Origin of the sequence: Streptomyces sp. NPDC005706 (assembly GCF_040631045.1) — a bacterium.
GTDB lineage: Bacteria > Actinomycetota > Actinomycetes > Streptomycetales > Streptomycetaceae > Streptomyces.
This window is the reverse complement of record NZ_JBEXYS010000001.1, coordinates 1-115,343: the sequence shown is the minus strand read 5'-3', so window position 1 is coordinate 115,343 and position 115,343 is coordinate 1. Positions and strand designations below refer to the sequence as shown.

Genomic DNA, 115,343 nt, shown 5'->3' with positions numbered 1-115,343 from the left:
CGCTCGTCGCGTCGGACATCGCCTGGACGCCGGTGAAGGTGCTGATGGTGCCGGGGATGCTGGTCTGCGGCGGGGTGATCTTCTCCGCTGTGTTCGTGGCGGGGGCGGCCTTCCAGTTCGTGGCGCAGGACGCGTCCGAGGTGCAGGCCGCGTTCACGTACGGCGGGCAGACGCTGCTGCAGTATCCGCCGACGGTGTTCGGCAAGGAGTTGGTGCGGGGGGTGACCTTCATGTTCCCGCTGGCCTTCGTCAACTGGGTGCCGGCCGCCTATGTGCTGGGGCGGCCGTATCCGCTGGGCGGGCTGCCACAGGGGGCGGCGTTCGCGCCGCCGTTGGTGGCGGTGGCGGCTTGCGCGGCGGCGGGACTGGCGTGGCGGGCGGGCCTTCGGTCGTATCGGAGTACAGGGAGTTGACGGTGGACGCGTTCATCGAGGTGGACCGGGTCGAGAAGGTCTTCGAGGTGCGCCGGAAGACCGGGTTCATGAAGCGGGAGCGGCGGCAGGTGCGGGCGGTGGACTCGATCTCGTTCTCCGTGGCGCGCGGCGAGATGGTCGGTTACATCGGTCCGAACGGGGCCGGGAAGTCGACGACGATCAAGATGCTGACCGGGATCCTCATGCCGAGTGGCGGCCGGCTGCGGGTGGCGGGGATCGATCCGTCGCGGGAGCGGACCCGGCTGGCGCACCGGATCGGTGTGGTGTTCGGGCAGCGGACGACGTTGTGGTGGGACCTGCCGCTGATCGACTCCTACCGGCTGACGCACCGTATGTACCGCATCCCGGAGGCCCGTTACCGGGAGAACCTGGACCGCTGTGTCGAACTGCTGGAGCTGGGCGACCTGTTGGACGTGCCGGTGCGGCAGTTGTCGCTGGGGCAGCGGATGCGCGGGGACATCGCGGCGGCCCTGCTGCACGATCCGGAGGTGCTGTACCTGGACGAGCCGACGATCGGTCTGGACGTGGTGTCCAAGGCGAAGGTGCGGGGCTTTTTGAAGGAGCTGAACGCCGGGAGCGGTACGACGGTGCTGCTGACGACGCACGACCTTCAGGACATCGAGCAGTTGTGCTCGCGGGTGATGGTGATCGACCACGGGCGGCTGATGTACGACGGCGCGCTGGCCGGGCTGCACGAGGCCGGGGAGGGGGAGCGGACGCTGGTGGTGGACCTGGAGCGGGAGTTGCCGCCGATCGAGGCGCCGTCGTGCCGGGTGGTGCGGGTGGCGGGGCCGCGGCAGTGGCTGGCGTTCCCGGCCGGGCAGTCGGCGGCGCCGCTGGTGGCGCACATCGCGGCCGGGTATCCGCTGGTGGACCTGTCGGTGCGGGAGCCGGACATCGAGGCGGTCATCGCGAAGATGTACGCGGAGAAGGCGGTCTCGTAGGCTTCTGTCATGACCGACGACGCAAGTCCGGACCTCCGGGCGTCCGACGCCGACCGTGAGCGGGTCGCCGAGGTCCTGCGGGACGCCCTCGCGGAAGGGCGCCTGGACATGGGGGAGTTCGAGGAACGGCTGGAGGCGACGTACAGCGCGCGTACGTACGGTGAGCTGACGCCGATCACCCGTGATCTGCCGGCCGGCGGCGCGGCGGCGGCCGCTCCCGTCTCGTTCTCGAAGGCGCCGGCGGAGCGGGGTGGCTGGGCGGGCCGGATCGTCGGGGGCGAGGGTTCCTCGGCGGGCGGGTTCGCGGTGCTGTCGGGGTTCGAACGCAGGGGCCGTTGGACGGTGCCGAAGCGGTTCAACTGCTTCGCGTTCATGGGCGGTGGTGAGATCGATCTGCGGGAGGCGAACTTCGCGGACCGCGAGGTGGAGATCAACTGCGTGGCGGTCATGGGCGGGGTGCAGGTGATCGTGCCGCCGGGCGTCGAGGTGGTGGTCCGGGGCATCGGCGTGATGGGCGGCTTCGAGCATCCGAGGGACGACGGTCCGCCGGAGCCGGGTGCCCCGCGGGTGGTGATCGGCGGCTTCGCCTTCTGGGGCGGGGTGGGCGTCGAGCGCAAGGTGACCCGGGCCGAGCGGCAGCGGCTGAAGGAGCAGCGCCGGCAGGAGCGGCTGGAGCGCAAGGAGGCCCGGCACGAGCTGCACCGGGCGCGGCGTGCGGACCGGGAGCGGGACTAGGGTCTGCCGTTCGGATCGTGCCGGGCTCGCGGTGCCCGTCGCCGGGGGTGAGCGTGCTCCCCCGGCGTCGGCGGTCCGTGGCTACGAGGTGCAGACCTTGGTCAGTTCGCCCGCGGCGTCCGTGACGGGGCTGACGTCGGGGGTGTGGTCGCCGTTCCTGATGGCGGCACGGACGTTGTCGACGGCTTTGGAGAGGTCGTCGACGGCCTTGTTGACGTCGGCGTCGTCGGTCTTGTCGCCGATCTTGTCGAGGTTCTTCTCGATGGAGTCGAGGGAGGCGTCGGCCTGCGTGGGGTCGTCGCCGGCGTTCTCCACGGCCTGCTGGAGGTCGGTGACGCTGTCGGCGATGGAGTCGGCGGTCTGTACGCAGTCCAGGGCCTTGTTCACGGCGTCGCAGCCGGTGGTGAGGCCGGCGGTGAGCGCGGCGGTCGCTAGGGCGGCGGCGACGGCGGTGAGCCGGCTTCGGCGTCGGCTGGCGGCCATGGTGTGGGTCCCTCCCCTGGTACGGCTGGCCGGGCGCACGGCGGTGGCCGTGCGCCCGTACCCATACGGACGTCGGGAAGGATGCGGGGGTTGCCCCCGCGTACCGGCTTTTTTGGCGGTCCCTTTACTTTGCGAGGGCGGCCGCCAGGGCCGCCCGCTGGGCCGCCGCGAGCTGGTCGCAGCCGGCCACGGCGAGGTCGAGCAGGGCGTTGAGCTCCTCGCGGGCGAAGGGTTCGGCCTCGGCGGTGCCCTGGACCTCGACGAAGCGGCCGTCGCCGGTGCAGACGACGTTCATGTCGGTCTCGGCGCGCACGTCCTCCTCGTAGCAGAGGTCGAGGAGGGGTACCCCGTCGACGATGCCGACGGAGACGGCGCTGACGGTTCCGGTGAGCGGCTGCCGGCCGGCCTTGACCAGTTTGCGGCCCTGGGCCCAGGCGACGGCGTCGGCCAGGGCGACGTAGGCGCCGGTGATGGCGGCGGTGCGGGTGCCGCCGTCGGCCTGGAGGACGTCGCAGTCGAGGACGATGGTGTTCTCGCCGAGCGCCTTGTAGTCGATGACGGCGCGCAGGGAGCGGCCGATGAGCCGGGAGATCTCGTGGGTGCGGCCGCCGATCCTGCCCTTGACGGACTCGCGGTCGCCGCGGGTGTTGGTGGCGCGGGGCAGCATGGAGTACTCCGCGGTGACCCAGCCCTCGCCGCTGCCCTTGCGCCAGCGCGGGACTCCTTCGGTGACGGAGGCGGTGCAGAAGACCTTGGTGTCGCCGAAGGAGACGAGGACGGAGCCCTCGGCGTGCTTGCTCCAGCCGCGTTCGATGGTGACCGGGCGGAGCTGTTCGGGGGTGCGGCCGTCGATTCGAGACATGCGGACGAGCCTAGCCGTACGCGCGGAAGGGGCCCGTCCCGCGTCGGGAAGTGCCCCTTCCTGGTGAACCGGGAGGTTCACATCATGTCTTCGATCTCCGCGGCGATCGGGTCGGCGTCGGTGCCGATGACGACCTGGATGGCGGTGCCCATCTTGACGACGCCGTGGGCGCCGGCGGCCTTCAGGGCGGTGTCGTCGACGAGCGAGGGGTCGGAGACCTCGGTGCGGAGCCGGGTGATGCAGCCCTCGATCTCCTCGATGTTCTCGATGCCGCCGAGGCCGGCGACGATCTTCTCAGCCTTGCTGGCCATGTTGCTTCTCCCTGATCCGAACCGCTTTGTCGCAGTAACCCACAGTTGGCCCATCTTCGCGAGCGGCCGTGCGGTACGTGCCCAATGATGGCGATCACCACAGCGGAACCGTCCGCCGACTGGTCTACACCACCGGGGGGACGGTAGCCAAACCGGCTTGTGCGCCGACGTGTTCGGCCGCCGGGCCGGGGTTCGAGGCCGAGGGGTTCAGGGAGGACGCCGATGAGCGCCGACAGCGCCGAGGACGCGGCCGGCCCGGCGCGCGTCCGGCTGCACCGGCTGTACCAGGGCCTGCAGAAGATGGGCCGCAGTCTCCAGCTGCCGATCGCGGTGCTGCCGGCCGCGGGCATCCTGATCGGCCTGGCCCAGCCGGGCGTGGTCGGCGAGGGCGGCCTCGGCTGGACCACGGTCTCCAAGGTGATGCTGGGCGCGGGCGGGGCGCTGCTCGACGGCTCGCTGGGGCTGCCGCTGCTGTTCTGCGTGGGCGTGGCGATCGGCATGGCCAAGAAGGCCGACGGCTCCACGGCGCTCGCGGCGGTGGCGGGCTTCCTCGTCTACTACGGCGTGCTGCACGAGTTCCCGGAGGACTGCCCGGCCGGCTCGAAGGCGGTCGAGCACGTGGGCTGCCAGGTGTCGGACGGGTCGGTGACGGCTTTCACCTTCCAGAACCCGGGTGTCTTCGGCGGCATCGTGATGGGCCTGCTGGCGGCCTTCTTCTGGGCCCGCTTCCACCGCACCCGGCTGGTGGACTGGCTGGGCTTCTTCAACGGGCGCCGGCTGGTGCCGATCATCATGTCGTTCGTCGCCATCCTCTTCGCGGGCCTGTGCCTGTGGGTCTGGCCGCCGGTCGGCAGCGGTCTGGAGAGCTTCGGCCACTGGCTGCGTGACGCGGGGCCGTGGGGCGCGGGGCTGTTCGGCGTCGCCAACCGGGCGCTGCTGGTGATCGGGCTGCACCAGTTCCTGAACGTGCCCCTGTGGTTCCAGTTCGGCAGCTACACCAAGCCGGACGGCACGGTGGTGCACGGCGACATCAACATGTTCCTGGCGGGCGACCCGAGCGCGGGGCAGTTCACCTCGGGGTTCTTCCCGATCATGATGTTCGCGCTGCCGGCGGCGGCGCTGGCCATCACGCACTGCGCGCGGCCGGAGCGGCGCAAGGAGGTCGGCGGGCTGATGCTGTCGGTGGCGCTGACGTCGTTCGTGACGGGCATCACCGAGCCGATCGAGTACTCCTTCCTCTTCATCGCGCCGACGCTGTACGCGGTCCACGCGGTGCTGACGGGGGTCTCGATGGCGGTGACGTGGGCGCTGGGCGTGCACGACGGCTTCGCCTTCTCGGCCGGTCTGATCGACTACGTCATCAACTGGCACCTGGCGACGAAACCGTGGCTGATCATTCCGATCGGCCTGGTGTTCGCCGCGGTCTACTACGTGGTCTTCCGCTTCGCGATCACCAGGTTCGATCTGCGGACGCCGGGGCGGGAGCGGGCGGAGGAGGTGGAGGACGTCACCAAGGCATAGGCGCCCCGCGAGGGGCACGGCGAGTAGCGCGGCGGTAACGGGAATCGCGGGTTCCTTACACCGCCTTCATCGTGCTACAACAGGTCTACACCACTGAGTGGTGTAGACCAGAGACGCCGCCGTCCTCCCTCCCCCACGCACGGGCGGCGCCATGCCCACATGGAGGAAGTTGTGACCACGGCCAGCGCCGCTCCCGCGGCCGAGAAGAAGAAGGGCGCCGGCGCGATGGCTGTGCTGCAGCGCATCGGCCGCAGCCTCATGCTGCCGGTGGCGGTCCTGCCGGCCGCCGCCCTCCTGGTGCGCCTCGGCAACACCGACATGCTGGGACGCCCGTCGTTCCCCACGTTCCTGACGAAGATAGCGGGCTTCATGGCCGCCGGCGGGAACGCGATCCTCGACAACATGGCGCTGCTGTTCGCCGTGGGCATCGCCATCGGCTTCGCCAAGAAGTCGGACGGCTCGACCGCGCTCGCGGCGGTCGTCGGCTACCTGGTCTTCAAGAACGTGCTGGGCACGTTCACCGACAAGAACCTGCCGAAGGTGGCGACCGCCGTCGACGGCAAGGTCGTCATGGTGGACGCGCCGGTGGACGCCAAGGTCCTCGGCGGTGTGGTGATGGGCATCGTGGTCGCCCTGATCTACCAGCGCTTCTACCGCACCAAGCTGCCCGACTGGGCGGGCTTCTTCGGCGGCCGGCGCCTGGTCCCGATCCTGTCGGCCTTCGCCGGCCTGATCCTCGGCATCGTGTTCGGCTACATCTGGCCGGTCCTCGGCACCGGTCTGCACAACTTCGGTGAGTGGCTGGTGGGGTCGGGCGCGGTCGGCGCCGGCATCTTCGGTGTGGCCAACCGCGCGCTGATCCCGATCGGCATGCACCACCTGCTCAACTCGTTCCCCTGGTTCCAGGCCGGCGACTACCACGGCAAGAGCGGCGACATCGCCCGCTTCCTGGCCGGCGACCCGGCCGCCGGACAGTTCATGACCGGCTTCTTCCCGATCATGATGTTCGGCCTCCCGGCGGCCTGCCTGGCCATCGTGCACTGCGCCCGTCCGGAGCGCCGCAAGGTCGTCGGCGGCATGATGTTCTCGATCGCGCTGACCTCGTTCGTGACCGGTGTGACCGAGCCGATCGAGTTCACCTTCATGTTCATCGCGCCGGTCCTGTACGCCATCCACGCAGTCCTCACCGGCGTCTCGCTGGCGCTGACCTGGGCGCTGGGCATGAAGGACGGGTTCGGGTTCTCGGCGGGCGTCGTCGACTTCGGCCTGAACCTGGGCATCGCGACCAACCCCTGGGGCCTGGTCCTGGTCGGCCTGTGCTTCGCGGTCGTCTACTACGTGGTCTTCCGCTTCGCGATCATCAGGTTCAACCTGCCGACGCCGGGCCGCGAGTCCGACGAGGAACTGGCGGAGCTGCAGAAGGCGGAGGCCAAGTAGCCTCCCCGGCATGACGAAGGCCCCCGGAGCCGCTCGGCTCCGGGGGCCTCTTCGTGTGTGCCGCGGGGTCAGATCTCGTACGTCGTCCCCGGTGCCGCCAGGTCCACCCGGCCGGTGAAGACCTCGCGGGCGTGGGCCGCGTTGAGCTGGGGGTCGGTCCAGGGCGGGATGTGGGTGAGGACCACGTGGCGGGCGTTCGCGCGGGCCGCCGTCTCGCCGGCCTCACGGCCGTTGAGGTGCAGGTCCGGGATGTCTTCCTTGCCGTACGTGAACGCGGCCTCGCACAGGAACAGGTCCGCGTCCCGGGCCAGCTCGTCCAGCGTCCCGGTGACGCCCGTGTCGCCGGAGTACGTCAGCACCTTCCCGCCGTGCTCGATCCGGATCCCGTAAGCCTCCACGGGGTGCCGCACCCGCTCGGTGTGCACGGTGAACGGGCCGATCTCGAACGTCGACGGCTTGACCGTGTGGAAGTCGAAGACCTCGCTCATGGAGGAGGCGGAGGGGGTGTCGGCGTAGGCCGTGGTCAGGCGGTGCTCGGTGCCCTCGGGGCCGTAGACCGGTATCGGGGCGCAGCGGCCGCCGTCGAAGCGGTAGTAGCGCGCGACGAAGTAGGCGCACATGTCGATGCAGTGGTCGACGTGCAGGTGGCTCAGGAAGATCGCGTCGAGGTCGTAGAGACCGCAGTGGCGCTGCAGCTCGCCGAGGGCGCCGTTGCCCATGTCGAGGAGCAGCCGGAAGCCGTCGGCCTCGACGAGGTAGCTCGAGCAGGCCGATTCCGCGGATGGGAACGACCCCGAGCAGCCGACGACGGTGAGCTTCATGAAGCAGAAACCTCCGTTGGCAGAAAGGCGGCGGGCGGGGAGCCGGCACAGCGGGCCGGGGCATGACGAAGGGGGTCGTGCGGTCCGTCGAGCGTAAGGCGCAAAAGCGCGGGTCGCTCCTCCACCAGGGGCTGTTGTGGGCGAACTCACCTGTGCTGTCACCGGTTCGGCTGGACTGGGAGCGCGCAAGAACAGAAGAGGGCGCGCAATGCCGGGCGCGCGCCGGTAACGTCGTCCTCATGGACACGTCCTGGTGGCTGGCGCTCGCGGCGGTGGTACTGCTCGCGCTGGTCGCGACGCTCGTGGACGGCTGGGGGCGGGGCCGGCGGCCCAGCGGGCGCAGGCTGCGGCCGCCCGGGCGACCGGGGGTCCGGGACCGGGCCCTGACGCGTCCGCACCCCGGGGACATCTGGTGGGCGAACGTGCCCTACGAGGACCGGGCCGAGTCCAAGGACCGCCCCTGTCTGGTGCTGGCCGTACGCGGCAACCGGGCCACGGTCGCGAAGATCACCAGCAAGTACCACGACGAGCGTGCCGGAGTGATCCCGCTGCCGCCCGGCGCGGTCGGCGACGCGCACGGGCGGCCCAGCTTCCTGCAGACCGACGAGCTGCGGGAGGTGCCGGTGGGAGAGTTCCGGCGCCGGGTGGGCGTGGTCGACCCGGTCCTGTGGGACCAGGTGCGGCACCTCGCGGGCTGAGCGGGGCGGAACGGCTACTGGCGGACCGTCACCGTGACGGTCCACTCCTGGATGCCCTTGCAGGAGACCTGGCCGGAGGCCGTGGGCTCGGGGCACATGGGCCGGGAGGACGTCAGCTTGGTGGTGCCGGCGGTCTTCGCCCGGTAGGCGGCGCTCGCGTCACCCGGCTGGATGACGAAGCCCGAGTTGATCGCCTCCAGGGCGGGGCCGCTCGCCGAGACCGGCTTCCAGGGGCGGTCCTTGGTGCCGTCGAGGGTGAGCCGCAGCTCGCCGCCCTTGGTCAGGCAGAGGGTGTGGCCGTTGTCCGCGGCGGTCAGCTCGGCCTGGGGGACGCACCCGCCGGAGGACGGTGTGCCGCTCGCCGACGGTGAAACCTTGCCGCTGCCGCCCCCGGTGTCGTCCCCGCCGTCCCCGCCGCTCTGCGAGCCGCAGCCCGCGAGGAGCAGCGTGGCTGCCGCGAGGGCGAGGGTCGTGGTTCGACGCATGGGGTCCGCCTTTCGTCCGTGGCCGGCCGTCCGGCCGCTGGTACGGATGTGACGTACCACCGGCGCGGACGGATCCCGCATGCGGAGGGCGGAATTCCCCGCATGGCGGGGAGACGTGGGTCGTGTCCGTAAAGTCGCGTCGCAGGCGCGATTTTACGGACACGACCTAGGCCCAGAGCTGGCCGTGCAGGGTCTCGATGGCCTCTTCGGTGGTGGCGGCGGTGTAGACGCCGGTGGAGAGGTACTTCCAGCCGCCGTCGGCCACGACGAAGACGATGTCGGCGCTCTCGCCGGCCTTGACGGCCTTCCTGCCGACGCCGATCGCCGCGTGCAGGGCGGCACCGGTGGAGACGCCCGCGAAGATGCCCTCCTGCTGGAGGAGTTCACGGGTGCGGGTGACCGCGTCGGCGGAGCCGACGGAGAAGCGGGTGGTGAGCACGGAGGCGTCGTACAGCTCGGGGACGAAGCCCTCGTCGAGGTTGCGCAGGCCGTACACCAGGTCGTCGTAGCGCGGTTCGGCGGCGACGATCTTCACGTCCGGCTTGTGCTCGCGCAGGTAGCGGCCGACACCCATGAGGGTGCCGGTGGTGCCGAGGCCCGCGACGAAGTGGGTGACGGAGGGCAGGTCGGCGAGGATCTCCGGGCCGGTCGTGGCGTAGTGGGCGCCCGCGTTGTCCGGGTTGCCGTACTGGTAGAGCATCACCCAGTCGGGGTGCTCGGCGGAGATTTCCTTGGCGACGCGCACGGCGGTGTTGGAGCCGCCCGCGGCCGGGGAGGAGATGATCTCGGCGCCCCACATGCCGAGCAGGTCCCGGCGCTCCTGGGAGGTGTTCTCCGGCATCACGCACACCATGCGGTAGCCCTTGAGCTTGGCGGCCATGGCGAGGGAGATGCCGGTGTTGCCGGAGGTCGGCTCGAGGATGGTGCAGCCCGGGGTCAGCCGGCCGTCCTTCTCCGCCTGCTCGATCATGTGCAGGGCCGGGCGGTCCTTGACCGAGCCGGTCGGGTTGCGGTCCTCCAGCTTGGCCCAGATGCGGACGTCATCGGACGGCGAGAGCCGCGGCAGGCGCACCAGAGGGGTGTTGCCCACCGCGGCCAGCGGGGAGTCGTAGCGCATCGGGGATCAGGCCATCCCGCCGGCGACCGCCGGCAGGATCGTCACGTTGTCGCCGTCGGCCAGCTTGGTGGTGATGCCGTCGAGGAAGCGCACGTCCTCGTCGTTCAGGTAGACGTTCACGAACCGGCGGAGCTGCTCGCCGTCCACGATGCGGGCCTGGATGCCCGGGTGCCGGGACTCGAGGTCGGCGAAGAGCTCGGCGAGGGTGTCCCCGGTGCCCTCCACGGCCTTCTGGCCGTCGGTGTACGTGCGGAGGATGGTCGGGATGCGGACCTCGATGGCCATGGCGTCAGGGCTCCTGTCGGAATGAGTCAGGTCGGTGGGCGCGACAGCGCGGGCGTCTCGTGTACGCGGGGTGGGGCGCCGTCGGCTCACGGCCGAACGGCGGCAGGGGGGCGTTGCGTCAACAGATGGCGCTGGCCAGCCTGCACAGGTCGACGTGCAGCCGCGCCACGAGCAGCATGCCCGGCGTCTTGTCGCTCACGTCTCCGATAACCATGAGGTCATCGTATCGATTCCCGCCCCCGCACTCGGAGTGTCGTCCCACACTTCGGATGGTCGTCGGCCACTGACTGAGACTTCCGAGATCAGTGGGCCTGTCGGCGCACCCGGGGATGCCGGCCGGGGTGGCCCGTCAGTACGCCTGCACGACCTTGACCTCCTCCTCCGTGACCTCGCCGTCGAGGATGCGGAAGGAGCGGAACTGGAAGTCGCCGAGGCCGTCGGTGTCGGCGGTGGAGACGAGGACGTAGTGCGCGCCGGGCTCGTTGGCGTAGCCGATGTCGGTGCGGGAGGGGTAGGCCTCGGTCGCGGTGTGGGAGTGGTAGATGATCACCGGCTCCTCGTCGCGGTCGTCCATCTCGCGGTAGAGCTTGAGCAGGTCCTGCGAGTCGAACTCGTAGAAGGTGGGCGAACGGGCCGCGTTCAGCATCGGGATGAAGCGCTCGGGACGGCCGGCGCCCACCGGGCCCGCGACGACGCCGCACGCCTCGTCGGGGTGGTCCTCGCGCGCGTGGGCCACGATCTGGTCGTACAGGGCCTGGGTGATGGTCAGCATGGGGGTCAGGATAAGCAGAGGGGCCGCCCCGTACCGAGGTGTGGTACGGGGCGGCCCATATGCTGGACGCCCTGAGCGGTGGCCGCCGGGACTGCCACGAGTACTCCCGGCGGCCGGACGTCCTGGGGGAAGGTTTACGCGGCGGTCAGCCGACCTTCTCGAACGCCTGCTCGTCGCGGTCCGCGATCTGCGGGGTGCGGGACTTCAGGGCCATCCAGCCGATGCCGAGCGCGACCGCCCAGCCCGCCATCACGTACAGGCAGACGCGCGAGTCGGCGTCGTACGCGATCAGGCCAGTGACGAAGAGCAGGAACGCGATGGCGATGTACGAGCACACCGCGCCGCCCGGCGCCGGGAAGGAGGAGGCCGGCAGCCGGCCCGCGTCCACCGCGCGGCGGTAGAGGACGTGGCTGACCAGGATCATCAGCCAGGTCCAGATTCCGGCCGCGGTGGCGACGGAGGTGACGTAGCCGAAGGCCTTCTCCGGGACGACGTAGTTCAGGACCACGCCGATGCCCATGAACAGCATCGAGACGGTGATGCCGAGCGCGGGGGTCTTGGTGGCCGACAGCTTCGAGAAGACGCGCGGGGCCTCGCCGTTGTCGGCCAGGGTGCGCAGCATGCGGCCGGTGGAGTACATGCCCGAGTTGCAGGAGGACAGGGCCGCGGTGAGCACCACGAAGTTGACGATGCCTGCGCCGGCCGGGATGCCGATGACCGCGAACGCCTTCACGAAGGGACTGACGCCCTCGGCGAACTCGGTCCACTTGACGACGCACAGGATGACCGTGAGGGCACCCACGTAGAACAGGGCGATGCGCCACGGCAGGGTGTTGATCGCCTTCGGGAGGGTCTTCTCCGGGTTCTCGGACTCGCCCGCGGTGACGCCGACCAGCTCGACGGCGAGGTAGGCGAACATCACGCCCTGCAGGGTCATCAGCGAGGAGCCGATGCCCTTCGGGAAGAAGCCGTCGAACTGCCAGAGGTTCGCCACGTGCGCGGTGTCACCGGCGGCGCTGAAGCCGAAGGTGAGCACGCCGAGGCCGATCACGATCATGCCGATCAGGGCGGTGACCTTGACCATGGAGAACCAGAACTCGATCTCGCCGAACAGCTTGACCGAGATCAGGTTGGCCACGAACAGGACCACGAGGAAGACCAGGGCCGTGACCCACTGCGGGACGGCCGGGAACCAGTAGTTGACGTAGATGGCGGCGGCCGTCAGCTCGGCCATGCCGGTGACCACCCACATCAGCCAGTACGTCCAGCCGGTGAAGTAGCCGAAGAACGGGCCGAGGAACTCGCGGGAGTACTCGGCGAAGGAGCCGGAGACGGGACGGTAGAGCAGCAGCTCGCCCAGGGCCCGCATGATGAAGAAGATGATCACGCCGGCGAGGGCGTACATGAGGATGAGACTGGGACCGGCCTTGGCGATGTTCGCCCCGGCCCCCAGGAACAGACCGACGCCGATGGCACCGCCGATGGCGATCATCTGGACCTGACGGCTGCCGAGCCCGCGCTCGTACCCCTCTTCGGGGGTTTCTGTGACCCTCTCGGAGGCCATGTGTGGTGCGCCTTTCTCCATGCCGACCCAGGCCTTTCGTCGGCCTCGGATCGGGTTTCGATCCCCCCGGATTGATGGAGCTGGGCGGGGCTTCGGGAGCCCGCCCGTGCCTGGCCGGCGGTTGCCGGCTCGGTGGCGCACCCGGCCGGACATGGGTGGTGTCGGCCGGGCGGTCGTGAAGATTTATCACGGCCGCAATATTGAGCACAGCGGGCGGTTGTGACGCACCACACAGGGAGAAGCGGACAAAGAGCGCTCGAATGCGCTAAAACCGGCCACAGTGGTGACGCGATCGTTATCCGGATTTGAGTGTCCTTTGAGCGAACACGAAATCGGGACGATCAGGGCATCAAGGTCGTCACAAGCGTTTCCTGGAGACCGCCGAGCCACAGATAGGCCATCACCATCGGCTTGCGCGGGTCCTGGTCCGGCAGCCGGTACAGCAGCTCGGTGTCGTCCTCGTCGGTGATCTCCAGCCGCGCGCCGATCGCCAGCCGGAGGTCGTTGAGGGCGCCGAGCCACCAGCGCGACTCCTCCGGGGACAGCTTGAGGACCGCCCCGCCCGCGTCCGACGCGTTCAGCGCGTCCAGGGTGCGGATCACCGCGAGCGCGTTCTCCCGCTTGCCCGCGCGCAGGTCGTTCTCGGTGTAGCGGCGGAACTCGGCGGAGTGCGCCTGCCGCTCCTGCGCCTCGGCCGGCGAGGCGGGCGCCTGCTCGGGGTCGCCGTAGGCGTCGGGGAAGAGCCTTCTGAGGACCGGGTCGGCGGGCGGCTCGCTCGGTCCGTCGGCGAACAGCTCGGCCAGCGGGTCGGCGGCGTCCTCGGCGGGGCCGGGGCCGATGAGCTCCAGGAGCTGCACGGCCAGCGACCGGATGATGGAGATCTCGACGTCGTCGAGCGCGACGGCCGCGCCGCCACCGGGAATCGGTTCGAAGGTTCCGGGCATGTGGGGGATCGCTACTTCCGGTCCTGCTGGAGGGTGGCCCACAGTCCGTAGCCGTGCATCGCCTGCACGTCGCGCTCCATCTCCTCGCGGGTACCGCTGGAGACGACCGCCCGGCCCTTGTGGTGGACGTCGAGCATGAGCTTGGTGGCCTTGTCCTTCGGGTAGCCGAAGTAGGACTGGAAGACGTAGGTCACATAGCTCATGAGGTTGACCGGGTCGTTGTGCACGATCGTGACCCAGGGGACGTCGGGCTCGGGTACGGCGAAGACCTCCTCCGCCGACTCGGTGCGTTCGATCTCTACGGGCGCGGGTGACGTCACACAGCCCATGCTGCCACGCGCGGCAGTATTCGTCACACTGACGAAATGGGGGTAGCATCCAGTCATGCTGCACACACCGGGGGCCAACCCCCGGCCCCCCGGCCCGTCCTGGGGTGGCCAGGCAGTCACGAGCTGACGGAGGTAGTGGTGGACGTGGCGGACCTTGGACTGCCGGTGGACGTTCCCTCGACGGCGCTCTTCACGGACCAGTACGAGCTGACGATGCTGCAGGCCGCCCTGAAGGCCGGTACGGCCGAGCGGCGCAGCGTCTTCGAGGTCTTCACCCGGCGGCTGCCCCACGGGCGCCGTTACGGCGTGGTGGCGGGCACCGGGCGGGTGCTGGACGCGGTCGAGAACTTCCGCTTCGACGAGAGCGTCCTCGCCTTCCTGCGGGAGCGCGCGATCGTCGACGAGGAGACCCTGAAGTGGCTCGCCGGATACCGCTTCAGCGGTGACGTGTGGGGCTATCCCGAGGGGGAGGTGTACTTCCCCGGCTCGCCCGTCCTGCGGGTCGAGGGCACCTTCGCCGAGTGCGTGCTGCTGGAGACCGTGATCCTGTCCATCCTCAACCACGACTCGGCGATCGCGGCCGCCGCGTCCCGGATGTCCTCCGCCGCCGGCGACCGCCCGCTGATCGAGATGGGCGCCCGCCGCACCCACGAGCTGGCCGCCGTGGCCGCCTCCCGGGCCGCGTACCTCGGCGGCTTCGCGACCACCTCCGACCTCGCCGCCGGCTTCCGGTACGGCATCCCGACCGTCGGCACCTCCGCGCACGCCTTCACCCTGCTGCACGACCGGGAGCGGGACGCCTTCCAGGCCCAGGTGGAGTCCCTCGGCCGGGGCACCACGCTCCTGGTGGACACCTACGACGTCGCCGAGGCCGTCCGTACGGCGGTGGAGGTGGCCGGTCCCGAGCTGGGCGCGGTGCGCATCGACTCCGGGGACCTGCTGCTGGTCGCGCACCGGGTGCGGCACCAGCTCGACGAGCTGGGCGCGACCGGTACGAAGATCGTCGTCACCTCCGACCTGGACGAGTACGCCATCGCCTCGCTCGCGGCGGCGCCCGTGGACGCGTACGGCGTCGGCACCCAGCTGGTGACCGGTTCCGGGCACCCCACCTGCTCGATGGTCTACAAGCTGGTCGCGCGGGCCGAGTCCGCCGATCCGGCGGCGCCGATGGTGCCGGTCGCGAAGAAGTCCACCGGGGGCAAGATCTCCGTCGGCGGACGCAAGTGGGCGGCGCGCCGGCTGGACCGGGAGGGCGTCGCGGAGGCCGAGGTCGTGGGCACCGGGCCGGTCCCCGACGAGCTGGCCGGACGGCAGCTCCTGGTGCGGCTGGTCGAGGACGGCGAGGTCGTCGGGCGCGAGCCGCTGGACGTGGCCCGCGACCGGCACATCGCGGTGCGCGCCGCGCTGCCGCTGTCCGCGACGCAGCTCTCGCAGGGCGAGCCCGTCCTCCCGACGGAGTACGCGCAGGGTCTCTCGGGTAGCTAAAGCAGGACGCCCACCGCTCCCCCGCCCGTCGCCCTCCTCCCGCAGGAACCGCGAAGTCTCCGGGCTCCATCGCTCAACCGGACAGTCGAAGGACACCCACCATGCGCCGCGCCTTGATCGTCGTAGACGTGCAGAACGACTTCTGCGAGGGAGGCAGCCTCGCGGTGGCCGGCGGCGCCGACGTGGCCGCCGCCGTCACCGAGCTGATCGGGCAGGCGGGGGGCACCGGGTACCGCCATGTGGTGGCCACCCGCGACCACCACATCGCGCCCGGCGGCCACTTCGCCGACGACCCCGACTTCGTCCACTCCTGGCCCGCGCACTGCGTCGCGGGCACCGAGGGGGTCGGCTTCCACCCGAACTTCGCACCGGCCGTCGCCTCCGGGGCGGTGGACGCGGTGTTCGACAAGGGCGCGTACTCGGCGGCCTACAGCGGCTTCGAGGGCGCCGACGAGAACGGCGTCCCGCTGGCCGAGTGGCTGCGGGCCCGGCACATCGACGAGGTGGACGTGGTCGGCATAGCCACCGACCACTGCGTACGGGCCACCGCGCTGGACGCGGTCCGGGAGGGTTTCCGTACACAGATCCTGCTGGACCTGACCGCGGGCGTCGCCCCGGAGACCACGGAGCGGGCCCTGGAGGAGCTGCGCGGGGCCGGGGTGGAGCTCACCGGCAAGCCGGTGGTCGGCGGCTAGGCGGCCGCCCGCCCGGGGTGCTCAGCCGCGCTGGGCCACGGCCGGTGCGCGCAGCAGGGCGCGGATGGGGTGCCACAGCTCGGTCACCGTGACACCGTTGTCCGGTGCCGTGCGCCATATCAGGCCGTCGGGGTGGTGCAGCACCGCCGTGATCTCGTCCGGGGTGGGCGGGGCGGCGTTGCCCCGCAGGTAGATCGCGCGCAGGCCCAGGTTGCGGAGCCTGGTCAGGGCTCGTGCGCGGTTCTGGGCGTGCACCAGGACGCGTACCCCGGCGGAGCCGCAGGCCGGGCCGGGTCTGGGTAGGTTGAGTGCCACCACCACGGTGCCGTTCGGCAGTTTGCTGAAGCCTCCTGCGGCCATGTGGTCACATCCCCGTTCCGGTCGGTGTCAATAAGCGAGCCACAGGACGCACCTAAACACGATCGGCGGCGACCCGCCAGGGGGTCACCGCCGATACGCTTTTGACCTGCGGAAATATCCGCTACTTCACCGCCGGGCCGACCTCGAGCTCGAACGTCGAGCCGCCGTGGCTCTGCTTGACGATCTTGATCTTGGTGTTGGTGTCAGTGATCTTGACACCGCCGGTCGGGTTCGACGCGTCGTAGTAGGTGCTGGTGTGGTCGTTGAAGACCGGCACACCCTTCTGCGACTTGATCTTGAGCGCCTTGTCGGCCTTGTGCAGCGTGATGCCGTCCGTGGCGTCCAGGCCGAACGTCGAGTCGTAGGCCTGGATCCGGTTGCGCAGCAGCGTGCCGTCGGCCCACTTGAGCGCCTTGTAGTGCGCGTCCACGGGCAGGATCAGACCGGTGCCCGGGTGGCCGTTGACGTTGGTGTTGTTGTCCGCCTGGGAGGTGTCCCACTTCCAGATCAGCAGGCCGTTCTGGTACGGGTAGTGCTCCACCCAGTCCGGGCGCGACGAGAAGCCGAAGTTGTACGGGCCGACCTTGAGGGTCTTGTCGTACGACACGTACTGGCGGTTCTCGGCGAGGTAGTACTGCTTGTAGTCCTTGGTGAAGGACGCGCCCACGCGGGAGAAGCCGTTGGCGGTCCAAGCGGCGTCCGCGGACTCGGCGTTGTCGGAGAACACCGGCGTGCCGTCGGCCGTCACCGTGATCTCGTCGGCCGTGAAGCCCTTCAGGGCCACACCACCGTCGGTCTGGTAGCGGAAGCGCAGCTGCACCTTCTGGCCGGCGTAGGCGTCCAGCGAGTACGACAGCTTCTTGTAGCTGTCGACCGTGCCGGTCAGGGCCGGCTTGCCGGAGGCGTCACGCGGGATGGCCTGGCCGTCCACCGTGCCGTCGATGGCGGTCCAGTTGGCACCGTCCGTGGACACCTCGGTGTAGAGGTAGTCGTACTCGGACTCGATGTCGTACCAGCCGTCGAGCGAGAGGGTGGCCGACTTCTTGCCCGTGAGGTCCACGGAGCGGGTCAGCGTGTTCTTGAGGTCGTCGCCGCTGCCGCTCCACCACTGGGTGGCGCCCTCGGCCGGGGTGACGATCTCGGTCTTCACGGCCTTGTTGGGCAGCGTGACGACCAGCGCCTGGCGGTACTTGGTGTTGTACTCGGCGACGCCCAGCTTGTGCCAGGACTTGACGCCCGCCTTGGCGGTGTCGTAGTTGAGCCAGCCGAGCTGCAGCTTGTCCCAGGCGTTCATGTCGCCCGGCATGTCGCCGATGGCTTCCTTGCCGGTACCCAGCCAGGAACCGGAGGACATCAGCGTCCAGAAGCCGGTGGAGTTGTCGCCGCCGGCGGTGTCGTACTCGTCCGGCAGACCGAGGTCGTGGCCGTACTCGTGGGCGAAGACACCGAGGCCGCCGTTCTCCGGCTGGATGGTGTAGTCGCCGACCCAGACACCGGTGTCGCCGACCTGCGTGCCGCCGAGCTTGTTGTCGCTGGGGCCGGTGGCGCCGGCGTCGGTGCCGAAGGCGTACCAGCGGTGCGCCCAGATGGCGTCCGTGCCCTGGGCGCCGCCGCCCGCGGACTCGTCCTCACCGGCGTGCACGAGCTGGAAGTGGTCGACGTAGCCGTCGGGCTCGTTGAAGTTGCCGTCGCCGTCGTAGTCGTACCGGTCCCACTGGTCGTACTTGGCCAGGTCCGCCTTGATGGCGGCGTCGGACTTGCCGGCCTTCTTCTGGTCGGCGACCCAGGCGGTGAGGCCGTCGCGGACGACGTTCCACACGCTGGAGCAGTTGGTCTGGCCGCAGGCGTTGTTGCCGTAACGGGCCTCGTTGTACGGGACCTTGACCCAGTCCGAGACCTCACCGTCGACCGAGTAGCGGCCCGAGGACTGCTTCTCGTAGTACTTCTTCAGCGACTCGGTCTTCGAGCCGGTGCCGAAGTAGAGGTTCTGGAAGTGCTTCTGGTTGTAGTCCTGCTGCCAGGCCGTCGAGTTGTCCTTCTTGCGGTCCGGCTTGGCGATCGTGTTGTGCAGCGGACCGGCGGTGCCCCCGTACTTGGGGTCCGTCTGGTCACCGAACTCCACCAGGATGGTGAAGATCTTGTCGGTCTTCTCCCGGCTCAGCTCGACGTACTTGCTGTCGCCCTTCTTGCTCTTGAGCTGGACGACCTTCGAGCCGTTGCGGTCCTTGGCCTTCGCCTTGCCCGCAATGATCTGGTTCAGGGCCTCCTGACGCTGGGCGCGCTGCGTCTTGCTCAGCGGGCCGTCCAGGTCATGGGCCTTCTGCTTCACCGGGGCCGGGTCGTGCCGGTTCGCGGCTGCCGACGGGGCCTGGGTGCTCGCCTCGGCGACCGCGAAGGTCGCGTAGGTGGCGGAGGCCGTCGCGAGCGCCACACCTATCGCGGCGGCTCTGAACGTCCAGGGTCTGCTGGTCACTTGAGTTCCTCCCCCGCGCCGCGCACACGGACAGGGGGTTCCCGGTTCATGGAGAGTTCCGTGCGCGCACGTTCAACGCGTGTATCAAGTGACGTCATTTGACTAGAGGTTTAGAAGAAAAAACAGACCTTGACTTGAGCAGGACAAGTGCACTATGCGGAGACGAGGTCCGCTTTACGAACGCCGGGGTCCCGTCCGACGGGCGCGCGGGACCGTCCGCTTCCCGGACCTCATGACTCCGTGCGCCCCCTGTGCACCGGTACCGTGGGTTAGGTCATGCTTACCGGGCGCGTCGCTCGGGCATGCACCGCGAAGAGAGTCGAACGGCACCCCGAATCCCCCGAGATGTTCCGAGGACACGATTGCCATGCCTCGTCCGACCGCCGCACAGCTCGCCTACGGTTCGTGCACCGTGATCCTGTCGACACTCGCCATGCTGCTGCTGTCGCAGGCGAGTTCGGGCCTCGCGATCACCGTCATCGCCCTGGCCGCGCTCGCCCTGGGGCTGCTCGTCGCGATGACGGTGCCCCTGCCCGGGGTGCGTGCCGTCACCACGCCCACCGAGCCCGCGCGGGAGAGCGAGCGGGTCCCGACCACGCTCTGAACGGCGCACACGTGAGCGGCGGGTCCGTGGCATCCACCGACCCGCCGCTGCCGTACGACAACCCCGCGCGCCTCAGCGGGTGTCGACCTCCACCGTCTTGGCGGCCTTGTCGTGCAGGCCCTGTTTGTACGGCTTGTCGAAATAGCTCCACCCGCCGCAGATCACCGTCCAGACGCAGGCGCAGCAGAAGGCGAACGGCAGCCACAGCACCAGGGCGCGGACCAGCGAGGTCTGTGTCGAGGGCGTGGCACCGTCGTTCAGGTTGGCCACCCGCATCTTGAGCCACTTCTTGCCGAGGGTCTGCCCCGACTTGGCGATCAGGATCGTGTCGTAGGCGACGTAGAGGACGGCGGCGACGAAGGACTGCCAGAGGGACCGGCCGACCTCCATCCGGTTCCCGTTCACGTCGTACTGCTGCACCCCGAGGGGCCAGGTGACCAGCCAGACGACGATGCCCACGAGGATCATGTCGATGATGCGGGCGAGGGTGCGCCTGCCATTGTCCGCGAGCGGGGGCATGCCGGCGAGGGGGTCGGCGGGACCGCCGTACGGGCCGCCGCCGTAGGGGCCACCGGCGTCGTGGGGCCCGCCTCCGTAGGGGCCGCCCCCGTACGGGCCGCCGCCACCGGGGGGTTCACCACCGCCGTAGGGGGGCGGCTGCTGTCCTCCGGGCGGCGGGGGCTGCCGGTCGCCGTACGGGCTGTCGTACGGGGAGCCCGCCCCCTGGTCCGACGGGGGCCGCTTCCTGAACGGGTCGTCCTCGGGGGGCTCCGCGCCGGAGCCGGGGGGCGGTTCACTGCTCATGTGCCCGAGTGGACCGCGAACGCACCGGCTCCGCATCCGGCGGGCGGCCGTACGGGCTACGGGGGCCCCGCCCCGTGCGCGTCGTCCGCTGTCAGTCCGCGACGAAGGTGTGGGCCGCCTTGTCGTGCCAGCACTGGCGCCAGGGCCGGTCGAACAGGCACCAGAGCACACCGAGCAGGCCGATGCCGAGCAGGCCGGGAACGCTGTAGACCAGCCAGCGGCGCAGGGCCGCGCCGAACCCCGGCGGCTCGTGCCCCTCGATGTCCCGGACCTCGATCCCGCACAGCTTCTTGCCCAGCGTGCGGCCCCACTTGGCGGTGGGCAGCGCCTCGTACAGCACGCCGAAGACGAGCAGGACGCCGAGGACGATGCCGAGCGCGGTGCCGGTCGTGCCGTCGATCAGCCAGACGGTGACGGTGCGGCCGGACAGCCTGGCGGCGTCGATCTTGTCCTGGACGTGGTCGACCGCCTGGGTGCCGAGCGGGACGGCGGCGGCCGCGGTGACGGCGCCGAGGACCAGGTTGTCGATCAGCCGGGCGGCGAACCGCTTGCCGAGGCCGGCCGGGCGGGCCGCCGCCTGCCGGCGGGCCACCGCCTGGAACGGGTCCTCGACCGGCGGCTTCCACGGCGCCACGGGCTGCTCGTCCGCTCCCCCGGCCAGCCGGTGCACCTGCTGCGCCCAGGACGCCTGGCCGCCGCCCGGCCCGGCGGTCAGCGGAGTGCCGGAGCCGCCGGGCCGCCGGGCCGCCGACTGCTGGGGCGCGGGCTGCTGGGGTGCGGCGGGCTGCTGGGGTGCGGGCTGCTGGGGTGCGGCCTGCTGCGGCACGGCCGAATGGGGTGCGGCCTGCTGGGGCACGGCGGAGGCCGGGGCCGCCGGGGCCTGGGGCGCCTGCGGGGTCGGTGCGCCCGCCGCCCGCGCGGCGGCGGCCTTCCCGGCGCCGAAGCCGGGGCCCGCGGCCGGGCCCTGCGCACCCGAGCCACCGGATCCGCCGGCGCCTCCCGGCCCCGTCTGCGGCGCCATGGCCGGCCCCTGGGGTCCGAACCCCCCGGATGCCTGGCCACCGGAACCCGTGGCGGCCGGGCCGAACCCGGGGGTGCCCGAGGCGCCGGGGGCTCCGCCCGCTTCGGGGCCGGAGGCCGCGGGCGCGCCGGACTGCCGCCCCCGGGCCGGGTTCTGCCCCTGCCCCGGAACCTGGCGGAACGTCATGGTGCCGGAGTCCTGGACGGCCGCGGGGCCCGGGACCGGACGACGGAAGAGGAAGGTGCCGCTGGGGTCCGGCTCGTCCTCGGCCGGCGGGATCGACGCCGTGCCGTCGGTACGGGCGGCGTGCCCGGCCGGCTGGGACGGGGCGTCCGCCGGGACCCTCGGATCAGCACCCCAGGCGGCCGCCTGCCGCTGCCCGGGCCGCTCCCCGGCGGGCCCCGGCTGCGGGTCCTCGTCGAAGAAGTGCGGGCCCGTCTCCTCCACGGCCGGGACCGCCGGGTGGAACCCGGGCGGCGGGTCGAGCGGTTCGCCGTCCCGCGGCGCCGGCCGGCTGGTGCCCGGCACCCAGGAGGCGCCGTTCCAGTACCGGACGTAGCCGGGGATGGACGGGTCCGGGTAGTAGCCCTCGCGGGGCCTGTCGTCACCGGGGGCCGGGGTTGGGGCGCTCATGTCCGTCGTCCCGTATCTGCTCGGGGGTGGTAAGGGGCTCCACATCTATCAGACCGGGGCATGCCGCACCGCCAGTCCCGCCGTACCCACCCCTTTCCGGGCAACGCCGTCCACGGATCCCGCACCCGGCCGGAGAAACTTCCCCGAACCCGCGTAATGGTCGCCACCCTGCCCCCTCTCCACCGGTGCGGGCCCGTTCAAAGCGGCCCCGGAAGAGAGGAAACACAGCTCATGCAGCAGACCGTGGTGGAACGGGAGCTGGAGATCCAGCTCGTCCTGTCTCCCGAGCGGAGCGTCCCGGTACCGGCCCGGCTGGGTTACCGGTCCGGTGACCCCTACGCCGTGCACCTCACCTTCCACACCACCTCCGAGCACCCCGTCGAGTGGACGTTCGCCCGGGAGCTTCTGGTGGAGGGGGTGTTCCGGCCGTGCGGGCACGGGGACGTGCGGGTGTGGCCGACGAAGGCCGAGGGCCGCGGCGTCCTCCTGATCGCGCTGAGTTCACCGGACGGCGACGCCCTGCTGGAGCTGCCGGCCACGCCGGTGTCCGCCTGGCTGGAGCGGACGCTGCGGGCGGTGCCGCCGGGTACCGAGGACGGGCGGCTCGGCATCGACGACGCGATCGACGAGCTGCTCACCCGGTGAGGCCCGGCGGCTCAGAAGAGCTTGCCCGGGTTGAGGATGCCGAGCGGGTCGAAGACCCCCTTCACCGCGCGCTGCATCTCCACGCCGACCGGCCCGATCTCCCGCGCCAGCCACTCCTTCTTGAGCACGCCCACACCGTGCTCGCCGGTGATGGTGCCGCCGAGTTCCAGGCCGAGCGCCATGATCTCGTCGAAGGACTCGCGGGCCCGCCGGGACTCGTCGACGTCCTGGGCGTCGAAGCAGACGGTGGGGTGGGTGTTGCCGTCGCCGGCGTGCGCGCAGACGCCGATGGTGAGGCCGTACTTCGCGGCGATCCGCTCGACGCCCTCCAGCATCGCGCCGAGCTTCGAACGGGGCACGCACACGTCGTCGATCATCGTCGTGCCCTTGACCGCCTCCAGCGCGGTCAGCGAGAGCCGCCGGGCCTGCAGCAGGAGTTCGGACTCGGCGGCGTCGTCGGCGGGGACCACCTGGGTGGCGCCGGCCGCCTCGCACAGCGCGCCGAGGGCGGCGAGGTCGGCGGCGGGGTCCGGGGTGTCGAAGGCGGCCAGCAGCAGCGCCTCGGTGGACTCCGGCAGCCCCATGTGGGCGAGGTCGTTGACCGCCTTGACGGTCGTACGGTCCATCAGTTCGAGGAGGGACGGCACATGTCCGCCCTCCATGATCCGGCAGACGGCGTCGCAGGCGGCGGCCGACGAGGCGAACTCGGCGGCCAGCACGAGCTGCTGGGGCGGCTTCGGCCTCAGCGCCAGCACGGCCCGTACGACGACGCCGAGGGAACCCTCGGAGCCTACGAAGAGGCGGGTCAGGTCGTAGCCCGCCACGCCCTTGGCGGTGCGCCGGCCGGTGGACATCAGCCGGCCGTCGGCGAGGACGACGTCCAGGCCGAGCACGTACTCGGCCGTCACCCCGTACTTCACGCAGCACAGGCCGCCGGACGCCGTGCCGATGTTGCCCCCGATGGTGCACGTCTCCCAGCTCGACGGGTCCGGCGGGTAGTACAGGCCGTACTTGTCCACCTCGCGGGAGAGCGCCGCGTTGACGACGCCCGGTTCCACGACGGCGATCCGGTCGACCGGGCTGACCTCCAGGATGCGGTCCATCCGGGTCAGGGACAGCACGATGGCGCCGTCGGTGGCGTTGGCGCCGCCGGACAGGCCGGTGCGGGCACCCTGCGGGACGACCGGGACGCGCAGCTCGGACGCGGTCCGCATGACGTGCTGCACCTGTTCGACGGTGCGCGGCAGCACCACCACGGCCGGGGTGCCGGACGGGCAGAAGCTCGCCATGTCGTTGGCGTAGGAGGCCGTGACGTCGGGATCGGTCAGGACGGTTTCGGGCGGCAGGCCGGCCAGGAGCCGATCGGTGAGGTTGCTCGTCACTTCGTCGCGGGGCGCTTCGATACGGCTCACGATCACAGCGTGACACTCGGGGGCCATCGGTGTGAACCCCGTCCGTGCCTCCCTTGGGCCACCCGGATGTGCCCCGCGTACTGGCGCACAGTGAACGGTATGGAGATCCGACCGTACGGCGGTTCCGGCCCCGGTACGTCCCTGGTGGCCGAGCCGCCCCCGCCGCGCCGCGCCCGGCGTCTGCTGCGGCGCCTGCTGGTCACCGTGCTGGCGGGCTCGGCCGCGGCGGGCGGGGTGCTGATGCTGCTGCCGCCGGAGCCGGCGCACCGCCGGGCGGCACCGCCCGCCGCGGGCCCGCGGGCGCAGTCGCCCGCGCTGACGGCGGCCGCGGTCGCCTCCGGGATCCCGGCCGCGCTGCCGGACCTTGCGGCGCTCATCGGGCAGCAGGAGGGCGCGGTTCGGGCCCGGCCCCGGGACGCGCGGGCCTGGGCGGTCCTGGGGGCCGCGTATGTGCAGCGGGGGCGCAACGCCGCCGACGCGGCGGACTTCCCGAAGGCGGAGCGGGCGCTGCGGACCTCGCTGGAGGTGGCCGGCACCGGGCCGGCGGAGCGCGCGGCGGCGCTGGGCGGGCTGGCCGCGCTGGCGAACGCGCGGCGGGACTTCCCGGCGGCGAAACGGTACGGCGAGCAGGCGCTCAAGCTGACCCCGAAACGCTGGTCGGCGTATCCGCCGCTGATCGACGCCTACACCGGGCTCGGCGACTACAAGGCGGCCCGGGGCGCGCTGGACAAGCTGCTGGGGCTGCGCACCGGGGCGGCCGACCGGCCGGCGGTGATGGCTCGGGCCTCGGGCGTCTATCGGGACCGGGGCTGGCGCGAGGACTCCGTGGCCCAGCTGACGGACGCGGCGGCCGCCGCCCGCACCCCCGCCGAGCAGGCCGCGTACCTGACGGGGGTGGGGCAGCTCGCCTGGGAGCGGGGCGACCGGGAGGACGCGCTGCGGCACTTCGAGGCGGCCGTACGGCTGGAGCCCGGCCGGCGGGCGGCGCTGTCCGGGAAGGGCCGGGCGCTGGCCGCGCTGGGCCGCACCGACGAGGCGGTGGCCGCGTACCGGGCGGCCCTGGCCCGGCAGCCGGACGCGCGGGACGCGCTGGAGCTGGGCGAGCTGTACGAGTCGCTGGGCCGGTACGAGGACGCCGAGGGGAGTTACGCCCTGCTGCGCGAGCGGGTCCGGCGGTCGGTGGCGGACGGGGTCGACGAGGAGCTGCTGATCGGGCAGTTCGAGGCGGACCACGCCGACCCGGAGGACGCGGTGGAGCGGCTGCGCGAGGAGTGGCGGCGCCAGCCCGGGATCGAGGTGGCCGACGCCCTCGGCTGGGCGCTGCACCGGGCCGGCGAGGACACGGAGGCGCTGACCTACGCCTCGGCCGCGACGGACAAGGCGAAGGGCGGCGGCGTGATCAGTGCCCTGTACGCGTACCACCGGGGCATGATCGAACGCGAGCTGGGGAGCGCGGGGCCGGCCCGGCGGCACCTCGAGGAGGCGCTGCGGATCAACCCGTACTTCTCGCCGCTCGGGGCCGCTGCGGCGGGAGAGGCCCTGCGGGGGCTCGGGGAGATTCCCGACGAGCCCCCGCCGGACGACATGTCCTGAGGGACGCCGCTGGGTCGTGTCCACAAAGTCGCGTCGCAGGCGCGACTTTGCGGACACGGCCTAGAGGTTGCCCCGCTTCTCCTGCTCGCGCTCGATCGCCTCGAACAGGGCCTTGAAGTTGCCCTTGCCGAAGCCCATCGAGCCGTGCCGCTCGATCAGTTCGAAGAACACGGTCGGCTTGTCCTGGACCGGCTTGGTGAAGATCTGCAGCAGGTAGCCGTCCTCGTCGCGGTCGGCGAGGATCTTCAGTTCGCGCAGGGTGTCGACGGGCACGCGGGTGTCGCCGACCCACTCGCCGAGGGTGTCGTAGTAGGAGTCCGGGGTGTCGAGGAACTGGACGCCGGCCGCACGCATCGTCCGTACGGTCTGCACGATGTCGTTGGTGTTCAGCGCGATGTGCTGGACACCGGCGCCGCCGTAGAACTCCAGGTACTCGTCGATCTGGGACTTCTTCTTGGCGATCGCGGGCTCGTTGATCGGGAACTTCACCTTGAGGGTGCCGTCCGCGACGACCTTCGACATCAGCGCGCTGTACTCGGTGGCGATGTCGTCGCCCACGAACTCCTTCATGTTCGTGAAGCCCATGACCTTGTTGTAGAACTCGACCCACTCGTTCATCCGGCCGAGTTCGACGTTGCCGACGCAGTGGTCGACGGCCTGGAAGGTGCGCTGGGCGGGCGGCGCGACGATCGGCTGGGCCGCCACGTACCCGGGCAGGTACGGGCCGTCGTAGCCGGTGCGCTCGACCAGGGTGTGGCGGGTCTCGCCGTAGGTGGCGATGGCGGCGAGGACGACGGTGCCGTGCTCGTCCTTCACCTCGTAAGGCTCGGTGACCGAGCGGGCGCCGTGCTCGACGGCGTAGGCGTGGGCGGCGCGCGCGTCCGGCACCTCGATGGCCAGGTCGACGACGCCGTCGCCGTGCTCGGCCACGTGCTGGGCGATGAAGTGGCCCCAGTCGCTGCTCGGCTTGATCACCGAGGTGAGGACGAACCGTGCCGAGCCGTTCTCCAGCACGTAACTCGCGGTCTCGCGGCTGCCGTTCTCCGGTCCGGAGTAGGCGACCAGCTTCATGCCGAAGGCGCTGGAGTAGTAGTGCGCGGCCTGCTTGGCGTTGCCCACGGCGAAGACGACCGCGTCCATTCCCTTGACCGGGAAGGGGTCGGCCTGCCGTGCGGTGTCGGGAGTGTGGTCTGTGGTCTGCGTCATAGCGGAAGGGTGGACCGGGCCTGCAAGGTGCGCAATAGTTCGCTTAATCACTGGGCAATGTGTTCAGCTCAATGGCCGTGTCGACGGGCTTTCTGTACAGGATGACCATCCCCGGGAGGTGCTGTGGCGATCGATCGCCTGGACGGCCGGATCATCGTGCTGCTGGCGCGGGAACCGCGGATCGGGGTGCTGGAGATGTCCCGGCGGCTCGGGGTCGCCCGGGGGACGGTGCAGGCGCGGCTGGACCGTCTTCAGTCGAATGGAGTCATCCGGGGCTTCGGTCCCCAGGTGGACCCGGCGGCCCTCGGCTACCCGGTCACCGCGTTCGCCACGCTGCAGATCCGGCAGGGTCAAGGGGCCGACGTACGGGCGCACTTGGCGACCGTGCCGGAGGTGCTGGAGCTGCTGACCACCACCGGCAGCGGGGACATGCTGTGCCGGCTCGTGGCCCGGTCCAACGCCGATCTCCAGCGGGTGATCGACCGGGTCGTCGGTTTTGATGGCATCGTCCGGGCCTCCACGGCGATCGTCATGGAGAACCCCGTTCCGCTGCGGATCATCCCGCTGGTGGAGCAGGCCGCCGTCGGCGAGTGAGCCGGGGGCGGGCGAGCGTGTGCGGCTCGGACGACCGGGAAGGGTCCGACGAGCTGGGGTGAGGCCGCGTGAGCTTCTGGGAGTACCTGGGCAGCCGCCACCAGCAACTGCTCGCGGACGCCTACCAGCACGCCAGCGCGGTCTTCCAGTGCATGGTCGTGGCGACCGTCCTGGGTGTGCTGATCGGCGTGGCCACCTATCACTCGGCGTGGGCGGGCAACCTGGCCACCACGACCACGGCGACCTTTCTGACCATCCCCTCGCTCGCGATGATCGGCCTGCTCATCCCGATCGTGGGCCTCGGGGTGGCGCCCACCGTGATCGCGCTGATCCTGTACGGGCTGCTGCCCATCGTGCGGAACTCCATCGTGGGCCTGCGCGGGGTCGATCCGGCGCTGGTGGACGCGGCCCGCGGGATCGGCATGTCCCGGCCGGCGCGGCTGCTGCGGGTCGAGCTGCCGCTGGCCTGGCCGCCCATCCTGACCGGCATCCGGGTCGCCACGCAGATGCTGATGGGCATCGCGGCCATCGCCGCCTACGCCTCTGGCCCCGGCCTGGGCAACGAGATCTTCCGCGGCCTGGCCTCGCTGGGCAGCAAGAACGCCCTGAACCAGGTGCTCGCCGGCACGCTCGGCATCGTCATCCTCGCCCTGCTGTTCGACGCCGCGTACGTGCTGCTCGGCCGGCTGACCATTCCCAGGGGGATCCGTGGCTGAGACGACCTCCTCGCACGGCGCCACGATCGAGCTGGAGAACCTGACCAAGCGCTACCCGGGCAGCCCGCAGCCGGCGGTGGACAACGTCAGCATGGAGATCAGGGCCGGCGAGACGGTGATCTTCGTCGGGCCGTCGGGCTGCGGGAAGTCCACGACACTGAAGATGATCAACCGGCTGATCGAGCCGACCGGCGGGCGCATCCGCATCGACGGCGAGGACGTCACCCGCATCGACCCGGTGCGGCTGCGCCGCAAGGTCGGGTACGCCATCCAGTCCTCCGGCCTGTTCCCGCACATGACGGTCGCGCAGAACATCGCCCTGGTGCCGAAAATGGTCGGCTGGCCGAAGGGCCGGGTGCGCGAGCGGGTCGAGGAGATGCTGGACCTCGTCGGGCTCGACCCGGGCGAGTTCCGCGACCGCTACCCGCGCCAGCTCTCCGGCGGCCAGCAGCAGCGCGTCGGCGTGGCCCGGGCCCTGGCCGCCGATCCCCCGGTGCTGCTGATGGACGAGCCGTTCGGCGCGGTCGACCCGATCACCCGCGACCACCTCCAGGACGAGCTGATCCGGCTCCAGCGCGAGCTGCACAAGACGATCGTCTTCGTCACCCACGACTTCGACGAGGCGATCAAGCTGGGCGACCGGATCGCCGTCCTGCGCGAGCACTCGCACATCGCCCAGTTCGACACCCCGGAGGCCATCCTGACCAACCCGGCCGACGACTTCGTCTCCGGTTTCGTCGGCGCGGGCGCGGCCTTGAAGCGGCTCAACCTGACCCGGGTCCGGGACGTGGAGATGCGGGAGTACCCGACGGTGACCGTGGACACCCCGCTCCAGCAGATCTTCGGGTTGCTGCGCGGCAGCGGCACCAACGAGATCCTGCTGCTCGACAGGCGGCGCCGTCCCTACAAGTGGCTGCGGCGCGGCGACCTGATGCGGGCCCGCGGCTCGCTGGCCCGCGCGGGCACGCTGGTGCACGACACGGTGACCCGGGACGCGACCCTGCGGGACGCGCTGGAGGCGGTGCTCACGGACAACGCCGGACGGGTGGCCGTGACCGGGCGGCGCGGGGCGTACATCGGCGTCGTGGACATGGAGACGCTGATGAACTCCGTGCACGAACTGCTGGAGGCCGACCGGCTGGAGGCCATGGAGGCGCAGGCCGAACTGGAGGAGGCCCGCAGCCAGCAGACCCATTTCGAGCAGGAGGGGCACGGAGGGGAGACGAAGGCGTGAGCACCGAGCAGCGGCCCGGGGGCGAACACGAGGTCAAGGGGCTGCCCTTCCGTGACGAGGGCGAGGCGGAGCAGGAGGCCCCGCCGCCCCGGCAGCGCCCGCCCGCGCGCCGGCTGACCTGGCAGCGGCTGACCGTCCTGCCCGCGTTCCTGGTCCTGCTGCTGCTGGTGACCTGGCTGTGGTTCCGCCAGGCGGACCTGGACACGATCTCGCGGAACGCGCTCTCGGGCGGCCAGGTCTCCAAGGCGCTGTGGCAGCACGTGCAGTTGACGGTGATCTCGACGTTCTTCGTGCTGATCATCGCGATCCCGCTGGGCATCCTGCTCACCCGCGGGGCCATGCGGAAGGCGACCCCGCTGGCGATGACGATCGCCAACATGGGCCAGGCGACCCCGGCGATCGGCCTGCTGGCGCTGCTGGTGATCGTGCTGGGGACGGGCACGAGGGCGGCCCTGATCGGCATCGTCGCCTACGCCGTGCTGCCCGTGCTGGCCAACACCATCGCCGGTCTGAAGGCCAACGACCCGACCCTGCTGGAGGCGGCGCGCGGCATCGGCATGTCCCCGCTCGGCGTCCTCACCCGGGTCGAACTGCCCCTCGCCGTCCCGCTGATCCTCGCCGGCATCCGTACGGCGCTGGTCCTCAACGTCGGTACGGCGACCCTGGCGACCTTCGGCGGGGGCGGCGGCCTGGGCGTGCTGATCACCACCGGCATCACCACCCAGCGCATGCCGGTGCTGGTGCTCGGCGCCCTGCTCACCATCGCCCTCGCCCTGCTGGTCGACTGGCTGGCGTCGCTGGCGGAGGTCATGCTCCGGCCGCGCGGTCTCGAGGCGGGAGCATGAGGCGCCGGGTGGCGCCGCTGCTGGCCGCGCTGCTCGTCGTGCCGTCCGGCTGCGGTCTGACCAGCGGCTCCCCGATGGTCGACGACGTCCGGCCCGGTTCCATCGGGGCGGGCGAGCCGCTGAAGGGCGCTCATCTCACCGTGACCTCGAAGGAGTTCACCGAGCAGCTGATCCTCGGCGCGATCATGGGGATCGCCTTCCAGGCCGCCGGCGCGGACGTGCTGGACCGGACCGGCATCCAGGGCTCCATCGGATCGCGGGAGGCGGTCAAGAACGGGGACGCGGACGCCCAGTACGAGTACACGGGCACCGGCTGGATCACCTACCTGGGCAACAGCCGACCGATCCCCGACCCGCGCAAGCAGTGGGAGGCGGTGCGGGCGGCGGACCTGAAGAACGGGCTGACCTGGCTGGAGCCGTCGAAGCTCGACAACACCTACGCGCTCGCCATGAACCAGGCCAACTTCAAGAAGTACGGCACGCGGACGCTGTCCGAGGTGGCCGCACTGTCCGAGCGGGACCCGGGAGCCGTCACCCTGTGCGTGGAGAGCGAGTTCGCCAACCGGGCGGACGGGCTGCCCGGCATGGAGAAGGCGTACGGGATGAGCGTGCCCGCGAAGAACGTCACGCAGATGGACACCGGAATCATCTACACCCAGGTGGCGAAGGGGGCGTGCACCTACGGGGAGGTGTTCACCACCGACGGGCGGATCAAGTCGATGAACCTGGTGGTGATGGCGGACGACAAGAAGTTCTTCCCCAACTACAACGCGACGCCGGTGGTCAACAGCCGGGTGCTGGAGAAGTGGCCGGCCATCGCGAAGGTCATCGAACCGGTCAACGCCAGGCTGGACAACTCGGTGGCGCAGACGCTGAACGCCCGGGTCGACGTCGACGGGGAGGATCCGCACCAGGTGGCACTGGACTGGATGAAGGCGGAAGGGTTCGTGAAGTAGGCGTTCTTCCCGCCCGGTCGCCTCGGAGCCCTCGTACAGAGCGGCTCGTGGCCATCGTACAAAGAAAGCGATGCAAAGAGGGTGTTGCAAAGGGAGCTTTGCATAGCTACCTTTGTACGCATGACGGAGCACGAGGAACGCGCACAACGCCGGCTGGACGCCCGCTCTTTGCGGGGACTGGCGCACCCGCTGCGCATGCAGATGCTGGACACCCTGCGCCAACGCGGCCCCGCCACCGCTTCCCAACTGGCCGGGAAACTCGGCGAGTCCAGCGGGGCGACCAGCTACCACCTGCGCCAGCTCGCCGCCCACGGCTTCGTCGAGGACGCCCCCGGGCACGGCAAGGGACGGGAGCGCTGGTGGCAGGCGGTGGACCAGGGACTGGTATTCGACAGCGCCGACTTCGAGGGCGCCGGACCGCAAGTGCGCGGGCTGGCCGAGGCGTACCTGCACGAGACCGCCGGTACCCACGCCCGCGAGCTGTCCACCTGGCTCAGCACCCGGGACCAGTGGTCCGCGGAATGGTCCCAGGGCTCCGACATGAGCGACGCGACGCTACGGCTCACGCCCGGCCTGGCCGCCGAGCTGGTCGAGCGGATGCACGCCCTGATCGGCGAGTACCGGGGCCGGGCGACCGGCACGGACACGCCCGGCTCCGAGCAGGTGCGCATCCACACGCACCTGTTCCCCGTCGAATCCGACTGAGACGAACCGAGAGGCCCCGCCATGCAGCTCACCATCCGGCTCGCCCAGCACCACACCGCCGGTCTGCGCGCGACCGCCGCCGCGCACCACCTCGCCGCCGAGGCCAGGCCCCCGGTCGAACTGCGCACCCGCGTCGGCTGGAGGCTGGTCGAGCTCGGCCTGCGGCTCGCCGCCGCCCCCAGGCCGGTCCCGGCCGCCTGCTAGATCGCCGAGGTTCAGCAGCTCGGGACCCGGCCCTTGCCCGTCTCCAGGGCCACCAGGGAGTTCACCGCTCCCTGGAGCGTGGTGACCGGGACCAGCCGCAGCCCCTTCGGCAGCTCCGACCTGGCGTCGGAGCACTCGGCCTTGGGCACCAGGAAGACGGTGGCCCCGTCCCGCCGGGCGGCCTGGGTCTTCAGGGCCACCCCGCCCACCGCGCCGACCTTGCCGGCCGCGTCGATCGTGCCCGTACCGGCGACGGTGCGGCCGCCCGTGAGGTCGCCGCCGCGGCCGTCGCCGTCCAGCGTGTCGATGATCCCCAGGGTGAACAGCAGTCCCGCGCTGGGCCCTCCCACGTCGGCGAGCTTCAGCCGGACCTTGACCTTGTCGGGGCTCAGGTCCAGGTACTTCAGGGCCGCCTGGGTCGCCGCGTCCTGGGACTGCCGCATCTGCTTCGCGTTGTACTTCTCGATCTCCTTGACGCTGTTCCCGCTCGGATAGACCGCGTCCCGGGGCATCACGGCCCGGTCCGTGCGGAACCAGTTGCCGAGCACGTCCGCGAGCGGCACCCGGGTGTCCGGGCCGGTCGCCTCGATGGTCGTCATCCGCAGCTGACCGCTGGTCTCCCGGACCGGCGCGCCCGAGACGGTGATCACCTGGGCGCTCCGGTTCTTGCCGAGCACGTCCGCCGTCATCCCGGGCTGCGCCACCGAGAACGGCAGCGGCGCGAACACCGCCGTGGCGAGGAGGGCCACGACGGGCAGGGCGCAGACGGCGACGGCCTGGGAACGCGTGAGACGTGAGAGCACGCAATCAATCTACGTGAGACCCCGGTGGCGGCCCACCGCAGCTCAGCGCAGCGCCTCCGCGACCTCCCGGGCCGCGTCCATCACCCGCGGCCCCACCCGCTCCGGCACGGACTCCGCCAGCATCACCACGCCCACGCTGCCCTCGACCCCCGTCACCCCGACCAGCGGCGCCGCGGCCCCGCAGGCTCCGGCCTCCAGCTCGCCGTGGGTCAGGGTGTACCCGGGGTCGGCCCGCGGCGACTGCCGGGCGGAGAGGATCGCCCGGCCCGCGGCCCCCCGGTCCAGCGGATGCCGGAAACCGGCCCGATAGGCCACGTGGTAGTCCGTCCAGGTCGGCTCGACCACCGCGACGGCCAGCGCCTCGGTCCCGTCCACCAGGGTCAGGTGCGCCGTCGCCCCGATGTCCTCGGCGAGCGACCGCAGCGCCGGCAGCGCCGCCTCCCGTACCAGCGGATGCACCTGCCGGCCGAGCCGCAGCACCCCGAGCCCGACCCTGGCACGCCCGCCCAGATCACGCCGTACGAGCGCGTGCTGCTCCAGCGTGGCGAGCAACCGGTACACCACGGTCCGGTTGACGCCCAGTTTGTTGGATAGCTCGGTGACGGTCAGCCCGTGGTCGGTGTCGGCCAGCAGCTTGAGGACACGCAGTCCCCGGTCGAGCGTCTGGGAGGTCTCCGCGGTCACGACGCCCACTCCTTCGGCGGTGAGGTCGGCGGACCCCGGAGCGACGGATGCGACACCGAGTCCCGACGGCGACGCGCTTCAGAGGCCGCCGATCGGCAGGACGCCCGGCGGCTCCGGGCCATGTCGCTTCACGGCTGCGCTCCGCGGCGGCGCTGCCACGGGGCGTGTGCGTAGCCGGACAGTAGCGAAGGCGGTTCGCTGAGCGGAAGCCTCCGTCCAGAATCCGGTCAAGGCCGGATCCGGACTGCCTGCATTCGTCCGCATACGCACGTACCCCAGGCTTTTACCGCATGCGCGTCGCCCACTCCTGCACCTTTGCGATCCGCTGGCGCAGCTGCCCCGCCGTCGCCTCCGCGCTGGCCGGTCCCCCGCACACCCGGCGCAGCTCGGTGTGGATGACACCGTGCGGCTTGCCGCTCTGGTGGACGTAGGCGCCGACCAGGGTGTTGAGCCGCTTGCGCAGCTCCATCATCTCCTTGTGGCTGACCACCGGACGGCGCTCGGCGGGCAGTTCCAGCAGGTCGGCCTCGGTGTCCGGCTTCTTGCGGCTGTGCGCGATCTGCCGGGCCTGCCGCTTCTGCAGCAGCATCTGCACCTGGTCGGGCTCGAGGAGGCCCGGGATGCCGAGGTAGTCCTGCTCCTCCTCGCTGCCCGGGTGGGCCTGCATGCCGAACTCGGCGCCGTCGTAGAGGACCCGGTCGAAGACGGCCTCGGACTCCAGCGCCTCGAAGGAGAACTGCTCCTGCTCGCCGGTGTCCTCGTCCTGCTCCTTGTTCGCCTCCTCCATCTCCTTCTCGGATTCGGCGTACGGGTCCTCCTCGCCCTCCTTCTTCGGCTTGTCGAGGGCGTGGTCGCGTTCCTTCTCCATCTCGTTGGCGAAGGTCAGCAGGTCGGGCACGGTCGGCAGGAACACGGACGCGGTCTCGCCGCGCCGCCGGGACCGCACGAAGCGGCCGACGGCCTGCGCGAAGAACAGCGGGGTCGAGATGGTGGTGGCGTAGACGCCGACCGCGAGCCGGGGCACGTCGACGCCCTCGGACACCATGCGCACCGCGACCATCCAGCGGTCGCCGCCGCCGCTGAAGTCGTCGATCCGCTTCGAGGCGCCGGCGTCGTCGGACAGCACGAGGGTCGCCTTCGTCCCGGTGATCTCCCGGATGAGCTTGGCGTAGGCGCGGGCCGAGTCCTGGTCGGAGGCGATGACCAGGGCACCGGCGTCCGGGATGCCCTTCCTGACCTCGGTCAGCCGCTGGTCGGCGGCGCGCAGCACGCTGGGCATCCACTCGCCGCGCGGATCGAGGGCGGTGCGCCAGGCCTGGCTGACCGCGTCCTTGGTCATCGGCTCGCCGAGCCGGGCGGCGATCTCGTCACCGGCCTTGGTGCGCCAGCGCATGTTGCCGCTGTAGGAGAGGAAGATGACGGGCCGCACGACATGGTCGGCGAGGGCGTTGCCGTAGCCGTAGGTGTAGTCGGCGGCGGACCGGCGGATCCCGTCCTGCCCCTCCTCGTACGTGACGAAGGGGATCGGGTTGGTGTCGGACCGGAACGGCGTACCGGTCAGCGCGAGCCGCCTGGTCGCGGGCTCGAAGGCCTCCAGGCAGGCCTCGCCCCAGGACTTGGAGTCACCGGCGTGGTGGATCTCGTCGAGGATCACCAGGGTCTTGCGCTGCTCGACGCGGTTGCGGTGCAGCATCGGGCGGACACCGACGCCGGCGTAGGTGACGGCGACGCCGTCGTAGTCCTTGCCGAGCGGGCCCGCGCTGTACTCCGGGTCGAGCTTGATGCCTATCCGGGCCGCGGCCTCCGCCCACTGCTTCTTCAGATGCTCGGTCGGCGCGACCACGGTCACCTGCTGCACGACGTGGTGGTGCAGCAGCCAGGAGGCGAGGGTCAGCGCGAAGGTCGTCTTGCCGGCGCCGGGCGTGGCCACCGCGAGGAAGTCGCGCGGCTGCTCCTGGATGTACTTCTCCATCGCCCCCTGCTGCCAGGCACGCAGCTTGCCGGCGGTGCCCCAGGGGGCCCGGCCGGGGAAGGCCGGCGAGAGATGGTGGGAGTGTGAGGCGGAAGCGGCGGTGGTAGTCACGGTCTCCGTGGATCAAGGGGTAGGGCGGCTCGGCTACGTATGACAACCGGGCCACCCTACCGGCGCCCCGGCGGCGCCGACGCGCGAACACGGCCGGGCCGCCCTCGGGTGGGACTCACGTCACAGCCGGCGCAGCCGTCCCGCGATCTGGCCCACATCGCTCACCCGGCCGGATGCCACGTCGATGACCAGGCCGTACGCGGTGTCCTGGTCGACGCCGGCGAGATCCACGCCGTTGAGCGCGAGGAAGGTGGCCGTGGCCAGCCAGGCGGTGCGCTTGTTCCCGTCGACGAGTGGATGGTTGGCGGCGAGGGCGTGCGGCAGGGCGGCGGCCTGCTCGTGCAGGTCCTGGTAGGCGGCCGTGCCGAACATCCGGGCGCGGGGCCGGTGCACGGCGGAGGCCGGCAGTCCGGGCTCCCGGGCCTCGGGCGGGCGGCCGCCGAAAGCGACCTCCGCGATGGTGGTGACCTCGGCGACGGTGAGGTGACGGGTCATTCGCCGAGCCTCCTCAGCAGGTCGGCGTGGCTGAGCGCGAGGCGCTCGGCGCACGCGCGGACGGCCGCTTCTTCCTCGCGCAGATACCGGCGTACGGCGTCCAGCGCCAGTTCCTCGCAGGGGCGGCCGGACGCGTCCGCGAGGTCGTCCAGTGCCTGCCGGGTGGCGGGGTCGAAGGAGAGGATCAGCTCGTGCATGCGGCAAGGGCAGGGACCGGCGATGTGCCCGGCGACCGGTTTGCCAGGGAGGCGGCGCTCCCGGGTTCACACCTCGCGGAGCCGTCGCGTCACCCACGCCCCCACCAGCGCCACCGCAGCCATCGGCAGGAAGACGGCGGCGAAGGCGGCGGGGTGGGACCCGCCGGCCGTCGAGGCCGGCGTGGCCGCCGCGCTGCCGCCGCCCAGGGCCGCGAAGGCCGCGCCGGTCGCCGCGAGGAGGACGACGTTGGAGAGGGCGTCGGAGATCTGGAGCGCGGCGGAGTTGGCACCGGCCTGGCTGGGCGCGGAGAGCTGGAGCAGCAGCACGCTGGTGGAGGAGATCACCAGGCCCATGCCGAAGCAGCCGAAGCCCCAGGCGACGGCGACGGTCCAGACGGGCACGGAGTGCAGCAGCACGCTCGGCGCGGCGACGATCGCGGCGGCGACCAGCACCATGCCCACCGTCATCAGCCGCTCCCGGTACGGCTCCACGCGGGGCCGCGACTGCACCCACGAGCCCAGCGCCCAGGTGACCCCGCCGGCCGCCAGCGAGAACCCGGCCAGCGTCGGCGACAGCCCTCGCTGGGTGACCAGCATCAGCGGGACGAAGGACTCGGCGGCGATGAAGGATCCGGCGGAGACGCCGCGCAGCAGGACGACGGAGGGCAGGCCGCGCGCGGCGCGGTAGGTGCCGCGCGGAAGCAGCCCGAGGACGGCGGGCACGAGCAGGGCCGCACCGGTGAGGCCGGGGGCCAGCGAGAGCCATCGCAGGTCCTGCGCGGCGTACTGCAGGAGTCCCGCGCCGAGGGAGATGGCGAGGGCGAGCCGGATGCGGCGCCGGTCGAAGGAGGCGGCGCCGTCGGTGCCGTCCACGGGGCCCGCCGCCCGGCGCCGTATCTGCGGCAGCGCGAGGGCGAGCGGGAAGACGACCAGGGCGGGGATGCCGAGGAAGACCCAGCGCCAGCCGAGGTGCTCGGTCACGGCGCCCGAGGCGAGCGGGCCGACGATGGACGGTACGACCCACCCGGCGGCGAAGGCCGCCATGATCGCGGGCCGCAGCCGCTCGGGGTAGGCGCGCCCGACGACGACGTACAGCGCCACGATGACCAGCCCGCCGCCGAGGCCCTGCACGGCCCGTCCCAGGATGAACACCCACATGACCCCGGCGGTCCCGGCGACGACGAGCCCGGCGGCGAAGGCGGCGATCCCAGTGGTCAGCGCGCCGAGCGGCCCGCGCCGGTCGGACCACTGGCCGGCGAACACCATCCCGAACAGGCTGGTCGTGAAGTACCCGGAGAACGCGAACGCGTACAGCGCCAGCCCGTCCAGCTCGCGCGCGGCCACGGGCATCGCGGTCCCGACGGCGGTCGCCTCGAAGGCGATGAGCAGCACGACGGAGACGATCCCGATACTGAGCGCCCGGTGTTCCCGGCTCAGCACACCACCGCCGTCCTTCTCGACGGCATCACTCACCACAACGGTGTCACGGGACTCGAGGGCACTCATGGTCGACAGAGTAAGGTCCACGGCCCCGTTTGACCCCTGTCGGTGGTCCCGCCCGCACTCCGACCTTGGTCGTAGACCCCCGGCCCGCGCTTCATGAACGGCGTATGGCAGTCCCGTTGCGGCGCCGCGGTTTCCCTTGAGCGGGTCGTCGGCCGCGCCCTACGTTCGTCTCAGCACGACACGACCGTGTGCCCGAGTGGTTCAGGGAGTCGCCTGCAAAGCGACTTACGCGGGTTCGATTCCCGCCACGGTCTCCAACTACAGCACCCCGCCCGCCTCGTCCTGGAACAGCTGTGTCCAGTAGTGCCAGGCGGTGTCCGGCAGGGTGGCCGTGGGGTCGACCGCGGTGAGGGTGTGGATCATGGTCGCGGCCAGGTGGTCGTAGGCCCGCGTGCTCAGCTCGTGCGACAGGTGTTCGTCGATGGTGCGCTCGTGGTGCAGGAGCCAGAGCGTGAAGGCCAGGGTGGAGACGTCGGTGTTCAGGGGGTGGAGCGTCGCCTCGGGCTCGCTGAAGGTGAGCACCGCGCCCGTTCTGCCGTCGACCACCAGGCTGTGGTCCTCGATCAGGTGGCCGAGGCGGATCAGGTGGCCGGCGTGGGCGGGAAGGACGTCCAGGGGGTAGTCGTCGCAGCGCTCGGTGGTGAAGTACTCGGTGAGCGTCGGCAGCGGGACGTCGGTGTCGGCGTGGAAGACGACCGCCTCCTCCGGCAGGCCCGTCTCGCGCAGGAAGCGGCGGGTCGGCTCGTGGGTGAGCGTGGCGGGGAAGTCGACCTCCTCGAACCGGGCCACCCGGCCGTGGCCGAACTCCTGCTCCAGCAGGCGGGCCGGAACGTCCAGGGTGAGACCGGACGTGGTGCCCGGCCCCGCGACGAGGGCCAGCGGACGGATCAGGGCCGCGGCCTTCCAGTAGGGCGGGACCCGGCCGTCCGTGCCCTCCGCGAAGAGGGCGAGCAGGCGGCGCGATGCCTCGGTCGCCGTCCGCGGGCCGTACTTGCCGGCCAGGGACGCGAAACGGCCGCGCAGGCCCGCCAGTTCCTCCGTGACCGCGGCGAAGCGCAGCAGGGTGGACAGCGAGGGCGCGAAGGGGCGCGGGTCGGACGGGCCCACGAGGCGGGCCGTCGTCAGCTCGCCGGTGTCGCCGTCGAGCAGGATCGACTCGCGCTCCATGCCGGCCGGGTTCAGCAGTTCGCCGATCACCAGGCGGCCGCGCAGTTCCTCCGCGAGGCGGAAGGGGCCGTCGGTGGCGTCGCCGAGGGTGCGCAGACCGTGCGCGCGCAGCGGGGAGAAGGTCAGCAGGGCGGTGTCCGCGGGCAGTCCGGGACCGGTGAGCAGTCCGCGGGTCGGCGTGTGGGTGATGTGACGGCCCAGTTCCGCCTCGGTCAGTGTGATCGCCGGGACCCCGGCCTCGGTCGTGCTCATCGCTCCCCCGCGATCGTCCCCGTGCGTGCCTGTGTGCGTGCGTCGTCGTGCGCGGTGCCCGGGCAGGTGCCCCCGACTGCTCAGCACACTACGCCGCACCACTGACAACGGCCCTCACCAGGAAGGACGTCAGACGGGCCGGGTCCGTTGCCCGCCCTGCCCGCGCACGGCCGTCGCCGTGCGCGCGGGCATGCTCACTGGGACGTCACCACGGCCGCCTGCGGGCGGATCGGGAGGCGGTTGACCGGGCGGCCCGTCGCCGCGCGGACGGCGGAGGCGATCGCCGCCGGAGACGTCACCACCGGGACCGCGCTGACCGGCTTGGCGCCGAAGGGCGCTACCACGTCCCGTTCCTCGACCAGCTTCACGATCCGGATGTCCGGCGCGTCCAGGGCGGTCGGCAGCGCGTATCCGGTCAGGTCGGGGTGGCGGATCAGACCGCGCGGGGTGCGCAGGTTCTCGGTGAGGGCGATGCCAACGCCCTGGGTGACGCCCGCCTCGATACGGGCCGCGAGCTGGGCGGGGTTGAGGACCCGGCCGACGTCCTGGGCGACCGCCAGCTCCACCACCCGGACCGAGCCGATCTCGATGTCGACGTCCACCACCGCGCGGATCGCGCAGAAGGCGAGGCCCACGAAGGCGTCGCCCTGGCCGGCGGCGTCCAGCGGCTCGGTGGGGTGCGGACGGCACTGGGCGGTGGCCCACAGCTCCTTGCCGTCCATCGCCTCGGTGACGGTGGTCGACAGCACACCGTCGTAGGAGGTGATCTTGCCGTCCGTGATCTGCAGCAGTTCGGTGGACATGCCGAACTTGTGGGCCAGGGGCTGCAGGAGCTGGGTGCGGACCATCTTCGCCGCCCGCTCCACCGCGCCGCCCGACACCCAGGTGTGGCGGCCGCGGCAGCCCGGGCCGGCCGGGGGCTGGTCGGTGTCGACGGGTGCCACGTGCACCTCGTCGATACCGAGCGTCTCCTGGACGATCTGGCGGGCGAGGGTGGTGAAGCCCTGGCCCGTCTCCACGGCCCCGCAGAGCACGGTGGCCACGCCGTCGTGCACCTTCACCGTCGCCGTGGAGACCTCGTCGGCGCCCTCGGCGCCGAGCATGTGCACCATGCCCAGGCCGTAGCCGACGCCCCGGCGCACCGCGCCCGGCTCGCCCGCGCCCTCGGGGCCGCCGGGCAGCAGCCACTCCTCCTCGGGGGTGTCCACGGGGAGTTCGGGCAGCGGGAAGTCACGGACCGCCTGGAGGAGTTCGGCCACCGGCGCCGGGCAGGTCACGGTCTGGCCGATGGGCAGGACGTCGCCGGTCGCGAGCGCGTTGCGCAGGCGCAGCTCGGCCGGGTCCAGGCCCAGTCTCTTCGCCAGCTTGTCCATCTGCGCCTCGTAGGCGGCGCACACCTGCATCGCGCCCTCGCCGCGCACATGGCCGGAGGGCGGGTTGTTGGTGCGTACGGCCCAGCCCTCGATGAAGGCGTTCGGGACGACGTACGGGCCGCACGCGAAGGACACGGCGGCGGCTAGGGCCTCGGCGGAGGTGTCCGCGTAGGCGCCCGCGTCGAGCAGGATCTGCGCCTCGACCTTCACCAGCCGGCCGTCGGCGTCCGCGTGGTGGCGGTAGCGCAGCAGGGTGGGGTGGCGGTGGACGTGGCCGAGGAAGGACTCCTCGCGGGTGGCCGTGAGCTTCACCGGGCAGCCGGTCTTGAGGGCGAGCAGGCCGAGCGGGAGCTGGAAGCCCTGGTCCTCCCGGTCGGCGGTGGCGCCGGGCACCCCGGTGACGACGATCTTCACCCGGTCCGGGGACAGGCCGTAGCAGGCCGCGGCCGTGTCGCGGTCGGTGTGCGGGTCGGTGGAGGCGAGGTACAGCTCCACGCCGCCGTCGGGGCGCGGCACGGCCAGGCCCGCCTCGGCGCCGATGGGAGCCGGGTCCGCGCGTCCGATGCGGTACTGGCCCTCGACGACGATCTCGCCGGCCGCCTCCGGGTCGCCGTGGTGCAGGGGGATGTGCCGGATCAGGTTGCCGTCCGGGTGCAGCGGCTCGGCCTCGAAGGCGTGTTCGGGGTCGGTGACCGGGTCGAGCACCTCGTACTCGACGATGACGGCCGCGGCGGCCATCCGCGCGGTGTCGGGGTGGTCGGCGGCGACGGCAGCGATGGGCTCGCCGTGGTGCCGTACGACCTCGGAGGCGAACACCGGGCGGTCCGGCGTGCCCCGGCCGTGGCGGGGGGTGCCGGGGATGTCCTCGTGCGTGACGACGGCGCGTACGCCGGGCATCTCACGCGCGTGGGTGGTGTCGATGGAGACGATGCGCGCGTGCGCGTGCGGGGAGCGCAGCACGGCGGCCCACAGCAGCCCCTCGGCCCACAGGTCGGCCGCGTAGGGGAAGGTCCCCTCGGTCTTGGCGCGGGCGTCGGCGTGCGGCAGCGATGCGCCGAGGCCGTGCGGCAACGGCTCGGGGTCGTCGGCGGGCGCCGCCGCGGTGGCGGTCGCGGTGGCGGCTTCGTTGGTCACGCCTGGCCTCCGTCCTGGCCGTACTGCTGGTCGCGCGGTCCCGGGGTTCCGAAGGTGCCGGGGCTGTCGAAGAGCCCCGGTGACTCGAAGGCCGCCGGGTTGACGCCCCCGGCGCCCGGGCCCGCCTGGTGCGGGATGCGCGCCTCTTCGGTGGCCGGCCCCTCGTCGGCGGTGGTGTGCGCCTCGCGCTCGGCGACGACCTCCTTGACGGCGTCCAGGACACCCCGGTAGCCGGAGCAGCGGCACAGGTTGCCGCACAGGGCCTGGCGGGTCTCCAGCTCGGTCGGCGCGGGGTTGCCCTCGAGGAGGTCGTGCAGGGTCATCGCCATGCCGGGCACGCAGAAGCCGCACTGCACGGCGCCGCACCGGGCGAGCGCCCGCTGCACGTCGGAGGGCCGGCCGTCGGCGGCCAGGCCCTCGACGGTGCGCACCTCGCTCCCGGCCGCAGTGACGGCCGGGACCAGGCAGGAGGCCACCAGGCGGCCGTCGACCTGCACGTTGCAGGCGCCGCACTCGCCCTGCGAGCAGCCGTCCTTGGCCCCGGCGAGGCCGAGCCGTTCGCGCAGGACGTACAGCAGGGACTCGCCGACCCAGGCGTCGCCGACGGGCCGGTCGGTGCCGTTGACCCGCAGGACGTAGGAGGCGAGGGGGTGGTCGTCGTGGGGCGGGAGGGCGGCGGGGTCGTCCCCGGGCGTGTCGTCCTGGTCCGCGGGCCGGGCCGCCGGGTCCTCGCCGGCCGCCGCGTCCCCGGCCGCCGGTGCCCCGTCCTGCGGCGCGTCCGCGGCGGACCCGGCGCCGGTGTCCTCGGGCGCGTCGGCCGGGTCCGCGGGGGCCGCCCCCGCGGCCGTGTCCGGCGCTCGAAGGGCTTCGCGGGCCGTCTGGTGAACGGCGGGCCCGTCGTGCCGTTCCGGGCCGTCGGCGGGGCCCTCAGGGGCCTGCGCGGCCGGGGCCGGGCGGTAGGGCGGCTCGGGCGCGAACTCCGGTGCCGTGGGCGCTTCCGCGGAGGGGGGCGCGAACTCCGTCGCCGGGGCCGCGTCGTCGGCGCGGGGCGCGGCGTCCGGCTCCGGCTCTCCCCACGGCTGTCCGGCGGTCTCCGTCGCCCAGGGCGCGGGCGCGCCGCCCGGAAGGGTGGCCGGCGGGGTGCCGCCCCACTGCTCGACCAGCGAGGACGTGGTGAACTCGCCCGACTCGTCCGGGAGGTCACCGCCGGCGACCGGGATGGACCACTGTCCGGTGACGTCGTGTCCGGGGGCGGGCGGGGCCGCGGGCTCCTCGAACGTCCACTGCTGGGTCGCGGCGGGCTGGTACGTGAACCGGTCGCCCGCGCCCGGCTCCTGGGGCACCGCGTTCGGTTCGGGCCACCGGCCGCCGCCGTCGGGCGCGGGCCAGGCGTCCGCGGGTCCCTCGGGGGGCGCCGCCGTTATCCGCGGCGGGACGTAGCCGTGTCCGGGGGCGGCCAGCGGGCTGTCGCCGGACAGCAGGGCGTCGATGCCGCCCTCGGGCAGCTTGACGAAGGCGGTGGCGCCGTCGTCGTAGTCGCCCTGGGGCAGCGGGTCCCAGCGGCCACCGCCCTGCCGGGTGCCCTCTCCGTGCTGGTCGTCGGTCACGACAGCGCCCTCCCCAGTGCTCGTCGGGCCAGCGCGGCGACGGTGCGCCGCAGGTGCAGTACGGCGGGCGGCAGCGGGACCACGGAACCGTCCGGCTCCGGGACCGGGTCCGGGATGCAGGCCGCGGCGACGTACTCCCCGAAGGCGTGCAGGGCCTCGGGGACGAGAGCGCGGTCGTTGTCCCAGTCGATGAGCTGGGCGACCCACTGCTCGGCGTCCAGGGGGCGCAGCGGCATCGGCGCTATGGCACCGACGGCACAGCGCACCCCGCGCCGGGCCGGGTCGAGCACCACCGCCACCGAGGCCAGCGCCCGGCCGGGGCCGGTGCGCCCGGTCGCCTTCAGGAAGACCTGCGGGGCGTGCAGCAGCGGCACGCGCACGTAGCCGATGAGTTCGCCGCCGCGCAGCATGTCCACGCCGGCCAGCAGGTGCGAGACCGGAATCTCCCGGCGGGCTCCGTTCCGGCCCGCGATGATCAGCGTCGCCTCGAGGGCGGCCAGCACCGGCAGCGCGTCACCGGTGGGCGCGGCCGAGGCGATGTTGCCGCCCAGGGTGCCCGCGTTGCGGATGTGCGGCGGGCCGGCGGCGCGCGCGGCGGCGGCGAGCGCCGGGATCAGGGCCGCGAAGTCGGGGCGGCCCATGCGCGCGTGCGTGAGGCCCGCGCCGAGCAGCGCGTGGCCGTCCTGGTACTGCCAGCCGCGGATCTCGCTGATCCGTCCGAGGCCCACCAGGGCGGCGGGCCTGAGCTGGCCGGAGTTGACGGCGGCCATGAGGTCGGTGCCGCCCGCCACGGGGACGGCGGCGGGCATGGCGGTGAGGGCCGCCACGGCCTCGTCCAGTGTCGTGGGCAGCGTCACGGCCTGCGCCGCCTGCGGTGCGTGCGTGGTCAAACCGGCTGCCCCTTCCCGCTGCCCCACCTGGTCCCACCTGTGTGGCCGTACGGTACGTGCTCACAGGGCGGACGTGGCAACTCTGGCACATCTTCGCAAGGGCCGGACGCGGGGGTCCGCTAGGAGGCATTCGCCCACCTCATCGGGGACATATTCCGTTTTCGCACGGCATCACCGGTGCGCGCCGATTGCCACTCTTCGGTGACTCCGCCGCGTTTTCCGTCATTCGTTCTACGAGCACCCGTTCCACCGGCGGACGGGGCACCGCCGGACGGGCACCGGCGGCGGGGCACCGGCGCCCGCGCCTCCTAGCGGTTCGGGGGCGCGCCGTCGATCGGGCGGCCGAGGACGCCGGGGCGCCGCTGCCAGGGCCGCGGCCCGGTCGGCGGCCGGTAGCCGACGCCGAGGGCGTCAAGTCGCCGGTAGTGGGCGGCCATCCGGTGTTCGAAGTCCGCGAAGTCCCGCTCCGCCGGGGCGGGCAGCCGGCTCCAGGCGACCTCCGCGAGGGCGGCGAGCCGGGGAAAGGCCTGGTAGTCCACGCGCGCGGCGTCCTCCATCACCTCGGTCCACACATTGGCCTGGGTGCCCAGTACGTGCCGGGCCTCCCCGGCGGTGAGTCCGGCCGGTACCGGCTCGAACCGGTAGACGTCCTCCAGGGTGCGCACGAAGCCGATCGGCACGGGTTCGTCGTCCCCGGGTGCCTGCCGGTGGTCCAGGTAGACGTACTGCTCCGGGCACATGACGACGTCGTGGCCGGCCCGCGCGGCGGCCACACCGCCCCCGTAGCCGCGCCAGGACGACACCGCGGCGCCCGGCGCGAGTCCGCCCTCCAGGATCTCGTCCCAGCCGATGAGGCGGCGCCCGCGCGCGGTGAGCCAGGTGTCGAAGTGGCCGATGAACCAGGACTGCAACTCGTCCTCGCCGGCGAGCCCGAGGTCCGCGATCCGGCCCTTCGCGGCCGGCGACCGGCGCCACTGGTCCTTGCGGCACTCGTCGCCGCCGATGTGCACGAACTCGGAGGGGAACAGTTCCAGTACTTCCTCGAACACCCCCTCGTAGAAACGGAGGGTGTTGTCGGTGGGGGCCAGTACGTTGGCGGAGATTCCCCAGTTGTCCCAGACGGTGAGGGCGGAGGTGTCCACGACATCGGTGTTGCCGAGTTCCGGATACGCGGCGATGGCGGCCTGCGAGTGGCCCGGTACGTCGATTTCCGGGACGACGGTGATATGCCGCTCGGCGGCATAGGCGACGATCTCCCGGATGTCGTCCTGGGTGTAGTGACCCCCGTGCGGCTTCTCCTCCCACAACGGCGAGGCACGGTGGCCGAATTTCGTCCGCGCCCGCCAGGAGCCGATCTCGGTCAGCCTCGGGTACCGCCCGATCTCGATCCGCCAGCCCTGATCGTCCGTCAGATGGAAGTGGAAGACGTTGAGTTTGTGCGCGGCCATCAGATCCAGGTACCGCAACACGCCTTCCTTGGGCATGAAATGCCGGGCGACGTCCAGCATGAGCCCGCGCCAGCCGAACCGGGGGGCGTCCTCGACGGTGACCCGGGGCAGTTCCCACACCCGGTCCGGATGCAGCGGCGCGCGGCGGAACGCGTCGGGGCCGAGCAGTTGCCGGAAGGTCTGCGCTCCCCAGAAGACGCCGGCGGCGCTGCCGCCCTGGATGCGCGCCGGACCGCCGTCGGTGACGAGGCGGTAGCCCTCGGGGGGCAGGTCCGGCTCGATGCTCAGTACGACGCGGTCGTCCCCGTCGTCCGCCTCCGGAAGCGGCAGGCCGGTCGCCGCGCCGACGGTGGCCCGCAGCCACCGCGCCACACCCTCGGTGCCGGGCCGCGCCTGGAGCCCCGTACCGGCGCCGATGCTCGTGTGCCCGGCGGTGTTCCGCGAACAGCGCGCCGGAGCCGGGATCAGATCCACCTTGTCGGTCACATCAGTCCTTGATGAAGGAAAGCGTTCCTACCGGGGAACTGCGCCGCGGCGCGGCGCATTGTTCGCCGTGCGCGACTTCGAGGAGGCTATTGCCGACATGAGCATGCCCACAAGAGGTCTGGACCAGTTAGTGGCCGAAAAACGCAAAGGCCCCCGAGCCCGCGTCCGTGACGCGGACCCGGGGGCCCGAGGGTCTTCAGGCGGACAACGGGCGGACGTCTACTTGTCGCCGCCCTTGTCGTCGCCACCGCTGCCCATGGACTCGTAGATCTCCTTGCACATGGGACACACGGGGTACTTCTTCGGGTCGCGGCCGGGCACCCACACCTTGCCGCACAGCGCCACGACGGGGGTGCCGTCGAGGGCGCTCGCCATGATCTTGTCCTTCTGGACGTAGTGGGCGAAGCGCTCGTGGTCGCCGTCGCCGTGGGACACCTGTGGCGTCGGCTCTACGAGGGTCCCCGTACCAGTCCCGCGCTCGGGCTCGAGAGTGCTCATATCGCAAGGGTACTGAAGCGCGCGGGCATCAGTTGAGCGACGGGTCGTCGGGATACGTGGCGACCATCGCCAGCTCGTTGCGCTGGCGGCGCAGCACCTCGCGCCAGAGGGTCTCCGGCTCCGGGCAGGACACGTCGCCCGGCTCGGACTCCACGACGTACCAGGCGCCCTCCACCAGCTCGTCCTCGAGCTGGCCGGGGCCCCAGCCGGCGTAACCCGCGAAGATCCGCAGTGAGCCGACGGCCGAGGCGAGCAGCTCCGGCGGGGCCTCCAGGTCGACCAGACCGATCGCGCCGTGCACCCGCCGCCAGCCGAGCGGGGCGCTGTCCCCGTTCGATCCGCCCGGGATGACCGCGACGCCGAGCGCCGAGTCCAGGGAGACCGGACCGCCCTGGAAGACCACTCCGGGCTCACCGGCCAGCTCCGCCCAGCCCTCCAGGATGTCGCCCACGCCCACCGGGGTGGGGCGGTTGAGGACGACACCGAGGGAGCCCTCCTCGTCGTGGTCGAGAAGGAGCACGACCGCACGGTCGAAGTTCGGGTCCGCCAGGGCGGGGGTTGCCACGAGCAGCCGCCCTGTGAGCGAGGACACCTCGGTCATGCCAGACATGATCCCGCATCTTCCCCCGCCGTGGGGAGCCAATCGGGGTGCGCGAGTGAACGCAGCTCAGGGCGCACGGGGGCGCGTCCGGCGCCGGTGACCCCTTGTGCCCGGCGGTGAACGGTTCGTGTTGTGACACAGCTATGACGCGGCTGGGCGGTACTTGGGCTTACAGGACGGGGGTAATAGGCGATTACCCTGTCTCTCCGGCCCCTGCGCAAAGTGATCGGCCGGCCCCTGCCCGACTCATCGGAACGCGAGATTCATGACCGTCAACGACGATGTCCTGCTTGTCCACGGCGGAACCCCGCTGGAGGGCGAGATCCGTGTCCGCGGTGCGAAGAACCTCGTACCGAAGGCCATGGTCGCCGCCCTGCTGGGCAGTGCGCCGAGCCGACTGCGCAACGTTCCGGACATCCGTGACGTGCGTGTCGTACGCGGCCTGCTGCAGCTGCACGGGGTCACCGTCCGTCCGGGTGAGGAGCCCGGCGAGCTGGTCCTCGACCCGTCGCACGTGGAGAGCGCGAACGTCGCTGACATCGATGCCCACGCGGGTTCCAGCCGTATCCCGATCCTGTTCTGCGGCCCGCTGCTGCACCGCCTGGGGCACGCGTTCATCCCGGGCCTCGGCGGCTGCGACATCGGCGGCCGGCCGATCGACTTCCACTTCGAGGTGCTGCGGCAGTTCGGCGCGACCATCGAGAAGCGGGCCGACGGGCAGTACCTGGAGGCTCCGCAGCGGCTGCGCGGCACGAAGATCCGGCTGCCGTACCCGTCCGTCGGCGCGACCGAGCAGGTGCTGCTGACCGCGGTGCTGGCCGAGGGTGTCACGGAGCTGTCCAACGCGGCCGTCGAGCCGGAGATCGAGGACCTCATCTGCGTACTGCAGAAGATGGGCGCGATCATCGCGATGGACACCGACCGCACGATCCGCATCACCGGTGTGGACAAGCTCGGCGGCTACACCCACCGCGCCCTGTCGGACCGCCTGGAGGCCGCCTCCTGGGCGTCGGCGGCGCTGGCGACCAACGGCAACATCTACGTCCGCGGCGCCCAGCAGCGCTCGATGATGACGTTCCTGAACACCTACCGGAAGGTGGGCGGTGCCTTCGAGATCGACGACGAGGGCATCCGCTTCTGGCACCCCGGCGGGCAGCTGAAGTCCATCGCGCTGGAGACGGACGTGCACCCGGGCTTCCAGACCGACTGGCAGCAGCCGCTGGTGGTCGCCCTGACCCAGGCGACGGGCCTGTCCATCATCCACGAGACGGTGTACGAGTCCCGGCTCGGCTTCACCTCGGCGCTGAACCAGATGGGCGCCCACATCCAGCTCTACCGCGAGTGCCTGGGCGGCTCCGACTGCCGCTTCGGCCAGCGCAACTTCCTGCACTCCGCGGTCGTCTCGGGGCCCACCCGGCTCCAGGGCGCCGACCTGGTCATCCCCGACCTGCGCGGTGGCTTCTCGTACCTCATCGCGGCCCTGGCCGCCGAGGGCACCTCCCGCGTCCACGGCATCGAACTGATCAACCGCGGCTACGAGAACTTCATGGAGAAGCTCGTGGAACTGGGCGCGAAGGTCGAGCTGCCGGGCAAGGCACTCGGCTGACCCGAACACGCCGAAAGGGCGGCCCCCTCCAGAGGAGGGAGGCCGCCCTTTCGGCGTCTTTGGCTGAGGCGCCCCAAGGGGCGCGGGGAACTGCGCGACCAGCCACAGCGAACCCGCGGTCACCCGCGGCGCTGCGTCAGAACGGCGCTCCAGTCACCCGGCGCCACCCAGCGGAGCGGCTTGCGCTTACTTGCCCTTGGCCGCTTCCTTGAGCTTCGAGCCCGCGGAGACCTTGACGCTGTAGCCGGCCGGGATGTTGATGGGCTCGCCGGTCTGCGGGTTGCGCGCGGTACGAGCGGCACGGTGGGTGCGCTCGAAGGTCAGGAAGCCGGGGATGGTGACCTTCTCGTCGCCCTTGGAGACGATGTCGCCCACGACCTCGGCGAACGCGGCCAGAACGGCGTCGGCGTCCTTGCGGGTCACCTCGGCGCGGTCGGCCAGCGCGGCCACCAGCTCACTGCGGTTCATGTTGTTACTCCCGTGTTCTTCTTGCCGTTGAGGCGTGAGGTGAGATCGATGCCGATGCGCTCGCGCCCAAAGACGCATCCTGCCCCTACCTGCGGCGGTAATGCCAATCCGGCACCCGTAGGAGTCGTGAGAACACCCTAGGGAGTCACACGAGAAGCGCCTGCTCGGCCGTCACCCTAGAGGGCGCCCGCCGGTGGGGGGTTCCACGACGCGCCGAGGCGGGGGCGGCCGTGTCCATCCTCACAGCCCCCGCACCCTACGCGCTACGGCGCCTACGACGCCGCGCCCGCCGCCTTCGCGGCCTCGCGCACCGCGCCCGCCACGGCGCCCGCGACCTTGTCGTTGAAGACGCTCGGGACGATGTAGTTGGGGTTCAGCTCGTCCTCGGTCACCACGTCGGCCAGTGCCTTCGCGGCGGCGAGCATCATCTCGGTGTTGACGGTACGGGACTGGGCGTCCAGCAGGCCACGGAAGACGCCCGGGAAGACCAGGACGTTGTTGATCTGGTTCGGGAAGTCCGAGCGGCCGGTGGCCACGACGGCGGCCGTCTGCCGGGCGATGGCGGGGTCGACCTCGGGGTCGGGGTTCGCGAGCGCGAACACGATGGCACCCTCGGCCATGGCGGCCACGTCGTCGCCGTCGAGGACGTTCGGGGCCGAGACGCCGATGAAGACGTCGGCGCCGCGTACGGCCTCCTTCAGGGTGCCGGTGAGGTTCTCGGGGTTGGTGTTGTCGGCGATCCAGCGCAGCGGGGAGTCGGCCGGGGCGTCCACCAGGTCCTCGCGGTCCGCGTGGACGACACCGCGGATGTCGGCCACCACGGCGTTCTTCACACCGGCGGCGATCAGCAGCTTGAGGATGGCCGTACCGGCGGCGCCGGCCCCGGACATCACGACCCGGATGTTCTCGATCGCCTTCCCGGTGCAGCGCAGCGCGTTGGTCAGGGCGGCGAGGACGACGATCGCGGTGCCGTGCTGGTCGTCGTGGAAGACGGGGATGTCGAGGGCCTCGCGCAGTCGGGCCTCGATCTCGAAGCAGCGGGGGGCGGAGATGTCCTCGAGGTTGATGCCGGCGAAGCCGGGGGCGATCGCCTTGACGATCTCGACGATGGCGTCGGTGTCCTGGGTGTCCAGGCACAGCGGCCAGGCGTCGATGCCGGCGAACCGCTTGAACAGGGCGGCCTTGCCCTCCATGACGGGCAGCGCGGCCTTCGGGCCGATGTTGCCCAGGCCCAGCACGGCGGAGCCGTCCGTCACGACCGCAACGGAGTTGCGCTTGATGGTGAGGCGGCGGGCGTCCTCGGGGTTCTCGGCGATGGCCATGCAGACGCGGGCCACGCCGGGCGTGTAGACCATCGAGAGGTCGTCACGGTTGCGGATGGGGTGCTTGGACGCCATCTCGATCTTGCCGCCGAGGTGCATCAGGAACGTACGGTCGGAGACCTTGCCGAGGGTGACGCCCTCGATCCCGCGGAGCTTCTCGACGATCTCGTCGGCGTGGGCCGTGGAGGTGGCCGCGATGGTGACGTCGATACGGAGCTTCTCGTGGCCGGACGCGGTGACGTCGAGGCCGGTGACCGAGCCTCCGGAGGACTCCACGGCGTTGGTGAGCTGCGAGACGGCGGTTCCGCTCGCGGGCACCTCCAGCCGGATGGTCATCGAGTAGGAGACGCTGGGCGCCGTTGCCATGGCCGACTTCCTCTGCTTTCACCGTGTCGCGTGTAGTGCCGTCCGATCGTCGCACCTACCCCCGAGTACGTGGTAGTCGCCCCGGATTGCGGACGTTGTGTTCACGGCGGCACGCCTTTTCGGAAAACAACTTCCACAATACGAGAGGTGATCGGGCAAATAAAGAGGCCCACGTCACATCGGACGTGGGCCTCTCTCACGTTCATGACACCGACCCGCCATGCTCGCCTCGCGGCAAGTGGTCCCTCTGAGGGACGAAGGTTGGGCCCGGGGGCTTGGATCGGGCCGGTGCCACGTCAAGGCTAACAAACGGATACCGGAGGCCATTCCTGACGCGGGGACTTCTTCGGAATTCAGTCCCTCAGCAGGTCCGGCACCCCCGCCGGGTCCGGCTCGTCCCGCTCGCCGGAGACCACCGTGAGCTGCTGGGTCGCCCGGGTCAGCGCGACGTACAGCACGCGCAGCCCGGCCGGCGACTCGTCGGCGATCTCCGCCGGTGAGACGACGACCGTGGCGTCGTACTCGAGGCCCTTGGCCTCCAGGCTGCCGAGCGCCACCACCCGGTCGCCGAGCCCGGCCAGCCAGCGGCGGGCCTCCTCGCGCCGGTTCATGGCGACGACCACCCCGACCGTGCCGTCCACCAGGTCGAGCAGCCGTTCGGACTCCGCGCGGACGGTCTTCTCCAGGGAGTCCCGCGCGGGCGTGCCAAGGCCGCCGACCGCCGTCACGAAGCGCGGCTCGACCCCGGTGGACCGTACGGCGGAGGGCGCCTCGGAGCCCGGCATGGCGAGGGCGAGCACCTTGGCGGCCAGCTCGGCGATCTCGGCGGGGTTTCGGTAGTTGACGGTGAGCTGGAAGCGGCGCCGGGGGCGGGTGCCGAGGGCCTCGTCGCGGGCCTCGGCCGCCTCGTCCGGGTCGGACCAGGAGGACTGGGCGGGGTCGCCGACGACCGTCCAGGTGGCGTGCCGGCCGCGGCGGCCGACCATCCGCCACTGCATCGGCGTCAGGTCCTGGGCCTCGTCCACGATGACGTGCGCGTACTCGGTGCGCTCCTGGGCGAGGCGCTCGGCCCGCTCCCGCTGGGTCTCCTCGCGCACCGGCATCAGCTCGTCGAGGCCGGTGAGCTGGTCCAGCGGGTCCAGCTCGCGCTTCTTGCGCGGCCGGGCCGGGGCGCCGAGGATCGCCTGGAGCTCGTCCAGCATGGCGGTGTCGTGCACCGAGCAGCCCTCCCGGCGCAGCGAGCGGGCGACCCTGCGGACCTCGCCGGGGTTGAGGATCCGGCGGGCCCAGCGGCCGAGCCGCTTCTCGTCCGCCATGGCGGTGAGGACGCCCTTCGGGGTCAGCTCGGGCCACCAGGCGTCGAGGAAGGCGATGAACGGGTCCTCGCCCGCCACGTCCTCGTCGAAGGAGGAGCGCAGTTCGGCGGCCAGCTCCGCGTCGGTGTGCCGGCCGGCCGCGCCGGACTTGGCCCACAGGGCGTCCAGCAGCAGCTTGCGGGCGCGCGGGCGCAGCAGGTTGACGGGAGCGGTGCCGCCGAGGGCGGTACGGCGGATGTGCGCCAGTTCCTCGGCTTCCAGTTCGAGGCGGCGCCCGAAGGCGACGACCCGGAGCCGCTCCGGAGAATCGTTCAGCTCCAGAGCGCCGCGGGCGGCCTTCCGCAGCACCTTCAGCATCCGGTACGAGCCCTTGGCGCGGGCCACGGACGGGGAGTCGTACAGCGTGGCCTCGACACCGTCGACGAGCGAGCCGATGGCGCGGATCGCGACCTGGCCCTCCTCGCCGAGCGAGGGCAGCACGCCCTCGGTGTAGGCCACCAGCAGCGGGGTCGGCGAGACGATCAGGATGCCGCCCGCGTAGCGTCTGCGGTCCTGGTAGAGGAGGTAGGCCGCGCGGTGCAGGGCGACCGCGGTCTTGCCGGTGCCGGGGCCGCCCTCGACGTAGGTGACGGAGGCGGCGGGGGCGCGGATGACCATGTCCTGCTCGGCCTGGATGGACGAGACGATGTCCCGCATGGTGTGGCTGCGGGCCTGGCCGAGGGCGGCCATCAGGGCGCCGTCGCCGATGACGGGCAGCGCCCGCCCGTCGAGGAACGCCCGCAGTTCCGGGCGCATCAGGTCGTCCTCGACCCCGAGGACCCTGCGGCCCTTGGAGCGGATGACCCGGCGGCGCACGACCCGGCCGGGGTCCCTGGGGGTGGACCGGTAGAAGGGGGCGGCGGCCGGGGCCCGCCAGTCGATGACCAGCGGGGCGTAGTCCGCGTCGAGCACGCCGATCCGCCCGATGTGCAGGGTCTCGGCGATGTCGGCGGTGCTGTCGGGCCGGATGGCGCCCTCGGCGGGTTCGACCGCGGTGTAGGCGCCGTCGGGGCCCTTCTTGCCGTCCTTGCCGGGCAGCAGGTCGATCCGTCCGAAGAGGAAGTCCTCGAACTCGTTGTTGAGCCGGTTGAGGTGGATGCCGGCCCGGAAGACCTGGGCGTCCCGCTCGGCCAGTGCGCCGGGCGTGCCGACCTGGCCGCGCTGGGCGGCGTCGTTCATCAGGAACTCGGCCTCGTGGATCTTCTCCTCGAGTCGCCGGTACACCCGGTCCAGATGTTCCTGCTCGACGCTGATCTCTCGGTCACGCACGGAGTCCTGTGCGTCGTGTACCGAGCCGACCGCGGACTGCTGAACCTGAGCGGCCACCGGGCCCCCTTCTGACGTGCTGGGCAGCCGTCAACCGTACGCGAAGGGGACCCGGCAAAGCTACGTGACTACGCGTCCACCTGCACGAGCTTCTTGCCGTCGAAGGTGGTCACCTCGAAGTGGTCGATCTCGTTGGGCTTCAGGGCCGTGCCGCCGCCGACGTAGAGCGGCTTGCGGGACTCCGGGGTCTTGGCGTCCGGGATGCCGTAGCCCCACTTGGGGACGGACCAGGAACCCAGGGTCTGGCGGTCGCCGTTGTTGCCGACGGCAACCAACGAGCACTTGAGCGGCCCCTTGACGCCCTTGAGTTCGAGGACGGCCGAGGTGCCCCAGTCCTTCTCGCCCATGGCGACGGTCGCGCTGGCGCCCGTCGCGCTGTCGCTTCCGCTGACCTTGTCCGGAAGCTGCTCGAACGTCGTTTGGGCGGTGGCCGCGAGAGGCGTGGCCGTCTGCCCCGAGTCGCCGCCGCCGTTCACCGCCATGACGGCCACCGGACCGCCGATGATCAGCGCGGCAGCGGCCGCGACCAGGTAAAAGCCCTTGCGCCGCTTCTGCGCACGGCGCTCGGAGACCTCGTCGACCAGCTTCTCCACCAGCCGTGGGCTCGGCCTGGCGGACAGCGACTCGCCGATCGCGGGGGTGCTGCCGGAACCCGGCAGATCCGCCAGCGCGGCCAGCATCGGCTCCATCCCGGCCAGCTCGTCCAGTTGCTGGGCGCACCATTCGCAGGTGGCGAGGTGCGCCTCGAAAGCGGTTGCCTCGGCGTCGTCGAGCAGCCCGAGGGCGTAGGCGCCCACGGTCTCGTGCTCGCTCGGCACCGAAGATCCCTGCCCGGGGCTCATGGGTCCAGAGATACCCGGACCACCCGGGCCGAATCCTTGCATTCCTCCGTAACCACTGCTCATCACGCCGTCACCCCCCGCTCCTCCAGTGCCAGCTTCATCGACCGCAGGGCGTAGAACACCCGGGAGCGCACCGTGCCGCTCGGGATGCCCAGTGTCTGGGCCGCCTCATTGACCGTACGTCCCTTGAAGTACGTCTCGACGAGGACCTCCCGGTGCGCCGGGGTCAGGTCGTCGAGCGCGTCGGACAGCGTCATCAGCCACAGCGCCTTGTCGATCTCGTCCTCCGCGGGGATGACCTCCAGCGGCGACGGATCGACCTCCTGCGGCCGGGCCTGCCGGCTGCGGTGGCCGTCGATGACGATGCGGCGCGCGACCGTCACCAGCCAGGGGCGTACCGAACCGGTCGCCCGATTGAGCTGACCGGCGTTCTTCCAGGCACGGATGAGCGTCTCCTGCACCACGTCCTCGGCGCGCTGCCGGTCTCCGGCGACCAGCCTGAGGACGTACGCGAGCAGAGGTCCGGCGTGTTCGCGGTACAGCGCACGCATCAGCTCCTCATCAGGTTCCGAGGGCTGTGAGGACATGCGATGTCGGGCCCTCGATCCACGTTCATTGGCCACGGCCGCATCCTTGCGCACGCCCACCTCCGGTGTCCGGGGGTTCCCCCAGTCGGTCGCTCGCCCACCCGTACGGACAGGGGCGGCCCACCGTTCAAAAGGAGGTGACAGTTTTCCTGGGAATGACGTCACGAGCGGGACATGCGCACACATTCCCCCCGCGTGATGTTTGCATTTCCGACACATCGCCGGGGCGGCCCTGGCTGCCCGTGCGCACGGACCCGCAAACCGGCTGTTGCGGAAATCACTTCGCCCACGGCAGGGGAGTTTCCCGCCGCTTTCCGGCAGAAGGGCCGTACCGGGCGCTCAGGCCCGCGCGAGGGCCGCCCGCCGCCGGTGCCTGGCCACCCGCTCCCGGTTGCCGCAGACCTCACTGGAGCACCAGCGCCGCCGGCGTCCCCGGGAGGTGTCCAGGTACACCAGGGGGCAGTTGTCGCCCTCGCACGCGCGGACCGCGGCTCGCGCCACGGGGTCGGTGAGCAGTTCCACGGCGTCCCGCGCGACGAGCGCGAGCAGCGCCGCGCACTCGGGTGCCCGGGCCAGCTCGCGTATCAGGGCGCCGTCCGCGCCGCGCACCGCGCACGGAGCCGGGAGCGCGGCGCGGGCGGCCTCGTTGAGCCGGCCGAGGGCGCCGTCGTACGGCCGCGGGTCCGCCGCGCCGGTGCCGCGCAGCAACTGGCCGACGTCCGAGCGCAGTTCCCGGAACCGCGCCGGCCAGGAGGCGTCGGCGTGCCCCAGCGGGGTGCCGGGCGGCACCAGCCCGGCACCGGCGATCCAGGCCCGCAACGACTCGACCGCGCCCAGCCGTTCGGCCGGATGCGTGGTCGCGAGGAGGTCCAGGCAGATCCGCCCGGCGTCGAACCGCGGCTCGTTCGGGGCCGGGGCCGTACTCAGCGTCATGTGCCTGCCACCGCCTAGGACAGGGGAACCGTTGCGTCGCTCCCCTTCACAGTGCCCGCGCCGCCCGGCGCGCGGAACCCTTCGGACGGTCTTGGCGAAGGTTGCCCGGCGGATCCGTGCCCGGCCCCGCCTCAGCCGTCCGCGTACTTCGTGTCCGCGGCCGGGTCCAGCGCCAGCCGGTAGCCCCGCTTGACCACCGTCTGGATCAGCTTCGGCGTGCCGAGGGCCGTGCGCAGCCGGGCCATCGCCGTCTCCACCGCGTGCTCGTCGCGCCCCGTGCCCGGCAGCGCCCGCAGCAGTTCGGCGCGGGCCACCACCCAGCCCGGCCGCCGTGCCAGCGCCCGCAGCAGCGACATGCCCGCCGGCGGCACCGGCTTCAGCTCCCCGTCCACCAGCACCGCGTGCCCCCGGATCTCCACCCGGTGCCCGGCGACAGGCAACGCCCGCGACCGCGCGGGCAGTTCCTGGCAGAGCAGCTGTACGAGCGGCCCGAGCCGGAACCGCTCCGGCTGCACCGTCTCCACGCCCCGCGCCTGCAGCGGCAGCGCGGTCACCGGGCCCACGCAGGCGGGCAGCACGTCGTGGCCGAGCGCGACCAGCACCTCGCCGAGCAGCCCGCGCTCCTCGGCCCGCGACAGCAGGGACGCGGCGGCGGGCGCGCTGGTGAAGGTGAGCGCGTCCACCGCGCGCGCGGCGACGGCGTCCAGCAGCCGGTCGACGGGCCCGATGTCCTCCGGCGGCATCCACCGGTACACCGGCACCGGGACGACCTCCGCTCCCCCGGCCCGCAGCGCCTCCACGAACCCCGGCAGCGGCTCGCCGTGCAGCTGTACGGCGAGCCGGCGCCCCTCGACGCCCTCCTCCAGCAACCGGTCCAGCACCTCGGCCATGGACTCGCTGGACGGCGACCACGACTCGGTCAGCCCCGCGGCCCGCACCGCGCCCTTCACCTTGGGCCCGCGGGCCAGCAGTTCGACGCCCCGCAGGCGCTCCAGCAGCTGCCGGCCGAGCCCCCATCCGTCGGCGGCCTCGATCCAGCCCCGGAAGCCGATGGCGGTGGTGGCCACCACGACGTCCGGCGCCTGGGCGATGAGTTCCTTGGTGGAGGCGAGCAGTTCGCCGTCGTCGGCGAGCGGCACGATGCGCAGGGCGGGCGCGTGCAGCACTACGGCACCGCGCCGCTGGAGCAGCGCGCCCAGTTCCTCGGCGCGGCGCGCGGCGGTGACGCCCACGGTGAACCCGGCGAGGGGCCCGTGTTCGGGGTGCTGCTGTTCGTCGTCCATGGCTCTCCTAGCTGGCCCGCATGCCGAACGAGCCTGCCAACGGTGCGTGACAGGCTCGGTTCGGCTCGATGTCCGCGGTGTTACGTCACACCTTGGCGTAGCTGAGCTGCGGCTTCGTCTCGGTGGCTGTGGTCGGTGCGACCCAGGTGGCCGAACCGCGAAGGTATACGGCCCAGGTCACCGCGAAGCAGGCGCCGTAGAAGACGAGGAAGGCGACGAAGGCGCCGGTGCCGGAGCCGTAGGACAGGAAGGACTGGCGGAAGGCGAGGTTGATGCCGACACCGCCGAGCGCGCCGACGGCCCCGATGAGCCCCATGGAGGCCCCGGACAGCCGCCGTCCGTGGGCGGCCGCCGCCTCGCCCGTGAGCCCCTTGGCGAGGGCCTTGGCCTGGAAGATCCCGGGGATCATCTTGTATGTCGACCCGTTGCCGAGCCCGCTGAGCACGAACAGCACCACGAAGACCGACACGAACAGAGCCGACGACTTCGCCATGCTCGCCACGATCAGCACGGCGGTGGCGGCGGCCATGCCGACGTAGTTCCACAGGGTGATCCGCGCCCCGCCGTACCGGTCGGCGAGCCAGCCCCCTACCGGCCTGATCAGGGAGCCGAGCAGCGGGCCGATGAAGGTGAGGTACGCGGCCTGCAGCGGGGTGCGCCCGAACTGGTTGGTCAGCACCTGCCCGAAGGCGAAGCTGTAGCCGATGAACGAGCCGAAGGTGCCGATGTACAGGAAGGCCATGATCCAGGTGTGGCCGTCCTTCGCCGCGTCCCTGGCGGCGCCGGTGTCGTTCTTCACCGAGGCGAGGTTGTCCATGAACAGCGCGGCGAGGACGGCGGCGAGGACGATCAGCGGGATGTAGATCCCGAGCAGCACCCGCGGCCCGCCGCTCGCCCCGATGATCGCGAGGGCGATGAGCTGGATGACCGGCACGCCGATGTTCCCGCCCCCGGCGTTCAGCCCGAGCGCCCACCCCTTCTTCCGCAGCGGGAAGAAGGCGTTGATGTTGGTCATGGAGGAGGCGAAGTTGCCGCCGCCGATGCCGGCCAGCAGCCCCGTCAGCAGGAAGGTGGAGAAGGAGGTCCCCGGCTCCATCACCGCGAACGCGGCGATCGTCGGGACGAGCAGGAGGCTCGCCGAGATGATCGTCCAGTTCCGTCCGCCGAAGACGGCGACGGCGAACGTGTACGGCACCCGCACGACCGCGCCGACCAGCGTGACCATGGAGGTCAGCAGGAACTTGTCGGCGGGGGTGAGCCCGTACTCGGGCCCCATGAAGAGCACGAGCACGGACCACAGGGTCCAGACCGAGAACCCGATGTGCTCGCACAGCACGGAGAACCACAGGTTCCGCCGGGCGACCTTTTCCCCGGTCGACCGCCAGAACGCCTCGTCCTCGGGATCCCAGCGCTCGATCCAGCGACCGCTGCGACGGATTGGGGCCGGACCTGACATGACGCCTCCACGGTGCTCCGGGACTCGGTGGTTCGCGGTGATGAGTCCCGACGGTAGGGAGGGCGCGTTTCCTGGCTGTGGCTGTGGGTGACCGGCAGGGAACTTCGCTCTCACCCCGCGGGGAGGCGGGGTGAGAGGTCGCACCGGCCGGCGCCGGGGCCCGGAAACCGATCAGGCCCGGTGCGCTCCGGCGCGGAGCTGCCGGCGTCCGGGTGCCGAGCCGTCCGGCCACAGGCGTGGTCTGCGCTTGGCGGCGATGTCCTCCACCCAGCCGAACCAGACGATGCAGCTCGCGATGAACATCCAGGTGATCGCGAGGACCGGCCAGGGGCTCTCCAGCAGCCAGGAGAAGTGCAGGTACATCACGTCGAACTGCCAGAGCTGGTCCCACAGGGTGGCGGCGACGAGGATGCAGAGGTTGTGCCAGAGGTAGATCGTCACGGCTCTGGAGTTGAGCAGGGTGATCAGCCGGTCGAAGGGGCGCAGCCAGCGGGGCCATTCCGTCCAGGAAGGACTCAGGTGGAGGAGCAGCAGCACGGTGGCGAAGGACCAGAGGGACTGCGCGAACGGGATGTCGTCCAGGTCGTGCCCCTCCTTGAAGCCGTGCGTCAGGGCGTACCAGAGGCCCAGGACCGCGATGGCCGGGGCCACGGACGGGACGACGTAGCGGGGCATGCGCTTCAGGACGCCTTCCTGGTGCGCCATTCCCAGGATCCAGCAGGCGCCGAAGGTGCTGAAGTCCGTGAGGGCCGAGGGGATGCGCTCACCGGGCAGGTTGAGGTAGCCGAACTCGAAGGCCGCGGAGAGGGCGATCGGCGACAGGACGGTCGCCCAGGGCAGCGCTCTCAGCGCCTTCAGCAGGAACGGGGACAGCAGGACGTACCAGAGGTAGGCGCGGATGTACCAGAGCGGGCCGGCCAGCTCGCTTCCCCAGTCCTCGCCGAGGATGCCGTGGATGCCGCGCAGGCCCTCGGCGTAGGGCGGGTCGCTGACCGGCAGGATCCAGAAGCCGAGGTGCAGCCACCACCAGCCGGGGTGCCCGTCGTCGCCCGGGCTCCAGCCCTGCAGCACCATGCCGGTCACGCCGATGGCACCGAGCAGCCACAGGGGCGGCAGGAGACGACGCAGGCGGCTTCGGACCACCTGCACCGCCGGGCGCTTGAGCGAGCGGGCCATGAGGTTGCCCGCCAGGGCGAACATCACGCCCATGGACGGGAACACCACGGGCAGCCAGGCCCAGCCCATCAAGTGGTAGAAGACCACCCGGAAGAGCGCGATCGCGCGCAGCAGGTCGAAGTACCGGTCGCGCACCGGGGCGCGCCGCCGCTGCTCGGGCTCGGCGGGCCGGGTCGGCTCGTCGGTGCCGGACGGGAGGGTGGGTACGGTCACGTGCTGGGCTTCCTGGGTCGTCGTCGGGAAGGGTGCCGACGGAGCGAGCGGAGGGGCCGCGGCCCGGGAGGGCCCCGTGGCGAAGGGCTCGTACGGGGATCCCGGCGGCCGGGCGCCAGGCCGCGGTCCGGAGTCGAAGGGCGTCGTCATCAGGCCGGCCTTCCGTCCATCACCCGCTGGTCGGTGACGGACCCGGTCGGCGGAGCCGACACACCGCCCTTGCGGCGGAGCTTCTGCCAGCGCAGGCGGCCGCCGGTGAGTGCCGTGATCCAGGACTGGAGCAGCACCACGTACATGAGCTGGCGGTACAGGATCTGCTGCAGGGGCAGTGAGATCAGCGGCGTCAGCGGTTCGCGGTCGAGGAAGAAGGCGTACGCCGCGCAGGCCGCCTGGACGGCGAGGACACCGAACCAGGCCGCGACCGTCTTCTCGGTGGGCCCGAAGACCAGGCCGTAGATGAGGAAGATGTCGATGAGCGGGGCCAGCAGCGGGGCCACGACCATGAACAGGGACACCAGGGGCAGGCCGACCCGGCCGAAGCGTCCGGACGGGCCGCGTTCGACGACGGCACGGCGGTGCTTCCAGATCGCCTGCATGGTGCCGTACGACCAGCGGTAGCGCTGGGACCACAGCTGCTGGACGGACTCCGGGGCCTCGGTCCAGGCCCGGGCCTTCTCGGCGTACACGACGCGCCAGCCGTCGCGGTGCATCGCCATGGTGATGTCGGTGTCCTCGGCGAGGGTGTCGTCGCTCATGCCGCCGACCCGTTCCAGGGCCGAGCGGCGGAAGGCTCCGACCGCGCCCGGGATGGTCGGCATGCAGCGCAGGACGTCGTACATGCGGCGGTCGAGGTTGAAGCCCATCACGTACTCGATGTGCTGCCAGGCGCCGATGAGGGTGTCCTTGTTGCCGACCTTGGCGTTGCCGGCGACCGCTCCGACCCGTGGGTCGGCGAAGGGCTGCACCAGCTCGCGCACGGTGGCCGGCTCGAAGACGGTGTCGCCGTCCATCATCACGATCAGGTCGTACCGGGCGTTCGCCATACCGCGGTTGAGAGCGGCGGGCTTGCCCGCGTTGAGCTGGCGGATCACCCGTACGTTGGGCAGTCCCAGCCCCTCGACGATGCGGGCCGTGCCGTCGGTGGAGCCGTCGTCGATGACGAGGACCTCGATGGGGTGCTCGCTGCGCATCAGTGAACGGACGGTGTTCTCGATGCACTTGGCCTCGTTGTAGGCCGGGACCAGCACGGACACGGGTTCCGTGACGGGTCGCGGACCCCAGCGGAACCCGCGCCGGCGGGTGCGGCGGGCGTGCACCGCGGACAGCAGCAGCATCCCGCCGAAACGGGCGAGGACGAGGGAGCCGATGACCGCGAGCCCCACGACCAGGGCACCGGTGGCCCGCTCCGACGCCTGCACCAGGAATATCCAGGCCTTGCCCTTCCAGAGGTCGAGGCCCGCGACCGGGGTGTCGGCGCTCGGCGCGTCCAGTGCCTCCGTGAGGCTCTGGAACCGGTAGCCCCGTGACTGCAGTTGGGGCAGGAACCGGTCCAGCGCCTGGATCGTCTGGTGCCGCTCGCCGCCGGAGTCGTGCATCAGGACGATGGCGCCCTTGCCGCCCTTGGGTGTCGCCCTGCGGATGATCTCGTCGGCCCCGGGCCGGCGCCAGTCCTCGCTGTCGGTGTCGTTGAGGACGGTGAGGTACCCCCGGCTGCCGACGTACTCGGTCACCGGCCAGGACTTGTCGTCCATGGCGTCGGCGAACGAGGAGTACGGCGGCCGGAACAGGGAGCTGTGGATGCCGGCCGCTCCGGCCAGCGCGAGCTGGCTCTGGGACAGCTCCCAGTCGATGCGCCGCTCGGAGTGGTACGACAGGTCGGGGTGGTTGAAGGTGTGCAGGCCGACCTCGTGGCCCTCGTCCACCATGCGCTTGACCAGGTCCGGGTAGCGGGAGGCCATGGTGCCGGTGACGAAGAAGACGGCGTGCGCGTGGTGCTTCTCGAGGATGTCGAGGACCTTCGGCGTCCAGGTGGGGTCCGGGCCGTCGTCGAAGGTGAGGACGACGCGGTGGTCCGGCACCCGCAGGCTGCCGGTGCGGCCGCCCCGGGTGTCGATGACCGGACCGCCCTCGCGGACCGCCTCGGGCACCTTGCCGGTGGCCGCCTCGGGCTGGACGCGGAAGTCCGCGAGGATCTCGTTGTGCACGTACCCGCGCAGCATGAGCATCGCGAGCGTGGCGATCAGGACCAGGACGGACAGCAGATAGCGCAGGGGCAGCCATCTGCGCCTGGCGGGCGGGGCGGAGCGGTGACGGGAGTGTGACGGCATGGGGCGGCTTCGCTGATCAGAGGTGCGGACGCGGGACGGTCGGGCCGACGGCGCTGTGGGCCTCGGGTCCCGTGCCACCGGCGGGGGAAAGTGAGGGTCCGGGGGAGGCACCGGTGCCCGGGGTGGACGGGTCCGGGGACGAGCCGGCCGGTGATGCCGGGGAGGTGGACGGGTGCCTGGTGCCGCCGACGACGCCGGCGGACGTGCCGGCCGTCGGCGCCGCGTCGGCGGAGGTGCGCGAGGTGCCCGGGGCGGAGCTCGACAGCGAGCCGGCGCCCGGTGCGGTGCCGGCGCTCGCCGTCGGGGACACGACGGGGGTGGCCGCGGGGCCACCGCTCTCCGGCGCCGGATCCGCCGAAACGCTGGGCAGCGGCGGGGAGTCCACCTGGCTGGCGGGCGCGTTCTCGTCCTGGCCGGGCACCGGAACCCATGGCGCGTCCGAGCTGCCCGAGAACAGCGTCGCCACGATGACCACGGCGTACCCGGCGCAGGCCAGGCCGACGATCACGCCGAGGCGGCGGAAGGTACGGCTGCGGCGGCCGGACTCGTCGACGAAGACGGGGCCGTCGGCGGTCTCGCGGCCGGTGCCGTGCGTGGTGCCCGGGGCCGCGGTCAGCCGGCCGTCGCCGAGCTGGACGGCCTCCATCTGGACCGTCACCTCGTGCGGGTCGTGCGTGGGGTCGGAGGCGGTGGGCTGGGTGGGAATGGAGGGAAGGGGCTCGCCCCAGGGGTCGCGGAGGGACTCCGCGGTGCCGGGTCCGGTGTGGCCGCCGACCCTCACCCGGCGCAGCACGGTGGTCTGTTCGGGGTCCGGGGCGGCAGTCGCACCGCGGTCCGGGGCGCGGCGGAAGTCCGCGGCCGCGCGGTCGTCGCGGGCCCGCGGGAGTACGGCCGTCCCGTCGGCCTCGGTCCGGGCGGCTCGACCGCCCCGGAGTATCCCGGTCGCCGGGAAGGCGCCGGCACCGGGGACGTCACCGGTCTCCGGGAACGCCGTGCCGGCCGGGTGACCGCCGTGCGGAAGGCTGGAATCGGCGTGGCCGCCGCCCCGGAGGGCGCCTGTCTCCGGGAACGCCCGGGTGTGACCCGGTACCGGGTGTTGCCAGGGCGCGGATGCGACTTGGGGCCACTCCGGTTGGGCGTCTTCTCGCCACTCTTTCACGTGCGCACATCCCCCCACGGGACAGTTCCGGGTGCGCATCGACACCGAGCACCCGCCGTTCGAACCAGGCCCCCACCCAGCCCGAGCGCCCCCTTTACCACACCGTGCTCGGGCCATGAATGTAGCGCATGCGGAGGTTGTGTGTTCGCCACGTGCCACCTAGTGGGCGCTCATCACATCATCATCCGCGGCTGGAATCCATCGGTCGGTGGGCCGCCGGAGCCACCCTTCGGCCCGCGCGATGTCACTCGCGGCCCTGCGGAGCGCCGTCAGTCCGGGATGGACCAGCCCTTTGCGCCAGACCAGCGAGACGGGTGAGAGCGGAACCGGATCGACGAGCGGCCGCAGCACCGAACGGGGCATGGCCGGAAAGTCCACCACGGCCAGGATCACGTTCCGGGTCTTGGCCATGATGCGCTCGAACTCCTCGTCACCGACCGGCAGCGGAAGGGGTGGAGCGAGTCGGATGCCACGTCCCTCGAAGAGGTGAAGTGCGAGGTCGGTCCACTCCCGGGTGCGCGGGTTCCCCGCCCCGGCGTACACCGTCTCCCCGGCCAGCGCCGCCAGCGGGACCTCCGGCAGCGCGGCCAGGGGGTGGCCGTCGGGCAGGACGACGGCCATCGGCTCGTAGCGCACCGGCTGCTGTTCGAGCCCCGACCGCAGGGCCGGGTCCACGCCCGCGAAGCGCCCGAAGGAGACGTCCAGCCGGCCGGCGAGCACCTCGGCCGCCGCCCCCGTCAGACCGCTCTCGTAGCGGGCCATCAGCTCGCAGTCGGGGGCGAGTTCCCGGGCCCGGTGCAGCACCCGGCGGCCGGTGAGCAGACCGGCGGAATTGAGGTCCACCAGCAGCGGCCGGGCCTGGCCGAAGGCGGCGAGCAGGTCGTCCTGGGCGGCCAGCACCCGCCGGGCGTGCGGCAGCAGCCGCTCGCCGTCCGCGGTGAGCGTCACCTGACGGGTGGTCCGTACGAACAACTCCGCGCCCAGCTCGCGTTCCAGCCGCCGTACGTCCCGGCTCAGCGCCTGCTGCGCCACGTACAGACGGGCCGCGGCCCGGGTGAAGTGCAGCTCCTCGGCGACGGCGACGAAGGCGCGCAGCAGGCGCGGTTCTATGGCGGCGGGAGCGGGCATGGCGGCGAATCTACAACCCGGATTCACAACGCGGGCGTGTGAGTCGGCACCGAGAAGGTGTTGGACCGGATGATCCACTCCGGGCCACCGTTGAGTCATGCCGCCACAGACCACCGAAGACAGCCGAATACCGAACGAGCAGTGCGAAGAGCGGGAGACGGGGCAGCTCCGCGGATACCGGGGGCTCTTCTCCCACCCCGGCACGGTCGCCTTCACCGCGGGCAATCTCGTCGCGCGGCTGCCCATGGGCATGTTCAGCGTGAGCGCGGTCGTGATGATCGCCGGGGCCCGGGGCTCGTACGCCCTCGCCGGCGCCGTCACCGCGGTCGGTCTCGCGGCGACCGGGGTGGCCGGGCCGTGGATCGCGCGGCTCGTCGACCGGCACGGCCAGGCCCGGGTCGCCGTACCGGCCACCCTCGCGGCCGTGCTGGGCAGCCTCACCCTGCTGCTGTGCGTGCGCTACGGCGCCCCGGACTGGACCCTGTTCGCCGCCTACACCGCCACGGCCGCCACTCCCAACATCGGCGGCCTGTCCCGCGCCCGCTGGGCCCACCTGCTGCGCGACGACCCCGCCGCCCTGCATACCGCGAACTCCTTCGAGCAGGCCGCCGACGAGCTGTGCTTCATGCTGGGCCCGGTGCTGGCCGCCTTTCTGACCGGCACGTTCTTCCCGGAGGCGGGCACGCTCGCCGGGGCCGTACTGCTGCTGGCCGGCATGCTGCTGTTCACCGCGCAGCGGGCGACCGAGCCACCGCCACTGGCCCGCTCCAAGGCCCGGTCGCCGCTGCGCAGCCCGGGGATTCCGGCACTCCTGGCCTGCTTCGTGGCGACCGGCGCGGTGTTCGGCTCGATGGAGGTCGTCACGATCGCGTACGCCGACGCCCAGGGGCACCGGGCGGCGGCCGGTCTGGTGCTCGCGTTGCAGGCGGCGGGCTCGTGCGCGGCCGGTCTGCTGTACGGGGCCCTGAAACCGGCCGGGCTCGGCCTCCCCCGCTGCCTGCTCGCGATGGCCGCCCTGATGACCCTGCCCTGGCTGGCCGCCGCCGGCACGGGTTCCCTCGTGGCCCTGGCGGGTGCGCTGCTGGTCGCGGGCATGGCGACGGCGCCGACGATGGTGACCGCGATGACCCTGGTGCAGGCCCGCACCCCGGCCGACCGGCTCAACGAGGGCATGAGCCTCGTCGTCACCGGACTGCTCACCGGCATCGCCTGCGGCTCGGCGGCCGGCGGCTGGGCGGCCGAGCACGGCTCACCGGCCACCGGCTTCGCCGTACCGGCGGTCGCGGCCGCCGTGGCCCTGGTGATCGGCTCGTCGCGGCTGCGGACGGGGACGGCCGGGCAGGCCGCGGCGACTCGGTAGGCGGACGCTCACCGGGCGGGTGCGCGCTCCGGCTGGTTCGATGATCGGGGCGACGGTGAGGGTGAGGGAGGGAGGTGCTGATGCGTGGCCGGCTGGTTGTCCCCGGAGAACGTGACCGAGGTGACCCGGGTGCTGGACCTGAGCGGAGTGTTCGCGAACGGGACACTCGGCGGGGTGCTGGCGCGGAGCCGCCGGCTGGACCTCTTCGGCTTCCTGGTCATCGGCATCGTCTCCGGTCTCGGCGGCGGAATCCTCCGCGACACCCTGCTGCAGCACGGGACGCCCGTCGCCCTGACGGACTACACCTATCTCACCGTCGCCACCGCCGGGACCCTGCTGGCCTTCGTCGCCGACCTGAGCCGTCACACCTCCGGCTGGACCTTCAACCTGCTCGACGCGCTGGCGCTCAGCGTCTGGGCGATCGCCGGGGCGCAGAAGACCCTCTCCGTCGGACTCGGCTGGCTGCCCGCCGTGCTGCTGGGCACGATCACGGCGGTCGGCGGCGGGGCCATCCGGGACCTGCTGCTGGCCCGTACCCCCGCCATCTTCGGCGGCACCCCCCTGTACGCGACCGTCGCCGTGCTGGTGAGCGGGGTGATGGTCCTGTGCAACCGGCTCGGTGCGCCCACCCTCGGCATCCTGGCCGGGATCCTGGTGGGCGTCTCACTGCGGCTGGCCGCGCTGACCCGGGGCTGGCGGCTGCCGGGCAGCCGTGACTGGCGGCCCGGGGCGGCACGCGGCCGCGGCCCGTGACCCGGACGGGCCAGGGGCCGGGCGACGGACGGACTGCGGGACGGGCGGGGGCACCACCCACCGGAGAACAGGGAGCACCACAACCTCATGAGCCTCAGGGAACGCGTGGACGAGGTCGTAGCCGGGCTCGGTGACATCCGGCCCGAGCTGGAGGGCTTCTACGAGGACCTGCACGCCCACCCGGAGCTCGGCCACCAGGAACACCGGACGGCGACCCGGGTGGCGGAGCGCCTCGGGAACTGCGGGTACCAGGTGCACGACGGGATCGGCGGCACCGGTGTGGTCGGCGTGCTGGCCAACGGGGACGGGCCGACGGTGCTGCTGCGCGCCGACATGGACGCGCTGCCGGTGCGCGAGGAGACCGGCCTGCCGTACGCCAGCAAGGCCGTCGGCAAGGACGCGGCCGGCCGGGAGGTGCCGGTGGCGCACGCCTGCGGACATGACATGCACGTCACCTGTCTGCTGGGCGCGGCCCGGCTGCTGGCGTCCGCTCGCGGGGCGTGGCGGGGAACGCTGGTGGCCCTGTTCCAGCCGGCCGAGGAGCCCGGTGACGGCGCCGACCGGATGCTCGCCGACGGGCTCACCGGACTCGTGCCGCGGCCGGACGTGGCGTTCGCCCAGCATGTGCTGCCCTATCCGGCGGGGCGGGTCGGCACCCGCGCCGGTTCCTTCCTGTCCGCGGCGGACAACATCCGCGTCACCGTCCACGGCAGGGGCGCCCACGGCTCGGCGCCGCAGGCCGCGATCGACCCGGTGGTGATGGCGTCGATGATCGTCGTCCGGCTCCAGACGATCGTCTCGCGCGAGCTGGCCGCCACCTGGCCCGCCGTGCTCACGGTGGGCTCCGTGCAGGCGGGCACGAGCGGCAACGTGATCCCCGAGTCGGCGGAACTGCTGCTGAACGCGCGCACCTACGACGAGGGAACCCGGCGGTCCGTCCTGGCGGCGGTGCGGCGGATCGTGACGGCCGAGTGCGCCGCCTCGGGAGCGACCCGCGAGCCGGAGATCGAGGAGGGCACCCGCTTCCCGCCGACCGTCAACGACACGGCGGTGACCCGTGAGGTGGCCGCCGCCTTCACCGAGGTCTTCGGGGACCACGCGGGCACGGTCGAACTGCAGAGCGCGAGCGAGGACTTCAGCCGCGTCCCGGACGCGTTCGGCGTCCCGTACACCTACTGGGCCCTCGGCTGCGTCGACCCGGACACCTACGAGGCCGCCCGGCGGCGCGGCACGGTGGCGCAGGACATCCCGGTCAACCACAGCTCCCGGTTCGCGCCGGTCCTCCAGCCGACGCTGGACACGGGCGTACGGGCCCTGGTCACGGCCACGCTGACCCGGCTCGCCCGGCGGACCGCATGACAAAGGCCCCGCCGCTCGGGAGCGACGGGACCTGTGCCCACATGGGATGAGGGGGTCCGGGGGTCATGCCCCCGGAGGTCCCGACGAGACGGACCGAGCTCGCGCGTGTCGCGAGCACGGTCCACCTCCGTCTCGTGGAGATGGCGGGAATCGAACCCGCGTCCAACGGTGCGGAACCAGGGCTTCTCCGTGTGCAGTTCGCTTCGCTTTTCTCGGCCCCGGCGATCACGCGAACAAGTCGCCGACGGGCTCAGTCACTGTTTGATTTCCCTCTTCACCCCGTGACCGGGATCAAGGTTTAGTCCCCTAGTCGATGCCAGGATCCGGGACGGGAACAAGCCCGGGCTGACACTCCCTTGAGAGCTTCGCTAGCTGCTAATTAGGCAGCGAGGGCGAAGTGGGAGGAATCGCGCTTGGTGTTGGCGATTATTGTTTTCGGCCTGTGGTTTACGAGATCATGGCCGCTTCCTCGACACGCTTCCCCTGCTTCGACAGCCGCTGTCGAAACCGATCATCCCCATGTTGATTTTTCAATCCCCTCCGTGGAGGGCCCTCCGGAGAGGGGGCTCGCACCCTCTGTGGGGTGCGTTGCCATCGTACGTGACCAACGCGGTTCGGTGCCAGCCTATTCCCGCCGGTGGCGCCGGTCCGGTGACTAGCCCCGCTGCTTGCGCCGCACGGCCGACATCGCGCGGTCCGTCTCGCGCCGGTCCTGCTTCTCGCGCAGGGTCTGGCGCTTGTCGTACTCCTTCTTGCCCTTCGCCAGCGCGATCTCGACCTTGGCGCGGCCGTCCTTGAAGTACAGGGCGAGGGGCACGATCGTGTGACCCGTCTCCTGGGACTTCGCCTCGAGCTTGTCGATCTCGTCGCGGTGCAGCAGCAGCTTCCGCTTGCGCCGGGCGCTGTGGTTGGTCCAGGTGCCCTGGCTGTACTCGGGCACGTGCACGTTGTGCAGCCACGCTTCGTGACCGTCCAGTTGCACGAAGCCGTCGACCAGCGAGGCCCGCCCCTGGCGCAGCGACTTCACCTCGGTGCCCATGAGCACGAGACCGGCCTCGTACGTGTCGAGGATGAGGTAGTCGTGCCGCGCCTTCTTGTTCTGCGCGATCAGCTTGCGCCCTTTTTCCTTAGCCATAGTGCCGACCATTTTCGCACCATGGAGGGGGTGCGGGGGAAGTGCATTAAAGGGGGCTACGACGGGTCGCCCAGGCCGCCCAGGACCGTCTCCGCCCGCCGCAGCGCCTGCGGCCCCGGATCCAGGTCGGGGGTGATGCCCCGGCCGTCGACCGCGCGGCCGGACGGGGTGCGGTAGTGGCCCACGGTCAGCTCGGCGACCGAGCCGTCGGGCAGTCCGGTGGGCATCTGGACGGAGCCCTTGCCGAAGGTGCGGGTGCCGATCACGACCGCGCGTCCCCGGTCCTGCAAGGCACCGGTGAGCATCTCGGCCGCGCTCATCGTGCCGCCGTCGACCAGGGTGACCAGGGGCCGGTCGGTGTCGCCGCCGGTGTCGGCGTGCAGGGCGCGCTGGGCGCCGTCGACGTCGTAGGTGGCGACCAGGCCGCCGTCGAGGAAGGCGGAGGCGGTCTCCACGGACTCGGTGACCAGCCCGCCGGAGTTCCCCCGCAGGTCGAGGACGATGCCGGCGCCGGCCGGGGCGCGGTGCACGGCGGCGCGCACGGAGTCGCCGGAGCCCTTGGTGAAGGCGGCGACCTTGATGACGGTGATCCGGCCGGGCAGCTTGTGGACGGTCACCGGGTCCGTGGACAGCCTGGCCCGGCGCAGGGGCTCGGTCCACGCGCGCGTGCCGCGCTGGAGGCCGAGCGTCACGGTCGTACCGGCGGCCGCGTCCTCGGCGTCGCCCCGGAGTAACGAGACCACGTCGGTGACCGGCCGCCCGGCCACGTCCGTGCCGTCGACGCTGCGCAGCCGGTCCCCCTTGCGGATCCCGGCGCCTGCCGCGGGCGAGCCGGGCTGCACCCGGCTCACCTCGATCCGGCCGTCCGGCTCGGCCCGCGCTCCCAGCCCGGTACCGGTGTACTGGCCGTCCAGGGCCTCCTGGAACTCCTGGTACTCGTCCTCGGAGTAGACGGCTCCCCAGCGGTCCCCGCTGCGGCTGACGGCCCGCTCGGCGGCCTCCATGGGCGACTTGCCGTCGGCCATCGCCTTGGCGGCGGCCCGCCGCACGGCCTCGTGACGGGTGGCCGAAGGCACCGGAGCCGAGGCGGACTTGGGGCCGGACCGGGCGCCCTGGCCGGTGTCCGGGAAGGAGCCGGTGGCGGCGCCCGCGACCAGCGCGCAGGCGAAGACCAATGTCAGGGCGGCCCCACGGCCGGTGCGGCGGGGCTGACAGAACGGGTCACGGCCTGACATGGCGGTGAGTCTAGGACAACGGCGAAGGGCCGTACGGACGGACGCCCGTACGGCCCTCTTGGGATGCGTCACACCTTCAGGTACTTGCGCAGCGCGAAGAACGCCGCCAGAGCGGGCATCAGCACACTGGTGGCGAGGATCAGCGGCAGCTTGGTCAACACCGCGTCCCAGCCGACGAAGTTGATCAGCGTGAGCTTGTTGGACAGGGCCATGCCGTGGTCGATCGTGAAGTACCGCCCGACGACCAGGAAGATGCAGGCGAGGCCACCGCCGATGAGTCCGGCGACCGCGGCCTCCATGATGAACGGCGCCTGGATGTAGAAGCCCGAGGCGCCGACGAGGCGCATGATCCCGGTCTCACGCCGACGGCTGAACGCGGACACGCGCACGGTGTTGACGATCAGCAGCAGCGCGACGAGCAGCATCAGCGCCATCACGCCGAGCGCCGCCCGGTTCATCAGGTTCAGCAGCTGGAAGAGGTTGTCCAGGATGCCCTTCTGGTCCTGCACCGACTGCACGCCGTCACGCCCGTTGAACGCGGTCGCGATGACCTGGTACTTCTGCGGGTCCTTGAGCTTGATGCGGTACGACTCCTGCATCTGGTCCGGCGTCAGCGAGCCGGCCAGCGGGGAGTTGCCGAACTGCTCCTTGTAGTGCTTGTACGCCTCGTCCTGCGACTCGTAGGTCACCTTCTCGACGATGGTCATCTTGCCGAGGTCGGTGCGGATCTGCTTCTTCTGGTCCTCGGTGACCGCACCCTTGGCGCAGTTGACGTCCGACTGCGCGTCGCTCTTGTTGCACAGGAAGATCGAGACGTTGACCTTGTCGTACCAGTAGCCCTTCATGGTGCTCACCTGGTCGCTCATCAGCAGGGAGCCGCCGAACAGGGCCAGGGACAGGGCGACGGAGACGATGACGGCGAAGGTCATCGTCAGGTTGCGGCGGAGACCGACACCGATCTCCGACAGGACGAACTGGGCGCGCATGGCGTCGGATCAAGCCTTTCCGTGGACGTGACTGGGGCGGCGGGTCAGTGCTGGTAGCCGTAGACGCCGCGGGCCTGGTCGCGGACGAGGCGGCCCTTCTCCAGCTCGATGACGCGCTTGCGCATCTGGTCCACGATGTTCTGGTCGTGCGTCGCCATGATGACGGTCGTGCCCGTCCGGTTGATGCGGTCGAGCAGCTTCATGATGCCGACGGAGGTCTGCGGGTCGAGGTTGCCGGTGGGCTCGTCCGCGATCAGCAGTTTGGGCCGGTTGACGAAGGCCCGCGCGATGGCCACGCGCTGCTGCTCACCACCGGACAGCTCACCCGGCCTCCGGTCCTCCTTGCCGCCGAGCCCGACGAGGTCGAGCACCTGCGGCACGGACTTGCGGATCTCACCGCGCGACTTGCCGATGACCTCCTGCGCGAAGGCCACGTTCTCGGCGACGGTCTTGTTGGGCAGCAGGCGGAAGTCCTGGAACACCGTCCCCAACTGGCGGCGCATCTGCGGCACCTTCCAGTTGGAGAGGCGCGCGAGGTCCTTGCCGAGGACGTGCACCTGGCCGTGGCTGCACCGCTCCTCGCGCAGCACCAGCCGCAGGAAGGTCGACTTGCCGGAGCCGGAGGACCCGACGAGGAAGACGAACTCGCCCTTCTCGACCTCCAGGGAGACATCCCTGAGGGCCGGGCGGGTCTGCTTGGGGTAGACCTTGGAGACGTTGTCGAATCGGATCACGGATGCACCACGGGTCGCCGGGGGTAGATGAGCGTGACCATACGCGAACCGGGAGTGCGAGCGCAGGGCCCGGTCGCGGTTGGTTGCGGCTTGTGTGTTTTTGTACAGACGGGATTCGGGCTTCTTCGAGAGCCCGCGCTCTTTGCGGGGGAACCTGGCACAGTGGAGGGGGAACGTTCTGGTTCCCGTGCGCGTTGTATGGGTGATGGCCGGCGCGAGGAGGGCGAGCGCATGACGTACGACCGGTTGGTGTGCGCGAACTGCGCGTCGCCCGTGAGTGAGGGCCGGTGCCCGGTGTGCCGTGCCAACCGCGAGCGACTGCAGCAGGAGGGCTTCTTCGCGGGGCTGAACCCCATGGCGCTGATCGCACTGCTCGCGGTGCTGATCGCCGCGGTGGCGCTGCTGGCCCACCAGACCGCGTAGGAAGACCGGACAAGACGGCCGAAGGGCCCGGAGCGAGAAGCTCCGGGCCCTTCGTGTTGCGCGCTGTGTGCGGAACGTCGCCGTGCGGCTACGTTCAGGCGGCGGCGCCGCCCCGGCCGTTCACCAGCCGCGGCAGGAAGCGGAAGCCGATGCCGCCGGCGATCATCGTCGCGGCGCCGACCAGCAGGAACGCGGTCTGTCCGGCACCGGTCTCGGCGAGCTGCTTGTCGCCGCCCTGAGCCGTGGTGTCCGAGCCGGTGTCGGTGAGGGCGGAGGAGCCCTCCTCCTGGGAGGCGTTGTCGTTGCCGCCGCCCTGGGGGGTGTCACCGCCGCCGGTGGAGCCGTCGCCGCCGGTGGTGCTGGAGCCGCCACCGTTGCCGTTGCCGCCGGAGTTGCCGTTGCCACCGGAGTTGCCGTGGCCGCCGCCGTTGCCGCCCGAGTTGCCGTTACCACCGGTGCTGTCGTCGCCACCGGTCGTGGTGGTACCACCGTCCGTCGTGGTGCCACCGGTCGTGGTCGTACCACCGTCCGTCGTGGTGCCACCGGTCGTGGTCGTACCACCGTCCGTCGTGGTGCCACCGGTCGTGGTGCCGCCGTCCGACGTGGTGCCACCGATGGTGACAGTGCCACCGATCGTGGTACCACCGTCCGTGGTGCCACCGGAGGTAACGGTGCCACCGTCACCACCTTCGGTCACACCGACATTGGCGCCGCCGTCGGCCGTCCCGCCATCGGCGGTACCCCCGTCGGCCGTGCCACCGTCTGCCTCACCCTCGGTGCTTACACCCAGGGTGATCGGCCCGGCCTGGACTCCGAGGTCCAGGGCCGAGGCGGCACCCGCTGCGGTGAGCGAGGCGCCGGCCGCGATCACGGCGCCGGCCGCTATCCGCGCGACCCGGATCCGCGTCTTCTTCGTCATGTGGTTGCTACCCCCAGTAGCTGTCGTCAATGAGGCGGCGCGTGGGGCTTGCCGTGATCGACGGAGGCAGCCGTGACGAGATCTGCGTCAATTCCCCCGGTTCACATGCGCCCCAGAGATACGCATGCCACGCTTCACCCTTCCGAGTTTTCGGAGCATCGTCAAGGCCGTTGCGGGCGCAATGTCCGACGGAGCGGCGTTTGCCGTGACTTGGAAGCTGTGAGTGTGATGTAAAACCCAGACAAATGACAACTGCCGCCTCGAGGGCGGCAGTTGTCATGTCGACAAGGTTACTTCTCCTGCTGCTTGCGCCAGCGAATACCGGCCTCGAGGAACCCGTCGATCTCGCCGTTGAACACGGCCTCGGGGTTGCCCACCTCGTGCTCGGTGCGCAGGTCCTTGACCATCTGATAGGGGTGCAGCACGTAGGAACGCATCTGGTTGCCCCAGGAGTTGCCGCCGTCGCCCTTGAGGGCGTCCATCTTGGCCTGCTCCTCCTGGCGGCGCCGCTCCAGCAGCTTGGCCTGGAGGACGTTCATCGCGGTCGCCTTGTTCTGGATCTGCGACCGCTCGTTCTGGCAGGAGACGACGATGCCGGTGGGGATGTGGGTGAGGCGCACCGCGGAGTCCGTGGTGTTCACGCCCTGGCCGCCGGGACCGGACGACCGGTAGACGTCCACCCGCAGCTCGGACTCGTCGATCTCGACGTGGTCGGTCTGCTCGACCACGGGGAGGATCTCCACGCCCGCGAAGGAGGTCTGGCGGCGGCCCTGGTTGTCGTAGGGCGAGATGCGCACCAGGCGGTGGGTGCCCTGCTCGACGGAGAGGGTGCCGTAGGCGTACGGCGCCTGCACGGCGAAGGTGGTGGACTTGATGCCCGCCTCCTCCGCGAACGACGTCTCGTAGACCTCGGTCTTGTAGCCGCGCTGCTCGGCCCAGCGCAGGTACATGCGCTGGAGCTTCTCGGCGAAGTCGGCGGCGTCGACGCCACCGGCCTCGGCGCGGATGTTGACGAGGGCCTCGCGGGAGTCGTACTCGCCGCTGAGCAGCGTCCGGACCTCCATCTCGTCCAGCGCCTTGCGGACGGCCGTCAGCTCGGACTCGGCCTCGGCGCGGGTGTCCGGGTCGTCCTCCTCCTCGGCCATCTCGAAGAGGACGGCGAGATCGTCGATCCGGCCGCGCAGCCCTTCCGCCTTCCTGACCTCGGCCTGGAGGTGGGAGAGCTTGCTGGTGATCTTCTGCGCCTCGTCCGGGTCGTCCCACAGGGACGGCGCGGCCGCCTGCTCCTCGAGCAGGGCGATGTCTGCCCTCATCCTGTCGAGGTCCAGGACGGCCTCGATCGACTCCATGGTCGAGGAGAGGGACTTCAGCTCTTCGGATACATCGACGACTGCCACGCATCCAGCGTAACGGCTCCGCCGAGCGGCCAGAGCAGGGTGGCTCGGCCGGGCCCGTGGGCGGCCGGTGCCGCCCGCGCCCCGCGGGGTGCCGCGCCCCCGGGCCCCCGCCCCGGCCCGGGCGGCCTCGCCCTCGGGCGCCGGAAGGGCCGCCTCACCCGGAGCGGCGCCCGCGGGTCACGGCGTCGACGTGCTGTGGGTGCCGGCCGGGGGCTCGTCGTCGCCCGATGTCGCCGCCCACGCCCCCAGGCCGATGGCCGCGGCCAGGACCACCCCCGCCACGCCCAGCGTGATCCGGCGCCGCCGCATCGCGGCCCGGTGCCGGGCCGAGCCCGGCCGGGGCGCGCCCGCCGCGCGCGGTGCCCGCGCCGTGCCGTGGGCTCCGCCCGCCAGCTCGTCCGGTGCCGGGACCCGCATCGAGGTGTGGGTGTCCCGGTTGGAGTCGGGTCTGGCGCCGGGCACCAGGGACACCGCGCCCCGCCGCCGTACCGGCTCCTCGCCGGCCGGGTCCCGCGCCACCTGGTCCTCGGCCTCGTCGGCGGAGTCCGCGTCCGGCTCGTCCACGTCCAGCGGGGGCATGCCGGCCAGCAGGGGCAGCTGCTCCCGCAGCCGTACCGCGAGCTCCGAGGCGCGCAGCCGGGAGGCGGGCGCCTTCGCCAGGCACTGCACGAGCAGCGCCCACAGCTCCTCGGGGATGCCGGGCAGCGGTACGACGGTCTCGGTGACGTGCCGGCGCAGCACCGCGCCGGGGTGGCCGCCGCCGAACGGCGTGAAGCCCGCGAGGAGTTCGTAGAGGACCGTGGCCAGCGCGTAGATGTCCACAGCGGCGCGCGGCGGCAGGCCCTCGACGATCTCCGGGGCCAGGTAGTCCGGAGTGCCGATGATCTTCGTGGCGCGGGTCCGCTTCGGGGAGTCGATCAGCTTGGCCACGCCGAAGTCGGTGAGCAGCGCCGGGTGGGACCCGCCGGGGCCGAGCGGGCCCTGCATGTCCAGCAGGATGTTCTCGGGCTTCACGTCCCGGTGGACCACCCCGGCCGCGTGGGCGGCGGCGAGTCCGTCGGCGACATCGGCGACGATCGCCACGGCCGACTCCGGTGCGAGCCGCCGCTCGCGCTCCAGGCGGGTGCGCAGGTCGGTGCCGCGCACCAGGTCCATGACCAGGGCCAGGTCGTTGCCGTCGACCACCAGGTCGCGCACGGAGACGATGTGCGGGTGCTCCAGGCCGAGCAGCGCGGTGCGCTCCTGCACGAAGCGCCCGACGAGCTCCTGGTCGGACGCGAGGTCCTCACGCAGCAGCTTGATCGCGACGGGCCCCTCCGGTCCCTCGCCCAGCCACACCGTGCCGGCGCTGCCCCGCCCCAGGATCTGGTTCGCGGTGTACCGGCTGCCGATCTTCCGTGCCAAGACTGCTCCTACCGACGCGTGTTGTCGCCGCTGCGTCCTTCCGGGGGACGGCCCCCGGACCCCCAGCCGACAGACCAGGACCCCCGGGCGACAAAACTACGCGTCGAGCGAGCCAACCTTCACCGTCGAGGCGGAAATCACCCGCCGGATGTCGACAAATTCCCAAACTCGCGTTCAGTTGCCGTTGCCGGAGGAGCTGTCGAGCTGCTTGATCCAGTCGCCCACCTGGCCGGCCCAGTCGCTGAGCTGGGACCAGTAGCCCCGGCCCTGGCCGACCCAGGTGTGCAGCGGGGTCAGCTCCCAGACCAGCCAGCTCGCGACGACCAGGATGACGATCGTGAACAGGCAGCCCTTGAGGCAGCCGAGTCCGGGGATCTTCATCGGGTTGGCGCCGCGCTGCCGCGGCGCCCGGGGCTCACGCGCGGGACGCTGCGGCTCCGGGGCGGGGGGCGCGTAGCGCTGCGGCTGCCGTTGCGGCTGCCGCTGCGGGGCGTACTGCTGGGGCTGCTGGTCCGGGTAGCCGTATCCGGCGTGCGGCTGCTGCCTGCCGCGCGGCTGCGGCTGCTGCGGGCGTCCCTGCTGGGCCTGGCGCTGCTGCTGCGGCCTGGCGACCTGGCGCTGGGGCCGGCGGCGCAGCGGGTCCTCGTCGGGGTCGAGGTACTGGACCTGCGTCTGCTCGTTGCGGTCCCGGGCGGCGCGAAGCTGGTTCTGCCAGGGGTGCGGCTGGTCCGGCTGCTGCCCCTGCGGGCCGGTGTTCGGCAGCACCGCCGTGGGGTCCGCGGCGCCGGTGTTCGGCAGTACGGCGGTGGGGTCGGCGGCGCCGGCCGGACCGCCGGTGTGCGGCAGCACGCTGGTCGCGGCGTTGGGGTCGTACGCCCCCTGGGGCGCGTTCGTCGGCAGCACCTGGGTGGGGTCGGCGGCGCCGGGCTCCCCCGGGACGGCGGCCGGGGCCGGGTCGGGGGCGAGCAGGGCGCCCACGCCCTCGGCCGCGGCGATCTGCGCGGCGTTCGCGTGCACGCCGACGCCCTCGGCGACGACCCGCAGCCCGCGCGCGAGGTTCTCGGCGCTGGGCCGCTCGTCGGGGTTCTTGCGCAGGCAGCGCTCTATGACCGTCCACAGCGGGTCGGGGACGGTGGAGGGGCGGCGCGGCTCGGCGCTCAGGTGCTGGTGCAGTACTTCGAGGGCGCTGCCGCCGGAGAACGGCGGACGGCCGGTGACCAGCTCGTACAGCAGGATGCCGGCGCCGTACACGTCGACGGCGGAGGTCTGCGGCCGGCCCTCGGCGGACTCCGGCGCGACGTACGCGGGCGTGCCGACGAACTCGTGGGTGCGGGTCAGGCCCGGGGAGTCGGCGAGGCGGGCGATGCCGAAGTCGGTCAGCATCGGGTGCATCCGGCCCTCGTACTGCTGGAGCAGCACGTTGGCGGGCTTCAGGTCGCGGTGGACGACGCCGTCGGCGTGGCTCGCGGCGAGGGCGTCGGCGATCTGCGCGGTCATCAGCGCGGCGGCGACGGGCGTGAAGGGGCCGTTCTCGCGCAGATAGCGGTGCAGGTCGGGGCCGTCGACGAGGTCCATGACGAGGGCCAGCAGATCGCCCTCGACGACCAGGTCGCGGACCCGCACGATGTTCGGGTGGGTGAGCCGGAGCAGGACGGAGCGCTCGCGCAGGAAGCGCATCACGATGTCCGGGTCGCTCGCCAGCTCCTCCTTGAGGACCTTGATCGCGACCGTCTCGCCGGGCTGACCGGGCACGGCCGCCTCGGCACCCGCCGTCTCGCGCTGGCGGGCACGCCAGACGGTGCCCGTGGCGCCGCGTCCGAGCGGCTCCTCGAGCAGGTACTTGCTGCCGACTGGCCGCACGTCACGCGCTCCCTGCTGCTTGCTTGCCGATTCTGGTGTTCCGACCCACTGTAGTGCCGGTCCACAGGGCACTACGTAAGCGTTCCCGACGATGTTCGCCGGTCCGCCCGGACCCCGCCTCTCGGGGTCGTGGCTCCAGGGGTTCCCGGTTCGAAGGGAAGACGCTCGCCCCGGTCCCCTGGTTGCCAGGTGCCGTACGTGACCGATCTCAACTGATCATCGGCGCACCACTGGTCAGGCACTTTTGGGGGCAGAGCTGACCAATCAAGATCACTTGGCACCGGGTCGTGGGCACGTTGTCAGTGACAGGTGCGAGGATGCGTGCAGTACTGGCCGACGTGCTCGTGCGGGGGGTGGGGTAGTCCGCGCCCGGGCAGAAGGGACCTCTGACGGCGATGCAGATCCGGCTGACCGTCGTAGATCCGCTGGGCCCGTCCCCGCAGCGGGGCCGTGCCGTGAGCCGCGACGTGCTGGTGACGGCGCCCGCGGGCACGGATCTGGCCGCGGTGGCGTCGGGGCTGGCCGCGGCGGTCGCCGGGGAGGGCGGCGTGGGCCGGGACACCGGCGGCGGCGCCCCGGTGGTGCTGTACGCGGGCGCGGAGCGGCTGGACGCGCGCCGCCGTGTCCTGGGCGAGCCCCCGCTGGTCGACGGCGCCGTGCTGTCCCTGGGCGCTCCGGCGGCCCCCGAGCCGCATCCCGAACTGGACGACGCCCCGACCCAGTTGCACGTGGTCGCCGGGCCGGACGCGGGCGGGGTCCATCTGCTGCACGGCGGCCGGATCACCGTCGGCCGTTCCGCCGACGCCGACGTGCCGCTGGACGACCCGGACGTCTCCCGTCTGCACTGCGCGGTCACGGTCGGCGCCGACGGCCGGGTCTCGGTCACCGACCTCGGCTCCACGAACGGCACCGCCCTCGACGGCACGCGCGTGGGCGAGCGCCCGGTGCGGTTCCCCGCGGGCGCGCTGCTGCGGATCGGTGAATCCGCCCTGCGGGTTACGCCGTCCGGGGGTCCCGGGGCGCGCACGGCCACGGTGCCGGACGGGGAGGGGTGCCTGCGAGTGCTCCCGGGCGAACCGGAGGGGCACGCGCGCGTGGAGCCGCCGGCCGCCGGGAGCGGCCCGGACCCGGCCGGGCCCACCCGGCACACGTACGGCTCGGCGGACCACGACGCCGGCCACGACCGCGCACACGACTCCGTGGAGCCCCTCGTGGTGCCCGGGCAGGCCGGGGCGCCGAGCGCGGAGAGCCTGAGCGCTCCGTCCGGCGGCGCGGGCAGCGGCGACACGCACGCCGGACCGTACGGCGTCGACGCCCACGCCGGTACGGCGTTCCCGGAGGACACCGGCCGCGGCACCCGCAAGGGCACCCCGCTGAGGGGCACCGACGTCCCGCCGGGGGTGCGGCGGCGCGGCGGACTCGGCGCGTGGGCGCGCCGGCTCACGGGCGGACGCGGGGAGCAGCCGGACGCCGGGCCCGAGGAGTACGGCACGCTGCCCGGCGGGACCGCCGCCGGGAGCACCGGCGCCGCCCAGCGGCCCGAGACCTGGCCGGACCCGGCCGCGCTGCTGCTGACCGCGCTGGGCCCGGGGCCCCGGCTGTGGGAGCGGGGACCGGGGCACCCGGAGGCGCTGACCGTGCGGCTCGGCACGGCCGACCGCGGCGCGCCGGACGGTTCCGGCGTGCTGCCCGCCGTGCCGGTGACCGCCGCGCTGCGCGAGGCGGGCGCACTGGGCCTGGCGGGGCCGCGCCCCCGGCTGTCCGGGCTGGCCCGCGCCGTGCTGGCCCAGCTCGCCGCGCTGCACTCCCCCGACCTGCTGGAGATCGTGCTGATCAGCGCGGACCGCGCCCGCCCGGTGGCGGAGCGCACGGCCGAGTGGTCCTGGCTCGGCTGGCTGCCGCACGTCCGCCCCGGCCACGGCCAGGACTGCCGCCTGCTGCTCGCCCACGACCGCGAGCAGGCGGCGGCCCGTACGGAGGAACTGCTGCGCCGGGTCGACGAGTACGCGGCGACGGGCCGGGGCACGGCCGAGCCGGCCCCGTCCCGGACGGCTCCGGCTCCGGCTCCGGTGGAGCACGGCGCCCCCGGGACCGGCGGCACCGCGCGGACCGCCACCGCCCCCGTACCGGGTCCGCGGCAGCACGGCGACTACGGAGACCCGGTCCACGACGCCCACCCGGACCCGGCCTTCCCCGCCGGACCGGCCTCCGCCACCGGCACGGCGTTCGGCACGGCGGCCTCTTTCACCGCGCCGGCGGGCGGTCATGCCGGACCGGGCGGGGCCCGCGGCGCCGCCCCGGCCCCGGCGGCCGCTCCCGGTCCCGCGGACGCCCAGACCCGGACGGCCGCGCGCCGCCCCTCATGGGCCAGGGAGGACGCCGGACCGGCCGGGACCGGCGGCTTCCCGGGGCCGTACACGGTCGTCGTCGTGGACGGCGACCCGGGAGGCGCGGCCCTGCGGGAGTCCCTGGCGCGGCTGGCCGTGGCCGGGCCGCGGGCCGGGATCCACGTGGTGTGCCTCGCCGAGACGGAGCCCGCCTCCCCCGCCTCGCCGGTGAGCCGGACCTACGAGGCCGCCTGCGAGGTCACGCCCACCTTCCGGCACTGCGGGGCCGTCGCCCTGCTCGGCGGTGACGTGGCCGGCGCGCTCCATCTGATGCGGGTCGCGCCCACCGGCCCGGTCGGCCCGGGCACCCTCGCCACCGTCGACGCCGTCTCCCCCGCCTGGGCCGAGCGGTTCGCGCGGGCGCTGGCGCCGCTGCGGCCGGACGGCCCGCTCGCCGAGCCGCACGCGCGCGTGGCCGTGCCCCTGCCGGCGTCCGCGCGGCTGCTGGACGAGCTGGGGCTGGCCCGGGCCACCCCCGCCTCGCTGATGGCCCGCTGGGCGGACGCGGCCGACGACACGGCGTCCCCGGCCGGCCGGGCCAGGGCGGTGCTGGGCGCCGGGCCGCACGGACCGCTCACCGTCGACCTGGCCGCCGACGGGCCGCACCTGCTGATCGAGGGGCCGGCCGGCAGCGGCCGTACCGAGCTGCTGCGGACGGTGGCCGCCTCGCTCGCCGCGGCCGAGCGGCCCGACCGGCTGGGCATGGTGCTGATCGACGGCCGGGACGGCGTCGGCACCGGCGCGGGGCGCGGCGAAGGACTGCGCGTCTGTACGGACATACCCCATGTGACGACCCACCTCATCGCCAACGACCCCGTGCGCATGCGGGAGTTCGCGCAGTCACTGACGGCGGAGCTGAAGCGGCGCGCGGAGCTGCTGGGCCTGACCGACTTCGCCCAGTGGCACACCGGGCGCGAGACGCCGGGCCGGATCGTCGCGCAGCGCACCCCGAACGGCCGGACCGCCGCCGGTTCCGGTGCCGGCGCGGCGGATTCGACGGGGGACATAGAGGCGCCGCCCAGTTCCACGCTGCGGCTGCGGCCCGGAGCCGCCGCACGGCAGCGCGCCGAGGCCGCGCCGCCGCTGCCCCGGCTCGTCGTGGTCGTCGACGACCTGGACGCGCTGGTCTCCCCCGCGCTCGGCTCGCCGGGCCGGCCCGCCGCCGGGTCGGTGCTGCGGGCGCTGGAGGCGGTGGCCCGGGAGGGCGAGCGGCTCGGGGTGCACCTGGTGGCGACGGCCGGCACGGGCGGCCGTACGGCGGAGACGGAACCGGCCAGACGGGCCACCCTGCGCATCGCGCTGGACGCGCCGTCCGCCGGGCGCACGGGCGCCGCTCCGGCCGAGCGGGGCGGCGAACCGGGTGGGGAACCCGCGCCGGGGCGGGGCCGGCTGACGTACCCGGACGGGCGGGCGGTCGGCTTCCAGGGCGGCCGGGTCACCGGCCGTATCCCGCGCACCGCGACCCAGCGGCCCACGGTGGTGCCGCTGGAGTGGCAGCGCATGGGCGATCCGCCGGCCCGCCGCCCGGTGCGGGAGCTGGGCAACGGCCCGACCGACCTGGCCCTGCTGGCCAGCGCGGTGCAGCGGGCGGCCCGCGAGGTCGCCGCGGCGGAGGTGCCCTCACTGCTCTGACGGCCCGCCCCGGAACGCCACGCATGCCCCGCTGATCACGAGCCGGTCACGATGGACCGCTGGACGGCGCAGGCGCTCTTGCCGCCTCCGTCCGCCCCGGCGTAGACCGGACCGGACGGGACAGAGTTCTGACGTTCAACGGAGAACGACGAACGGGGAAGTGATGCGCAGCAACAGCGGCACCATCCGGACACACAGGGCCGTCACCACACTCGCCGCACTGCTCGCGGGAGCCCTCGCGCTGACCGCCTGCTCCGGCGGCGACAGCGACAAGAAGGGCGACGGCGGCACGGATGGCGGGGCCACCGGCTCCACCCTCACCCTGCCGAAGCTGAACGGCGCGAAGCTGGAGGTCGCCGCCGTCTGGACCGGCACCGAACAGGCGAACTTCAAGAAGGTCCTCGCGGAGTTCGAGAAGCGCACCGGCGCGAAGGTGACGTTCGTGCCCGCCCAGGACCCGATCATCAACTTCCTGGGCTCCAAGATCGCCGGCGGCCAGCCGCCGGACGTGGCGCTGCTGCCGCAGCCGGGCGCGATCAAGCAGGCCGTGCAGAAGGGCTGGGCGAAGCCGCTCGGCGCGGACGCGCTCAAGGAGCTCCAGAAGAACTACTCGCAGGGCTGGCAGGACATCGGCAAGGTCGACGGCAAGAGTTACGGCGTCTACTACAAGGCCGCCAACAAGTCGCTGATCTGGTACAACGCCAAGGCCTTCGAGAACGCGGGCGCCAAGGAGCCCAAGAGCTGGCAGGACCTGCTGACCACCGCGCAGGCGGTGTACGACTCCGGGGTCACCCCGTTCTCCGTCGGCGGCGCCGACGGATGGACGCTGACGGACTGGTTCGAGAACGTCTATCTGTCCCAGGCCGGCCCGGAGAAGTACGACCAGCTCGCCCAGCACAAGATCAAGTGGACCGATCCCTCGGTGAAGCAGGCGCTCACCACGCTCGCCCAGATCTGGGGCAAGAAGGACTACGTGGCGGGCGGCGCGGACGGCGCGCTGCAGACCGAGTTCCCGGCCTCCGTCACCCAGACCTTCACCGGCGGCGACCAGCCGAAGGCCGCCATGGTCTACGAGGGCGACTTCGCGCAGGTCAACATCGGCGACACCAAGGCGAAGGTGGGCACGGACGCGAAGGTGTTCCCGTTCCCCGCCGTGGGTTCCGACGCGCCGGTGGTCTCCGGCGGTGACGCGGCCGTCGTACTGAAGGACTCCAAGGCCGCCCAGGCGCTGGCCACCTTCCTGGCCTCCCCGGACGCGGCCACCATCCAGGCCAAGCTCGGCGGCTACCTCTCGCCGAACAAGAACGTGGCGGAGTCGGCCTACCCGAACGAGGTGCAGCGCACCATCGCCAAGGCGCTGATCGCCTCCGGCGACGACTTCCGCTTCGACATGTCCGACCAGGCCCCGCAGGCGTTCGGCGGCACCCCCGGCAAGGGCGAGTGGAAGGACCTGCAGGACTTCCTGAAGAACCCGAAGGACGTCGCGGGCACCCAGGCACAGCTCGAGAAGGACGCGGCGGCCGCGTACGGGAACGGGAGCTGAGCCGGCCATGGCGTCGGCAGCGGCGGCCGGGGCCTCTCCGGGCCCGGCCGCGCCCAAGAGCCGAAAGAGCGTGACCGGCACCCGCAAGGGCGTGGCAGCCCTGTTCCTGCTGCCCGCCCTGGTGCTGCTCGGCGCGCTCGTGGTCTACCCGATCGGGTACTCGGTCGTCCGCAGCTTCTACAACGCCTCGGGGGACGGCTTCGCCGGGTTCGACAACTACAAGGCGCTGTTCACGGACGACGGCATCCGGACGGCGCTGAAGAACAACATCATCTGGGTGGTGTTCGCGCCCACGGTCTCCACCGCGCTCGGCCTGATCTTCGCGGTGCTGACCGAACGGGTGTCCTGGGGAACGGCGTTCAAGCTGGTCGTCTTCATGCCGATGGCGATCTCCATGCTCGCGGCCGGGATCATCTTCCGGCTGGTGTACGACCAGGACCCGGACAAGGGCGTCGCCAACGCGGTGTGGGTGGGGGTGCACGACACCTTCGCCCAGTCGTCGGCGTTCCCGAAGGCGCACCCCGGCCGTGACTCGCCGCTGAAGGCGGACGCGGGCGGGTTCATCACCTCGGCCCCCGTGCACGCCGGGCAGCCGGTCACGCTCCCGCTCGTCGGGGTGGCCCCGGACCAGATGCCGGACGGCGCGAAGAAGGCCGTGGCCGCCGAGGCCGAGCCCGGGAAGATCACCGGCACCACCTGGCAGGACTTCACGCGCGGCAAGGGCGTCGGAAAGCCGGGCTCGCCCGACCCGTCCGAACTCGGCTACGCCGGGATGCGGATCGAGGCGGTCAAGGACGGCAAGGTGGTGGCCTCCGCCGAGGCCGCCGGCGACGGCACCTTCACGCTGCCCGCGTCGGCCGAGGGAGCGCTGCTGCGGCTGCCGGCGAGCAACTTCAAGGAGCCCTACAACGGCGTCGACTGGCTCGGTCCGGCGCTGGTGACCCCGGCCGTCATCGGGTCGTACGTGTGGATGTGGGCGGGCTTCGCGATGGTGCTGATCGCGGCCGGGCTCGCGGGGGTGCCCCGGGAGCTGCTGGAGGCGGCGCGCGTGGACGGCGCCAACGAGTGGCAGGTGTTCCGCAAGGTCACCGCGCCGCTGCTCGCGCCGGTCCTGGCGGTGGTCGTGGTCACACTGATGATCAACGTGCTGAAGGTCTTCGACCTCGTCTACATCATCGCCCCCGGCTCCTCCCAGGACGACGCCAACGTGCTGGCCCTGGAGCTGTACCGCAAGGGCTTCGCGGAGGGCCAGCCGGGCATCGCCAGCGCGATCGCGGTGTTCCTGCTGCTCCTGGTGATCCCGGTGATGCTGTTCAACATCCGTCGGTTGCGGCGGGAGGTGCGGCGATGACGGCGACTGCCGGAAGGATCGGGAAGGTGACACCCACCGACACGGCCGTGCGGGCCCGGCAGTCCTGGGCCGCGCGGATGACCGGGCGGCTCAGCGGCGGGCTGGTCCGCTTCTTCCTGCTGCTCGTGGGCCTGTTCTGGCTGGTGCCGACCATCGGCCTGCTGATCTCCTCGCTGCGCGCGCCGGAGGACGTGAGCGCGAGCGGCTGGTGGCAGGTGTTCGCCAAGCCGTCCCAGCTGACCCTCGACAGCTACCAGAAGCTGCTGGAGAACGGCGACATCACCAACTCCCTGGTGAACACCGTGCTGATCACGGTCCCGGCGACGATCCTGGTCGTGGTGATCGGCTCGCTCGCGGGCTACGCGTTCGCGTGGATGGAGTTCCCGGGCCGGGACTGGTGGTTCCTCGGCGTGGTCAGCCTGCTGGTGGTGCCGGTGCAGGTGGCGCTGATCCCGATCGCGGAACTGTTCGGCCAGATCGGCCTGTTCGGGACCATCCTCGGGGTGATCCTGTTCCACGTCGGCTTCGGTCTGCCGTTCGCGGTGTTCCTGCTGCGCAACTTCTTCGCGGAGATCCCCCGGGAACTCCTCGAGGCGGCGCGCCTCGACGGCGCCGGTGAACTGCGGCTGTTCACCCGGGTGGTGATGCCGCTCGGCGGGCCCGCCATCGCGAGCCTCGGCATCTTCCAGTTCCTGTGGGTGTGGAACGACATGCTGGTCGCGCTGGTGTTCACCAAGTCCGGCTCGCAGCCGATCACGGTCGCCCTGCAGACGCAGGTACGGCAGTTCGGCAACAACATCGACGTGCTGGCGCCCGGCGCCTTCATCTCGATGGTGATCCCGCTGGCCGTGTTCTTCGCGTTCCAGCGGCAGTTCGTGTCCGGGGTGATGGCCGGCGCGGTCAAGTAGACCCGCGGCGAACGGATTTCGAGGGGCGGGCCGGCCGGGCCCGCCCCTCGGCGTGTAGCCGACGTGTTCGCGGTGTCCCCCGAACGCCGTACGAACCGTAACCAATTGACTCCATCGGCCGTTCCCGGGCCAGACGCCCGTGCCGACCGACCCATGGATGTCCCGTGCCCAGGTTCACTGTGATTGTCCCCGCGTACCAGGTCCAGGCATACCTGTCCGAGTGTCTGGACTCGGTGCTCTCCCAGTCGTACCCCGATCTCGAACTGATCGTCGTGGACGACTGCTCCCCGGACGCCTGCGGAGCGATCGCCGACGAGTACGCGGCCCGCGACGCCCGCGTGAAGGTCGTGCACCACCAGGAGAACCAGGGCCTGGGCCGTGCCCGCAACACGGGCATGGCCCGGGCGACGGGCGACTACCTGCTCTTCCTGGACAGCGACGACACGCTCACCCCGGACGCGTTGCGCGCGATCGCCGACCGGATCAAGGAGACCGACGAGCCGGATCTCCTGGTCTTCGACTACGCGCGCACCTTCTGGAACGGCGAGGCGATCCGCAACCAGGTGGCCGTCCACCTGACCGAGCGGGGTCCGGCGCCGTTCCGCCTCGAGGTCCGTCCGGGGCTGCTGCGGGTGCTGATGGTCGCCTGGAACAAGGCGTACCGGCGGGAGTTCGTCGAGGAGCGGGGTCTGTCGTTCCCGCCCGGCTACTACGAGGACACCCCCTGGACCTTCCCGGCCCTGATGGCGGCGGAGTCGATCGCCACCCTGGACCGGGTGTGCGTGCACTACCGGCAGCGCCGGCAGGGCAACATCCTGGGCACCACCAGCCGCAAGCACTTCGACGTCTTCGAGCAGTACGACCGGGTGTTCGCGTACGTCGAGCGGCATCCCGGACTCGATCGCTGGCGTGCGGAGCTGTTCGGCCGGATGATCGACCACTACGTCACGGTCCTCAGCCGCCGGGACCGGCTGCCACGCGGCAGCCACGCCGAGTTCCTGCGCCGGGCCCGGGCGCACTACCGCCGCTACCGCGTCCCCGGCGCCGGGGTGCCGGCCCGGTCCCGGCTGCGGCACACCCTGGTCCGCTTCGGCCTGCACCGCACCTTCCGCGCGCTGCGACTGGCCGCGGCCCTCCGGCGTCGCTCGCTGAAGCACGCGCGGAGGCTCGCCCGCTCCCTCAGGTCAGCGGCCCTTCGACTGCACTACCGGATCCAGCTCCGCCTGCCGCTGCGCGCCGACCGCGCGGTGTTCGCCGCCCAGGAGGGGCCCGGCGGCGGTCCGGGCGCGCTGGAGGAGGCGTTCCGCACGCACGCCCCGCACATCCGCACCGCCTGGATCGCCCGCTCTGAGCACCGGCACGCGGTCCCGCCTGGTACGCGCCGGCTGCTCCCGGGCACGGCCGCCTGCTGGACGGCGCTGGCCCGCTCCAAGTACCTGGTGCACGACGGCCACTTCGGACCCGGACTGCGCAAGCGCCCGGGCCAGGTCTTCGTCCAGACCGAGCAGGGCACCCCGCTCGGGCACCGGGGCCTGGACCTGCGGGAGCGTCCCGCGGCCGCCCGGGACACCGACTTCGAGGAGCTGTTGCGGGCCGTCGACCAGTGGGACCACGTGCTGTCCGGCAACCGGCACACCACCCTGACCTGGGAACGGGTGTACCCGGGCCGCTACACCACGCTGGAGTACGGCTCGCCGCGCAACGACGTGTTCCAGCGGGCCACCTCGGCGGACGTCGGCCGGCTGCGCGAGTCGCTGGGCGTACCGGAGGGCGCGGTCGCCGTCCTGTACGCGCCCGCGCACCGCGACCACCGCCGCACCCAGCGTCCGCTGCTCGACCTGGGGCGGATCCAGCGCCGGCTCGGCCCGCGCTTCGTCGTCCTCGACCGCTCCCCCGCCCCGCAGGGCGGCTCCCGCGGGGAGGACGGCCGGATCATCGACGTCTCCGGGCACCCGGACGTGGCGTCCCTCTGCCTGGCCTCGGACGCGCTGCTCACCGACTACTCGTCCCTGATGTTCGACTACGCGTGCCTGGACCGGCCGATCGTCGTGCACACCGGGGACTGGGACACCTACGAGGCGACCCGGGGCGTCTACTTCGACCTGCGCGCCTTCCCGCCGGGCGCGGTCGCCGCCGGCGAGGACGAGCTGATCGACGTCTTCGCCACCGGCCGGTGGCGTGACTCCGGCACCGGCCGGCTGCGGGCGGCCTTCCGGGAGCGGTTCTGCCCGTACGACGACGGGCACGCCGCCGAGCGGGTCCTACGGCGGGTCGTGCTGGGTGAGACGGAGGGGCTGCCGGCGTTCGTCCCGCTCGCCGAGCGCAGGCCGGTGCCCTCGGCCGCGGCGGCGCTCGCCCGTTCCCCGCTCGCCACCGTGCCGCAACCTTCCGGCCCGCACCCCGTCACCGAGAGCCGCTGAGCAGCGTTGGTCCTTCCGGGAGTTCCCATGCCCCGCAGTACGACGCGGCCCACTCCGGTCCGGCCGTCCACCTGGCGTCCCGCCGGACGGCCGAGCCGCGTCGGCTGGACGACGCGCGTCGGCAAGACAACAGAAAGAGTAGAATGCCCCGCTTCAGCATCATCGTCCCGTCCCACGGGGTCGCCGGCCGGCTGTCCCAGGCGCTGGACTCGGTCCTCGGCCAGTCCTTCGGCGATCTCGAGCTGATCCCGGTCTGCGACGCACCCGACTCCCCGGCCGCCGCGGTGGCCGCCGCGTACGCCGGGCGGGACTCCCGGGTGGCCCCGGTCCACTCACCGCCGTCCACCGGCCTGAGCGGGGCGCGCAACGCCGGGATGCGGGCGGCGGGCGGCGCGTACGTGCTGTTCCTCGACGGCGACGACCTGCTGCTGCCGGGCGCGCTGGCGGCCCTGGACGCGCGGCTGGCCGAGACCGCGGGCGTGGACGTGCTGTACACCGAGCACGAGCGGACCCCCTGGTGGGAGGGCGAGCCGGCCAACCCGGCCGCGCCGCTGCTGGCGAAGGCGCCGAAGGGGGCCTTCGCCCCGGACCGGTTCCCTGAGCTGACCGGGGTGCGGCTGCCGGTGTGGGGTACCGCCTACCGTCGGGCCTTCCTCACCGAGCACGGACTCCTCTTCCCCGAGGGCCACTTCACCGACCTGGGCTGGAGCGGGCTGGCCGGCGTCGCCGCCGAGCGGATCGCGGTGCTGCGCCGGGCCGTCGTACGCCACCGGTCGCGCCGCCAGGGCAGCCGGCTCAATCTGCCCGGGCCGCACCAGCACACCCTGCTGGACCAGGTGGAGCTGGTGCTGACCCGGGCTGCCGTGGCGGGGCTGTCCGCCGGACGGGCGCGGGCGCTGTTCGACCAGCTCTTCGCGCATGTGCTGCGGACGGCGTCCCGCCCGGAGCGGCTGCCCTCCGGGCACCGCTCGTTCTTCCGCCGGGCCGGGCGGCTCTACCGGACGCACCGGCCGGCCGGCCATCACGCGCCCGCCGGCAGCCTGGGGGTGCAGCACCGGCTGCTGGCGACGGGCGCGTACAGCGCGTTCCGGGCGCTGCGGGGCGCCAACCGGGTGGCGTCCCGGTCCGCCGAGCGGCTGCCGCGCCCGCGCATGCTGCGCACCCGGCTGCGCTACGCCCGTGAGCTGCGCCGGCCCCTGGATCCCCGGCTCGCGGTGTTCTGCGCGTACTGGGGCCGGGGATACGCCTGCAACCCGGCGGCGATCCACGCCAAGGCCCGGGAACTCGCCCCGCACATCCGCTCGGTGTTCCTGGTCGAGGCGGACCAGGCCCACGCCGTGCCGGAGGGCGTCGACCACGCGGTGATCGGCTCCCGCCGCTACTGGGAGGTGCTGGCCCGCGCCACGTACCTGGTCAACAACGCCAACTTCGCGGAGGGCGTGGTGAAGCGGCCGGGCAGTGTGCACCTGCAGACCCAGCACGGCACCCCGCTGAAGACGATGGGGGTGGACCAGTCGACGTACCCGGTGGTGGCGGCCCGGTCCGGCAGCTTCACGAAACTGCTGGGCCGGGTGGACCGCTGGGACTTCAACCTGTCCTCCAACGGCCACTCCACGCAGATGTGGGAGCGCGCCTTCCCCGGCTCGTACGAGCACCTGGAGTACGGCTATCCGCGCAACGACGTCTACTTCACGGCGACCGCCGACGACGTCGCCCGCGTCCGCCGGGAGCTGGGCGTGCCCGAGGGGGCGACGGCCGTGCTGTACGCGCCGACCCACCGCGACCACCACACCGGGTTCGAACCCGGCCTGGACCTGGAGGCGTTCTGCGAGGCGGCCGGCGAGGACGTCGTCGTGCTGCTGCGCGCCCACTACTTCTACGACCTGGGGCGCCCGGCGGGCTCCGGCCGGGTCATCGACGTGACCGCGCACCGCTCCTCGGAGGACGTGTGCCTGGCGGCGGACGCGCTGGTCACCGACTACTCCTCGATCATGTTCGACTACGCCAACCTGGACCGGCCGATCGTGGTGTACGCCGACGACTGGGAGGTCTACCGGGAGACGCGGGGCGTCTACTTCGACCTGCCGGCCGAGCCGCCGGGGCCGGTCGCCCGGACGCCCGGCGAGCTGGCCCGGATCTTCCGTGACGGCTCCTGGGCGGGACCCGGGTCCACGGCGGCGCGGGCCGCGTTCCGGGAGCGGTTCTGCCAGTTCGACGACGGACGGGCCGCCGAACGCGTCGTACGGCGGGTGCTGCTCGGCGAGCCGCCGGAGGCGGTGCCGCCGGTGATCCCGCTCGCGGAGCGCGTCCCCGCCCCCGCCGCCGCCACCCTCGTGAGGAGCTGACCCGTGCCCCGTTTCAGTCTCATCGTCCCCTGCTACAAGGTGCAGGGCTTCCTGCGCGAGTGCCTGGACTCGGTGCTGCGGCAGTCCTTCGCCGACTTCGAGCTGATCGCCGTGGACGACCGCTCCCCGGACGGCTGCGGCGCGATCCTGGACGAGTACGCGGCCCGTGACCCGCGGGTGAAGGTGCTGCACCTGCCGGAGAACGCCGGGCTCGGCCGGGCCCGCAACGCCGGGCTGCCGCACGCCACCGGCGACTACCTGTTCTTCCTGGACAGCGACGACACGCTCACCCCGGGCGCGCTGGGCGCCATGGCCGACCGGCTGGCGGAGGCCGGCGACCCGGACGTGCTGGTCTTCGACTACGCGCGCACCTACTGGTGGGGCGGCACCCGGCGCAACGCCCTGGCGCACGTGCTGGCCGGGGCCGGCGCGGAGACCTTCACGGCCGCCGGCCGGCCGGAGATCCTGGACCTGCTGATGGTGGTGTGGAACAAGGTCTACCGGCGCGACTTCGTCGAGGAGAACGGCTTCGAGTTCCCGCCCGGGTACTACGAGGACACCCCGTGGACCTTCCCGGTCATGCTCAGCGCCCGGCGGATCGCCGCGCTGGACCGGATCTGCCTGAACTACCGGCAGCGCAGGCAGGGCAACATCCTGTCCACCACCAGCCGCAAGCACTTCGACATCCACGACCAGTACGAGCGGGTCTTCGCCTTCGTGGACGGACACCCGGAGCTGGCGGGCTGGCGGCCGTACCTGCACCGCAAGATGGGCGAGCACTGCCTGGACATTCTCGCCAAGCCGGACCGGCTGCCGCCGTCGGACCGGGCCGAGTTCTTCCGGCGCACCGCGGAGATGTTCCGCCGGTACCGGCCCGAGGGCGCCCTCGTGGACGGTGAGGCCGCCGTGCTGGAGGGCGGCTACGCGCGTTATCTGCTGATGCGGCAGGCGGGCCGGGCCGGACGTGAGGCCGTGCGGCGGGCGGGGCCTGCCCGGCGGGCCGTCGGCGCCCGGGCCCGGCGCGGCTGGGCCCGGCTGCACGCGCACCGGCCGCTGGACGAGGACCTGGTGGTGTACTCGGCGTCCTCGCACCAGGGTGTGCTGGGCGATCCGGCCGCCGTGTACCGCAAGGCGCTGGAGATCGCCCCGGGGCTGCGCGGGGTGTGGGTGGTGCGCGACGAGGAGGTGGCCGGGCGGCTGCCGGCCGGCGTCGAGCACGTGCTCATGGGCTCACGGCGCTGTCTGGAGATCACCGCCCGGGCCAAGTTCTTCGTCAACGACGTCAACTGGCCCGGCGCGCTGGCCAAACGGCCCGGCAGCGTGCACATCCACACCCATCAGGGCACCCCGCTGAAGTACATGGGCGCCGACCTGCTGGACAAGCCCGGCGCCCGGCTGGGCTTCGACGTGCCGCAGATGCTTCGCCGGGCCGACCGCTGGGACTACAGCCTGGTCGCCAACCGTCATTCGGAGCTGGTCTGGGAGCGCGCCTACCCCTGCCACTTCACCTCGGTGCGCACCGGCAGCCCGCGCAACGACGTGCTGGTCGGCGCGGCCGACGGGGCGGGCGCCGGCTTCCGGCTGCGGCACGGCATCCCGGCGGACCACACGGTGGTGCTGTACGCGCCGACCCGCCGGGACTACCGGCGCGGCGGGCACGTGGACCGGCTCGACCCGGCGCGGTTCGCGGCCGACCTCGGCGAGGGCAGCACCCTCGTGGTGCGGCTGCACCCGACGCTGGCGGCCGGTCCGGCGCGCGGCATGGGCCTGACGGAGCTGGCCCGGCGCGGGGTCGTGGTCGACGCGACGGACGAGCCGCACGTCGAGGAGGTGATGCTCGCCTCGGACGTCCTGGTCACGGACTACTCGTCCCTGATGTTCGACTACGCCGTCCTGGACCGCCCGATCGTGGTGCACGCCGACGACTGGGCCGCGTTCACCGCGAGCCGGGGCACCTATCTCGACATCACCGCGGAGGCGCCGGGCCATGTGTCCCGTTCCTACCGCGAGCTGGTCCGGCAGTTCACGTCCGGGGCATGGCGGGACGAGGAGTCACGGCGGCTGCGGGCGGACTTCCGGGCCCGGTTCTGCGAGTTCGACGACGGGCGGGCCGCCGAGCGGGTCGTACGGACGCTGCTGCTCGGCGAGTCCATGCCGGCCGGGCCGGGGTCCGTGCGGATCCCCGGCCAGGCGGTCGGCGGCGAGTCGCCGGCCCCGAAGGCGAGGCCGGCCGGTCGCCGGTGACGGGTCCGGCTACTCGATGACGAGGTCGACCTCGATGTTGCCGCGGGTGGCGTTGGAGTAGGGGCAGACCTGGTGGGCGGTCTCGACCAGCTTGCGGCCGGTCGCCTCGTCCACGGTCTCGGGCAGCTCCACGCGCAGCGTCACCTTCAGGCCGAAGCCCTCGCCCTGCTTGCCGATGCCGACCTCGGCGGTCACCGCGGCGTCGGTGACGTCGACCTTCGCCTGACGGCCGACGAGGCCGAGGGCGCTGCCGAAGCAGGCGGCGTAACCGGCGGCGAAGAGCTGCTCGGGGTTGGTGCCCTGGCCGTCGCCGCCCAGCTCCACCGGCGGGGCCAGCTTGAGGTCGATCTTGCCGTCGGAGGAGACGGCACGACCGTCGCGGCCGTGGGTGGCGGTGGCGGTGGCGGTGTAGAGCGCGTCCATGAAGACCATCCCTCTGGAAGTCGGTGGCGTCGCGGCGGCTCCGGTCGGGCCGCCTCACGACCGTAAGTAGAGCACACGATTAAATTGTGCACAACTGAATGGCCTGAAAGAGCTACCCTGGAGCCATGAGCGCCTCGCCGACCCCGCCGCCCCCGCCGGCCACCGAAACCGTCCCGGACTCCGAGTGGCTGCGGCTGGACCGCCAGATCTGCTTCTCCCTGAACGCGGCGTCCCGCGCCTTCAACGGCGTGTACCGCGTGATCCTCAAGGAGCTCGGGCTCACCTACCCCCAGTACCTGGTGCTGCTCGTGCTGTGGGAGCACGGCGATCTGCCGGTGAAGAAGCTCGGGGAGCATCTGCGGCTCGACTCCGGGACGCTGTCGCCGCTGGTCAAGCGGCTCGAGGCGGCCGGTCTCGTCACGCGTGAGCGCAGCGCGCACGACGAGCGCTCGGTGCAGGTGCGGCTGACCGGCCAGGGCGCGGCACTGCGCGAGCGGGCCCTGGAGGTGCCGCGCCGCATCGCGGCGGCCACCGGCTTCGAGCTGGCGGAGATCGGCGAGTTGCGCGAGCGCCTGGACCGGCTCACCAGCGCGCTGGACGCGGCGGCGCTGGCGGAGGCTGCGGGGCACCAGTGAGGCCGGGGAGGGCCCGGCGGACGTAGAGCCGCACGGCCACCTCGCCCTGCACCGACTCCTCGGCCGGCGTGAACTCCCGCGCCAGCACGGCTGACTTCGTCCGCTCGACGGGGCTGCCCGGCGTCCACCGCCCGGCCAGCACGTCCCGGTCGGCGACCACCCAGACGCGCTCCAGCCGGGCCATCCGGTGGCGCAGACCCAGCGGTCCCGCCTCCCGTCCGTAGAGGGTCCCGGACTCGGCGGCCGACTCCGCCAGCGCCAGGTCCCGGGCGCCGTGGAAGGCCCCTGGGTAGGTGAGGGCGGCGTTCCGCGTCTGCGCCGGCAGGAACAGCACGGGGTCTCCCGGGCGCAGCTTCCGGTCGGCGGCCCGGGCGACGGCGGCGAGGTCGTCGGGTCTGCGCGCCGGGTCACGGTCGGCGCGGAGCAGGGGGAGCTGGTGGGTGAGGGCCAGGAGGACGGCGACGGCTCCGGCCAGGGTGGCGAGCGGGACGCGCGCGCGGAGCGACAGCAGCCGGTCGGCCCCGGCCGCCACCAGCAGCGGCGCCCCCGACAGGGCGTAGAGCACATAGCGGTCGACGTACAGCGGCGACACCTGCGACACCAGCATCAGCGCGAGCGGCGGCACCGCGGCCAGCGGCGCGGCGACCCCCGCACACGCCGGCTCCCCCCGCCGCCCGGCCAGACCCAGGAGTCCCACCAGGGCCAGGGCCAGACACAGCCAGAACACCCCGTCCGTCGGCCCGAGGAACGTGCGCAGCAGCCCGCGCGCCGTCGCCCGCGTCGGCGGTCGCAGCCACGCCACCTGCGCCGACTGGGCCCGGGACACCAGCACCAGCGGCAGCAGCCCGAGTCCCGCCACGGCCGCCGCGCACCCCCAGCCGCGCCATACCCGCGGCCCCACCCGGGCCAGCGCCAGCGACAGCGCGTGGGCGGGCAGCAGCAGCACCGCGAACTCGTGCAGCCAGCAGGTGAGGGTGACGACCGTGCCGTACGCCCACCAGGTACCGCCGCGCAGGGCCCGCACGAACAGCAGCGTCGCCGCCGTGGCGCCGGCCGCGACCAGCGCGTACGAGCGGCCCTCCTGCGCGTAGTGACCGGCCATCGGTGAGACGGCGTACAGCAGCCCGGCCCACAGCCCGACGCGCGGACGCGCCAGCCGGGCGCCGAGCGCGGCGACCAGACCGGCGGTCACCGCCGCCGCGCACACGGACGGCAGCCTGAGAACGACCTCGCCGGGGTGGACGGCCAGGACGGGGTGCATGAGGAGGTAGTACAGGCCGTGCACCGCGTCCACGTCGTGCAGCAGCCGCCAGATCTGCGGCACCGTGCGGCGGGCCACCTGGAAGGTGACGGCCTCGTCGCGCCACATCCCGCCCCGGTCGAGCCGCCAGCAGCCGAGCGCGAGCATCACCAGCGCGGGCGCGCACACGGCCGCGGCCCGACGAGCGCGGCCCGGCCCGCCCGCCGGGGCGGCGGCCGGCCCGGCGGACACCGCTGTCGCTTCCCCGTACGGCCGCGGCTTCAGAGGAGACCCGAGGTTCACCACAGCCTGATCTTTTGCGATTAGCCAATCTTTGCCGGGGAATGACGGCGTATCAACATGAATAGACCATCCGCCCGGATTAGGCTCCCGCGTGATGAACCGTCTCCGTGTCACCCCCGGCCCGGTCCTCGCACTCACCGCCGTCTGGCTCGTCACCCGCGCCCTGATGTCGTGGCTGCTCACGCACGACAGCTCGCCCCTGCTGGGCGGGGGCGCGGTGCCGCGCGAGGTGTGGCGTCTGTACTTCCACTGGTACGGCGTGCTGTCGCACGGCGCCTTCCCGGCCCACGACAGCACCTGGCAGTACCCGCCGGGCGCGGGCGTGGTGCTGCTGGCGCCGGGTCTGCTGCCGTGGCTGACGTACTTCCAGTCGTTCGTGGCCCTGGCGCTGGCAGCGGACGCGCTGATCGCGGTGGCCCTGGTCCGGGCCGGGACGCGGCCCGGCGGCAGCCTGCTCGGCGCGAGCCTGTGGATCTGCGGTCTGCCGCTGCTGCTGCACATCCCGCTCGCCCGGTACGACGTGCAGGTGACCGCGCTCGCCGTCGCCGCCCTGCTGTCGTCGGGGCGTTCCCCGCGCGCGGGCGGCGTCCTCGGGGCGCTGGGCGCGCTGGTGAAGGTGTGGCCGGCGCTGGTACTGCTGGGCACACCCCGGGGACGGGCGACCCGCGGGGCGTGGGGCTGGGCGGCGGCCGGCGGCGGCCTGGGCTTCGCCCTGCTCGCCGTCTCGTTCAGCGATCCGCTGGCGTTCCTGCGGGAGCAGGGCGGGCGGGGCGTGCAGATCGAGTCGCTCGGCGGCACCGCGCTCAACCTGGCACGCCATGCCGGCTGGCCCGGCCGGCCCCGCTACCAGTACGGCGCGATCGAGCTGGTCGGCCCGTACGTGCACGCCGTGGCCACGTTCTCCCTCGGGCTCACGGCCGCCGCGTTCGGGCTGCTGGTGCTGTGGCGGCTGCGGGCCCGGCACTGGAGCCCGGCCACGCCGTACGACGCCGCGCTCGCCGCGGTGCTGCTGTTCACCGTCACCAGCCGGGTCATCAGCCCGCAGTACCTGATCTGGCTGCTTGGCCTGGCCGCCGTGTGTCTGACCTCCCGGCACACCAGCCAGCGCCCGGTGGCGGTGCTGCTCCTCGCGGCGAGCGCGCTCAGTTCGCTGGCCTACCCGATGCTCTACCGCGAGGTGGTGGGCGGCACCTGGACCGGCTGCCTGCTGATGCTGGCCCGTAACGCGCTGCTGGCGGCGGCCGCCGTGCTGTCCTTCGTCCGGCTGTGGCGCTCGGCCCGGCCGCCGGCCGGCGAGCACGCTCCCCCGACACGGCTCCGCCCGGACTCGGACCGCCTCCCGGATCGAGCACTGAGCGGCCTGTAACGGGGTAATACAGACTTTCCTACGTACCCGGCCCGTGGACCCCATGAGTACAGACCCGCGAGACCCGCACCCGGCACCCCAGGTCGGTGTCGTCGTCATCGGTTACAACGACGCCGCCCACGTCACCGACGCCGTACGCTCGGCGCTCGCCCAGGGGCCGGCCGTCGGCGAGGTGATCGCCGTGGACGACTGCTCGACGGACGGCAGCGGCGAGCTGCTGGACCGGCTGGCCGCCGGGGAGCCCCGGCTGCGGGTGGTGCGCCGGAGTGTGAACAGCGGCGGCTGCGGCAGCCCGCGCAACACCGGGATCGACGCGGTGACGATGCCGTACGTGATGTTCCTCGACAGCGACGACGTGCTGCCACCCGGCGCGGCGCAGGCGCTGCTGACTGCCGCCACCCGGGCGCGCGCCGAGGTCGCGGGCGGGCTCTGCGTGCGCCGGGAGCTGCCCTCGGGGCGCGAACAGCCGTGGCAGGCGGCGCTCTACACGGCGCCCGCCGTCCTCGCGCACCCCTCCGAGCGCCCCCGTCTCGTCCACGACACCCTGTGCGTCAACAAGCTGTACCGGACCGGCTTCCTGCGCGAGCACGGCATCCGCTTCCCCGAAGGCCGTTTCCTCTACGAGGACTTCGTCTTCACCGCGCGCGTGCTGGCCGCGGCGCCGCGCGTCGCGCTCGTACCGGACCGCGTGTACGTGTGGCACGTGCGCCGGTCGGCCGAGCGGCTCTCGCTCTCCCTGGACCGCGAGGACATCGGCAACTGGCGGGCGCGCACGGAGGCGTGCGCGCTGGCGTACGACATCCTGCTGAGCGCCGGGCAGAAGGTGCCGGCGCGGGCCGCGCGGGCCAAGTTCCTCGACCACGAGCTGCGCATGTACGTGCGCGAACTGGGCTTGCGCGACGCGCACTACCGGCGCGCGTGGTGGGCGCACACCCGCGCGTACCTCGCGCGCTACGACGCGGCCGACTGGGAGCTGAACCCGGCGGCCCCCGGACGGCTGCTCGGCCGGGTGGTCCTGGAGTCGCCCGAGCCGCGCGACCTGCCCCGCCTCAGGGAACTCGCCGCCCGCCCCGCCCGGCTGCTCCCGCCCTACGCCCGCACCGCCGACGGCACGCCCGTCTGGTCCGCCGAGTTGCCCCAGGTCACCCTCGCGCCCCTGCTCGCCCGGCCCATCGGCGTCCTCCCCCTCGCGCTGGACGCCGAGCTGCGCCCGCGCGCGCGGGACACCCGGCTTCGTCTGCGGCTGCACGAACTGTACGGACGGCTGGCCGCGGCCGGGCCGCGGGAGCTGGACGTGGAGTGGCGGTCCCGGCAGGACGGGCGCCCGGCCCAGCGCGTCACGACGGCCATCGCGCCCGCGGGAGCGGAGAGCTGGGCGGCCGAGGTGCCCGTCGACCTGGCCGCGCTCGGGGCGGGCACCTGGGACCTGCGTCTGACCGTGCGGTTCACGGACGGCACGGCCCGCGACCTCACCGCGCACGCCCTCGCGGGCGCCGGGCGGCTGCGCCGGCGCGCCGTCCCGAGCGCCCGGCACGGCGTGCTGCTGGTCCAGCCGTACGCCACCCACTCCGGCGCCCTGGCACTGCGCGTGGCGACCGGGGCACACGGAGTCATCACAGTTGCCCGCGACCGGCTGCGCCGCCTGCTTCACTGACAACCACGGGACCAAGAGCGCCGGCCGCCACCGGCGGCCGCTGACGAGGGGACGGTCGCAAATGACCTGGCTGATCACCGGCGGCGCCGGTTACATCGGAGCGCACGTCGTCCGTGCGATGACCGAGGCGGGCGAGCGGACCGTGGTCTACGACGATCTGTCCACCGGTGTGGCCGCGCGCGTACCGGACGAGGTGCCCCTGGTGCGGGGCTCGATCCTGGACGCCGGGACCGTGGCGCGTACGCTCGCCGCGCACGAGGTCACCGGCGTCGTCCACCTGGCGGCGAAGAAGCAGGTCGGCGAGTCGGTGGAGCACCCGCTGCGGTACTACCGGGAGAACGTGGAGGGCCTGCGCGTCCTGCTGGAGGCCGCGGTGGCGGCCGACGTCACGTCCTTCGTGTTCTCCTCGTCCGCCGCGGTGTACGGCATGCCGGACGTGGACCTGGTCACGGAGGAGACCCCCTGCCTCCCGCTCTCCCCGTACGGCGAGACCAAGCTCGCCGGCGAGTGGCTGGTCCGGGCGACGGGCCGGGCGACCGGGCTCGCGACCGCGTCCCTGCGCTACTTCAACGTGGCGGGCGCGGCCGCCCCCGCGCTGGCCGACGCGAGCGTCTCCAACCTCGTTCCCATGATCTTCGAGAAGCTCACCGAGGGCGTGCCCCCGCGGATCTTCGGCGACGACTACCCGACCCCCGACGGCACCTGCGTCCGCGACTACATCCATGTGGCCGACCTGGCCGAGGCCCATGTGACGGTCGCGCGCGCCCTGCGCTCCGACCCGGGCCGCAACCTGACCCTCAACATCGGCCGCGGGGAGGGCGTGTCGGTCCGCGAGATGATCGACCGCGTCAACGCGGTCACCGGCTACGACCGCCCCCCGGCCGTCACCGCCCGCCGCCCCGGCGACCCGGCCCGCGTGGTGGGCTCCGCCGACCGCATCGGCACCGAACTGGGCTGGCGGGCCAAGCGCGACGTCCAGGACATGATCGCCTCCTCCTGGGAGGGCTGGACGTACCTGCACCCGGAGGCGGCGCGCTCCTAGGACGCGCCCGGCCTCCTGGACCCGGCCGTCGCCCGGCGGCCCGTCACAGCGCGGTGAGGGCCGCCGCGGTGGCTCGGGCCAGGGTGTCCAGGTAGTTCTTCGGGAGCTTGGGGGAACGGATCACCACCGAGCGCCAGTACAGGGGCCCGGAGATCAGGTCCAGGGCGAGGTCGGTGTCCACCCCGGACCGCACCTCCCCGCGCCGCTCCGCCGCGGCCACGATCTTGCTGGCCACCGAGTCCTGGCCGTCCCGCACCGCCTTCTGCAGCGCCTCGGCGATCTCCGGGCTGCGGGCCGCCTCCGCCTGGAGGTCGGGGATGATCTGTGAGGCGACGGGGTGGCGCAGGGCGCGGGACGTGACGCCGTAGAGCAGGCGGAGGTCGCCCTCCAGCGAGCCGGTGTCCGGGACCGGGAGCCCCAGCACGGCCATCGCCGAGACCACGTCCAGCACCAGGTGCAGCTTGGAACGCCAGCGGCGGTACACCGCCGTCTTGCCGACGCCCGCCCGCCGCGCGATCCCCTCGATGGACATCCTGGCGTACCCGACGGCCGCCAGCTCCTCGAAGACGGCCGCCCGGATGGCCTCGGTCACGTCCTCCCGGAGCACGGCGGCCCCGGCGGGGGCCCGGCGGCGCGGACGCTTCGGGGTCTCGTCGGCGTTCGTCGTCATACGGACCAGCATAGGGCGTTACGACGAAACGGTTGCGTTCCGACGTTCGATGGTTCTACTCTCACGTTGCGACGATACGGTCCCGTCCCGACGTAAGAGAACGTGAAGAGAAGCGTAAGGAAACGCCGGACGACGGACGGGGACCACCCAGGCCCGGCGACCGCCGGCGCACCCCCTCCCCCGAGCGAAAGCAGCGGATGTGAGTCAGGTCCTCCACACACCGCCCCCGACCCAGGTCCCGGCCGAGGACGACCTCGCGGCGCTGGCCGCCCGGCACGGCCTGACGGTCAGCGGCGCCCGCCCCTCCCTGCCGGCGTACGTCCGCCAGCTGTGGGCGCGTCGCCACTTCATCACCGCCTTCGCCACCGCCAAGCTCACGGCCCAGTACAGCCAGGCGAAGCTCGGCCAGGTCTGGCAGGTCATGACCCCGCTGCTGAACGCGGCGGTCTACTACTTCATCTTCGGCGTCCTGCTCGGCACCAAGCAGCACGTCCCCGACTACGTGCCGTTCCTGGTCACCGGCGTGTTCATCTGGACGTTCACGCAGAGCTCGATCATGGCGGGCACCCGGGCCATCGCCGGCAACCTCGGCCTGGTCCGCGCCCTGCACTTCCCGCGCGCCGCGCTGCCGATCTCCTTCGCGCTGCAGCAGCTCCAGCAGCTTCTGTTCTCGATGGCCGCCCTGGTCGTCATCCTGCTCTGCTTCGGCGTTCCGGTCGCCGCCTCCTGGGTGCTGGCGATCCCCGCCCTGGTACTCCAGTTCACGTTCAACGCCGGCGTGTCGATGGCCGTGGCCCGCATGGGCGCGAAGACCCCCGACATCGCGCAGCTCATGCCGTTCGTGCTGCGGACGTGGATGTACGTGTCCGGCGTGATGTGGAGCATCGACAAGATCGACAAGAACGATCACCTGCCGCACGCCGTCAAGCTGCTGCTGGAGCTGAACCCGGCCGCCGTCTACATCGACCTGATGCGGTTCGCGCTGATCGACAGCTTCCACACCCTGCCCCCGCACGTGTGGGCGGTCGCGACGGGCTGGGCCCTGCTCGCCGGGGTCGGCGGCTTCATCTACTTCTGGAAGGCTGAGGAGACCTACGGCCGTGGCTGAGCAGACCGGGACCACCAGCGAGATCCCCACCGTCGTCGCCGACCGGGTCGACATCGTCTACCGGGTAAACGGCACCGGCGCCGGGCGCGGCACCGCCACCGCCGCCCTCAACCGCATCCTGCGGCGCAAGCAGGCCGAGAAGGCGGCGGGCGTGCGCAAGGTGCACGCGGTCAAGAAGGTGTCGTTCGTCGCCTACAAGGGTGAGGCGATCGGCCTCATCGGCACCAACGGCTCCGGCAAGTCGACGCTGCTGAAGGCGGTCGCCGGCCTGCTGCCCGTGGAGAACGGGCACATCTACACCGACGGCCAGCCCTCGCTCCTCGGCGTCAACGCGGCGCTGATGAACGACCTGACCGGCGAGCGCAACGTCCACCTCGGCGGACTGGCCATGGGCATGTCCCGGGAGGAGGTCAAGCAGCGCTACCAGGAGATCGTCGAGTTCTCGGGGATCAACGAGAAGGGCGACTTCATCACCCTGCCGATGCGGACCTACTCCTCCGGCATGGCGGCCCGGCTGCGCTTCTCCATCGCCGCCGCCAAGGACCACGACGTCCTGCTGATCGACGAGGCCCTGGCGACCGGCGACCGTTCGTTCCAGAAGCGCTCCGAGGCCCGTATCCGCGAGCTGCGCAAGCACGCGGGCACGGTCTTCCTGGTCAGCCACAACAACAAGTCCATCCGCGACACCTGCGAGCGGGTGCTGTGGCTGGAGCGCGGTGAGCTGCGGATGGACGGGGCCACGGAGGACGTCCTGAAGGAGTACGAGGCGTTCACGGGCGACAAGAGCGACAAGCCGGCCCGGAAGCCGGCGAAGAAGGCGGCGCCCAAGGCTCCCGCCGCCACCCCCTGACGCCGAAACCCCGCCCGCGGAGTGTCGTTCTCTCAGTGGGCCCGCCTCCGCGCAGCTCTTACCTCGGGCGTGGTTATCCTTTTCATACAGCTAGTGACAGTATGTTATGAAAGGTGCCCACCAGAGACGGCGAGCCCAAGGAGCCTCCGCGATGCCCCACCTCAGCGTCATCGTCCACGGGCCGAACACCCAGGGGCATCTGACCGAGCTGCTGGCCGCGCTGGAGACCCGCCCGCTCCCGGACATCGAGGTGATCGTCGCGGCGGTCGGCGACTGGGCCCGGGAGACGGCCGAGCAGTACGCCCCGGAGACGGTCGTGGTGCCGCTGCCGGAAGGCACCGGTGACGGAGCGGCCCGGGCGGCGGGGGCGGCCCGGGCGTCCGGCCGCTGGCTGCACTTCGTACACGCCAAGGACGGTCTGCCCGCCGGGGCGTCCCGGATGGTCGCCGAGCGCGCCGCGGAGCTGGACGACACGGTCGACGTACTCCTCTTCGACCATGTCACCACCACCTGGCGGACCGCGGCGGCACCGTCCCCCGGCGGCCGCCACCTCGCCGCCGCGGGCCGCGCCGGCCTGGCCCTGGACGACGCGGCCGACCTGCTGCGCCTCGCCCCGCTGCTCGGTACCCGCGCCCTGCGCGCCGGGTTCTGGCGGGCCCACGAGGACCTGCTCACCACCGACGACGAGCCGTACGCGGCCTACGCGGCCCTGCTGCGCGCCGGCCGCGTCGCCTGCCTGAACCAGGTGGCGTACGACGACCGCCTGCTGCGCCCCGAGAGCCTGCCGCCCCTCGCCCCCGAGGACCGGTACGCGCTCATCGACCGCTACGAGTCCCTGCTCCCGCTCACCAGGGACCGCCGCGCGGCCCGCGCGGTGCTGTACGACCTGATGGTCCGCGACCTGCTGCGCACCTTCGCCCGGGAGGACCTGCCCGACCCGGTGGCCCGCGAGTTCTTCCGCCGGGCCTCGCTGGCCGCGGTCCGCTGGCGCCCCGAGAACCACCGCCGCCCGGCCGGCCTCGAGGGCGTCCGGCACACGCTGCTGGAGGACGGCGCGTACACCAGGTACCGCGCCTTCCAGGCCGCCAACCGCACCCGGCGCGCGGCCCGGAAGGCGGTACGCGACCGCAAGCGGCAACTGGGCACGAAGGTCCGCGACCAGCAGTACCGCAGGGCGCTGAGCCGCCCGGTCGACCCCGAACTGGCCGTGTTCGCCGCCTACTGGGAGCGCGGGGTCGCCTGCAACCCGGCCGCGATCGCCGCCCGGCTCGGCGAGCTCGCCCCGCACATCCGCCGGGTGTGGGTGGTGAACCAGGAGAACGCGGCCCTGCTGCCGCCCGGCACCGACCACGTGATCCCCGGCACCCGCCGCTACTGGGAGACGCTGGCCACCGCCAAGTACCTGACGAACAACGTCAACTTCCCCAACGCGGTGGTCAAGCGCCCCGGAGCGGTCCACCTCCAGACCCACCACGGCACCCCGCTCAAGCGCATGGGCCTGGACCAGCGCGACCACCCGGCCGCCGCCAAGGGCCTGGACTTCGCCGCCCTGCTGGCCCGCGTCGACAAGTGGGACTACAGCGTCAGCTCCAACAGCCACTCCACCCGTATGTGGGAGCGCGCGTACCCGGCCCGCTACACGTCGCTGGACCACGGCTATCCGCGCAACGACGTCTTCTGCACGAGCGGCGCCGCCGAGGTCCGCGCCGCCCGTGAGCGGCTGGGCATCGCCCCCGGCGCGACCGCCGTCCTCTACGCCCCCACCCACCGTGACTACGAGGCCGGCTTCACCCCCCGGCTCGATCTCGCCGCCCTGGCCGACCGGCTCGGCGACAACACGGTCCTGCTGGTCCGCGCCCACTACTTCTACGGCGGCGCCGCCTCCCCGCTCACCGGGCTGCGCCGGTCCGGCCGGATCATCGACGTCTCCTCCTACGACCCGGTCGAGGAGCTGTGCCTGGCCGCCGACGCGCTGGTCACGGACTACTCGTCGATCATGTTCGACTACGCCAACCTGGACCGGCCGATCGTGATCCACGCCGACGACTGGGAGACGTACCGCACCACCCGGGGCGTCTACTTCGACCTGATGGCCGACCACCCCGGCCAGGTCGCCCGCACCCAGGAGGAGCTGACCGAGATCCTCACCTCGGGTGCCTGGCGCGACGAGAGCGCGGCCAAGGCGCGGGCCGCCTTCCGGCGCCGGTTCTGCGAGTACGACGACGGACGCGCCGCCGAGCGGGTCGTACGACGGGTCTTCCTCGGCGAACCCGAGGAGGCCCTGCCCCCGGTGATCCCACTGGCGGAACGCACCCCCGCCCCGAGCCCCGAGGAGGCCGGCGCATGACGCTCCCCGACGTCACGGTCACCGTCATCGTCTTCAACGACGCGGCCCGCCTCCCCCGCGCGGTCGCCTCCCTGCGCGCCCAGACCCACGCCAACATCGAGATCGTCATCAGCGACGACCACTCCACCGACGACACGCCCGCCGTGGCACGGGAGCTGGCCGCCCGGGACCACCGCATCCGCTACCTCCGGCTGCCGCGGAACAGCGGCGGCTGCAGCGCACCGCGCAACCGGGCCATCGAGGTCGCCCGGGCGCCGTACCTGATGTTCCTGGACAGCGACGACGAACTCCCGCCCCGCGCCGTCGAGTCGCTGCTCGCCGCGCACCGCGAGCGCGAGGTGGACTTCGTCATGGGCGCGGTACGCCGGGTACGGGTGGACAACGGGCGCCGCTCGACCTGGATGCCGCACCTGGTCGCCGAACACCGCACACTGGACGGCATCGAGGCCGACCCGCGGCTGCTGTTCGAGCACCTGTCGACGAGCAAGATGTACTCCCGGGCGTTCCTGGACCGCCACGGGCTCCGCTTCCCCGAGGGCATCCACTACGAGGACCAGTTGTTCTCGGCGCAGGCCTACTGCCTGGCGAAGGCGTTCACGATCATCCCGGACCCGGTGTACGTCTGGTACATCGAGCCGTTCGCCGCGCAGGCGGCGGCGTCCATCTCCAACCAGCGGCACAAGATCTCCAACGTCCGCGACCGGGTGCACGTCCAGCGCCTGATCGACGACTTCCTGGTCGAGAGCGGGCACGCGGTGCTCCGCGAGGACAAGGACTACAAGTTCCTCAAGCACGACTTCCGGATGTACGCGGGCGACCTGCCGTACCGGGACGACGCGTGGCTCGGGGACTTCGCGCAGATCATGAACCCGTACCTGGACACGCTCGCGGACGGCGCCTTCGTCCGGCTGCCCCGCCCGGAGCGGGTGGTGCTCGAGCTGCTGCGCGACGGGCGCCTGTCCGACGTCCGGCTGGCGGCACGCGGCCTCGGCCACAACGCGGCCCCGCGGCAGGTGACCACCGACGCCTCCGGCGCCGCCTACTGGGGCGACACGATCCCCACGACCGACCGGGCCCGCCGTGAACTGGACGTGTCCGACCTGGAGCTGGACACCCGGCCGTTCACCAGCGCCCAGTTCCGCCACGAGATCACCGAGCTGACCCGGGGGCCCGGCGCCTGCCTCGACCTCACCATCCGCACGTTCGACCCCGGCCTGCGGCTCCCGGTGGGACCGCAGCGCGCGAGCCTGGTGCTGAGTCCCGGCCGGCGCCGTCTGACGGTCCCGTTCCGGCTGGACCCGGTGCGACCGGGTGTCTTCGAGGGCCGGGCCCGGCTGGACCTGGCGGCGGCACCACTGCCCGTTCAGGGCTTCGACGGCGTACGCCACCCGCTGCTCCGCCTGTCGCAGCAGGGTCTGGCCAACTCGGGCCTGCTGCTGGCCCCCCTGGACTTCCCCTCGGCGCGGGCCCGGGTCGATCACCGCGCCGGCCTCACGGCCCACGAACTCACCATCGAACCCGAAGGCCGTAACCCGGGCCGCCTGCAGATCCGCTGGCACCCCCGCTCCCTGACAGCCCACGTGATCCGCCCCCTGACCCGCAGACTCTCCCACCCCAAACTACGCAACGCGGCCCGCTTGGCATCCAGCCTTCTGAAGTAAAGGGCATGCGTGCGGCGTAGCTGCGGGCACCCGAGCCGCTTCGCTGCGGGCACCCGAGCCGCTTAGCTGCGGGCATGCGTGCCTCCCCCAGTGCCTCAAGGGCCTGGGGGGACCCCCAGGGCGGCACGGGTGGGCGATGGGGGTCCCCCCGCTCGAGCGAAGCCGAGAGTGGGGGAGGCGCCCCGCAAGCGCGGGAGAGCGAAACATCCCCCGCCCGGCACCAACACCGCGTACTCGGGCAACACCGCTCACTGCTCATGGCGGCAACACCGCTCACTTCTCACCGCGCAACCTCGTACAGCACCTGCCCCCCAGGCCCCCCAGCCACCCGCCGCAACCACGGCTCCGCGTCCCCCCTCCCCCCGACCACCCACCGCACCCCGTACTCCCGCAACACACCCCGCCGCACGGAATCAGCCGCCCCCGCCGAGAAATACCGCCGCTCCGCGGCCTCCCGCGCCCCCGCCGACGGCAAGAACACGTCCGGATACCCAGGGGCCACCGTGTACGCCCCGTACGCCGGAATCTGCCGAGAGGCCATCGTGCGCGCCATCACCACGTCCCCGTACCTCACCCACGGCGTGACCCAGTGGTACCCGGCCCACGGCGCCCGGTACTTCGCCGCGACCACGCCCGGCAGCGCGTCCCGATCCGCCACGTACCCGAGCATTCCGGCCTGCGTCCACGCCCCCGCCAGCAGCGCGGCGCCCAGCGCACCGGCCCATGCGGCCCGTACCGCCCGCCTCCCCGCCGACACGGCCTCCAGCGCGGCCGCGAGCTGGGCCGGGATCAGCGCGGCGGGCAGCGCCCGTCCCCACGAGTAGTGCCCGGTCAGCCCGCCCGCGGCGAACACCAGCGCACCGAGCAGGAAGAACAGCACCAGGGGGTCCCGACGGTCCCGCCGCCACCGCGCCCCCAGGGCCATCACCCCGAGCAGGACCAGCCCGAACCGCCCGGCCAGATGCCCGTACAGCGACCGGTGGATCGCCTCGAGACCGGCGCCCGCGGAGAACAGCGCGAAGAAGTCGTAGTACGGCCACGCACCCAGCAGCACCAGACCGAGGGCGACCGCCGCACCGAGCCGCGGCAGCTCGGGCCGGCCCGGCCGTGCGGCGATCACCGTGGCCAGCGCGCCGAGGGACGCCACGACTCCGGTGAACTGGTGGCACAGCAGGATCAGCGCCCAGAGCGCGCCGAGACCGAGCCATCCGCCCCAGCCGGCCCCGGAGCGCAGTGCCCGGGTGAGCGACGCCCAGAGGTGGAACGACAGCCCGAGGGCGAGGACGCTGGGGTACGACACCGTCAGCGCGAGGGAGTTGAGGCCGAGGAAGCCGCTCCAGTTGAACAGGAGCGGGCCCCACAGGAGGACCAGGCTCAGGAACGCCAGGGCGGGCGCCGCGCGATGGGCGCTGAGGGTGCGGACGTAGCGCCACACACCGGTGGCCAGCAGCCCCAGCCCGACGAGTGCGCCGGCCCGCAGCACGTTGAACACCGACAGGCCGGTCACCCGGGCGAGACAGCCCAGCAGCAGCATCCAGGGCGAGTAGTACGGGCTCGGTGTGTCGGCGTCGACCAGCGGGTTACCCGGGTGCAGCAGACTGTGCCGCAGTCGCTGCACGGTCGCCGCGTGCATGCCGAGATCGCCCGCCCAGGGCAGACGGACGATCACCAGGAGCATCAGGACCAGCACGAGCGCCGCGGCGACCGTGGGGAGTGCCCGTGCGGCGCCGGGCGGCGCGGCGCGCATCCCGCGCGACCGCTGCCGGGCGGTTCTCGGAGAGGTCGCTGTCACAGCCCAGACCCTATCGGAAATGTCCCGTTGGCCCGGAAGCGCAGTATTCGGCCGAGGAGGCCGGAAAGCAGGCGCCCCGGGCCTGGACCGGCCCGGGGCGCCTGCTGCAGCCGTACGGCCACCGCCGCGGCTACGAGTGCGAGCGCAGCAGCGTCCGCATGGTCCGCATCGCCACCGACAGGTTCGCGAGGTCGAACTCGTCGGAACCGCGGATCTCCACCAGGGTGGTGCGCGCGCGGGAGAGCAGCGCGGCGTTCTTCTGCTCCCACAGGTCGAAGCGCTGCTCCGGCGTGGAGGTGCCGTTGCCGACGGCCAGGACGTCGGCGGTCAGCGCGGCGTGCGCGGCGTACAGGTCCTCGCGGATCGCCGCGCGGGCCATGGACTGCCAGCGGTCGTTGCGCGGCAGCTCGATGATGCGGTCCATGAGCTGGCTGATGCCGAGCCGGTCGGCGAGGTCGTAGTACACCTCGGCGACGTCCAGCGGCTCCTTGCCCATGCGGTCGGCCACCGAGACGATGTCGAGCGCCGGGAAGGCGGAGGAGAACCCGGCCACGCGGGTGGCCAGCTCGTCCGGGACCCCGGCGTCGGACAGCTCGTCGAACACGTGCTGGTACCACTCCTGGTCCGCGCCCCGCAGCAGCTTCGGAAGCTGCTGCCAGACCTGCTCGACCCGCTCGGCGAAGAAGTCCACCGTCTCGGCGAGCTGAAGCGGCTGCGGCCGGTTGTTCAGCAGCCAGCGCGTGCCGCGCTCGACCAGACGGCGCGAGTGCAGCCGGATGCGGGTCTGGACGGCCGCCTCGACCTTGTTGTCCAGCTCCTCCACCGCGTCCCACACCGGCGCCGAGCAGAAGATCGCGCGGGCCGCGGTCTGGGCGCGGACGATCTCCTCCAGCGAGGCTCCGGTCTCCTCGCGCAGCCGGTGCAGATAGGTCGTACCTCCCGTGTTGACCGTGTCGTTGACCAGCACGGTCGTGGTGATCTCACGGTGCAGCGGGTGGCTGTCGATGCCGTCCGGGAACCGCTCGCGCAGCGCCGTCGGGAAGTAGGCGTGCAGCAGGGTGCGCAGGTACGGGTCGTCCGGCAGCGAGGTGTGCAGCAGCTCCTCGGCGACCGTGATCTTCGTGTACGCCAGCAGCACGGCCGTCTCCGGGCCGGTCAGGCCCTGGCCCTGGGTGAGGCGTTCGCGGATCTGGCGGTCGGTGGGCAGGAACTCCAGCGCCCGGTCGAGGTGGCCCTCGCGGACCATGTGGCGGATGAACCGCTGCTGCGCGTGCAGCATGTCCTTGGACTGGGCGAGGGCGTTGGCGATCGCCGTGTTCTGCGCGTAGTTGTTGCGCAGCACCAGGCCGCCGACCTCGTCGGTCATCTCGGCGAGCAGCTTGTTGCGCTGCTTGACGGTCATGTCGCCGTCCGTGACCAGCCCGTTGAGCAGGATCTTGATGTTCACCTCGTGGTCGGAGGTGTCCACGCCGGCGCTGTTGTCGATCGCGTCGGTGTTGATCCGGCCGCCGTGCAGCGCGAACTCGATGCGGCCGAGCTGGGTCAGGCCCAGGTTGCCGCCCTCGCCGACGACCTTGACGCGCAGGTCGCTGCCGTCGACGCGGATGGCGTCGTTGGCCTTGTCGCCGACGTCGGCGTTCGACTCCGCCGACGACTTCACGTACGTGCCGATGCCGCCGTTCCACAGGAGGTCCACCGGGCTGTGCAGGATCGCCTTCATCAGGTCGGCCGGCGTCATCTTGGAGATCTTCTCCTCGATGCCCAGGGCCTGGCGGATGTGAGCGTTGAGCGTGATCGCCTTCGCGGTGCGCGGGAAGATCCCGCCGCCCGCCGAGAGCAGCTCGGTGTCGTAGTCGGCCCAGCTGGAGCGGGGCAGCTCGAACAGGCGGCGGCGCTCGGCGTAGGAGGTGGCCGCGTCCGGGTTCGGGTCGATGAAGATGTGCCGGTGGTCGAAGGCGGCGACCAGGCGGATGTGCTCGGAGAGCAGCATGCCGTTGCCGAACACGTCACCGGACATGTCGCCGACGCCGACGACCGTGAATTCCTCGCTCTGCGTGTCCAGGCCCAGCTCGCGGAAGTGCCGCTTCACGGACTCCCAGGCGCCGCGCGCGGTGATGCCCATGCCCTTGTGGTCGTAGCCGGCCGAACCGCCGGAGGCGAAGGCGTCGCCGAGCCAGAAGTGGTACTTCTCGGCGACCTCGTTGGCGATGTCCGAGAACGTCGCCGTGCCCTTGTCGGCCGCGACCACCAGGTAGGTGTCGTCGCCGTCGTGCCGTACGACGTCCTGCGGCGGAACGACCTCGCCGGCCACCATGTTGTCGGTGATGTCGAGCAGCGCCGAGATGAACGTCTTGTAGCTGGCGATGCCCTCGGCCAGCCACGCGTCCCGGTCCACGCTCGGGTCCGGGAGCTGCTTGGCGACGAAGCCGCCCTTGGCGCCGACCGGCACGATGACGGTGTTCTTCACCATCTGCGCCTTGACCAGGCCGAGGATCTCGGTGCGGAAGTCCTCACGGCGGTCGGACCAGCGCAGGCCGCCTCGGGCGACCTTGCCGAAGCGCAGGTGCACGCCCTCCACCCGCGGCGAGTACACCCAGATCTCGTACGCCGGGCGCGGCGCGGGCAGGTCCGGGATGGCCTGCGGGTCGAACTTCATGGAGACGTAGTCGTGCGGCTCGCCGCTGCGCGCCTCCTGGAAGAAGTTCGTGCGCAGGGTGGCCTTGATGACGGTCAGGAAGGAACGCAGGATGCGGTCCTCGTCGAGGCTCGCCACCTGGTCCAGGGCCGCGTCCAACTCCTCCAGCAGGGCGTCGGTGATCTCCGACCCGGCCTTCTGCCGGTCCGGGGACATCCGCGCCTCGAACAGGGAGACGAGCAGCCGGGTGGTGTGGACGTTGTCGCGGAGGGTGTCCTCCATGTAGTCCTGGCTGAAGGTGGATCCGGCCTGCCGCAGGTACTTGGCGTACGCGCGCAGCACCACGGCCTGCCGCCAGGTCAGCCCGGCGCTCAGTACGAGGGCGTTGAAGCCGTCGTTCTCCGCCTTGCCGGTCCAGGTGGCGGCGAAGGCCTCCTGGACGCGCTCGCGTGCGTCGTCGCCGAAGTGGTCGGTGCCGGCCGGCGACTTGGGCATGCGCAGGCCGAAGTCGTAGATCCAGGCGGTGGTGCGGTCCGCGCAGCGCAGCTCGTACGGCCGCTCGTCCACGACCTCCACACCGAGCCGCTGGAGCACCGGCAGGACGGCGGACAGGGAGACCGAGTCGCCCCTGCGGTAGATCTTGAAGCGGCGCTCGTCGGGGGCGGCGCCGACCGGCTCGTACAGGCTGAGGGAGAAGTTGTGGCCCTTCTCCTCGCTGAGCCGCTCCAGGTGGACCAGGTCGGCGACCGCCGCGCGCGGGCTGTGGTCGGCCTTGTAGCCCTCGGTGAAGGCGTTGTTGTAGCGGCGCAGCAGTTCGGCGGCGTGCTCCTCGCCCAGCTCGGCGTTGAGCGCCTCGGCGAACGCGTCGGCCCAGGAGCGGGCGGCCTCGACCAGCCGGGCCTCGATGCGCTCCTTGTCCGCGTCCGACAGCTCGGGCAGCTCGGTGCCCGCCGGGACCCGGACGACGAAGTGCAGCCGGGACAGGATCGACTCGGTGTTCCAGGCGGTGAAGTCGACGCTGATGCCGCCGAGCTCCTCCTTCAGGATGTCGATGATCCGCAGCCGGACGCCGGTGGTGTAGCGGTCGCGCGGGAGGTAGACGAGGGCCGAGTAGTAGCGGCCGTACTCGTCCTGCCGCAGGTACAGCCGCAGCCGGCGGCGCTCCTGGAGGTACAGGACGCTCGTCGCGATGGACTGCAGCTCGGCGACCGGGGTCTGGAACAGCTCGTCGCGCGGGTAGGTCTCCAGGATCTGGAGCAGGTCGCGGCCGTCGTGGCTCTCCGGCGAGAAGCCGGCGCGCTGCAGGACCTCGGCGACCCTGCGCCGGATGACCGGGACCCGGCGGACCGACTCGGTGTAGGCGGCGGAGGAGAACAGGCCGAGGAAGCGGCGCTCGCCGACGACGTTGCCGTCCGCGTCGAACTTCTTGACGCCGATGTAGTCCAGGTACGACGGCCGGTGCACGGTGGCGCGGCTGTTGGCCTTGGTCAGCACGAGCAGCTTGTGCTCACGGGCCTTGGCGCGGGCGTCGGCGGGCAGCCGCTCGAACGAGGGGCTGACCGGGTGCTGGTCGTCCTCGGAGTGGTGCGGGTCCGCGCGCAGTATGCCGAGACCGGTGCCGGGCACGGCGGCCAGGCAGTCGTCACCGCGCAGCTCGTACTCGCGGTAGCCGAGGAAGGTGAAGTGGTCGGCGGAGAGCCAGCGCAGCAGCTCGCGGGCCTCCTCGGCCTCGGCGCCGGGCAGGTCGCCCGGCAGCGGCTCGCTCTCCAGGCTGTCCGCGATCCGGCCGGCCGCGTCGCGCATCTTCTCCCAGTCCTCGACGGCCTCCCTGACGTCCGACAGGACGCGCAGCAGATCGGCGGTGATCTGCTTCAGGTCGGCGCGGTCGGTCTCCCGGTCGATCTCGACGTGGATCCAGGACTCGATGTGCGCGTCGTGCGGGAGGTCGCCGGTGGGCGCGGTCGGCAGAACCTGGATCAGCTTGCCGGTGACGTCGCGCCGGACGACGAACTGCGGGTGGATGACGACGTGGATGCCGCGGCCCTGGCGGGTCAGCTCGTTGGTGACCGAGTCGACGAGGAAGGGCATGTCGTCGGTGACGACCTCCACGACGGTGTGGCTGCAGGTCCAGCCGTTCTCCTCCACCGTCGGGGTGTGCACCCGGACGTTGGCGGTGCCCTGCGGCCGGGTCTCGGCGAGCCGGTAGTGCGAGGCCGCCGCGCCGAAGACGTCGTCCGGGTCGCGGTCCGAGAGGTCTTCCGGGGCGGTGTGCAGGTAGTAGCGCTGGAGGAACGCGTGCCCGGCTTCACTGTCGGGGGCACCGGCCGCGCCCTCGCCCGTCGCCGTCGTCCCGGTCGGTAGGTGCCCCCCGACCGGGCTGTTCTCAGCTACCCGGGCCGCCCGTTCGAGCAGCTCGGCCTTGGCTTCGTCCAGCTTGGTCTGCATTGTCCTCTGGCTCCTGTCGCGCGCCGTTGCGTGACGTAGAAGGAAATACGGTCTCTTTCCCTCCGGCTCGACGCCACGGCCCGGGGTGTCCGGTCCGATCCGACGCTATGCCGCGAGGTGAGAAGAGCGGGGGGTATTCGGCCATTTTCGACGTGCCCGCCGGATGTGACGCCGGTCTCGGCGCCGCCGGCTCCTGGGCCGTCCTCGGCATCCCAGGGGCTTCGGCGCCCCCGGCCCGCCCGCGAAGACCAGCGACCGCCGCCCGGTCACGGAGGTGCTCCGTGCAACCCGGGCGCGGGGCAGGGGCGGCGTTGCCCCCGCGAGCTATCGCGCTGATCACGCCACAAGGCTATCGCTCCTCACCCGGGGGTCGTCATGAGCCGTATGTGTACAAAACCGGGGGGTGAAGTTTGACGTTCTGCACAGGGGTGGGGCGGCGACGAGTGGCGTATCCGGCGGCGGGCGAAGTGCGGGCACGGCGCCGGCAGGCCGCCGGCCGGGGTACCGGGTCGCGTCGCGGTGCGGTGGGCCGCACCCTGAAAGCGACGGGCCCTCTTGGCAAGCGCGCCCGGTGCGGGCACCTTGCCCAGGACAGCGCTCGTCCCCGTGCAGGGGGGCCGTGCCCGCCCAGGAGGAGCCGACATGCCCGCGAAGATCCTCATCATCACCGGCGACGCAGCGGAGTCCCTGGAGGTCCTCTACCCCTACCAGCGCCTGCGCGAGGAAGGCTACGACGTCCACATCGCGGCCCCCGCCCGCAAGACGCTCCGTTTCGTCGTCCACGACTTCGAGCCCGGCTTCGACACCTACACCGAGAAACCCGGATACACCTGGCCCGCCGACCTCTCCTTCGCCGAGGTCGACCCCGGTCAGTACGCGGCCCTCGTCATCCCCGGCGGCCGCGCCCCCGAGTACCTGCGCAACGATCCCGAGCTGCGCAAGATCCTCAAGGCGTTCTTCGACGCGGACAAGCCGGTCGCCCAGATCTGCCACGGCCCCCTGCTCACCGCCGCGGTCGACAGCCTCAGCGGCCGGAGGGTGACCGCCTATCCCGCCCTGGAACTCGACATGCAGGCCGCCGGGGCCCACTTCGAGGACACCGAGACGGTGGTCGACGGCACCCTGGTCTCGGCCCGCGCCTGGCCGGACCACCCGACCTGGATGCGGGAGTTCCTGACGGTACTGAGGGCCAAAGCCCCGGTGACGTGACGACCGCCCCGCCGTGGCGCGGGGCACCGGCACCCGGCTCCGCTCACGCCGCTATTCGCTGTGCCTCCGCGACCGCCTCGGCCAGCGTGTCCACCACCGGGACCCCGACTTCCTCCAGGCTGGCCCTGCTGTGCGACCCGCCGGTGTACAGCACCGCCCGCGCCCCCACGTGCCGTGCGGCCACCGCGTCGTCCGCCGCGTCACCGATCACCACGGTCCGCGTGGCCCGCACCCCGGTCAGCGCCTGCAGATGCCGCACCATGTGCTCGGCCTTGCTGCCGCCGGACGGCCCCGTGCGTCCGTCCACCCGCAGGAAGTGCGCCTCGATGCCGAGGCCCCGCACCAGCGGTACCAGTTCCTCGTGGCCGTACATGCTCAGCAGCGACTGGCTGTTGCCCTCGGACCGCCAGCCGGCGAGCAGCTCGGCCGCGCCCTCGGTCAGCCCGCACCGCACCCGGTGCTCCGTGTAGTACCGGTGGAAGACGCCGTCCATCAGCTCCCACTCGGCGTCCGTGGGCAGCCGCCCGAGCAGCCGCTCGTAGAACTTCGGCACCGGCACGCAGTACAGCGCCCGGTACTGCTCCAGCGTGATCGGCGCCAGCCCCAGCTCGGCGAAGGCCGCGTTCGTCGCCCCGATGATCGCCTCATTGTCGTGGAACAGGGTTCCGTTCCAGTCCCAGACGATGTGCGAGCCTGCGTGCATCCCCATGTCCAAGACGGTACCCGCACCCACTGACAACCAAGGCCGGCCGGACCCGGACAGCGGGCCTAGGCCCAATACCGGTGACTTTGTTGGGGCCTGGTCGTTGGATGGGTTGTGCCAAGGCCGGGTCAGGTGAAGTCGTCGGAGGTTGGTCGGTTCTCGGATCG

At 72.3% G+C, this 115,343-nt stretch carries 96 protein-coding genes, 1 tRNA gene and 1 other RNA gene (1 of these 98 running past the window's edge); 40 read left to right on the top strand and 58 right to left on the bottom strand.

Annotation, left to right across the window (positions count from 1 at the left end):
- The 3 genes in view from ABZ478_RS00490 to ABZ478_RS00480 are tightly spaced (at most 9 nt apart) and all read left to right on the top strand, a layout consistent with a single transcriptional unit that may run on beyond the window.
- Nucleotides 1–413 carry the 3' portion of an ABC transporter permease gene (locus tag ABZ478_RS00490; protein WP_359544975.1) on the top strand. Its footprint begins 355 nt before the window's first position, so the window shows 413 of its 768 coding nt (coding positions 356–768); its start codon lies off the left edge, out of view; it ends in the stop codon at nt 411–413.
- Nucleotides 410–1,378, top strand: coding sequence for an ATP-binding cassette domain-containing protein (locus ABZ478_RS00485; protein WP_359544303.1), 969 nt, complete (start codon nt 410–412; stop codon nt 1,376–1,378). The genes ABZ478_RS00490 and ABZ478_RS00485 overlap by 4 nt, the downstream gene beginning before the upstream one ends.
- A 9-nt stretch (nt 1,379–1,387) precedes the next feature.
- Nucleotides 1,388–2,113, top strand: coding sequence for a DUF1707 domain-containing protein (locus ABZ478_RS00480; protein WP_359544302.1), 726 nt, complete (start codon nt 1,388–1,390; stop codon nt 2,111–2,113).
- An 81-nt stretch (nt 2,114–2,194) separates the two neighbouring features.
- Here the strand turns inward: ABZ478_RS00480 and ABZ478_RS00475 are convergent, their stop codons facing one another.
- From ABZ478_RS00475 to ABZ478_RS00465, 3 genes are all read right to left on the bottom strand, one after another.
- On the bottom strand, nt 2,195–2,596 hold the full coding sequence (locus ABZ478_RS00475; protein ID WP_359544301.1) for a hypothetical protein: 402 nt from the start codon (nt 2,594–2,596) through the stop codon (nt 2,195–2,197).
- Nucleotides 2,597–2,720: 124 nt separating this feature from the next.
- Nucleotides 2,721–3,458 (bottom strand): ribonuclease PH, encoded by a 738-nt coding sequence (rph, locus tag ABZ478_RS00470; protein WP_359544300.1) that lies wholly within the window; start codon nt 3,456–3,458, stop codon nt 2,721–2,723.
- A 77-nt stretch (nt 3,459–3,535) separates the two neighbouring features.
- Complete coding sequence (locus tag ABZ478_RS00465; RefSeq protein ID WP_199210715.1) at nt 3,536–3,769, bottom strand: PTS glucose/sucrose transporter subunit IIB; 234 nt, start codon at nt 3,767–3,769, stop codon at nt 3,536–3,538.
- Nucleotides 3,770–3,991: 222 nt separating this feature from the next.
- Here ABZ478_RS00465 and ABZ478_RS00460 point away from each other — a divergent pair, with 222 nt between their 5' ends.
- A complete protein-coding gene (locus ABZ478_RS00460; protein ID WP_359544299.1) occupies nt 3,992–5,290 on the top strand; it encodes a PTS transporter subunit EIIC in 1,299 nt (432 codons plus the stop codon).
- Between the two features lie 171 nt (nt 5,291–5,461).
- Nucleotides 5,462–6,727, top strand: coding sequence for a PTS transporter subunit EIIC (locus ABZ478_RS00455; RefSeq protein WP_359544298.1), 1,266 nt, complete (start codon nt 5,462–5,464; stop codon nt 6,725–6,727).
- Between the two features lie 68 nt (nt 6,728–6,795).
- On the opposite strand, the gene ABZ478_RS00450 is transcribed toward ABZ478_RS00455, so the two are convergent.
- Entirely contained in the window at nt 6,796–7,548 is a 753-nt protein-coding gene (locus ABZ478_RS00450; protein WP_359544297.1) for an MBL fold metallo-hydrolase, read from the bottom strand.
- Nucleotides 7,549–7,787: 239 nt separating this feature from the next.
- Between ABZ478_RS00450 and ABZ478_RS00445 the strand changes: the two genes are divergently transcribed.
- A complete protein-coding gene (locus ABZ478_RS00445) occupies nt 7,788–8,246 on the top strand; it encodes a type II toxin-antitoxin system PemK/MazF family toxin (RefSeq protein WP_359544296.1) in 459 nt (152 codons plus the stop codon).
- A gap of 14 nt (nt 8,247–8,260) precedes the next feature.
- Here the strand turns inward: ABZ478_RS00445 and ABZ478_RS00440 are convergent, their stop codons facing one another.
- The 8 genes from ABZ478_RS00440 to clpS form a co-directional block, all read right to left on the bottom strand.
- On the bottom strand, nt 8,261–8,731 hold the full coding sequence (locus ABZ478_RS00440) for a hypothetical protein (protein ID WP_359544295.1): 471 nt from the start codon (nt 8,729–8,731) through the stop codon (nt 8,261–8,263).
- A gap of 166 nt (nt 8,732–8,897) precedes the next feature.
- The gene (locus ABZ478_RS00435; protein WP_359544294.1) at nt 8,898–9,848 is read right to left on the bottom strand and encodes a cysteine synthase; all 951 of its coding nucleotides are present in this window, start codon (nt 9,846–9,848) and stop codon (nt 8,898–8,900) included.
- A 6-nt stretch (nt 9,849–9,854) separates the two neighbouring features.
- Nucleotides 9,855–10,133, bottom strand: a complete 279-nt coding sequence (locus ABZ478_RS00430) for a MoaD/ThiS family protein (RefSeq protein WP_358930441.1) — start codon at nt 10,131–10,133, stop codon at nt 9,855–9,857.
- A 118-nt stretch (nt 10,134–10,251) separates the two neighbouring features.
- Nucleotides 10,252–10,347 carry a putative leader peptide gene (locus tag ABZ478_RS00425; protein ID WP_358930439.1) on the bottom strand — a complete coding sequence of 32 codons (96 nt, stop codon included), beginning with the start codon at nt 10,345–10,347 and terminating at the stop codon, nt 10,252–10,254.
- Nucleotides 10,348–10,482: 135 nt separating this feature from the next.
- Nucleotides 10,483–10,905, bottom strand: coding sequence for a M67 family metallopeptidase (locus tag ABZ478_RS00420; RefSeq protein ID WP_359544293.1), 423 nt, complete (start codon nt 10,903–10,905; stop codon nt 10,483–10,485).
- Between the two features lie 145 nt (nt 10,906–11,050).
- Nucleotides 11,051–12,469 carry an amino acid permease gene (locus ABZ478_RS00415; protein WP_359544292.1) on the bottom strand — a complete coding sequence of 473 codons (1,419 nt, stop codon included), beginning with the start codon at nt 12,467–12,469 and terminating at the stop codon, nt 11,051–11,053.
- A gap of 341 nt (nt 12,470–12,810) precedes the next feature.
- A complete protein-coding gene (locus ABZ478_RS00410) occupies nt 12,811–13,413 on the bottom strand; it encodes a DUF2017 domain-containing protein (RefSeq protein ID WP_359544291.1) in 603 nt (200 codons plus the stop codon).
- An 11-nt stretch (nt 13,414–13,424) separates the two neighbouring features.
- A complete protein-coding gene (gene clpS / locus ABZ478_RS00405) occupies nt 13,425–13,742 on the bottom strand; it encodes an ATP-dependent Clp protease adapter ClpS (protein ID WP_358930582.1) in 318 nt (105 codons plus the stop codon).
- A gap of 138 nt (nt 13,743–13,880) precedes the next feature.
- Between clpS and ABZ478_RS00400 the strand changes: the two genes are divergently transcribed.
- Together ABZ478_RS00400 and ABZ478_RS00395 are read left to right on the top strand one after the other, a co-directional pair.
- On the top strand, nt 13,881–15,227 hold the full coding sequence (locus ABZ478_RS00400) for a nicotinate phosphoribosyltransferase (protein ID WP_359544290.1): 1,347 nt from the start codon (nt 13,881–13,883) through the stop codon (nt 15,225–15,227).
- Nucleotides 15,228–15,328: 101 nt separating this feature from the next.
- Nucleotides 15,329–15,922: an isochorismatase family protein gene (locus ABZ478_RS00395; protein ID WP_359544288.1), complete on the top strand. Its 594-nt coding sequence runs from the start codon at nt 15,329–15,331 to the stop codon at nt 15,920–15,922.
- Between the two features lie 21 nt (nt 15,923–15,943).
- Here ABZ478_RS00395 and ABZ478_RS00390 read toward each other — a convergent pair whose 3' ends face one another.
- A complete protein-coding gene (locus ABZ478_RS00390) occupies nt 15,944–16,282 on the bottom strand; it encodes a hypothetical protein (protein ID WP_358930426.1) in 339 nt (112 codons plus the stop codon).
- Between the two features lie 121 nt (nt 16,283–16,403).
- Entirely contained in the window at nt 16,404–18,755 is a 2,352-nt protein-coding gene (locus tag ABZ478_RS00385; RefSeq protein WP_359544287.1) for an immune inhibitor A domain-containing protein, read from the bottom strand.
- Nucleotides 18,756–19,122: 367 nt separating this feature from the next.
- Between ABZ478_RS00385 and ABZ478_RS00380 the strand changes: the two genes are divergently transcribed.
- Nucleotides 19,123–19,359 carry a hypothetical protein gene (locus ABZ478_RS00380; protein WP_359544286.1) on the top strand — a complete coding sequence of 79 codons (237 nt, stop codon included), beginning with the start codon at nt 19,123–19,125 and terminating at the stop codon, nt 19,357–19,359.
- A 72-nt stretch (nt 19,360–19,431) separates the two neighbouring features.
- On the opposite strand, the gene ABZ478_RS00375 is transcribed toward ABZ478_RS00380, so the two are convergent.
- Both ABZ478_RS00375 and ABZ478_RS00370 read right to left on the bottom strand, forming a co-directional pair.
- Complete coding sequence (locus ABZ478_RS00375) at nt 19,432–20,163, bottom strand: RDD family protein (protein ID WP_359544285.1); 732 nt, start codon at nt 20,161–20,163, stop codon at nt 19,432–19,434.
- Between the two features lie 91 nt (nt 20,164–20,254).
- Nucleotides 20,255–21,817: an RDD family protein gene (locus ABZ478_RS00370; protein ID WP_359544284.1), complete on the bottom strand. Its 1,563-nt coding sequence runs from the start codon at nt 21,815–21,817 to the stop codon at nt 20,255–20,257.
- Between the two features lie 231 nt (nt 21,818–22,048).
- Between ABZ478_RS00370 and ABZ478_RS00365 the strand changes: the two genes are divergently transcribed.
- On the top strand, nt 22,049–22,462 hold the full coding sequence (locus tag ABZ478_RS00365; RefSeq protein ID WP_359544283.1) for an SsgA family sporulation/cell division regulator: 414 nt from the start codon (nt 22,049–22,051) through the stop codon (nt 22,460–22,462).
- Nucleotides 22,463–22,473: 11 nt separating this feature from the next.
- Here ABZ478_RS00365 and ABZ478_RS00360 read toward each other — a convergent pair whose 3' ends face one another.
- Nucleotides 22,474–23,880 carry an FAD-linked oxidase C-terminal domain-containing protein gene (locus ABZ478_RS00360; protein ID WP_359544282.1) on the bottom strand — a complete coding sequence of 469 codons (1,407 nt, stop codon included), beginning with the start codon at nt 23,878–23,880 and terminating at the stop codon, nt 22,474–22,476.
- A 93-nt stretch (nt 23,881–23,973) separates the two neighbouring features.
- On the opposite strand from ABZ478_RS00360, the gene ABZ478_RS00355 reads away from it, so the two are divergent.
- Nucleotides 23,974–25,467: a tetratricopeptide repeat protein gene (locus ABZ478_RS00355; RefSeq protein ID WP_359544281.1), complete on the top strand. Its 1,494-nt coding sequence runs from the start codon at nt 23,974–23,976 to the stop codon at nt 25,465–25,467.
- 60 nt (nt 25,468–25,527) lie between these two features.
- On the opposite strand, the gene hppD is transcribed toward ABZ478_RS00355, so the two are convergent.
- Nucleotides 25,528–26,673 (bottom strand): 4-hydroxyphenylpyruvate dioxygenase, encoded by a 1,146-nt coding sequence (gene hppD, locus ABZ478_RS00350; protein WP_359544280.1) that lies wholly within the window; start codon nt 26,671–26,673, stop codon nt 25,528–25,530.
- 123 nt (nt 26,674–26,796) lie between these two features.
- Between hppD and ABZ478_RS00345 the strand changes: the two genes are divergently transcribed.
- The 7 genes from ABZ478_RS00345 (at nt 26,797) to ABZ478_RS00315 (ending at nt 31,927) form a co-directional block, all read left to right on the top strand.
- A complete protein-coding gene (locus ABZ478_RS00345) occupies nt 26,797–27,267 on the top strand; it encodes an Lrp/AsnC family transcriptional regulator (RefSeq protein ID WP_250400689.1) in 471 nt (156 codons plus the stop codon).
- Between the two features lie 68 nt (nt 27,268–27,335).
- A complete protein-coding gene (locus ABZ478_RS00340; RefSeq protein WP_359544279.1) occupies nt 27,336–27,983 on the top strand; it encodes an ABC transporter permease in 648 nt (215 codons plus the stop codon).
- A complete protein-coding gene (locus tag ABZ478_RS00335; RefSeq protein WP_359544278.1) occupies nt 27,976–29,217 on the top strand; it encodes a betaine/proline/choline family ABC transporter ATP-binding protein in 1,242 nt (413 codons plus the stop codon). The genes ABZ478_RS00340 and ABZ478_RS00335 overlap by 8 nt, the downstream gene beginning before the upstream one ends.
- Nucleotides 29,214–30,062 (top strand): ABC transporter permease, encoded by an 849-nt coding sequence (locus ABZ478_RS00330; protein ID WP_359544277.1) that lies wholly within the window; start codon nt 29,214–29,216, stop codon nt 30,060–30,062. Before ABZ478_RS00335 ends, ABZ478_RS00330 begins: the two co-directional genes overlap by 4 nt.
- On the top strand, nt 30,059–31,018 hold the full coding sequence (locus ABZ478_RS00325; protein WP_359544276.1) for a glycine betaine ABC transporter substrate-binding protein: 960 nt from the start codon (nt 30,059–30,061) through the stop codon (nt 31,016–31,018). Before ABZ478_RS00330 ends, ABZ478_RS00325 begins: the two co-directional genes overlap by 4 nt.
- A 120-nt stretch (nt 31,019–31,138) precedes the next feature.
- Nucleotides 31,139–31,723 carry a winged helix-turn-helix domain-containing protein gene (locus ABZ478_RS00320; RefSeq protein WP_359544274.1) on the top strand — a complete coding sequence of 195 codons (585 nt, stop codon included), beginning with the start codon at nt 31,139–31,141 and terminating at the stop codon, nt 31,721–31,723.
- A gap of 21 nt (nt 31,724–31,744) precedes the next feature.
- Nucleotides 31,745–31,927, top strand: coding sequence for a hypothetical protein (locus ABZ478_RS00315; protein ID WP_359544273.1), 183 nt, complete (start codon nt 31,745–31,747; stop codon nt 31,925–31,927).
- A gap of 11 nt (nt 31,928–31,938) precedes the next feature.
- Here the strand turns inward: ABZ478_RS00315 and ABZ478_RS00310 are convergent, their stop codons facing one another.
- The 6 genes from ABZ478_RS00310 to ABZ478_RS00285 all read right to left on the bottom strand — a co-directional run bounded on the left by ABZ478_RS00310 (nt 31,939) and on the right by ABZ478_RS00285 (nt 37,695).
- The gene (locus tag ABZ478_RS00310) at nt 31,939–32,730 is read right to left on the bottom strand and encodes a S16 family serine protease (protein ID WP_359544272.1); all 792 of its coding nucleotides are present in this window, start codon (nt 32,728–32,730) and stop codon (nt 31,939–31,941) included.
- 42 nt (nt 32,731–32,772) lie between these two features.
- Nucleotides 32,773–33,414: a helix-turn-helix domain-containing protein gene (locus ABZ478_RS00305; RefSeq protein WP_358930389.1), complete on the bottom strand. Its 642-nt coding sequence runs from the start codon at nt 33,412–33,414 to the stop codon at nt 32,773–32,775.
- Nucleotides 33,415–33,697: 283 nt separating this feature from the next.
- Nucleotides 33,698–35,497 (bottom strand): DEAD/DEAH box helicase, encoded by a 1,800-nt coding sequence (locus ABZ478_RS00300; protein WP_359544271.1) that lies wholly within the window; start codon nt 35,495–35,497, stop codon nt 33,698–33,700.
- A gap of 120 nt (nt 35,498–35,617) precedes the next feature.
- Nucleotides 35,618–35,992 carry a type II toxin-antitoxin system death-on-curing family toxin gene (locus ABZ478_RS00295; RefSeq protein WP_359544270.1) on the bottom strand — a complete coding sequence of 125 codons (375 nt, stop codon included), beginning with the start codon at nt 35,990–35,992 and terminating at the stop codon, nt 35,618–35,620.
- A complete protein-coding gene (locus ABZ478_RS00290; protein ID WP_359544269.1) occupies nt 35,989–36,189 on the bottom strand; it encodes a hypothetical protein in 201 nt (66 codons plus the stop codon). The genes ABZ478_RS00295 and ABZ478_RS00290 overlap by 4 nt, the downstream gene beginning before the upstream one ends.
- Nucleotides 36,190–36,255: 66 nt before the next feature.
- The gene (locus ABZ478_RS00285; RefSeq protein ID WP_359544268.1) at nt 36,256–37,695 is read right to left on the bottom strand and encodes an MFS transporter; all 1,440 of its coding nucleotides are present in this window, start codon (nt 37,693–37,695) and stop codon (nt 36,256–36,258) included.
- A gap of 182 nt (nt 37,696–37,877) precedes the next feature.
- Here ABZ478_RS00285 and ABZ478_RS00280 point away from each other — a divergent pair.
- Nucleotides 37,878–37,952 (top strand) — tRNA-Cys (locus tag ABZ478_RS00280).
- A 1-nt stretch (nt 37,953) separates the two neighbouring features.
- On the opposite strand, the gene ABZ478_RS00275 is transcribed toward ABZ478_RS00280, so the two are convergent.
- The 7 genes from ABZ478_RS00275 to ABZ478_RS00245 all read right to left on the bottom strand — a co-directional run bounded on the left by ABZ478_RS00275 (nt 37,954) and on the right by ABZ478_RS00245 (nt 47,151).
- Entirely contained in the window at nt 37,954–39,114 is a 1,161-nt protein-coding gene (locus ABZ478_RS00275) for an SUKH-4 family immunity protein (RefSeq protein WP_359544267.1), read from the bottom strand.
- A 194-nt stretch (nt 39,115–39,308) separates the two neighbouring features.
- Complete coding sequence (locus tag ABZ478_RS00270) at nt 39,309–41,621, bottom strand: molybdopterin cofactor-binding domain-containing protein (protein WP_359544266.1); 2,313 nt, start codon at nt 41,619–41,621, stop codon at nt 39,309–39,311.
- Nucleotides 41,618–43,228 (bottom strand): 2Fe-2S iron-sulfur cluster-binding protein, encoded by a 1,611-nt coding sequence (locus ABZ478_RS00265; protein ID WP_359544265.1) that lies wholly within the window; start codon nt 43,226–43,228, stop codon nt 41,618–41,620. Before ABZ478_RS00265 ends, ABZ478_RS00270 begins: the two co-directional genes overlap by 4 nt.
- Nucleotides 43,225–44,118, bottom strand: a complete 894-nt coding sequence (locus ABZ478_RS00260; protein ID WP_358930376.1) for an FAD binding domain-containing protein — start codon at nt 44,116–44,118, stop codon at nt 43,225–43,227. The genes ABZ478_RS00265 and ABZ478_RS00260 overlap by 4 nt, the downstream gene beginning before the upstream one ends.
- A 308-nt stretch (nt 44,119–44,426) precedes the next feature.
- A complete protein-coding gene (locus ABZ478_RS00255; protein WP_359544973.1) occupies nt 44,427–46,031 on the bottom strand; it encodes a beta-N-acetylhexosaminidase in 1,605 nt (534 codons plus the stop codon).
- A gap of 240 nt (nt 46,032–46,271) precedes the next feature.
- Nucleotides 46,272–46,550: a DUF3039 domain-containing protein gene (locus ABZ478_RS00250; protein WP_143638399.1), complete on the bottom strand. Its 279-nt coding sequence runs from the start codon at nt 46,548–46,550 to the stop codon at nt 46,272–46,274.
- A gap of 28 nt (nt 46,551–46,578) precedes the next feature.
- Nucleotides 46,579–47,151, bottom strand: a complete 573-nt coding sequence (locus ABZ478_RS00245; RefSeq protein ID WP_358930373.1) for a YqgE/AlgH family protein — start codon at nt 47,149–47,151, stop codon at nt 46,579–46,581.
- A gap of 265 nt (nt 47,152–47,416) precedes the next feature.
- Here ABZ478_RS00245 and murA point away from each other — a divergent pair, with 265 nt between their 5' ends.
- Nucleotides 47,417–48,757, top strand: a complete 1,341-nt coding sequence (gene murA, locus ABZ478_RS00240; RefSeq protein ID WP_358930371.1) for a UDP-N-acetylglucosamine 1-carboxyvinyltransferase — start codon at nt 47,417–47,419, stop codon at nt 48,755–48,757.
- 186 nt (nt 48,758–48,943) lie between these two features.
- Here the strand turns inward: murA and ABZ478_RS00235 are convergent, their stop codons facing one another.
- The 12 genes from ABZ478_RS00235 to ABZ478_RS00180 form a co-directional block, all read right to left on the bottom strand.
- Complete coding sequence (locus ABZ478_RS00235) at nt 48,944–49,225, bottom strand: HU family DNA-binding protein (protein ID WP_067001509.1); 282 nt, start codon at nt 49,223–49,225, stop codon at nt 48,944–48,946.
- A 272-nt stretch (nt 49,226–49,497) separates the two neighbouring features.
- A complete protein-coding gene (locus ABZ478_RS00230; protein WP_359544264.1) occupies nt 49,498–50,913 on the bottom strand; it encodes an NAD-dependent malic enzyme in 1,416 nt (471 codons plus the stop codon).
- A 353-nt stretch (nt 50,914–51,266) separates the two neighbouring features.
- Nucleotides 51,267–53,594, bottom strand: coding sequence for a UvrD-helicase domain-containing protein (locus ABZ478_RS00225; RefSeq protein WP_359544263.1), 2,328 nt, complete (start codon nt 53,592–53,594; stop codon nt 51,267–51,269).
- A 68-nt stretch (nt 53,595–53,662) separates the two neighbouring features.
- Entirely contained in the window at nt 53,663–54,436 is a 774-nt protein-coding gene (locus ABZ478_RS00220) for a zf-HC2 domain-containing protein (RefSeq protein WP_359544262.1), read from the bottom strand.
- Between the two features lie 62 nt (nt 54,437–54,498).
- A complete protein-coding gene (locus ABZ478_RS00215) occupies nt 54,499–55,083 on the bottom strand; it encodes a sigma-70 family RNA polymerase sigma factor (protein ID WP_037932079.1) in 585 nt (194 codons plus the stop codon).
- A gap of 279 nt (nt 55,084–55,362) precedes the next feature.
- A complete protein-coding gene (locus ABZ478_RS00210) occupies nt 55,363–55,956 on the bottom strand; it encodes an ABATE domain-containing protein (RefSeq protein ID WP_359544261.1) in 594 nt (197 codons plus the stop codon).
- Nucleotides 55,957–56,087: 131 nt separating this feature from the next.
- Entirely contained in the window at nt 56,088–57,239 is a 1,152-nt protein-coding gene (locus ABZ478_RS00205; RefSeq protein WP_359544260.1) for a uroporphyrinogen-III synthase, read from the bottom strand.
- Nucleotides 57,240–57,324: 85 nt separating this feature from the next.
- Complete coding sequence (locus ABZ478_RS00200) at nt 57,325–58,695, bottom strand: nitrate/nitrite transporter (RefSeq protein WP_359544259.1); 1,371 nt, start codon at nt 58,693–58,695, stop codon at nt 57,325–57,327.
- Nucleotides 58,696–58,866: 171 nt separating this feature from the next.
- Nucleotides 58,867–60,084 (bottom strand): acyltransferase, encoded by a 1,218-nt coding sequence (locus tag ABZ478_RS00195; RefSeq protein WP_359544258.1) that lies wholly within the window; start codon nt 60,082–60,084, stop codon nt 58,867–58,869.
- A gap of 149 nt (nt 60,085–60,233) precedes the next feature.
- A complete protein-coding gene (locus ABZ478_RS00190) occupies nt 60,234–62,411 on the bottom strand; it encodes a glycosyltransferase (protein ID WP_359544257.1) in 2,178 nt (725 codons plus the stop codon).
- A 16-nt stretch (nt 62,412–62,427) separates the two neighbouring features.
- Nucleotides 62,428–63,570, bottom strand: coding sequence for a hypothetical protein (locus tag ABZ478_RS00185; RefSeq protein WP_359544256.1), 1,143 nt, complete (start codon nt 63,568–63,570; stop codon nt 62,428–62,430).
- A gap of 159 nt (nt 63,571–63,729) precedes the next feature.
- Complete coding sequence (locus tag ABZ478_RS00180) at nt 63,730–64,698, bottom strand: LysR family transcriptional regulator (RefSeq protein WP_359544255.1); 969 nt, start codon at nt 64,696–64,698, stop codon at nt 63,730–63,732.
- A 97-nt stretch (nt 64,699–64,795) separates the two neighbouring features.
- Between ABZ478_RS00180 and ABZ478_RS00175 the strand changes: the two genes are divergently transcribed.
- The 3 genes from ABZ478_RS00175 (at nt 64,796) to ABZ478_RS00165 (ending at nt 68,170) form a co-directional block, all read left to right on the top strand.
- Nucleotides 64,796–66,058, top strand: a complete 1,263-nt coding sequence (locus ABZ478_RS00175) for an MFS transporter (RefSeq protein ID WP_359544254.1) — start codon at nt 64,796–64,798, stop codon at nt 66,056–66,058.
- 84 nt (nt 66,059–66,142) lie between these two features.
- Nucleotides 66,143–66,811, top strand: coding sequence for a trimeric intracellular cation channel family protein (locus ABZ478_RS00170; RefSeq protein WP_359544253.1), 669 nt, complete (start codon nt 66,143–66,145; stop codon nt 66,809–66,811).
- Between the two features lie 87 nt (nt 66,812–66,898).
- On the top strand, nt 66,899–68,170 hold the full coding sequence (locus ABZ478_RS00165; protein WP_359544252.1) for an amidohydrolase: 1,272 nt from the start codon (nt 66,899–66,901) through the stop codon (nt 68,168–68,170).
- A 132-nt stretch (nt 68,171–68,302) separates the two neighbouring features.
- On the opposite strand, the gene ssrA is transcribed toward ABZ478_RS00165, so the two are convergent.
- The 5 genes from ssrA to ftsE all read right to left on the bottom strand — a co-directional run bounded on the left by ssrA (nt 68,303) and on the right by ftsE (nt 72,260).
- Nucleotides 68,303–68,689, bottom strand: a transfer-messenger RNA (tmRNA) gene (gene ssrA / locus ABZ478_RS00160).
- A 136-nt stretch (nt 68,690–68,825) separates the two neighbouring features.
- On the bottom strand, nt 68,826–69,305 hold the full coding sequence (smpB, locus tag ABZ478_RS00155) for an SsrA-binding protein SmpB (RefSeq protein WP_359544251.1): 480 nt from the start codon (nt 69,303–69,305) through the stop codon (nt 68,826–68,828).
- A gap of 56 nt (nt 69,306–69,361) precedes the next feature.
- Entirely contained in the window at nt 69,362–70,540 is a 1,179-nt protein-coding gene (locus ABZ478_RS00150) for a S41 family peptidase (RefSeq protein ID WP_359544250.1), read from the bottom strand.
- 68 nt (nt 70,541–70,608) lie between these two features.
- Nucleotides 70,609–71,526, bottom strand: coding sequence for a permease-like cell division protein FtsX (gene ftsX / locus ABZ478_RS00145; RefSeq protein WP_359544249.1), 918 nt, complete (start codon nt 71,524–71,526; stop codon nt 70,609–70,611).
- A 44-nt stretch (nt 71,527–71,570) separates the two neighbouring features.
- A complete protein-coding gene (gene ftsE, locus ABZ478_RS00140) occupies nt 71,571–72,260 on the bottom strand; it encodes a cell division ATP-binding protein FtsE (protein ID WP_020940379.1) in 690 nt (229 codons plus the stop codon).
- Nucleotides 72,261–72,491: 231 nt separating this feature from the next.
- Between ftsE and ABZ478_RS00135 the strand changes: the two genes are divergently transcribed.
- On the top strand, nt 72,492–72,683 hold the full coding sequence (locus tag ABZ478_RS00135) for a hypothetical protein (protein WP_199210755.1): 192 nt from the start codon (nt 72,492–72,494) through the stop codon (nt 72,681–72,683).
- 94 nt (nt 72,684–72,777) lie between these two features.
- On the opposite strand, the gene ABZ478_RS00130 is transcribed toward ABZ478_RS00135, so the two are convergent.
- The 4 genes from ABZ478_RS00130 to ABZ478_RS00115 all read right to left on the bottom strand — a co-directional run bounded on the left by ABZ478_RS00130 (nt 72,778) and on the right by ABZ478_RS00115 (nt 78,263).
- Nucleotides 72,778–73,602 carry a hypothetical protein gene (locus ABZ478_RS00130; protein WP_359544248.1) on the bottom strand — a complete coding sequence of 275 codons (825 nt, stop codon included), beginning with the start codon at nt 73,600–73,602 and terminating at the stop codon, nt 72,778–72,780.
- Nucleotides 73,603–73,892: 290 nt separating this feature from the next.
- Nucleotides 73,893–74,999: a peptide chain release factor 2 gene (gene prfB, locus ABZ478_RS00125; RefSeq protein WP_359544247.1), complete on the bottom strand. Its 1,107-nt coding sequence runs from the start codon at nt 74,997–74,999 to the stop codon at nt 73,893–73,895.
- A 177-nt stretch (nt 75,000–75,176) separates the two neighbouring features.
- The gene (locus ABZ478_RS00120) at nt 75,177–76,403 is read right to left on the bottom strand and encodes a serine/threonine-protein kinase (protein WP_359544246.1); all 1,227 of its coding nucleotides are present in this window, start codon (nt 76,401–76,403) and stop codon (nt 75,177–75,179) included.
- 174 nt (nt 76,404–76,577) lie between these two features.
- The gene (locus ABZ478_RS00115; protein WP_359544245.1) at nt 76,578–78,263 is read right to left on the bottom strand and encodes a serine/threonine-protein kinase; all 1,686 of its coding nucleotides are present in this window, start codon (nt 78,261–78,263) and stop codon (nt 76,578–76,580) included.
- 395 nt (nt 78,264–78,658) lie between these two features.
- On the opposite strand from ABZ478_RS00115, the gene ABZ478_RS00110 reads away from it, so the two are divergent.
- The 7 genes from ABZ478_RS00110 (at nt 78,659) to ABZ478_RS00080 (ending at nt 93,093) form a co-directional block, all read left to right on the top strand.
- Nucleotides 78,659–82,282, top strand: a complete 3,624-nt coding sequence (locus ABZ478_RS00110; protein ID WP_359544244.1) for an FHA domain-containing protein — start codon at nt 78,659–78,661, stop codon at nt 82,280–82,282.
- 163 nt (nt 82,283–82,445) lie between these two features.
- Nucleotides 82,446–83,825, top strand: coding sequence for an ABC transporter substrate-binding protein (locus ABZ478_RS00105; RefSeq protein WP_359544243.1), 1,380 nt, complete (start codon nt 82,446–82,448; stop codon nt 83,823–83,825).
- Between the two features lie 7 nt (nt 83,826–83,832).
- Nucleotides 83,833–85,176, top strand: coding sequence for a sugar ABC transporter permease (locus ABZ478_RS00100; RefSeq protein WP_359544242.1), 1,344 nt, complete (start codon nt 83,833–83,835; stop codon nt 85,174–85,176).
- Complete coding sequence (locus ABZ478_RS00095; RefSeq protein WP_359544241.1) at nt 85,173–86,084, top strand: carbohydrate ABC transporter permease; 912 nt, start codon at nt 85,173–85,175, stop codon at nt 86,082–86,084. The genes ABZ478_RS00100 and ABZ478_RS00095 overlap by 4 nt, the downstream gene beginning before the upstream one ends.
- Nucleotides 86,085–86,248: 164 nt before the next feature.
- Nucleotides 86,249–88,504: a bifunctional glycosyltransferase family 2 protein/CDP-glycerol:glycerophosphate glycerophosphotransferase gene (locus tag ABZ478_RS00090; RefSeq protein ID WP_359544240.1), complete on the top strand. Its 2,256-nt coding sequence runs from the start codon at nt 86,249–86,251 to the stop codon at nt 88,502–88,504.
- Nucleotides 88,505–88,647: 143 nt separating this feature from the next.
- Nucleotides 88,648–90,849, top strand: a complete 2,202-nt coding sequence (locus tag ABZ478_RS00085; RefSeq protein WP_359544239.1) for a CDP-glycerol glycerophosphotransferase family protein — start codon at nt 88,648–88,650, stop codon at nt 90,847–90,849.
- Between the two features lie 3 nt (nt 90,850–90,852).
- Nucleotides 90,853–93,093, top strand: coding sequence for a CDP-glycerol glycerophosphotransferase family protein (locus tag ABZ478_RS00080; RefSeq protein WP_359544238.1), 2,241 nt, complete (start codon nt 90,853–90,855; stop codon nt 93,091–93,093).
- A 9-nt stretch (nt 93,094–93,102) separates the two neighbouring features.
- Here ABZ478_RS00080 and ABZ478_RS00075 read toward each other — a convergent pair whose 3' ends face one another.
- The gene (locus tag ABZ478_RS00075) at nt 93,103–93,516 is read right to left on the bottom strand and encodes an organic hydroperoxide resistance protein (RefSeq protein WP_359544237.1); all 414 of its coding nucleotides are present in this window, start codon (nt 93,514–93,516) and stop codon (nt 93,103–93,105) included.
- 125 nt (nt 93,517–93,641) lie between these two features.
- Here ABZ478_RS00075 and ABZ478_RS00070 point away from each other — a divergent pair, with 125 nt between their 5' ends.
- The gene (locus ABZ478_RS00070; RefSeq protein ID WP_359544236.1) at nt 93,642–94,151 is read left to right on the top strand and encodes a MarR family transcriptional regulator; all 510 of its coding nucleotides are present in this window, start codon (nt 93,642–93,644) and stop codon (nt 94,149–94,151) included.
- Here ABZ478_RS00070 and ABZ478_RS00065 read toward each other — a convergent pair.
- Nucleotides 94,099–95,643 (bottom strand): glycosyltransferase family 39 protein, encoded by a 1,545-nt coding sequence (locus tag ABZ478_RS00065; protein WP_359544235.1) that lies wholly within the window; start codon nt 95,641–95,643, stop codon nt 94,099–94,101. The two genes, ABZ478_RS00070 and ABZ478_RS00065, sit on opposite strands and share 53 nt — an antisense overlap.
- 145 nt (nt 95,644–95,788) lie before the next feature.
- Between ABZ478_RS00065 and ABZ478_RS00060 the strand changes: the two genes are divergently transcribed.
- From ABZ478_RS00060 to galE, 3 genes are all read left to right on the top strand, one after another.
- Complete coding sequence (locus ABZ478_RS00060) at nt 95,789–97,060, top strand: glycosyltransferase family 87 protein (protein WP_359544234.1); 1,272 nt, start codon at nt 95,789–95,791, stop codon at nt 97,058–97,060.
- 43 nt (nt 97,061–97,103) lie between these two features.
- Nucleotides 97,104–98,714, top strand: a complete 1,611-nt coding sequence (locus ABZ478_RS00055; protein WP_359544233.1) for a glycosyltransferase family 2 protein — start codon at nt 97,104–97,106, stop codon at nt 98,712–98,714.
- A gap of 61 nt (nt 98,715–98,775) precedes the next feature.
- Nucleotides 98,776–99,756 carry a UDP-glucose 4-epimerase GalE gene (gene galE / locus ABZ478_RS00050; RefSeq protein ID WP_359544232.1) on the top strand — a complete coding sequence of 327 codons (981 nt, stop codon included), beginning with the start codon at nt 98,776–98,778 and terminating at the stop codon, nt 99,754–99,756.
- A gap of 43 nt (nt 99,757–99,799) precedes the next feature.
- Here the strand turns inward: galE and ABZ478_RS00045 are convergent, their stop codons facing one another.
- On the bottom strand, nt 99,800–100,426 hold the full coding sequence (locus ABZ478_RS00045; RefSeq protein ID WP_359544231.1) for a TetR/AcrR family transcriptional regulator: 627 nt from the start codon (nt 100,424–100,426) through the stop codon (nt 99,800–99,802).
- Between the two features lie 199 nt (nt 100,427–100,625).
- Between ABZ478_RS00045 and ABZ478_RS00040 the strand changes: the two genes are divergently transcribed.
- From ABZ478_RS00040 to ABZ478_RS00025, 4 genes are all read left to right on the top strand, one after another.
- Nucleotides 100,626–101,534, top strand: coding sequence for an ABC transporter permease (locus ABZ478_RS00040; protein WP_359544230.1), 909 nt, complete (start codon nt 100,626–100,628; stop codon nt 101,532–101,534).
- Nucleotides 101,527–102,384, top strand: a complete 858-nt coding sequence (locus ABZ478_RS00035) for an ABC transporter ATP-binding protein (RefSeq protein ID WP_359544229.1) — start codon at nt 101,527–101,529, stop codon at nt 102,382–102,384. Before ABZ478_RS00040 ends, ABZ478_RS00035 begins: the two co-directional genes overlap by 8 nt.
- Before the next feature lie 151 nt (nt 102,385–102,535).
- Entirely contained in the window at nt 102,536–104,731 is a 2,196-nt protein-coding gene (locus tag ABZ478_RS00030; RefSeq protein WP_359544228.1) for a CDP-glycerol glycerophosphotransferase family protein, read from the top strand.
- On the top strand, nt 104,728–106,392 hold the full coding sequence (locus ABZ478_RS00025; protein WP_359544227.1) for a glycosyltransferase family 2 protein: 1,665 nt from the start codon (nt 104,728–104,730) through the stop codon (nt 106,390–106,392). The genes ABZ478_RS00030 and ABZ478_RS00025 overlap by 4 nt, the downstream gene beginning before the upstream one ends.
- A gap of 280 nt (nt 106,393–106,672) precedes the next feature.
- Here ABZ478_RS00025 and ABZ478_RS00020 read toward each other — a convergent pair whose 3' ends face one another.
- Both ABZ478_RS00020 and ABZ478_RS00015 read right to left on the bottom strand, forming a co-directional pair.
- Nucleotides 106,673–108,139, bottom strand: coding sequence for a hypothetical protein (locus ABZ478_RS00020; protein ID WP_359544971.1), 1,467 nt, complete (start codon nt 108,137–108,139; stop codon nt 106,673–106,675).
- Nucleotides 108,140–108,314: 175 nt separating this feature from the next.
- Complete coding sequence (locus tag ABZ478_RS00015) at nt 108,315–113,264, bottom strand: NAD-glutamate dehydrogenase (protein ID WP_359544226.1); 4,950 nt, start codon at nt 113,262–113,264, stop codon at nt 108,315–108,317.
- A 642-nt stretch (nt 113,265–113,906) separates the two neighbouring features.
- On the opposite strand from ABZ478_RS00015, the gene ABZ478_RS00010 reads away from it, so the two are divergent.
- A complete protein-coding gene (locus ABZ478_RS00010; protein WP_359544225.1) occupies nt 113,907–114,473 on the top strand; it encodes a DJ-1/PfpI family protein in 567 nt (188 codons plus the stop codon).
- A 43-nt stretch (nt 114,474–114,516) separates the two neighbouring features.
- On the opposite strand, the gene ABZ478_RS00005 is transcribed toward ABZ478_RS00010, so the two are convergent.
- The gene (locus tag ABZ478_RS00005) at nt 114,517–115,182 is read right to left on the bottom strand and encodes an HAD family hydrolase (protein WP_359544224.1); all 666 of its coding nucleotides are present in this window, start codon (nt 115,180–115,182) and stop codon (nt 114,517–114,519) included.
- Between the last annotated feature and the right edge of the window lie 161 nt (nt 115,183–115,343).

Coding starts and splice junctions, on each gene's coding strand:
- ABZ478_RS00480 (WP_359544302.1), top strand. CDS start 1,388: ATGACCGACGACGCAAGTCCGGACCTCCGGGCGTCCGACGCCGACCGT.
- ABZ478_RS00475 (WP_359544301.1), bottom strand. CDS start 2,596: ATGGCCGCCAGCCGACGCCGAAGCCGGCTCACCGCCGTCGCCGCCGCC.
- rph (WP_359544300.1), bottom strand. CDS start 3,458: ATGTCTCGAATCGACGGCCGCACCCCCGAACAGCTCCGCCCGGTCACC.
- ABZ478_RS00465 (WP_199210715.1), bottom strand. CDS start 3,769: ATGGCCAGCAAGGCTGAGAAGATCGTCGCCGGCCTCGGCGGCATCGAG.
- ABZ478_RS00460 (WP_359544299.1), top strand. CDS start 3,992: ATGAGCGCCGACAGCGCCGAGGACGCGGCCGGCCCGGCGCGCGTCCGG.
- ABZ478_RS00450 (WP_359544297.1), bottom strand. CDS start 7,548: ATGAAGCTCACCGTCGTCGGCTGCTCGGGGTCGTTCCCATCCGCGGAA.
- ABZ478_RS00445 (WP_359544296.1), top strand. CDS start 7,788: ATGGACACGTCCTGGTGGCTGGCGCTCGCGGCGGTGGTACTGCTCGCG.
- ABZ478_RS00440 (WP_359544295.1), bottom strand. CDS start 8,731: ATGCGTCGAACCACGACCCTCGCCCTCGCGGCAGCCACGCTGCTCCTC.
- ABZ478_RS00435 (WP_359544294.1), bottom strand. CDS start 9,848: ATGCGCTACGACTCCCCGCTGGCCGCGGTGGGCAACACCCCTCTGGTG.
- ABZ478_RS00430 (WP_358930441.1), bottom strand. CDS start 10,133: ATGGCCATCGAGGTCCGCATCCCGACCATCCTCCGCACGTACACCGAC.
- ABZ478_RS00425 (WP_358930439.1), bottom strand. CDS start 10,347: ATGGTTATCGGAGACGTGAGCGACAAGACGCCGGGCATGCTGCTCGTG.
- ABZ478_RS00420 (WP_359544293.1), bottom strand. CDS start 10,905: ATGCTGACCATCACCCAGGCCCTGTACGACCAGATCGTGGCCCACGCG.
- ABZ478_RS00415 (WP_359544292.1), bottom strand. CDS start 12,469: ATGGCCTCCGAGAGGGTCACAGAAACCCCCGAAGAGGGGTACGAGCGC.
- ABZ478_RS00410 (WP_359544291.1), bottom strand. CDS start 13,413: ATGCCCGGAACCTTCGAACCGATTCCCGGTGGCGGCGCGGCCGTCGCG.
- clpS (WP_358930582.1), bottom strand. CDS start 13,742: ATGGGCTGTGTGACGTCACCCGCGCCCGTAGAGATCGAACGCACCGAG.
- ABZ478_RS00395 (WP_359544288.1), top strand. CDS start 15,329: ATGCGCCGCGCCTTGATCGTCGTAGACGTGCAGAACGACTTCTGCGAG.
- ABZ478_RS00390 (WP_358930426.1), bottom strand. CDS start 16,282: ATGGCCGCAGGAGGCTTCAGCAAACTGCCGAACGGCACCGTGGTGGTG.
- ABZ478_RS00380 (WP_359544286.1), top strand. CDS start 19,123: ATGCCTCGTCCGACCGCCGCACAGCTCGCCTACGGTTCGTGCACCGTG.
- ABZ478_RS00375 (WP_359544285.1), bottom strand. CDS start 20,163: ATGAGCAGTGAACCGCCCCCCGGCTCCGGCGCGGAGCCCCCCGAGGAC.
- ABZ478_RS00370 (WP_359544284.1), bottom strand. CDS start 21,817: ATGAGCGCCCCAACCCCGGCCCCCGGTGACGACAGGCCCCGCGAGGGC.
- ABZ478_RS00365 (WP_359544283.1), top strand. CDS start 22,049: ATGCAGCAGACCGTGGTGGAACGGGAGCTGGAGATCCAGCTCGTCCTG.
- ABZ478_RS00355 (WP_359544281.1), top strand. CDS start 23,974: ATGGAGATCCGACCGTACGGCGGTTCCGGCCCCGGTACGTCCCTGGTG.
- hppD (WP_359544280.1), bottom strand. CDS start 26,673: ATGACGCAGACCACAGACCACACTCCCGACACCGCACGGCAGGCCGAC.
- ABZ478_RS00325 (WP_359544276.1), top strand. CDS start 30,059: ATGAGGCGCCGGGTGGCGCCGCTGCTGGCCGCGCTGCTCGTCGTGCCG.
- ABZ478_RS00320 (WP_359544274.1), top strand. CDS start 31,139: ATGACGGAGCACGAGGAACGCGCACAACGCCGGCTGGACGCCCGCTCT.
- ABZ478_RS00315 (WP_359544273.1), top strand. CDS start 31,745: ATGCAGCTCACCATCCGGCTCGCCCAGCACCACACCGCCGGTCTGCGC.
- ABZ478_RS00295 (WP_359544270.1), bottom strand. CDS start 35,992: ATGACCCGTCACCTCACCGTCGCCGAGGTCACCACCATCGCGGAGGTC.
- ABZ478_RS00290 (WP_359544269.1), bottom strand. CDS start 36,189: ATGCACGAGCTGATCCTCTCCTTCGACCCCGCCACCCGGCAGGCACTG.
- ABZ478_RS00285 (WP_359544268.1), bottom strand. CDS start 37,695: ATGAGTGCCCTCGAGTCCCGTGACACCGTTGTGGTGAGTGATGCCGTC.
- ABZ478_RS00275 (WP_359544267.1), bottom strand. CDS start 39,114: ATGAGCACGACCGAGGCCGGGGTCCCGGCGATCACACTGACCGAGGCG.
- ABZ478_RS00250 (WP_143638399.1), bottom strand. CDS start 46,550: ATGAGCACTCTCGAGCCCGAGCGCGGGACTGGTACGGGGACCCTCGTA.
- ABZ478_RS00245 (WP_358930373.1), bottom strand. CDS start 47,151: ATGACCGAGGTGTCCTCGCTCACAGGGCGGCTGCTCGTGGCAACCCCC.
- murA (WP_358930371.1), top strand. CDS start 47,417: ATGACCGTCAACGACGATGTCCTGCTTGTCCACGGCGGAACCCCGCTG.
- ABZ478_RS00235 (WP_067001509.1), bottom strand. CDS start 49,225: ATGAACCGCAGTGAGCTGGTGGCCGCGCTGGCCGACCGCGCCGAGGTG.
- ABZ478_RS00230 (WP_359544264.1), bottom strand. CDS start 50,913: ATGGCAACGGCGCCCAGCGTCTCCTACTCGATGACCATCCGGCTGGAG.
- ABZ478_RS00220 (WP_359544262.1), bottom strand. CDS start 54,436: ATGAGCCCCGGGCAGGGATCTTCGGTGCCGAGCGAGCACGAGACCGTG.
- ABZ478_RS00210 (WP_359544261.1), bottom strand. CDS start 55,956: ATGACGCTGAGTACGGCCCCGGCCCCGAACGAGCCGCGGTTCGACGCC.
- ABZ478_RS00205 (WP_359544260.1), bottom strand. CDS start 57,239: ATGGACGACGAACAGCAGCACCCCGAACACGGGCCCCTCGCCGGGTTC.
- ABZ478_RS00200 (WP_359544259.1), bottom strand. CDS start 58,695: ATGTCAGGTCCGGCCCCAATCCGTCGCAGCGGTCGCTGGATCGAGCGC.
- ABZ478_RS00190 (WP_359544257.1), bottom strand. CDS start 62,411: ATGCCGTCACACTCCCGTCACCGCTCCGCCCCGCCCGCCAGGCGCAGA.
- ABZ478_RS00180 (WP_359544255.1), bottom strand. CDS start 64,698: ATGCCCGCTCCCGCCGCCATAGAACCGCGCCTGCTGCGCGCCTTCGTC.
- ABZ478_RS00175 (WP_359544254.1), top strand. CDS start 64,796: ATGCCGCCACAGACCACCGAAGACAGCCGAATACCGAACGAGCAGTGC.
- ABZ478_RS00165 (WP_359544252.1), top strand. CDS start 66,899: ATGAGCCTCAGGGAACGCGTGGACGAGGTCGTAGCCGGGCTCGGTGAC.
- smpB (WP_359544251.1), bottom strand. CDS start 69,305: ATGGCTAAGGAAAAAGGGCGCAAGCTGATCGCGCAGAACAAGAAGGCG.
- ABZ478_RS00150 (WP_359544250.1), bottom strand. CDS start 70,540: ATGTCAGGCCGTGACCCGTTCTGTCAGCCCCGCCGCACCGGCCGTGGG.
- ftsX (WP_359544249.1), bottom strand. CDS start 71,526: ATGCGCGCCCAGTTCGTCCTGTCGGAGATCGGTGTCGGTCTCCGCCGC.
- ABZ478_RS00135 (WP_199210755.1), top strand. CDS start 72,492: ATGACGTACGACCGGTTGGTGTGCGCGAACTGCGCGTCGCCCGTGAGT.
- ABZ478_RS00130 (WP_359544248.1), bottom strand. CDS start 73,602: ATGACGAAGAAGACGCGGATCCGGGTCGCGCGGATAGCGGCCGGCGCC.
- ABZ478_RS00110 (WP_359544244.1), top strand. CDS start 78,659: ATGCAGATCCGGCTGACCGTCGTAGATCCGCTGGGCCCGTCCCCGCAG.
- ABZ478_RS00105 (WP_359544243.1), top strand. CDS start 82,446: ATGCGCAGCAACAGCGGCACCATCCGGACACACAGGGCCGTCACCACA.
- ABZ478_RS00100 (WP_359544242.1), top strand. CDS start 83,833: ATGGCGTCGGCAGCGGCGGCCGGGGCCTCTCCGGGCCCGGCCGCGCCC.
- ABZ478_RS00095 (WP_359544241.1), top strand. CDS start 85,173: ATGACGGCGACTGCCGGAAGGATCGGGAAGGTGACACCCACCGACACG.
- ABZ478_RS00085 (WP_359544239.1), top strand. CDS start 88,648: ATGCCCCGCTTCAGCATCATCGTCCCGTCCCACGGGGTCGCCGGCCGG.
- ABZ478_RS00075 (WP_359544237.1), bottom strand. CDS start 93,516: ATGGACGCGCTCTACACCGCCACCGCCACCGCCACCCACGGCCGCGAC.
- ABZ478_RS00070 (WP_359544236.1), top strand. CDS start 93,642: ATGAGCGCCTCGCCGACCCCGCCGCCCCCGCCGGCCACCGAAACCGTC.
- ABZ478_RS00060 (WP_359544234.1), top strand. CDS start 95,789: ATGAACCGTCTCCGTGTCACCCCCGGCCCGGTCCTCGCACTCACCGCC.
- ABZ478_RS00055 (WP_359544233.1), top strand. CDS start 97,104: ATGAGTACAGACCCGCGAGACCCGCACCCGGCACCCCAGGTCGGTGTC.
- galE (WP_359544232.1), top strand. CDS start 98,776: ATGACCTGGCTGATCACCGGCGGCGCCGGTTACATCGGAGCGCACGTC.
- ABZ478_RS00045 (WP_359544231.1), bottom strand. CDS start 100,426: ATGACGACGAACGCCGACGAGACCCCGAAGCGTCCGCGCCGCCGGGCC.
- ABZ478_RS00030 (WP_359544228.1), top strand. CDS start 102,536: ATGCCCCACCTCAGCGTCATCGTCCACGGGCCGAACACCCAGGGGCAT.
- ABZ478_RS00025 (WP_359544227.1), top strand. CDS start 104,728: ATGACGCTCCCCGACGTCACGGTCACCGTCATCGTCTTCAACGACGCG.
- ABZ478_RS00020 (WP_359544971.1), bottom strand. CDS start 108,139: ATGCGCGCCGCGCCGCCCGGCGCCGCACGGGCACTCCCCACGGTCGCC.
- ABZ478_RS00015 (WP_359544226.1), bottom strand. CDS start 113,264: ATGCAGACCAAGCTGGACGAAGCCAAGGCCGAGCTGCTCGAACGGGCG.
- ABZ478_RS00010 (WP_359544225.1), top strand. CDS start 113,907: ATGCCCGCGAAGATCCTCATCATCACCGGCGACGCAGCGGAGTCCCTG.
- ABZ478_RS00005 (WP_359544224.1), bottom strand. CDS start 115,182: ATGGGGATGCACGCAGGCTCGCACATCGTCTGGGACTGGAACGGAACC.